Below are 110401 nucleotides of genomic sequence, written 5' to 3'. Positions count from 1 at the left end.
ACGTCCAGTTCAAGGGCGAACGCATCGACCAGCTGACGCCGAATGAACTGGTCAAGCGCGGCCTGTCGCAGGTGATGGAAGGCCGCCACTGCTTCGGCCACCTGACCATCGAAGAAAACCTGCTGACGGGCGCCTACACGCGCAACGCCTCCCGTTCGGAACTGAAGGCATCGCTGGAAAAGGTCTATCACTACTTCCCGCGACTGCGCGAGCGGCGCGGCAGCCAGGCCGGCTACACCTCCGGCGGCGAACAGCAGATGTGCGCCATCGGCCGCGCGCTGATGGCCAGGCCGTCGATGATTTTGCTGGACGAACCGTCGATGGGCATCGCACCGCAAATCGTTGAAGAAATCTTCGGCATCGTCAAGGACTTGAACAGCAAGGAAAACGTCTCCTTCCTGCTGGCCGAACAGAACACCAGCATCGCCTTGCGCTATGCGGACTTCGGCTACATCCTGGAAAACGGCCGCGTGGTGATGGAAGGCGCGGCGGCCGACTTGTCCTGCAACGAAGACGTCAAGGAGTTCTACCTCGGCGTCTCCGGCGCCGGCCGCAAGAGCTTCCGCGACATGAAATTTTACAGGCGCCGCAAGCGCTGGCTGGCATAAGGAATCCAATGAATCTCACCAAGGCCATGGCCTACTGCCGCAAACTGCCCGGCGCAACGGAAGACATCAAATGGGAAACCAACCTGGTGTTTTCGGTCGGCGAAAAAATGTTCGCCGTCACCGGCGCGGACGGCAGCAAGCGTGGCATCAGCTTCAAGGTCGATGACGACCGCTTCCTGGAACTGACGGACCGTCCCGGCATCATTCCCGCGCCCTACCTGGCGCGCGCCCGCTGGGTCTACATCGAAGATCCGAAAGCGGTCAGCGATGCGGAAGCGGCCGAACTGCTGCAACGCTCCTACGAACTGGTGTTCGCCAAACTGACCAAGAAGCTGCAACGCGAAATACAAGGACTCTGAACATGGCCGATACCCTGGACAGCCTGGAATCCCGCCCGCCCGATCAACGTGAACGCGAACTGATGGCGCGCCTGCCGCAACTGGTGGCGCGCGCCAAGGCGGCGGCCGGATGGTCGCGCATCCTCAAGGACGTCAACGCGGCGGATATCGGCAGCCGCGCCGCACTGGCCACGCTGCCGGTCACGCGCAAGTCCGACCTGCACGACCTGCAAACGCGGCAGGCGCCGTTCGGCGGCTTGAACACCACGCCGGTGGGGCAGCTGGCGCGGGTCTACATGTCGCCCGGTCCCATCTTCGATCCGGAAGGACGCGGCCAGGACTGGTGGCGTTTCGCACGGCCCATGTACGCGGCCGGTGTGCGTGCCGGCGGCTTGCTGCAAAACTGTTTCGCCTACCATTTCACGCCGGCGGCTTTCATGGTCGAAGGCGGCGCCGCGCGCATCGGCTGCGCGGTGATCCCGGCCGGCAGCGGCCAGACCGAGATGCAGGTTCAGGCCATCCAGGCGCTGCGGCCGGATACCTACGTCGGCACGCCATCGTTTTTAAAGATCATCATCGAGAAGGCGCAGCAGATGGGCGCCGACATCAGCAGCATCAGGCATGCGCTGGTCAGCGCCGAGGCGCTGCCTGAATCGCTGCGCACCTGGTTCGGCGAGCATGGCTTGCCGGGTGTGCTGCAGGTCTACGCCTCCGCCGACATCGGCAACATCGCCTACGAAACGCGCAGCGGCGGCGTACGCGATCCCGGCATGGTGCTGGATGAAGACGTGATCCTGGAAATCGTCCGCCCCGGCAGCGGCGAGCCCGTACCTGCGGGCGAAGTGGGCGAAGTGGTGGTCACCGTGTTCAATCCCGACTACCCGCTGATCCGCTTCGCCACCGGCGACCTGTCGGCGATCCTGACCGACGCCGCGCCCTCGCCCTGCGGCCGCACCAACACCCGCATCAAGGGCTGGCTGGGACGCGCCGACCAGACCACCAAGGTGCGCGGCATGTTCGTCCATCCATCGCAGGTGCATGACGTCACGCGCCGTCATCCGGAAATTGTGAAGGCGCGCCTGGTGGTGTCAGGACGCGTGGCGCAGGACATGATGACGCTGCATTGCGAGGTCGCCGATCCCGCCAGCGCCAGCAGCGTGGACATCGTTGAATCGATCCGCAAGCTGACCAAGCTGCGCGGCGAGGTGCAGTTTGTCGCCATCGGCAGCCTGCCCAACGACGGCAAGGTGATCGCGGATGTGCGTGATTACGACTAATTGAGGGATAATATCGTCCTTCACGTTTTGGTTTAACAAAAATATCATGCAAGACTTCCACCACAACCGCGCCCGCGCGCTGATGCAGAGCGCCGAAGAACTGTACACCAAGCAGGACGTCGACAACGCCGTCACCGCGATGGCCGACACCCTCAACGCCCGCTACGACCGGCCGGACAGCGAGGAATTCCCGCTGGTGCTGGGCGTGATGGGCGGCGCCGTGGTCTTCACCGGCAACCTGCTGCCGCAGCTGACCTTCCCGCTGGAATTCGATTACATCCACGTCAGCCGCTACGGCGACGAGGACAGGGGCGGCGAAGTGGTATGGAAAGTGGTGCCGCGTTCGAACGTCAGCGGCCGCACCGTGATCGTGCTGGATGATATTCTGGACGAAGGCGAAACGCTGGCCCACGTCAAACAGCGCCTGCTGGACATGGGCGCCAAGGAAGTGATCCTGGCGGTGTTTGCCGACAAGGCGATCGGCAAGGCCAAGCCGGTGCAGGCCGACATTGTCGGCATCACCATCCCGAACCGCTTCGTGGTCGGCTTCGGCATGGATGCCTACGGCTACTGGCGCAACCTGCCGGGCCTGTGGGCGATTAACACCGAGGGTTGAGCACCACTTTGCCGTAAGGGCTGGACGCAATCCGGTCCAGCGCCGCATCCACGTCATCGTGCACGCTGTCGATGTGCGGCCGCAGTCCGTGCTCCGCCATGAAGCGGTTCATGCGCTCGAACATGGCGCGTGAGCCGGTTTCCACACCGCGCACGTTGAGGTTCTTGTTCATCACCGTGTAGATGTCGAGCGGATTGGTCTGCTGCTGCACCACGCCGATGATGGCGACCGTGCCTTCATACGCGGCGGCGCGCGCGGAGCGGCGCAGCGAATCGTCCAGTCCCATGTCCAGCACCAGCCGCGCGCCATGGCCGCCGGTCAGCGCCAGCACTTGCTGATCCCACTCCGGCGTCGTTTCGGTATTGATGGCGGCCCAGGCGCCCGTGCGTTCCAGCTTGTCCCGCGAACGCGAGACGACAATCACGCGCGCGCCCAGCGCCTGCGCGAACTGCATCGCAAACACCGCGACCCCGCCGGTGGTTTGCACCACCACCGTGTCACCCGCGCCGACCACGCCCAGTTCCGCCACCGCATGCCATGCGGTCAGCGCGGCGACCGGCAAGGTGGCGGCTTCGATATCGCTCAGGTGCGGCGGCGCGGCCACCACATCGTTTTCACCGGCGTCGAAGTACTCGGCCAATACCGCAGTGGAGCGCGCCATGCCGTGCGCGCTCAACGGACCGTCGATCCAGTTGGGCAGCACGGTCGAGCACACGCGGTCGCCGACCTTGAAGCGCGTCACCTCGCTGCCCACCTCCACCACCACGCCGGCGGCGTCGGTCATCGGAACCTGGTCCACCGCCGGCGCGCGGTAGCGGTTGCCCCGGATGACATAGACATCGCGAAAATTCACGCCGACGGCGCGCACGGCGACGCGCACGCCATCGGATGGCAACGGCGCCGCCGCGGTCTGTACCCGGCGCAAGCCGCCCTGGCCGTCGGTGCGGTAAGTGGTGTAATCCATCACGTCTCCTTGAAAATTCCAGTATCGACCTGCGCCAAAAAATCCACAATCCGCTTAAAATGCAAAGGCTTGTTGATGCAGGCGCAACGAACAGGACGCTCAATGGACATGCTGAAGGAAATGGCGATCTTCGCCCAGGTGGTGGACTCAGGCGGCTTTTCAGCGGCGGCGCGGCACCTGGGCGTGACCACCTCCGCCGTCAGCCGCCACGTGGCGCGGCTGGAGGCGCATCTCGGCGGCAGGCTGCTGTTGCGCACCACGCGCGCCTTGTCGCTGACGGAACTGGGGCAGCAGGTGCATGCCGCCTGCGCGCGGATGCTGAGCACCGCGCGCGAAGTGCACGCCATGGCCGGCAGCTACAGTGCGCGGCCGAATGGCGTGATCCGCGTCAGCGCGCCGGTGGTGTTCGGCCTGACCTGGCTGGCGCCGCGCCTGCCGGATTTTCTTGCGCAGTATCCTGAAGTCGATGTGCGCCTGACGCTGATCGACCGCACCGTGGACCTGGCCGAAGACGGCGTCGATCTGGCCATCCGTATCGCCCGCGATTTGTCGCCGGGGCTGGCCGCGCGGCCGCTGTGCGCGATGCGCTATGTGCTGGTGGCGTCGCCGGCGTATCTCGCCAGGCATGGCGCGCCTGCTGCGCCGGACGATTTGCCGTCGCACGCCTGCTGCTATCTGGGCTACGGCAGTTTCGGCCCGGACTGGCGCATGAAACGCGGCGATGAACAGGTCGACATCCATGTCGCATCGCGCCTGACCATCAACAACAGCGCCGCCATCGTCACGCTCGCCGAGGCTGGCGGCGCGATTGGCCTGGTGCCGGATTTTGCCGCCCGCGCGGCGCTGGAGGCGGAACGCCTGCAACTGCTGCTGCCGGATTGGGAATTTGACGATCCCTACACCGGCAGCATCCACGCCGTCTACACGCCCGGCCGCCACCTTGCGCTCAAAGTGCGCGCACTGATCGACTACCTGGTACAGGCGGTTTAAGGACGCATGGCGTAGGTGTTGACGAACTTGCGGATACCGTCCGGGTGCGCAGTTTTCCACGCTTCGAATTCGGCGCGCCAGGATTCCCGGTAAGCCAGCAGCATCAGCCCTGCCTCCAGCTGGTCGTCTTTGGCCAGCATGCGGAGATTCAGCAGCGCGGGATCGCTGATATCCGCGCCGCCATTGGCCACCGTTTCATCGATGATGGCCAGGCCGGCGCGCCAGGCCTGTACTTCGATCGCAAACGGCTGGTCCGCGACTTTCTCCTGCTGGTTTTTGCTACGCGCATTGATTTCATACTGCGCCACCGCCAGCCATAGCGCACCGTCCGGCACCTGCTTGCCGGCGCCGGTGAAGTCGGAATCGAGCTTGATGGTGAATTTGCCGCTTTCCGGGTCCAGCACCACGCGCGACCTGCGCTTCAGGTTCAGCGCCGTCAGCGGATAACCCTGTTTGTTGCGGAAGGACGCCAGCTTGTCCCACGTCGGCAACTGGTTCGGCTGTGCCGCAACGCCGTTGAACAGCGCCGTTTCGTAGGCCGACCATTTGCCCTGCCATCCCAGCGCATCGGCCAGGAAGCGCCATGCCTGGCCGTTGAGCGGTTCGATCTCGGTGGCCTTGCGGAAGCGTTCTTCGGCTTCCGGCCACTTCTTCTGCACGAAGAAGCAGTCGCCGGCGTTTACTTCGGCGGTGGAATACAGGGGGTCAAGCCGCAACGACTCATCGTATTTGGCGAGCGCCTCTTCCGGCTTGTTCGACTGGAACAGCACTTCGCCTTCCTGCATCGCCTTCCATGCCGCCTGGTTCGGCATGTGCAGCGGCGCCGGCTTGTCGTCGGTCAGGTTGCGCAGTACTTCCTGCGCCAGCGGATCGTCCGCGCCCAACGTGAGTGCCTGCCGCGCCACGCTCTCTGCCTGCTGTCGCAGCCTGGCCGCCGCATCGCCTTTGGCGTTGAACGAGGCCTTGAACAGCACATTGGCGATGCCTGCCAGCGGCACAGAGGCGGCCGGATCGGCCTTGGCGGCCTCCTGGAATTTGGCGATCCCTTCCTGATACTTGCCCTGTGCGACCAGCACATTGGCTTCACTCACCAACGGTTCGGCCGCCTTGTTCGGCAACACCGCCGCATGACCGGCGGCGCAGACCAGCGCCAACGACAGACCCACCGCACCCACAGTTTTCATCGTTCCACCCTCCGCAATATTGAGTGAATTGTAATTGCTTTGAGTTATAAAAAATGTCAGCATTTGTATCATGGTGAATACAATCATTTCCTGGCTGTTTTTGGCAGCCATCGCCCAGGCGATTTTTCTCAGCATCGCGCTGCTCAACCCGCGCCAGCCGGAAATGCGCACCGCCAACCGCTTGCTGTCGGCGCTGCTGCTGATTTTTTCAGCAATCATCGGTCATGCCTGGCTGGGGCTGAATCATCTGTACCGCGACTATCCGCACAGCGCGCTGGCCATCGTCACGCTGGGGCTGGCGGTGGGGCCGCTGCTGTATCTCTACCTGCATGCGATGCTGTCGGACCAGCCGCTGGGCCGGCGCGCATGGCTGCATTTCGTCCCGTTCGCGGTCGCCACGCTCGCCATGCTGCCTTTCTACCTGCGTTCGGCCGACGAAAAACTGGCCTGGATGCGCCAGTGGCACGGCTGGCCATGGTATCTGGCGCTGGCGGCGGTGGCCAAACTGCTGATCCTGTTCTTCTACCTGCGCGCCGGCTACCGGCTGGTGCGGCGCGTGCCGGCTGATTCGGCGCTGGTGGCCGACCTGCGCCGGCTGATGCGCCTCTGGCTGCTCAGCGCGGTCCTGAGCGTGGCGGCCGTGGTCATGGCGGCCGTCGACGCCGACCTGCCGCTATCGGTCGAAGCGGTCGATGGCGGCGCGCTGATGCTCTTCGTGTTCGCCACCGCCTATACCGCGATGCGATTGCCGCTGGGCTATCGTCCGCAAACGCTGCCGCCACCCAAGCCTCGTTACGCCGACAAACAGTTATCCACAACCGACCGCGACGCTTTCCTGGCACGCCTGACCACCTGCATGGAGCGCGACCAGCCTTACCGCAATGGCGATCTGAAGCTGGAAGACCTGGCAGCCCAGGTGGCGATGACGCCACACGAACTGTCCCAGCTGATCAACCAGCATTGCGGCGCCAATTTTGCCGATTACCTGAACCGTTATCGTGTCGAAGCGCTCAAAATCTCCCTGCAGCAGACCAGCGCCAGCATCCTCGACCTGGCGCTGATCGCAGGATTTAACAGTAAAAGCGCGATGAACCGGGCTTTTAAAAAATCGACCGGCATGACGCCGGGCGAGTTCCGCGAACAGGCCAAAACCGTCGCGTAGCGGGTGCCAAATCATCATTTGCGACGCAAACCGGCGCTGGCGACGCGACACTGGGTCATCTCAACAAGGAGCCCAGCATGAAACTCACCTACCTTCTCGCCAGCCTGTTCATCTGCGCGCCGGCCCTCGCCGGCCAGACCTGGATCACCAACGTCAAACTGGTGTCGCCGGAAAAACTGGACCGCATCGACACCGGCAGCGTCCTGATCCAGGACGAACGCATCGTGCGCGTGGAGCGCAACACCAAAGCCGCCGCGCCCAAAGGCGCCACCCGCATCGACGGCAAGGGCTACTACCTGACGCCCGGCCTGATCGACTCCCACGTCCACCTGTTTGCCGTGCCCGGCATGAGCTTCGAGCAGGCCGACCACATGCAGGAGATGGCCAAGGCCTACTTCGCGCAAATGCCGCGATCCTATCTCTATTATGGCTATACGACGGTGATCGACCTGGCTGCCGGCAGCCGCGAATTCATCGACCGGGTCAAGGCCATGCCGCTGCATCCGGATATTTACGACTGCGGCGCGCCGCTGGTGTTTGCCAACGGCTATCCCTCTTCCTACGCGCCGCCCGAACACCGCTTCGAGGTGTTTTCCAACTTCATCTACGACCCGGCGCAGGCCGATAAAATTCCCGCGCGCTACAAGCCGGAGGATTACACGCCGGCCAAAGGTGTCGCCCGCGTCAAGGCGGATGGCGCGGTCTGCGTCAAAACCCACTACGAACACGGCTTCGGCAACCAGCGCAACCTGCCGGTGATGAGTCCTGCCGTCTACGGCGAAGTGCGCGCGGCGGCAACCAGGGATGGCCTGACGCTGGTCACGCACGGCAATTCCTTCGAAGCGCAGACCTTCGCCGTCAACGGCGGCGTCGACGTGTTGGCCCACGGCATGTGGCACTGGGGCGCGATGAACAATGCGCCTGAGCTGCCGGACGAAATCAAGCAGCTGCTGGATAAAATCGTCGAGCGCAATATCGGCTACCAGCCAACCATGCAGGTGCTGTACGGCCTGCGCGCCTATGTCGATCCGGAATACCTGAACACGCCGGCGCTGGCCAGGCTGCTGCCGCCGACCATGCTGGCCTGGCTGAAAACGCCGGAAGGCAACTGGTTCAAGGAGGAAGTGGCGGAAGAAGATCAAACCGACGAGGCAGTCCGCCAGGGCATGGAAGCGCCGCTGCGCCGCCAGCGCCAGGTGGTTGCCTATTTGGCGAGCAAGAACGCGAACTTCCTGTTCGGCACCGACACGCCGTCGTCGCCAACCTACGGCAACATCCCCGGCCTGAACGGCTACCTGGAGATGCAGAACCTGCGCAAAGCCGGCCTGTCGCTGGAGCAGATTTTAAAGGCGGCCACTATCAACAATGCCCGCGCCTTCCACCTGGACAAGGATGTCGGCACCATTGAGCCGGGCAAGCTGGCCAACCTGGTGCTGATGAAGGAATCGCCATTGAAGGACGTGCGCGCCTACGACACCGTGGACACCGTCTGGGTACGCGGCAAGCCGACGGCGCGCGCCAGCCTGGCTGTTACCGAGTGATTATTGAGTCACTTCGAGCCAGTTGGCGTTGTCCGGCGCAGGTGCGTTGTAGCGCACGCCGGCGTAACTGCCGGTACGGGTCACATACGCCTCGCGCCAATCGCGTTCCAGCTGGGTTTGTGCCACACGCCCCTGGGCCTGGCCGTTGTTGTAGCGCGCGGTGGCGTTCATCCAGGCGGCGACGCGGGCTTCCACAGCGGCGACGGCGGCTTGCGTTTCTTCGCTGCGGTCGCGCGCCATCAATTCGCCGGCGCATTCGCGCCATTGGGCGATTTGCCGGGCAACGCGCTTCACGCCGACGGTGGAGGATGACATGGCGGGAATCGACGGCTGCACGCAATGTACGGCAGGCGCCGGAACGATCACGGTCTCGACGTCTGCGTGAGCGGCGGCGCTGCTCAGGACCAGCGCCGCGATAAACAAGGTGTGCTGCATTTTCATGGCATCTCCAATTGTGTTCAGGCCATATTACCTGAAAAGCAACTGAAAAATGCAATATTTACAAGGCCAGGCGGGCGCGGGCGGCGTCGTACTCGCGCTTGAGGCGTTCGACCATTTCGCCGGCCGATGGAATGTCGTCCATCAGGCCCACGCCCTGGCCTGCGCCCCAGATGTCGCGCCAGGCTTTGGCGCTGCTGGAGCCGAAGTTCATCGCGGTCTTGTCGGCGGTCGGCAGCGCGTCCGGGTCGAGGCCGGCGGCCACGATGGATTTTTTCAGGTAATTGCCGTGAACGCCGGTGAACAGGTTCGAATAGACGATATCTGCCGCCGTCGATTCCACGATCGCCTCGCGATAACCGTCGCTGACGTTGGATTCCTTGGTCGCCAGCCAGCGCGAGCCGATGTACGCGAAGTCCGCCCCCATGGCCTGGGCCGCCAGGATGGCATCGCCGGTGGCAATCGAGCCGGACAGCGCGATCGGTCCCTTGAAGAACTTGCGCACCTCGCCCACCAGCGCGAACGGCGACAGCGTGCCGGCATGGCCGCCGGCGCCGCTGGCCACCAGGATCAGGCCGTCAACGCCGGCTTCCAGCGCTTTTTCCGCGTGGCGGATCGAAACGATGTCGTGCAGCACGATGCCGCCGTAGCTGTGGATGGCGTCCAGCATCTCTTTCGGCGGCGCGCGCAGCGAAGAAATGATGATCGGAATCTGGTGCTTCACACACACTTCCACGTCATGCGCCAGGCGGTCGTTCGACTGGTGCACGATCTGGTTGACGGCGATCGGGCCGACGCGCTTGTCCGGGTTGGCGGCCTGGAACTCGGCCAGCTCTTTTTGCAGATCGGTCAGCCACACATCCAGCAGCTCGGCCGGACGCGCATTCAGCGCCGGGAAGGAGCCGACGATGCCAGCCTTGCATTGGGCCGCCACCAGCGCCGGACCACTGGCGATGAACATCGGGGATGCGATGACGGGAAGGGTGAGGTTTTGCAAGACTGCTGGCAGGGTCATGGCGTACTCGCTGACGTGAGTTGATCGGTGCGAACGATTATAGATCGAAAATAGTACGATCGTGCCTAAACTAGGGCGATTACTCTACATTTAGTCGTTAAGTAAGTACTCACCATCGATATGGGCCGCTGCACTGCGCACCAATTGGCTGACCGCCCATTTGCCGAGTTCCTCCGGCGACTGCTTGAGGAAGTTGGTATTTGCTGCCGCAAACACCGGCATCGAGGTCAGCAGCACCGGCACATCGGTCAGCGCGATGCGCTGGCGTTCCAGCAGCAGGAACTTGAGCAGCACCTTCAGCGCGTTCTGCGCGTTGCGCACCGGATCGGCCGACAGGTATTCCAGCCGCGAACGGGCGCGGGCCAGCGCACCGGCCACGTCGGTGAACGGCGCGCCGTGGCCGGGAATGACCACGCGCACGTCCAGCCCGGCGATCAGGTCCAGCGTGGCGCGCTCTTCGGCAAAGCCGGACGCGCCTTCCAGCTCGGGAAAGATGACGCCGAAGCCGTTTTCCCACAAGGCGTCGGCCGATACCAGCACCTTCTCTTGCGGACAGTAAAAGATCAGCGAGTGCGGATCGTGGCCCGGCGCGGCCAGCGCCTGCCATTCCATGTCGGCCAGTTGCAGCACGTCGCCGGGCGAGATGGTGGCGTCAAAGGTGAAGCGGTCGCAGCGCTGACCGGTGGCCTTGAAGCTGAGCGCTTCCACGTCCCAGTGGCGCACCTTGTCGGCTTCCGCCACGGGAATCGAGGTCTTGCAGCCGAAATGCGCCTGCAGGATGGCGTTGCCGCCGCAATGGTCGGAATGCAAATGGGTGTTGAGGATCTGGTCCAGATGGCGGCCGTGCAGCACGTGGCGCACCAGTTCCAGCGTCTGCGGCGCGTGGCTGACGTAGCCGGTATCGATAATCGCCGTGTCGTGGCGGCCCAGCAGCACGATGTTGTTGGAAGAGAGCCAACCGCGCTCAAACACCTGTATCGAATCCGGCAGCGCGTTCATTCTTCCTCGTCGAATCGGATGGTTTGCCGGCGCAGCGGCAGTTCCGCCCACACCGCGCGCTTGTAGACGTCGTCGGCCTTGCTCCAGGCGATGATTTCCTCGATGGTGCGCAGGCAGCCCATGCAATAGCGCCGCTCCATGTCCATCTTGCACAGACTGACACAAGGGGAGGGGACAGGCGGCGCGCTTATGTTGTTTACTTCACTCATGCAGCCATTATGCCGCGAAGCCGCTTGACTTGGGGGCTTGAAAGCGTAGACTCACCATCCATATAGATGGCTAATAGATGGAGATATACGTGGCCAAGCAAGAAATCAAGCTGAAGACTGCCGAATCAGAAAAGATCACCATCAATCTCGGTCCGATCGACTTAGGACAGATTGACCTGCTGGTACAGGAAGGGTTTTACTCGAATCGTACCGATCTGATACGCACGGCAATCCGCAATCAGCTGAACCAGCACGCCGAGGTGGTCAAGCAGACCGTGGCGCGCAAGAGCCTGGTACTGGGCATGCAGCACTATTCGCGCGCCGACCTGGAAGCGATCCAGGCGGCGGGCGAGCGGCTGCAGATCCAGGTACTGGGCCTGGCCAGCATCGCCAGCGACGTTTCGGTCGAACTGGCGCTGGCGACGATCGAATCCATTTTTGTACTCGGCTCGCTGCACGCCAGCGCTGTCCTCAAGACCGCACTGGCGACGCGCATCCATTAAGGAGTGCCATGAAGCTCAATTTTTTAACGCAAATGCGCGAAGCTGCGCAGCAAATACTCGGCAAGGGCATGCATCTGCATCGCCCGGCCGCACAACCGACCATGCGCGATATTAATCCGCCGCCACCCAACGCGGCGCCGTCCACGCCGGAGCAGGAGGCGGCGCATGCGCGCGCCCAGGCGCCGAATCCGGCCACGCATCCGGCCGAGTTCGCGCAGGACATGCTGAACCGCATGGGCATCAAGCTGGATCTACAGGCCAATCTGGACCGCGCCATCGATCTCGGTTCGCTGCATCATGCGCCGGCGTCGGAGCCGTTGCCGGAAGGCGCGCAATTTATCCGCGGCAGCTACAGCAATCACGCCGGCATGCGCAACTACAAGCTGTACATCCCGTCGAGCTACCACGGCCAGGCCATGCCGCTGCTGGTGATGCTGCACGGCTGCACGCAGAATCCGGATGACTTCGCGGCCGGAACGCAGATGAATCAGGTGGCGGAGGAAATGGGCTGTTTCGTGGTGTATCCGGAGCAGCCGGCCAATGCCAATCACTCCAAGTGCTGGAACTGGTTCAATGCGATCGACCAGCAGCGCGGACAGGGCGAGCCGTCCATCATTGCCGGCATCGCGCAGCAGATCATCGAGACGTATCCGGTCAATGAACGCCAGGTGTATGTGGCGGGCCTGTCGGCCGGCGGTGCGATGGCGGTGATTGTCGGCACGTTGTATCCGGAGCTGTTTGCGGCGGTCGGTGTGCACTCGGGCTTGCCGTTTGCGTCGGCGCAGGATTTGCCGTCGGCGCTGACGGCCATGAAGCGCGGCGTCAACAAGGCGGCCAAGGCGGGCAATGGTTCGCAGCCGATCATCGTCTTCCATGGCGACAGCGACACCACGGTCAATCCACGCAACGGCGAGCAGGTGATGGCGCAGCGGCTGCATCACCATCGCGGCGCGCGGCCGTCGGTGCAATCGGGTGCGGTGCCGAACGGCTACAGCTACACGCAGACCACGCACACCACGGCGGATGGCACGCCGCTGGGCGAACACTGGGTGGTGCATGGCGCCGGCCATGCGTGGTCGGGCGGCAGTTCGTCCGGCAGCTACACCGACGCCAAAGGCCCGGACGCCAGCCGCGAAATGCTGCGCTTCTTCCGCACGGTGAGCTGATTAAAACTTTCGCAGGATGAGACCGGCAATGGTGAGCACATTGGTGATCATCAGCCCGGCCATCCAGAAGGTGAGCTTGTCGATGCGGTTCGTCAGATTTTGATCGCGCATCACGGCTTGCTGATCATGAAGATCCATTCGCGCCACCAGCGCCGCCTGTCTGGCTTGGTCGTACCGGGCTTCGCTTTGCTCTAAACGTATGCGGGCTTCCTGACGAGCCTGCTCTAGCCGCGCTTGTGCTTCGCGGCGGCCGTCGTCGATGCGATCGCGCAGTTCGTCGAAACGCATCAACATTTCCTGATGGTGCGTCTCTTCCGTGCGCTGCAAGGAGGCGAGAATGCTGGTGACGTTGTCCATATTGGTCTCCAGCCGCACGATGCGGACTAGATGGCCATCTTGGATACCGCTACTTTGATTGTCAAGCGAGGTGGAGTTCATTGGAGCGCTCCCATACCGGGGTTATGCGCTATTGTCGAGTGGCTTATCCGGCAAGGTTTGCGACTGCTCAATGATGTGCTGCTTCAGACACGCCGGGCACCAGCAACTGGCGCCGGGCGCGGACGGCACCGGCACCGACGGCGGCAGGTAGGTGCACCAGCATGGCTGGTCGGAGAGGGCTGGATCGGCATCCTTCATGGCGCAGGAGAACTGCGTGCCGCAGCGGGAACAGGTACTCATCGCCTCAGCGTAATGGAGCTTGCAGGAAATTACAACCGGATGGCCCTATAATGCGTACTTGAAGCGCCAACAGGCTGTAAAATTGCGCCCAAAATCTTTCTACCGGACTCGCCATGACCCAACTGACCAATTTGAACTTAGGCATGAATGACGATTTGACTGCGGTCGCTCCGCAAATCAAGGCGCAGATTTTGGCTGAGGCTCTCCCTTACATCCGTAACTACCACGGCAAAACCATTGTCATCAAATACGGCGGCAACGCCATGACCGACGAACGCCTGAAACACGGCTTCGCGCGCGATGTCATTTTGCTCAAACTGGTGGGCATGAATCCGGTCGTCGTGCACGGCGGCGGTCCGCAGATCGACAACGCACTGAAAAAAATCGGCAAGCAAGGCACCTTCGTGCAAGGCATGCGCATTACCGACGAAGAAACCATGGAAGTGGTGGAGTGGGTGCTGGGCGGCGAAGTGCAGCAGGACATCGTGATGTTGATTAATCACTACGGCGGCCAGGCAGTCGGCCTGACCGGCAAGGACGGCGGCCTGATCCGCGCCCGCAAGATGGCCATGCCCGACAAGGACAATCCAGGCCAGACGCTCGACATCGGCTTCGTCGGCGAAATCGAAGCGATCAATCCGGCCGTTGTGAAAGCGCTGCAGGACGACGCCTTCATCCCGATCATCTCGCCGATCGGTTTCGGCCAGGACGGCCAGGCCTACAACATCAACGCCGACGTCGTCGCCGGCAAGATCGCGGAAATCCTGAAAGCCGAAAAGCTGATCATGATGACCAACATCGCCGGCGTGCAGGACAAGCAGGGCAACCTGGTGACCGACCTGTCGGCGCGCGAGATCGACGAGATGTTCGCCGACGGCACGATTTCGGGCGGCATGCTGCCTAAAATTTCATCAGCCCTGGATGCGGCCAAGTCCGGCGTCAACACCGTTCACATCATTGATGGACGAATTGAGCATTCTTTGTTGCTCGAAGTCTTGACCGAGCAGGCATTTGGCACTATGATCCGGTCTCACTGAAAAAAAGGCGGTCTCGCCGGAAGTCGGTGAAACCGCCACATTTGTATGCCCTTTTAGCTCAGTGGTAGAGCACTCCCTTGGTAAGGGAGAGGCCACGTGTTCAATCCACGTAAAGGGCACCATCTCTCCTGCAGTACCCTTCCCCCTTAGTAAATCCGTTCCACCGTCAGCCCGCGTTTGCGCAGCAGTTCCGGCACGCTTGTCTTGCCGATCAGATGCAGCACGCCGATTGCCGCCACACTGTTGTTTTCACGCGCCATCAGTTTGACCATGCCGTCGGCCAGCGCTGGATTGCGGCCTTCCAGCAACACCTTCTGCACGAAACGGCCCGAGAAGGTCTGATCCTGCTCCGCCTTCAACGCCAGCGCCTCCAGCGCCTTGACGTCGGCATGGCGCCACGCGTCGGCGATCTCGCGCGCCTGGTAGGCCTGCTCCTTGTCCTCGATGCCTTCGATGGCCTCCTGCAGGAACACCAGCTGCTCGGCCGCCGACATCTGGTCGAACAGCGCCATCTGGCTGTCGGCCGATTCCAGCTCGACGATTTTCTGGCCGGCGTCATGCGCCTGCTTCGACAGGTGCGCATCCACCGCCAGCGACGCCTCGTAACCCTGCGCGGCAAATTCGCTGACGGTCAGCAGGCTGGCCAGCAGCCACGGCTTCATCGCCGCCACCGTCTGCGGTTCGATGTTGTACTGCTGGAGCAAACGGTCGAGCCGCTGGCGCCACGCCGGCGCCAATGCCGGCGCGCCCTTGGCGGCCAGGCCGTGCTGCTGCACCGCGCGCGCCAGCTGTTGCGGATCGCCGAGCGGATCGATCTCCAGCGCCAGCGCCGGCGCGTTCTTCAGCAGGCCGGCCAGGCGCGGCTCCAGCGGATAGAAATCCCTGGCGCCGACGTGGATGGTGCCGAACAGGTACAGCGTGTGCCCGCCCTGCTGCACCTTGAACAGCGCGCCGCGGTTCGGCGCCGCGCCCTGCTCCGCCGCCGCGGCCGGACCGAAGGCAAACAAGAACAAACTGCAGAACAACACTATAATCTGGCGGCGCATTCGTGACCTTTGCTGATAGAGATGACGTGAATATTACCCGCTCCACACCCGTATGGCTGTTTGATCTTGATAACACCCTGCACAACGCCTCGCACGCCATCTTCCCCTCGATCATGGCGGGCATGAACGCCTACCTCGCGCGGCTGCTGGGAGACGGCGTCACGCCCGCCAGCGAAGAGCTGGTGAACGCCACCCGCACCATGTACTGGCAACGCTACGGCGCCACCACGCTGGGCGTGGTCAAGCACCATGGCGTCAAGGCCACGCACTTTCTCGATGAAACCCACCGCTTCGACGACCTCAACGCGATGATCCGCGCCGAACGCGGCCTGCGCCAGCTGCTGCGCCGCCTGCCCGGCCGCAAAATTTTGCTGACCAATGCGCCGCACCGCTATTCGTCGCAGGTGCTGCGGCACCTGGGCTTGCAGCGCCACTTCCAGCACCACATCGCAGTGGAGGCAATGACGGTTCACCGCCACATGCGGCCCAAGCCATCCAAGCTGATGTTGCGCAAGCTGATGCGCCGCCACCAATTGACGCCGCGCCGCTGCATCCTGGTGGAAGACACGCTGGCCAATTTGCGCAGCGCGCGCGAGCTGGGGATGCGCACCGCCTGGGTCACGCAATACCTGACCATTGGCGACACGGCCGGCCTGGCCCATCCGCAAAAAAGGTTAATTCGCCCCGCTTACGTCGATGTCAAAGTAAAATCCGTCAGAAACCTGCCGTCACGCCTGCACCAGTTGCGCTGACCAACTCACTATTTAACCCGCGAGATCATATGGCAAGCACACCGCCAGGCCAGCGCCGTTTGCAGATTCTGCAGGCGCTGGCGGAGATGCTGGAACAGCCCAAGGGCGACAAGATCACCACCGCTGCGCTGGCGCGCAAGCTGGCCTTTTCGGAAGCCGCGCTGTACCGGCATTTCGCCAGCAAGGCGCAGATGTTCGAAGGACTGATCGAGTTCATCGAATCAACCGTCTTCGGCCTGATCAACCAGATCGCCGACCGCCAGACCGACGGCCTGGCGCAGGCGCGCGACATTGTCGGCATGCTGCTCAACTTCGCCAGCCAGAATCCCGGCATGACGCGGGTGCTGATCGGCGAGGCGCTGGTGAATGAAGACGACCGCCTGCAACTGCGCATGAACCAGTTCTATGACCGCGTGGAGCTGGCGCTGAAACAGGCGCTGCGTCTGGCCGCCAGCGAAGGCCAGGCGCACGAAGCCGACGCCACCGCGCGCGCGGCGATGCTGACCAGTTTTGTCATCGGCCGCTGGCACCGTTACGCCAAGAGCGGCTTCAAGAACAATCCGTCGCAGGATGCGGCGCTGCATATCACCCTGTTGCTATCGTAAGTCATGACCACCGAAGTATTCGCCCTGCTGGACGACGCCAGCCCGCAAGGTCTCCAGACCGGCAGCCGTTCGCGCCTGTACACCGGCCACGCCGGCACGCTGCGCTGCGACGACATCGCAACGTGGCCGCAACTGCTGGACCAGATGCAGGCGGCGCTGGCGCGCGGCGAATACGCGGTGACCGTGTGCAGCTACGAGCTTGGCGAAGAACTGCTGGCGCGGGCGCCGGACCAGGCGCCGCCGCGCGCGCGCGCCACGCCGCTGGCGCAGATCCTGCTGTTCAAGCACTGCGCGCTGCTGACGGCGGCCGAAGTCGGCGACTGGCTGGCGGCGCGCTCCTTCCCCATCGACCGCCCGGCCGGCATCGCCAACATCCATCCCAATATCGATCAGGAAGCGTTTAGCGGCGCCCTGGCGCGCATTCACGACTATATTGCGGCCGGCGACACCTACCAGGTCAATTACACCTTCAGGCTGCGTTTTGACGCGTTTGGCGGCATCCACGCCCTGTACACGCGGCTGCGCGGCCGCCAGCCGGTGCCCTATGGCGCGCTGATCGCGCTGGACGACGGCACGGCGGTGCTGTCGCTGTCGCCGGAACTGTTCGTGCGCCATGAGGATGACGTGCTGACCGCGCGGCCGATGAAAGGCACGGCGCCGGCCGCGCCGCCGGCGCAGACCGCCGAGAACATCCTGCGCGCCACCAACCTGGCCGCCGATCCGAAGAACCGCGCCGAGAACCTGATGATCGTCGACCTGCTGCGCAACGACATCGCGCGCGTGGCGGTGACCGGCAGCGTCGAAGTGCCGGCGCTGTTTGAAGTGCACCGCTACGCCAGCGTGCTGCAGATGACGTCGACCATCACCGCGCGGCTGCGCGAAGACGCCACGCTGGCCGACATCTTCGACGCGCTGTATCCCTGCGGCTCGATCACCGGCGCGCCGAAACGCCGCACCATGGAAATCATCCGCGAGCTGGAACCGGATGCGCGCGGCATCTACACCGGCGCCATCGGCTGGTTCGATCCGCGCAAGGACGGCAGCCGCGGCAAGGTCGGCGACTTCTGCATGTCGGTGCCGATCCGCACGCTGACCTTGCAGCCGCAGGGTGCGGATGGCGTGCGGCGTGGCGAAATGGGCGTCGGCGCCGGCATCGTCTTCGACAGCAACGCCAGTGACGAATACGCCGAGTGCAAACTGAAGGCGCGCTTCCTCACCGGCCTGCAAAACGACTTCGACATTTTCGAAACCATGCGCGCCACGCCGGGTGGCGGTGTGCGTCATCGCGAGCGGCATGTGCAGCGGCTGGCGGCGTCGGCGGCGTATTTCGGTTTTCCGTGGGATGCGAAGGCGGCGGAGGCGTATCTGGATACCGCTTGCGCCATGCTGGAGCCGCAGCATGCGGCTTACCGGCTGCGGCTGGCGCTGAACCCGTCCGGCGCCTTTTCGGTGCAGCATGCGCCGTTGTCGCCATTGATCGAACCGGTGCGCGTGCTGCTGGCCGAGGATGCCACCAGCAGCGACGATTTGTTCTTGCGTCACAAGACCAGCATTCGACAACGCTACGATGCGGCGTGGCGTGATGCCGAGGCGGTGGGGGCGTTCGATACGCTGTTCTTCAATGAGCGTGGCGAATTGACGGAGGGTGGGCGCAGCAATGTGTTCGTGCGGGTGGACGGCCGCTGGCTGACGCCGCCGCTGAGCAGCGGCGTGCTGCCCGGCGTAATGCGCGGCGTGCTGCTGGACGATCCGGACTGGAACGCCAGCGAAGGGGTAATAACCCGCACGATGCTGGCGGCAGCAGAAGAAATCGTCCTATGCAACGCGCTGCGCGGCGCATTGCGCGTCGTTAGTACCCCTGACGAAAGGGTCTGACCCCTGCGGGGTCAGACCCTGGCCGCAGCGGTGTGCGGGTTGCCGGGGTGCCGCACAGCGTCAACCCCGCTACAAATCAATCATCATCTCAAACCCGCCATAGATCATGCGCTTGGCATCAAACGGCATATTCAGCGGGTCCATGAACGCCGCAACCCGCGCATCCTTCATCACCTTGCCATTGATCTCATCGCGCCGTGCACGCGACTCATAAACAATCCACGAAAACACCACCACCTCCCCCTCCTCCAGCATCACACTCTGCGGAAACGAGGTCAGCTTCCCTGGCGGCGCATCGTCCGCCACCGTCTCGCGAAACTCCAGCGCGCCGAGTTCCCGCCACACCGCGCCGCATTCCCGCGACATTTTCTTGTACGCCTCAAGCTTGTCCTTGGGCACCGGAATCACAAAACCGTCTACGTAGGCCATGACTGTCTCCCAGGTGGTGAGGACTTCAGGTTAGCACGAAGCGCTTCCGATACGCGCCCGGTGTGGTTGCCGCGAGCCGCCGGAAATGATGGCGCAACGATTCCTCCGAACCGAAGCCGGCGCGCTCGGCAATCTGCGCCAGCGGCACATCCGGCTCTTCCAGCATCTCCTTGACGATGGCCACGCGCTCGCGGATCAGCCATTCCACCGGTCCCAACCCGGTAGCCTGCTGGAACTGCCGCTGCAAGGTGCGCGGACTCATGGCCGCGCGCTGCGCCATGCTGGCCACCGTGTGCTGCTGCGCCGGATGGCTGCGCAGCCAGTCCATCAATTTCGACAAGCGCCCCTGCTCGCCCTGCGCCATGGGACGCGGCAGGAACTGCGCCTGGCCGCCCTCGCGATGCGGCGCCACCACCAGCCGCTGCGCCACCAGGTTGCCGATCCGCGCGCCATGGTCGCGCCGCACCAGGTGCAGCAGCATGTCCAGCCCGGCGGCCGAACCGGCGGCCGTGATAACTTGTCCGTTATCCACATACAGATGATCGGGCTGCACCTCGATGCGCGGATGGCGCTGCGCCAGCCGCTCGGCGTAGCGCCAGTGTGTCGTCGCGCGCTGGCCATCCAGCACGCCGGCGGCGGCCAGCACGAAGACGCCGGAGCAGATCGAACACAGCCGCGCGCCGCGCGCGTGGGCGGCGCGTATCCAGTCCAGCAACGGCGACGGCGGCAGTTCGTCGGCGTCGCGCCAGCCGGGAATGATGATGGTGTCGGCCAGCGCCAACAGCTCCGGCTGATAGGGCGCCTGCACCGTGATGCCGCCGGCCGCGCGTATCGGCCCCTCTTCCACCGCGCAGACGGCGAAGTCGTACCAGTCCACGCCCAGTTCCGGACGTTCCAGCGCAAACAGTTCGACCGTGCAGCCGAACTCGAACGTGCACAGGCGATCGTAAGCCAGCGCCACCACCAGATGTTTTTTCATGGCGCAATCTTACCGCAGAATGGCATACGCGCCACTTCTGGACGCGGCTGCGGCCACGCACAATGACGTCATCGCTCACCAATCACAGGAGTTTCCGATGTCCCTCGTTACCGCCATTCCCGCCGCCGACAGCGCCGCAGCGCTGGCCCACTTCGACGCCAGCTTCCGCTACGAAACCGATTGCTGGGACGTGCACGACGCCATGTCCAGCGGCCAGCCGGACTTCGTGCTGCTGGATGTACGGGGAACGGAAAAGTACGCGGCCGGCCATGTGCCCGGCGCGCTGGATCTGGCGCATCGCAAGATCATCGGCTCGAAGCTCGCCGAATTTCCGGCGGCGACACTGTTCGTGGTGTACTGCGCCGGCCCGCACTGCAACGGCGCGGCGCGCGCCGCCGTGCGGCTGGCGCAGCTGGGCCGGCCGGTCAAGCTGATGACCGGCGGCATCACCGGCTGGCTCGATGAAGGTTTCGAGCTGGCCCGCGCTTAGGAACCCAGCGCTTTTTCGACGGCGCTGACCAGCGATTTGTCGCTTGGCGTGATCTTGCTGCCGAAGTTGGTGACGACATTGCCGTTGCGGTCGATCAGGTATTTGTGGAAGTTCCACGCCGGCGCCTTGCCGGTTGCCTTGATCAGGTTGGCGAACAGCGGATTCGGCTCCTTGCCCGACACCACCGATTTGGCGAACATCGGGAATTTCACGCCGTAGGTGTTGTAGCAGAAATCGGCGATTTCCTTGCTGCTGCCCGGCTCCTGCTGGCCGAAGTCGTTCGACGGGAAGCCCAGCACCACCAGGCCTTTGCTGCCGTATTTGGCGTACAGGCCTTCCAGGCCTTCGTACTGGTTGGTGTAGCCGCAGTAGCTGGCGGTGTTGACCACCAGGATCACCTTGCCGGCGTACTGGCACAGGTCCTGCGGCGTATCGTCCTGCAGGCGCTTGAAAGTTTGCTTGAGGATAGCCGGGCAGCTGCCGGGAGCAGTTGCCGCAGCCGCCGGCGCAGCGGCAGGCGTTTGTGCAAACACGGGAGCGCCGGCCAGTACGGTCAGCGAGGAAACGAGGCACAGTTGGGCAAGCGTCTTGGACATGGTGTCGGATAAGAAAGAATGAAAGAAAATTCATTCTAGTCCAAATTGGTGCCCCTCGCACGATTGACCCAGATTAAGCAAATTGCACCCCGCAGCGCTATCGTCATTCCCACGCGGGCGGGAAGGACGGGGGTGATCATGCGCATTGTATGGTGTTTGTTGTGGCTGTTTTTCAGCGCAGCGCAGGCGCAGGTGGAGTCGTTACCGGCCATGCATGCCGGCCAGGTCAGCGTATCCGGACTGTCTTCCGGCGCCTTCATGGCGGTGCAGTTCGAGGTGGCGTTTTCGCGCACCGTGATCGGCGCGGGCGTGATCGCCGGCGGTCCCTACTTCTGCTCGCAAGGCAGCGTGTTCACCGCGACCACCAGCTGCAGCTGCACCACCGAGCTGTTCGCCTGCCGCGTACGCCCCGGCGGCACCCGCGTGCCGGACCTGATCGCCCTCACCGACTGGTTCGCCGCCACGCAGACCATCGATACGCCCAGCGCGCTGGCCAACCACCGCGTGTGGATGCTGTCCGGCACCCTGGACTCGGTGGTGCCGCAAGCGGTGATGAACGACCTGCTCACCTACTACCGGCACTACATCGACGCCAACCGCATCTTCTACAAGCGCGACCTCAGCGCCGAACACAGCATTCCCACCGATACCTACGGCAACGCCTGTTCTGACCTCGGTTCGCCCTACATCAGCAACTGCAACTACGACGCCGCCGGCGAACTGCTGAAATGGATTTACGGTCCGCTGGCCGCGCGCAACAGCGGCACGCTGAGCGGCCGCTTCATCGCCTTCGACCAGACCGAATTCATCGCCCTGCCGGCGTGGCACGGCATGGCGGATACCGGCTACCTGTACGTGCCGGCGTCCTGCGAAAACAGCGCCGGCTGCCGGCTGCACGTGGCCTTCCACGGCTGCCAGCAGAACCTGGACCACATCGGCGTCACCTTCGTGCGCCACGCCGGCTACAACGCCTGGGCCGACAGCAACCGCCTGATCATCCTGTATCCACAGACCGTCGCCACCTTCATGAATCCCAACGCGTGCTGGGACTGGTGGGCCTACGACGACACGCGCTACGCGCAAAAAAATGGCCGCCAGATGGCGGCCGTGAAACGCATGGTGGACCGGCTGACCAGCGCCGCCGCTACCGCGCTTATATGCCGCCGAGGCAGATGTACTTGACCACCAGGTAGTCCTCGATGCCGAGGTGAGAACCTTCGCGCCCCAGGCCGGACTGCTTGACGCCGCCGAACGGCGCCACCTCGGTCGAGATCAGGCCGGTGTTGACGCCCACCATGCCGCTCTCCAGTCCTTCCGCCACGCGCCAGATGCGGCCGACGTCACGCGAATAGAAATAGCTGGCCAGGCCGAACTCGGTGTTGTTGGCCAGCGCGATGGCGTCGTCGTCGGTCTGGAAGCGGAACAGCGGCGCCAGCGGACCGAAAGTCTCTTCTTTCGCGACGATCATGTCGCTGCTCACATCGGCAATCACGGTGGGCTGGAAAAAACTGTGTCCCAGCTCGTGACGCTTGCCGCCCAACAGCAGGCGGCCGCCTTTGGCCAGCGCGTCGGCCACGTGCTGCTCGACCTTCTGCACCGCCTTTTCATCGATCAGGGGGCCTTGTGTCACGCCGTCGTCGACGCCATTGCCGACCTTGAGCTTGCCCACCGCGGCCACCAGCTTTTGCGCGAACGCTTCGTACACGCCGTCCTGCACATAGATGCGGTTGGCGCACACGCAGGTCTGGCCGGCGTTGCGGTACTTGGAGGCGATGGCGCCTTCCACCGCCGCATCCAGGTCGGCGTCATCGAACACGATAAACGGCGCATTGCCGCCCAATTCCAGCGACAGCTTCTTGATCGTCGGCGCGCTCTGTTCCATCAGCAGCCGGCCGACCGCCGTCGAGCCGGTGAAACTCACCTTGCGCACCAGCGGATTGGACGTCATCTCGCCGCCGATGTCCTTCGACTTGCCGGTGAGGACGCTGAACACGCCCGCAGGCACGCCGGCGCGTTCCGCCAATACCGCCAGCGCCAGCGCGCTGTACGGCGTGGATTCGGCCGGCTTGAGCACCATCGGGCAACCGGCCGCCAGCGCCGGGCCGGCCTTGCGGGTGATCATCGCAATCGGAAAATTCCACGGCGTGATGGCGGCACAGACGCCGATCGGTTCCTTGGTCACCAGGATGCGGCGGTCCGGCCACGGCGACGCCAGCGTCTCGCCGGACACGCGCTTGGCTTCCTCGCCGAACCATTCGATGAAGGACGCGCCGTAGGCCACCTCGCCGCGCGATTCGCCGAGCGGCTTGCCCTGCTCCGCCGTCATCAGCAGCGCCAGGTCGTCGGTGTTTTCCAGGATCAGGTCATTCCACTTGCGCAGGATGCGGGCGCGCTCGGCGGCCGGTTTCTTGCGCCAGGCCGGCCAGGCGGCGTTGGCGGCCTCGATGGCGCGCCTGGTTTCGGCCGCGCCCATCACCGGCACGGTGCCGATTTGCTCGCCGGTGGCGGGATTGGTGACGGCCAGCGTGGCGCCGCCGTCAGCGCCGGTCCACACGCCGTTGATGTAGGCCTGCTGTCGCAGCAGGCTCGGATCTTTCAATTGCAGCATAAGTCATCTCCCTTACTCCACGGTGAATGACGACAGGTCCGGATGCGGTGGTGGATAACTCAGCTCCATGCCTTCCAGCGTTTCCAGCAGCAGGCTGGCGATCACCAGGTTGCGATGGGTCTTGGAGTTGGCCGGCACCACATACCACGGCGCGTGCGGCGCATCCGTTTCGCGGATCGCTTTCTCATATGAGCGCTGATAGTCGTCCCATTTTTCGCGTTGCTTGATGTCTTCCGGATTGAATTTCCACTGCTTGTCCGGATCGTCCAGGCGCTCCTGCAAACGCTCGCGCTGTTCTTCCTTCGAGATATGCAGGAACACCTTGATGATCACCGTGCCCGTCTCCGCCAGCATGCGCTCGAAATCGCGGATCTGCGCGTAGCGGCGCTGGCATTCCTCGTCATCGATCCAGCCCTGCACCCTGGTGATCAGCACATCTTCGTAATGACTGCGGTTGAAGATGGCGATCTCGCCGTTGGCCGGCACATACTGGTGCACACGCCACAGATAATCGTGCGCCAGTTCGTTATCGGTCGGCGCCTTGAACGCCACCGCGCGCAGGCCCATGGGGCTGATGCCGTTGAACAGCGCGCGCACCGTGCCGTCCTTGCCGCCGGTGTCCGTGCCCTGCAAGACCAGCAGCACTTTCTGCTTGTGCTGCGCGTACAGCTTGTCCTGCAAGGCGGCGATGCGGTCGATCAGCGCGGCGGTGCGCTTCAGGTCCAGCGCCTTGGCCTTGGACTTGCCCAGATCGGGATTGGCGGCGCGGCTGGAGAAGGCTGCGTCATCGGCATCCTCGTCGCGCAGTTTCAGTTTTTTAGGGGCGCGAAAGCGCTGGCGGGCATTATGTGTCATGGCTTGAGCTTATCATTGAGCGGCTAACTGTGCCGCGCGGTATCCCCACCAGGCGGCTTCCTCGAAAACGGAGAAGCCGGACAGGTCGGCGTGAGCAAACAGGATGGAACCATCCACCTCGCGCAATGCTCTCATGCCGGCGTTGTTGCGGAAACCGGGCCAAGGGACAGCCATCGCGTGCCCCCTTAGGGTGATGTCGACCCGTTCCACACAGGAGGCAAACTGCGCGCCGTAGGCGGTTTTCAGGTCGGCGCCGGCCAGCGCCAGCAGCTCCTCCGGACTGGCGGACGCCATCCAGTGCCGCGCCGTACTGGCCTTGCGGTCGGACAGCGCGACGTAGGCGCTGAACACCGTCTTTTCCGGCGGCCGCACGCGGATATCCTGGTGGGTGGAGACCACGAAGCCCAGTCCCGGCTCGCTGTACACCACGTTATCCCAGGACAGCGGCTGGTTCGGAAGTTCGTCGGGAAAACGCTTGAGCAGGAAGTTCGCCACCATCCACGGCGCATATTCCGGCACGTGTCTGGCGGCGTCGAAACCGTATTCGCCGATGTTATCCACAACCCGCGCCGCCACATAGGTCGGCATCGCGCAGATGGCTTTGCGCGCGCGCACCAGATAGCTGGTCGGCTTGCCGTTTTCCAGCTTGAAGCACAGCGCCTCGACGCCGTCCGCCGTCTTCTTCAGCGAGACCGCCGTGCCGGCCATGCGCTTGATCTGCGCTGCGCGCTCGATGCCGGAAGCCAGCGGCTGCAAGCCGCCCGGCCATGTCAGCCACGCGCCGTTGCCGGCGTTGGCGGCCTGGCCCCAGCGGCTGCAATAGTAGTGCAGGCCGGCCCAGGCGGACACCTTGTCGTAGCGCGTGCCGTAATCGTCGCGGCAGCAGTAATTCAGATACCAGTGCAGCGTCGGCGACTTGTAGTTGTTCTGGTCCATCCACTGCTTCAGCGAAATGCGATCCAGCGCCTGCCACTGCGGGTCTTCCGACGACAGCACGGTCGGGAACACGAACACGCGGCGGCCATCGGCGCCGCGCGTCTGGCGCAGGCGGTGCACTTCGTCGAAGAAGCGCTTGTGTTCCTCCAGCTCCCATTGCGGCACACCGTCGGTGGGGATGAAGCCATCCTGCCAGTGGCCGTTGAACAGCAGGCGTTCCTCCGGCGCGTGCAGGATGAAGCGTTCGTCGTAGTACGGCTTCTCGGCAAAGGCATCCTTCTGGATGATGCCGAGGTCCGCCAGGATTTCGCGCACGTGCGTGGATTCCGGCGACGGCAGCGGCAGATAGTGCGCACCGGTCGGATACTCGTATTCATCGAAGGCGCCGCCGGCCGCGTTGCCGTAGGGCTGAGGGCCGTCGATCATCAGCACATCGGTCTTGCCGAGTTTTTTCAGTTTCCATGCGGCCGTGAGGCCGGAGACGCCGGAACCGAGTATCGCGATATCGGTGTGGATAACTTGCGATGGCGGCGGCAGCGCGCGGCGGTCGCGCAGGAAGTGGCCTTCGTCGCGGCCGACGTAATGCACCGTCGGCGTGATCTCCTGCCAGCGCTGGAACGCCAGCCCGCTGCCGGCGGCGGCCAGCCCTGAAGCGCCAGCCCAGACCAGGAATGACCGGCGCAGCATCAGCGGATCACCCGGCGCCAGTCCTGCTCGAATTCATGCACGAGCGACTGGGTGTTGAGACGGTTCGGCTCCATCGGCAGCGCCTTCATATCGGGCGGGAAGATGAACATCTCGCGCGTGGTGTCGGCGTTCAGGTAGCGCATCGGCAGGCGGTAGCTGGTCGGTGGCGTGTAGTTCGCCTGCGGCGTCGCCAGGATGAAGCCCCATTCGCCGAACGACGGTACATAGGCGTGGTAAGGATAGGTTTTCAGGCCGACCTCGCGCAGCGTGGAATCGATGGTCCAGTAGGCGTGCGGCGCAAAGAACGGCGACGTCGATTGCACCACCATCAGGCCATTCGCCGCCAGGTGCTTGCGCACCATACCGTAGAACGGCACCGAATACAGCTTGCCGAGCGCGAAGCTGGAGGGATCGGGGAAGTCGACGATCACCGCGTCGAACATATCGTCGTTATGCTGCAACCAGATGGCCGCATCGGCATTCACCACGCGCACGCGCTTGTCGCTGAACGAGCCGTGATTGAGCTTGACCAGCTCCTCGCGCTTCGTGAAGGCGCCGGTCATGGCCGGATCGAGATCGACCAGCGTCACATGCTCGATGTTCGGATAGCGCAGGATCTCGCGCAGCGCCAGGCCGTCGCCGCCGCCCAGCACCAGCACGCGCCGCGCCCACGGCATCGGCTGCAGCACCGGATGCACCAGCGCTTCGTGATAGCGGTACTCGTCGCGCGACGAGAATTGCAGGTTGCCGTTGATGTACAGGCGCGTATCGTCCTTCCATTTGGTGATGACCAGGCGCTGATACGGCGTGGTGGTGGCGAATACGATTTCATCGCCGAACAGGCCGTGCTCGCCCCAGTAAGTCAGCTTGTCGGCGAAGGCGAAGCCGAACACCAGCGCACACAGCACCGCGCTGGCGCGCAGCAAACGGCCGGTGACGTTTTTCAGCTCTGTGGAAAACGCCTTGATTGTCCACAAGGCCACGCCGACATTCAGCATCCCGAACAAAAAGCCGGTGCGCACCAGGCCCAGATACGGCGCCAGCACCAGCGGGAACAGCAGCGACACCGCCAGCGCGCCCAGGTAATCGAAGGTCAGCACCCGGCTGACCAGCTCATTGAATTCCGTCTGCCGTGCATTCAGCGCACGCATCACCAGCGGCACCTCCATGCCGACGAAGGCGCCGACCAGGAACACCATGGTGTACAGCAGCGTGCGGAACGGCGCCGCCATCCACGAGAAGGTCAGGAACAGCACCGCCGCCGACACGCCGCCGATCAGGCCGACCGCCAGTTCGATATCGACAAAGCGCGACAGCACATCCTCGTCCTTCACATACTTGGAGAAATGCGCGCCCACGCCCATCGCGAACAGGTAGCATCCGATAATCGTGGAAAACTGCAGCACCGAGTCGCCCAGCAGGTAGCTCGACAGCGCACCGGCGATCAGTTCATACGCCAGTCCACAGGATGCCACCACGAAGACGGACAGGATCAGAATCTTTTTGGTCATTTCTACTCATTTGCATTATTATCAAGTAAGTAAATACTTTACCTGAAGGTGCGCCGTGCCCGCCATCCTAAATTATCTCGTTCACCTGTTGCTGGCCGCTTTGCTGCTGGCCGTCTTCTTCAAAGCCTACACCTGGATGACGCCTTTCGACGAGGTGAAGCTGATACGCGAGGGGAATCAGGCCGCCGCACTATCGCTGGGCGGGGCATTGATAGGTTTTTCCATCACTATCGGTTCGGCACTGATGCATACTCTCGATTACCAGCAGTTCTTCGCCTGGGCCTTCGGCGCGATGGTGATCCAGATGCTGGCCTATGCCATCACCACGCGCGTGCTGAACATGTCGAAGGACCAGATCGAAGCGAATAACACTGCGTTCGGCGGCCTGCTGGGCGCCATCTCCATTTCCATCGGCGTGATCAACGGCGCCGGCATTTCCTAAGCGAGGACCATCATGGGTATCGGCAGCTTTATCAAGAAGCAGTTTATCGATGTACTGCAATGGAACGAGGACACCGACGGCGTCCTGGCCTGGCGCTATCCGATGGCGGACCAGGAGATCCAGAACGGCGGCGTGCTGGTGGTGCGCGAATCGCAGGTGGCGGTGTTTGTCAACGAGGGCCAGATCGCCGACGTGTTCGGCCCCGGCACCCACAAGCTGACCACGCAAACCTTGCCGCTGCTGACCAACCTGAAAAACTGGGACAAGCTGTTCGATTCGCCATTCAAGTCGGACGTGTACTTCTTCAGCACCCGCGTGCAGACCGGCCGCAAATGGGGCACGCCGCAGCCGATCACCATCCGCGACAAGGATTTCGACATGGTGCGCGTGCGCGCCTTCGGCATGTACTCGTACCGCGTGACCAATGCGCGCGCCTTCTTTACCGAAATCAGCGGCACGCGCGAGGTCTACACCCGCGACGAGGTGGAAGAGCAGTTGCGCGGCATCCTGATGGCGACCATGGCCAGCTCGCTGGGGGCGTCGCAGGTGCCGTTCCTCGACATGGCGGCCAACCAGGCGCTGATGGCGCAGCAGGTCAAGGGCGACCTGACCACCGCGTTTGCGCGCTACGGCATCGCGCTGGATGAATTCAACGTGGCCAGCGTCAGCCTGCCGGAAGAACTGCAGGCGGCGCTCGACGAACGCATTTCGGCCGGCATGAAGGGCGGCATGAGCGCGGACAAGATGGCCGGCTTCACCAAATACCAGGTGGCCAGCGCGATTCCGCTGGCGGCCGGCAACGAAGGCGGCCTGGCCGGCATCGGCGCGGGATTGGGCGCCGGCATGACGGTCGGCCAGGTGATCGGCCAGACGCTGGGCAGCACGCTGGCGCCGCAGGCAGGTGCAGCCACTGCTGCTGCGGCTCCTGCTGCCGCTGCCGACGATTCGGTCGAAGCACGGCTGGGCAAACTCAAAGGCCTGCTGGACAAGGGCCTGATCTCGGCCGCCGACTACGACAGCACCAAGGCCGAGCTGCTGAAAAAACTGATCGGCTAACCCTGCATGCAAATCGTTTCCTGTCCCAGCTGCGGCGCGGAAGTCAAATTCCGCTCGCATGCCTCGGTCATGGCGGTCTGCGAGTATTGCAGCACGCGCGTGCTCAAGGACGCCGACGCCGTCAAAAACCTGGGCAAGATGTCGTCCGTGCTGGAGGACTATTCGCCGATCCAGATCGGCACCGCCGGCGTGCTGGGCGGACGGCCGTTCACGGTGGTGGGCCGCATCCAGCTGCGCTATTCGGCCGGCATGTGGAACGAGTGGTACCTGCTGTTCGACGACGGTAAAACCTCGTGGCTGGGCGATTCGTCCGGCATGTACACCATCACGGCAGAATACCAGGGCGACGCCCAGCTGCCGGCCTTCGAGCAGCTGACGCCGGGCCGGAACTACCCGATCAACGGTGCGCCTTACACGGCGGCCGAAATCCGCGTGGCCGATTGCATCGGCGGCCAGGGCGAGCTGCCGTTTGCGGTGGGCGACGGCTACCAGGCCAAGGTGGCGGACTTCCGCCGTGGCGTCGAATTCATCACCCTCGATTATTCGGATTCGCCACGTCCTGTGGTCTACACCGGCCTGGCCGTCACGCTCGACAGCCTGCAATGCCAGCTGCTGCGCGACGACGACACCATCCAGCGCGCGGCCGGCCGGTATCGCGGCAAGCTCGATGCGCTCGATTGCCCGGCGTGCGGCAGTCCGATCAAATACCTGCCCGGCATCACCGCCAACCTGGTGTGCCCGGCCTGCGCCACGCAGATCGACGCCGCCAGCCCGAAAGCGCAGGTGGTCGCGGCCGGCGAACGCGTGGCCGCCGTGCCGCTGACACTGGAGCTGGGCGCGACGGCCAAAATCAACAACCAGGAATTCACCATCATCGGCATGATGCGCCGCGCCGACGACGAAGGCGCGCAGTGGAACGAATACCTGATGTACGGCCCGCGCGCCGGCTTCTCGTGGCTGGTGGAGACCGACGACGGCTGGTCCGGCGCCAATGTGCTGGCCGAGTGGCCGCTGGCCTATACGCCCGGCGCGCCGAAAGTGCTTGTGGATAAGGTGCAGTTTTCGCGCCTGTACGACTACGGTTCGGAAGTGACCTACGCGGTGGGCGCCTTCAACTGGCGCGTGGCCGTCGGCGACAAGACGCGGGTGGAGGAATTCCAGGCAGGCCAGCTGCGGCTGGCGTCCGAAACTACCGCGCAGGAGATGACGTGGTCGCGTTCCTCGCCGGTGTCGGCGGACCAGTTATCGCTGTGGTTCGGCAGCGCCTTCAAGGGCCGGGTGAAGTCGCCGTCCAAATCCCAGCCATTCGGCAATAACCGCTACCGCACCACCGCCAAGTACATCATCTGGTTCATGCTGGTGCTGAACGCGGTGCCGCTGCTGTTCAATTTTTCCGGCACCTGGTTCCTGACGGCGATCGCCGCGCTGGCGATCTACCTGCCGGCGACCTTCCTCGATAACAACGACAAGACATGAGCAAATTCTTTATCTATGCAGTCATCGTCGTGCTGTTCAGCGCCGGCAGCAGCTGGACGCGGATGCTGGGCGGCGGCAGTACCGGCAGCGGCTATCGCGGCAGCGCCTGGACGTCGCACACCGGCGCCGGCGGCGGCAGCTGGGGCGGCGGTTCCGGCGGCGGAGGCCACAAGTGAAACGCGAACCTCTGCCGACGGCATCTGCTGGCGCGGCGCCCGCGCACGCGCCGTCCGGCACCCACGTGCTGGCCGACCTGGGCGGCATCGCTGCCGAAAAATTGAGCAACTGCGCCGCGCTGGAAACGCTGTTGCGCAACGCCGCCGACGCCGCCGGCGCGCAGGTTTTATTCAGCCATTTCCACGCCTTCGGCGAAGGTCAGGGCGTGACCGGCGTGGTGCTGCTGGCGGAATCGCACATCACCCTCCACACCTGGCCGGAATGCGGCTTTGCCGCCGCCGACATCTTCATGTGCGGCAAAGCGCAACCGGAGTTAGCGCTCGCTCTCATTACAAGCGCTTTACAGCCGACGTCCCGCAAAATACAGGCCCTTCAGCGTTCTACAGGAGTTTGATCATGACCCATCGTATTCTGGCCGCATCGGCCCTGTTGCTGGCCGCCTGCGGCGGCGTGCAGGCGGCGGACATCACCGTGTTCGGCACCGTGGCCGCCAAGTCGGCGCTGGAGCAGATCGCCCCCGCGTTTGAAGCGGCCAGCGGCCACAAGGTCACGCTGCACATCGCCACCACCGGCGAACTGAAGTCCGACATCGAGAAAGGCGCGCGCTTCGATGTCGCCTTCCTGACCGCCGCCGCGCTGGACGATCTGGCCAAACAGGGCAAGCTGGACGCCGCCGGCAAGGTGGCGGTGGCGCGCAGCGGCGTCGGCGTGACGGTGGCCAGGACCGCGCCCAAGCCGGCCATCGGCAACGCCGACGACTTCAAGCGCACGCTGCTGGCGGCAAAATCCATTACCTACTCGGCGCAAGGCGCGACCGGGCCGACGATGAAGAAGATCTTCGAGCAGTTCGGCATCACGGAAGCCATGGGCGCCAAGACCGTCATCATCAGCAAAATCACGGCGCCGCAGGCGGTGGCGGCCGGTCAAGCGGAGATGGGCTTTACGCAGATCAGCGAAATCCTCGACTCGCCGGAAGCGCAACTGGCCGGGCCATTGCCGGCCGAGGTACAGGTGTATTCGACCTTCTCGGCGGCGCCGTCGGCCACGGCAGGCGACCGGGCGGCAGCGCAGGCCTTCGTCAATGCGCTGGCGCAACCAGCCGCCAAGGCCATCCTTAAGGCGCGCGGGCTGGAGCCGATGTAGGCTGGCGCGCTGCCAGTTTTTTCAGCAGCGCGGGCAGGAAGATGATCAGCGCATCGATCAGCGCGTGCGCGATCATGCAGGCGACCAGGTCGCGCTGCCACAGGTACAGGGCGGTGAGGATGCCGCCGCCGAACAGCACGCCAACCATGTGGCTCAGCGTCCAGCCGCCCATGTGCGCCAGCGTGAACACCACCAGCGGGATCAGCGCGGCCAGCCACAGCTTGCCGGTCATCTCGGCCAGGCGCTCGATCGGGTAGCCACGGAACATGATTTCTTCGGTGATGCCGGCCGTGAGCACCACGGCCCAGCGGAACCAGGCCGGCGTGGCCAGCAGGCGCATCAGACCCTGCTCCGAGCCTTCCGGCAACGCCGCCTTGCCGCCCTTGCTGGCCTGGATCACCGACATCACCGAGGTGGACAGGATGGTCAGGCCCAGCGCGGCGCCGATCAGCCACGCCAGGTAATTGCCGCCGGCGACGCCGATACTGGACAGCGGACGCTGCTCCCACAGCAGCAGCCACGCCAGCAAGACCAGGCAACAGCCCCACATCGTCAACAGGTGGCGGCGCATGTTCATCGGCCCGCTTTTGCTGTCGCGGTACAGCAGGGCGAACAACGTGGGCAGGCCCATCGCCAGCAGCAGTCCGATGAGGGTATCGGTCATGCGGCGGCGGCCTGTTCCGCGGCGAGAGCCGCGTCTTTTTCGTTGGCGGCGACGGCGGACGGGCGGCCCTGCACGCGCGCGACGTACTGTTCGATGACGGGCAGCTTGGGCACCAGGCCGAACATCATCATCCAGCCGAAAGCGGTGCCCCACAAGATGTCGAGCGCGCTGAACTGCTCGCCCAGCAGATACGGCCCCTTGGAGAGCTGCTCGATCAGCGTGTTGAACATGGTGTCGAAGTCGCCGTAATGGCAGGCGGTTTTATCGGCCGGCTTGTTCTTCATCCACTGGTCGACAATGGCCGGCTCGAAGCAGCTGCCGTAGAACGCCATCCAGCGCAGGTAGGGACCGCGCAACGGATCGCCCAGCGGCGGCGCCAGTTTGGCGTCCGGGAACAGGTCTGCCAGATACAGGTAGATCGCCACCTGTTCGGTGACGATGGCGTCGCCGTGGCGGATGGCCGGGACTTTGCCCATGGGATTGACGGCCAGGTAGGCGGCTTCGCGGTTCTCGCCCTTGCGCATGTTCATCACATGCAGCGCGTAGGGCGCGCGCAGTTCTTCCAGCAAGGTCAGCACACCGGTGGAGCGCGAATGCGGGCAGTGGTACAAGGTCAGTTGCGGCGCCATGAATTTCTCCTTCGAGTGGGTGAAAACTCACGATAACTCTTGCTAAGATGGTGGTCTTGTAAAAACGCGAACGCCTTATGACAACGCTGCAAAGTGTACCGCGTCCTACCCGTGGTGTGGTGAATCCGGCGGCGGGCGAAAAAATATTTCGGCTGGAACGCTACCTGCCCGACGCCGATCTCGCGCCTTTCATCGAGCACTTCTGGCTGGTGGCGTGGACGCTGCCGGATGGCGTGGTGCACGTGCAGCGCACCCTGCCCTCGCCGTGCATCCACGTGGTGTTCGACGCCGGCCGCACGGCGGTGTTTGGCGTGATGACGGGCGCGTTCGAATACACGCTGCGCGGCAGCGGCCGCGTGCTGGGCCTGCGCTTCCGGCCGGGGGAGTTTCGCGGCTTCCTGCGGCAGCCGGTGCAGACGGCCACCAATCGCGAACTGCCGTTGTCGGCCGTGTTTGATTGCGATGACGCCGAGGCGGAACGCAGCGTGCTCGGCGCGGCGGACGATGCCGCCATGATGGCCGCCGCCAGCGCCATCATCCGCACCGCCCTGCCAGCGCTCGATCCGCAAACCGAACGTGTCGCTTTCGTCCTCGACACCATCCAGAACAATCCGGACATCACGCAGGTGCAGCAGCTGGCGGAGCAGGTCAACATCAGCGTGCGCCGCCTGCAAATACTGTTCAAGGAATACGTCGGCGCAACACCGAAGTGGGTAATCCGCCGCAACCGCCTGCTGGATGCCTCCGACCTGCTCGCCAAAGGCAGCACTGTCGACCTGGCCGCGCTGGCGCAGGCGCTCGGCTACTACGACCAGGCCCACTTCACCACCGATTTCGAAAAACTCGTCGGCAAGCCGCCCGCCGACTATCGCCGCAGTTGCAAGGAACAATCATGACCCGCCGTTTCAAACAGGTAGACGTTTTTACTTCCACGCCATTCAAAGGCAATCCGCTGGCGGTGATTCTCGATGCCGAAGGACTCAGCAGCGAGCAGATGCAGGCGATTGCGCGCTGGACCAATTTGTCCGAGACCACGTTTGTGCTGCCGCCCACCGATCCAGCGGCGGACTATCGCGTGCGCATCTTCACCACGCAGGAAGAATTTCCGTTTGCCGGCCATCCGACGCTGGGCACAGCGCACGTGCTGCTGGAAGCTGGGCTGCAACCGAAAACGCCGGGCTTGCTGATTCAGGAATGCGGCGTCGGCCTGGTCACCGTCAACATCGCCAGCGACGGTGGCCTGGCGTTTCGCGCACCAGCGGCGCGGCTGGAGACGATGAACAGCAACCTGCTTCCCCTACTGCACAAAACGCTGGGTTCGCAAGCGCTGGCCGACGGTCATCCGCCGTTGGTGGCCAACATGGGCATCTGCTGGCTGGTCGTGCGCTTAGCCACAGCGGCCGATTGCCTCGCCGTGACAGCAAACGCCGCTGCGCTGGATGAACTGATGCACCGCACCGCCAGCAATGGCGTCGCCATCTACGGCCCGCATCCAGCCGGCGGTCCGGCAGACTACGAAGTCCGCGTGCTGTTCCTTGAAAACGGCATCCAGATCGAAGACCCGGTCACCGGCAGCGCCAACGCCTGCATCGCCCGCCTGCTGCCCGCCCGCGACTACAGCGCGCGACAAGGCACAGCGCTGGGCCGCGACGGACGCGTTACCGTCACCTACGCCGATGGCGAGCCCTGGATCGGCGGCAAAGCGGTCACCGTCATCGACGGCACGCTACGCGCGACGTAGCAGCACCGGCAAGCAAAGCAGATACAGGCATGCGCCGATGATCCACACCATGCCAGGGAACGTACCGCGTGACATGAAGTAGATCGTGCTGATGGCGACCGGGCCGATCACCGACGCCAGGCTGGCGGTGCTGGCCATCACGCCCTGCAGCTTGCCCTGTTGATCCGGGCCGACGCTGCCCGACACCAGTGACTGCAACGCCGGCGCGCCGATGCCGCCGAGGCAAAAAAGCGGCATCAGCGCGAACGCCACCCAGCCGTGGACAGTCAACGCCAGGATCACATACGCCGTGCCGTCGGAGACGATGCCGATCAGCAGCGCGGCGCGTTCGCCCCAGCGTTCGGCAATCGGGCCAACCACAAACGCCTGCGCCAGCGCATGGAAGGCGCCAAAGCCGGCCAACGACAGGCCGATGGTCAGCGCATCCCAGGCGAATTTGTCTTCGCCATACAGCACCCAGACAGTGCCGCCGATTTCGCCCACCAGGACCAGGATCACGTAGACGCCCAGCAATGGCAGCAAGGCCTTGAAGCTGAGCGCCCAGCGCAGGCTGGCCAGCGGGTTGAAGGAGATGCGCTCAACGCTTTCTTCGCCAGCGTGCGACTCTTTCACCAGCCACAGCGTCAGCAGCAGGTTCAGCGCATTCATCGCGGCGGCGGCGAGGAACGGCGCGCGTACCCACCAGGCGCCGAGCAAGCCGCCGAGCACCGGGCCGATGATGAAGCCGATGCCGAAGCACGCGCCCAGCTGTCCGTAACGGCGCGAGCGCTGCTCTTCCGGCGTGACGTCGGCGATGTAGGCCGAGGTGACGGCCATGCTGGCGCCGGTGATGCCGGCAATCGCGCGGCCGACAAACAGCAGCGACAGCGACGGCGCGACCGCCATGAACAGATAATCGACCACCGCGCCGGCCAGCGACAGCAGCAGAATCGGCCGTCGGCCGTAGCGGTCGCTGAGCATGCCGAGGATGGGCGAAAACACAAACTGCATCAGCGCATACAAACCGGTGAAGGCGCCGAAGCGCCATCCCAGTTCCGTCGTATGGCCGACATCGCGCATCAGCTGCGGAATAATCGGCATGGTCAATCCAATGCCGATCGCGCTCAGCACGACAGTCGACAAAATAGTCAGCAGCGCTCGATTCATTTTATTATTTTTTAATCAAAGAGCGCCGATTATAGGCCCGCCGCTTTTCTCAAGATGTGGCCGCTGTCACATGCACAGAAAGGAGTAGTATTTCAGGAAGGAGGGCATATGGAAAAGAAAGCAGTCCACAGCGATCCGGAAATCATGGGAGGCACGCCAGTCTTCGTCGGCACGCGTGTCCCGGCCTCGTATTTGTTTGATTATTTGAAAGCAGGGGAAACGATCGAGGTCTTCCTCGATCAGTATCCGTCGGTCTCCAGGGATGCCGTCATCATGGCACTAAAAACCGCCGATCAATTGATTCAGGATCATGCGCATCTTGCTTGATGAATCGATGCCGAAGCTTTTTGGAGCAAGCCTCGTCGCAAGCCACCTTCTTTCTGCCACCGCGTACGCTGATCGAGCGTCAGGCGTAAAAAAAGGCAGCCGAGGCTGCCTTTTTTGCGAGTGCTGCTGTAGCGTTGCTTAGTGCTTCGCGCGCAGTTTGGCGATCGCTGCCAGCTGGCCGATGGCCGCTGCCAGTTCGGCTTGCGCTTTCGCGTAGTCGATACCGGAGCTGTTGTTGGCCAGCGTTTCCTCGGCGCGTTTCTTGGCCGAAGTCGCTTTGGCTTCGTCCAGATCCTTGCCGCGGATCGCGGTGTCCGCCAGCACCGTCACGGCGCCCGGCTGCACTTCCAGCAGACCGCCGGCAACGAAGACGAACTCTTCTTCAGCCTGGCCTGGAACCTGGATGCGCACCGCGCCCGGACGGATACGGGTAATCAGCGGCGTGTGCTTCGGGTAGATACCCAGCTCGCCCTGCTCACCCGGCAACGCGACGAATTCGGCTTCGCCAGAGTAGATCAACTCCTCGGCGGAAACCACGTCAACGTGAATAGTGTTTGCCATGTGTGTCCTATCGGGTGGAACGCCCCGGCGTTACGGCCGGGGCGAACAACTCAAACAATTAGTTGAGTTTCTTGGCTTTTTCGATGGCTTCTTCGATCGTGCCGACCATGTAGAACGCTTGCTCTGGCAGGTGATCGAGTTCGCCCGACGCGATCATCTTGAAGCCTTTGATCGTGTCTTTCAGCGAAACGTATTTACCAGGCGCGCCGGTAAACACTTCAGCAACGTGGAACGGCTGCGACAGGAAACGCTGCATCTTACGGGCGCGAGCCACCAGCAGTTTGTCTTCCGGCGCCAGCTCGTCCATACCCAGAATCGCGATGATGTCGCGCAGTTCCTTGTAGCGCTGCAGGGTGCCCTGTACGGCACGCGCGGTGTCGTAGTGGTCCTGGCCAACGACCAGCGGGTCCAGCTGACGCGAGGTCGAATCCAGCGGGTCCACCGCAGGGTAGATACCCAGCGAGGCGATGTCACGCGACAGCACGACGGTCGAATCCAGGTGACCGAAGGTGGTCGCTGGCGACGGGTCGGTCAAGTCATCCGCTGGCACGTACACGGCCTGGATCGAGGTGATCGAACCGGTCTTGGTCGAGGTGATACGCTCTTGCAGACGGCCCATCTCTTCGGCCAGGGTCGGCTGGTAACCCACGGCGGAAGGCATACGGCCCAGCAGTGCGGACACTTCGGTACCGGCCAGGGTGAAGCGGTAGATGTTGTCGACGAAGAACAGAACGTCTTTGCCTTCGTCACGGAACGCTTCCGCCATGGTCAGACCGGTCAGCGCGACGCGCAGACGGTTGCCTGGTGGTTCGTTCATCTGACCGTAGACCATCGCCACTTTCGAGTTCTCCGGGGTTTCCAGATCGACGACTTTGGCATCGGCCATCTCGTGGTAGAAGTCGTTACCTTCACGGGTACGCTCACCCACGCCGGCGAACACGGACAGACCCGAGTGCGCTTTGGCGATGTTGTTGATCAGTTCCATCATGTTCACGGTCTTGCCGACGCCGGCGCCACCGAACAGACCCACTTTACCGCCTTTGGCGAACGGGCAGACCAGGTCAATCACCTTGATGCCGGTTTCCAGCAGATCCTGCGATGGCGACAGTTCGTCGTAGGCAGGAGGCGCGCGGTGGATCGAAGCGATCTGGTCGTGAGCGACCGGGCCGCATTCGTCGATTGGATTACCCAGCACGTCCATGATGCGACCCAGAGTCGCTTTACCCACTGGCACCATGATAGGCTTGCCGGTGTTCTGGATCTGCATGCCGCGACGCAGGCCGTCCGACGAACCCAGTGCGATGGTACGCACGATGCCGTCACCCAATTGTTGTTGTACTTCCAGCGTCAGCTCGGAGCCTTCCATCTTCAAGGCATCAAATACCTTGGGCATTGCGTTGCGTGGAAACTCAACGTCAACCACCGCGCCGATACACTGAACGATTTTGCCATCAGCCATGTTCGTTCCTTCAAATATAGTTAAATTCGTTTAAACCGCTGCCGCACCGGCGACGATTTCGGAGAGTTCTTTGGTAATCGCAGCTTGGCGGGTTTTGTTGTAGATCAGTTTCAGTTCACCGATCACACTACCTGCGTTGTCGCTTGCCGCCTTCATCGCCACCATCCGCGCCGATTGCTCGGACGCCAGGTTTTCCGCCACCGACTGGTACACCAGCGCTTCTACATAGCGCTCCAGCAGTTCGTCGATGACAGTTGCTGCATCCGGCTCGTAGATGTAATCCCAGTTGTGATTACCTGCGTCAGCCTGTTTGCTGGCAGCCGGCAGTGGCAGCAGCTGCTGCACGACCGGTTCCTGTTTCATCGTGTTGATGAACTTGGTGTAGCACAGGTAAACCGCATCGACCTCGCCGTTCTGGAACTTTTCCAGCATGACTTTGACGGGGCCAATCAGTTTTTCCAGGTGCGGGGTGTCGCCGATCTGGGTCACTTGCGCAACCACCGGCACGCCGACGCGGTTCAGGAAACCCAAACCCTTGTTACCAATTGCCACGGCGGCAATCTTGTTGCCGGCGGCTTCCAGCTCACGCGATTTGTTCGTCACCAGACGCAGGATGTTGGTGTTCATGCCGCCGCACAGACCCTTGTCGGTCGTCACAACGATGAAGCCAACCGCCTTGGCCGATTCCTTGGCTTCATCGGCCAGGAACGGGTGCGTGTACTCCGGATTTGCGTTCGCCAGATTTGCAGCGATGTTACGAATCTTCTCACTGTAGGGACGGGCGGCGCGCATGCGATCCTGCGCTTTGCGCATTTTCGATGCGGCGACCATTTCCATCGCCTTGGTGATCTTCTTCGTATTTTCTACGCTTTTGATCTTGCCACGTATCTCTTTGCCTACTGCCATGAGTCCTTACTCCTTCTGCGCTGACGGCGCTCCAGGTTTCACTGGAGCGCCAAGCACCTTAAAATGCGCCGGATTTCTTGAAGTCGGCAATGGCGGCCGACAGCGTTGCTTCGCCGTCTTTGTCCAGTTGCTTCGACGATTCAATCTTCGACAGCAGGTCAGCTTGTTTGGTCTTCAGGTACGCATGCAGGCCGGCTTCGAACGACAGTACTTTCTTGACTTCGACGTCATCCAGGTAGCCCTTGTTCACTGCGAACAGCGAAGCGGCCATCAGGGAGATCGACAGTGGCGAGTACTGCTTCTGTTTCAGCAGTTCGGTCACGCGGGCGCCGCGGTCCAGCTGTTTGCGGGTCGACTCGTCCAGGTCCGAAGCGAACTGCGCGAACGCAGCCAGTTCACGGTACTGGGCCAGGTCGGTACGGATACCGCCGGACAGGTTTTTGATGACCTTGGTCTGCGCAGCACCACCGACGCGCGACACCGAGATACCGGCGTTGATCGCAGGACGGATGCCCGAGTTGAACAGCGAGGTTTCCAGGAAGATCTGGCCGTCGGTGATCGAAATCACGTTGGTCGGCACGAACGCCGACACGTCGCCAGCCTGGGTTTCGATGATCGGCAGGGCGGTCAGCGAACCGGTCTTGCCGGTGACGGCGCCTTTGGTGAACGCTTCGACGTAGTCGGCGTTAACGCGGGCAGCGCGTTCCAGCAGGCGGCTGTGCAGGTAGAACACGTCGCCTGGGTACGCTTCGCGGCCTGGTGGGCGGCGCAGCAGCAGCGAGATCTGACGGTAAGCAACAGCTTGCTTCGACAGGTCATCGTAGACGATCAGCGCGTCTTCGCCGCGGTCGCGGAAGTATTCGCCCATGGTGCAGCCCGAGTAAGCCGAAATGTACTGCATGGCAGCCGATTCCGACGCCGAGGCGGCGACCACAATGGTGTACTCCAGCGCGCCGTGCTCTTCCAGCGAGCGCACGATGTTCTTGATGGTCGAAGCTTTTTGGCCGATTGCAACGTAGATGCAAGTCATGCCCTGGCCTTTTTGGTTGATGATCGCATCAACCGCAACTGCCGATTTACCGGTTTGACGGTCGCCGATGATCAGCTCACGCTGGCCACGGCCGATTGGTACCATCGCGTCGATCGATTTCAGGCCGGTCTGCATAGGCTGCGACACGGATTCGCGGGCGATCACGCCTGGCGCGATTTTTTCGATTGGCGAGGTCAGCTTGGCGTCGATGGCGCCTTTGCCGTCGATCGGCTGGCCCAGCGCGTTGACCACGCGGCCTTTCAGTTCCGGACCGACTGGAACTTCCAGGATGCGGCCGGTGGTTTTGACGGTGTCGCCTTCCGAGATGTGCTCGTAAGCACCCAGAATCACGGCGCCGACCGAGTCGCGCTCCAGATTCATGGCCAGACCGAAGGTGTTGCCAGGGAATTCCAACATCTCGCCCTGCATCACGTCCGACAGGCCGTGAATGCGGACGATACCGTCGGCGACGGAAATCACCGTGCCTTGGTTACGTACTTCAGCGCCACCATCAAGGCCTTCGATACGGCTCTTGATCAGCTCGCTGATTTCAGATGGGTTGAGTTGCATACTAACTCCTAAAAGTGTTTCTCTCAGCTTGCGCGAGATGAAGAATCTGTTCTAAGCCGGTCGCCGAGGTTGAGCTCAAGCGACCAGTGCAACACGCATTTGCTGCAGCTTGGCGCGCACCGAAGTGTCCAGCACTTCGTCGCCGACCACCACGCGCACACCGCCGATCAGGGCCGGGTCCACGCTGACGACCGGGTGCAGCTTGCGGCTGAATTTCTTTTCCAGCGTCGCGATCAGCGTGCTTACTTGCGCAGCGTCCAGCTCGAAGGCGCTGGTGATGACCGCGTCTGCCGCACCTTCCGCGGCGTTTTTCAACGCCAGGAATTGCGCGCCGATTTCCGGCAGCAGACTGATACGGCCGTTTTCCACCAGCATCGTCAGGAAGTTATTGGCTTCCGGGCTGACCGGGGTTTTCACCAGGGCCTTGAAGGCGGCGACGATATCGCTGGCCGACGCTTTCGGGTTGCGGGCGAATGCTTGCACCTCGGGGTGGGCAGCGATCTGGGCCAGTTCGGCCACCAGTTCGGACCACGCCGCGAGGTTGAACGATTCCTTACCTGCTTGGGCTACGCGGAACAAAGCTTCCGCGTAGGGACGGGCGACGGTTGCGTTTTCTGCCATGATTACAGCTCGACAGACAGGCGCGACAACAGATCGGCGTGGGCCGAGGCGTTGACTTCGCGCTTGAGGATTTGCTCGGCGCCCTTCACAGCCAGGTCAGCCACCTGAGCGCGCAGCGCTTCGCGCGCCTTGGCCAGTTGCTGCTCGGCTTCGGCCTTGGCTTGCGCAATGATGCGGTCTGCTTCGGCTTGTGCATTCGCTTTGATTTCTTCAGCGACCAGTTGCGCGCGCTTTTCAGCGTCGGCAACGCGTTGCGAAGCTTCTTCGCGTGCACCGGCCAGTGCTTCGCTGGCGCGCTTTTCAGCGACGACCATTGCTTGCTGGCCCTGGTCGGCCGCAGCCAGACCGTCAGCGATACGCTTGGCACGCTCATCCAACGCTGCATTCAGCGATGGAAATACGAACTTCATCGACACCCAGACCAGCACCGCGAAGGTGATCATCTGACCGATGAGAGACATATTGATGTCCATACCTTTGCTCCTAACTAAAAGTTTCTCCTAGGGTGGAGCGAATTACTGAGCAGCGGACAGAACAGCAGCCAGGAATGGGTTGCTGAAGGTGTACAGCAGGGCAACACCAACGCCGATCATCGAGATCGCATCCAGCAGACCAGCGATAACGAACAGCTTGGTTTGCAGTTGTGGCATCAGTTCTGGTTGACGTGCCGACGCTTCCAGGAATTTACCGCCCAGAATGGCGAAACCCAGAGCGGTGCCGATAGCGGCCAGGCCGATGATGATAGCGGCTGCCAGAACGGTCATGCTTTGTACTTGTGCGATCAGAGCTTGCATTGAAATTTCTCCTAAGATTTAAAAAAGACTACAGATACTAAAAAAGTTAAAACCAGTGTTGCTTAGTGCTTCTCAACCGCAAGGCTCAGATACACAACCGTCAACGCCATAAACACAAACGCTTGCAGGGTCACCACCAGGATGTGGAAGATAACCCAAGGACCACCCAGCAGCCACTGCGCCCACCATGGCAGCAGAGCGATCAGAATGAACAGCAGTTCGCCGGCGTACATATTGCCGAACAAACGCAGCGACAGCGACAGTGGCTTGGCCAGCAACTCGATCATCTGGAAGATGAAGTTGACCGGCGCCAGCACGATGGCCATGAAGCCATGGGCGTGGAACGGCGCGGTGAACAGCTCTTTACCCCAGCCGCCGAGACCTTTGGCTTTGATCGAGAAACCAATAATGCACAGCATGACGCCGAACGACATGCCGAAAGTGTGGTTGACGTCGGCGGTTGGCACGACGCGCAGCTTGTGCACGCCGGCGTAGCTCAGCAGCTTGGGCAGCAGATCGACCGGCAGGAAGTCCATGGCGTTCATCAGCCAAACCCAGCAGAAGATGGTGATCGCCAGCGGGGCGATGACCTTGCTCTTGGCGTGGAAGGCCGAGTTGACCACTTCGTTGACCAGTTCCATCACGGCTTCGACGAAGTTTTGCAGCTTGCCCGGCACGCCGGCGGTGGCGCGGCGGCCGGCCAGCCAGAACACACCGAGGAAAATCAGGCCCAGAATGGCCGAAACCCAGAACGTGTCCAGGTTATAGGCGCCGTCTGCCGATTTCAGGTGGCTCAAGTGGTGCTGAATGTACTCAATATTAGTGGGCGCTTCGTGCCCTACGTGTTCAGTGGTCATAAAAATATAAGATTTTGGTGATTAAATTGCGAGCAGTGAAAACCAGTATGCCAAGGTTGCCACCGCGAAACCCAAGATCAGCCATAACCATGAGGCCGACTGAAACAACACGAGTGCTACAACAAACAGCACAACCGTGATAAATATCTTTGTCACTTCGGCGCGCACATGCGCGCGAAAAGCGGTTTTGGCGTCATTTGATCCGCGCGCAACAATCATCGCGTACATCAGGCTCCCGATGACTGCGATTGCTCCGCCATAGGCGGCCGACCAAGCTTTGATTACTCCGCCAATATTCCAGGCGAGCAAGGCGAATCCAGTCACAATTGCGAACTGGAGGGCGACGACTCGGAACACCGGTTTGGAAATGCTCGTCGGATTACGCACTGCGAGCCTCCTTAAAAACCGATTAAACCCCAAAGACGCGTGATTATATGTGTCTTTCATGTATCGCGTCAAACATGCTGCACCGCAGCAGAGCATTTGGTGCACGAATGAGACGCTTTTAGAAACATTTCAGATGTTGTTGCACCAAGTTGGAATCAGTTAGACGTTTTCCAGATGGTGAAAACTCCGGGGTCAGGTCCTTCATTTCTACACAAGCTCGGCCTTAGCCGCAGTTATGGCCGAGCTCGTGTAGAAATGAGGGACCTGACCCGGGTTTAGGCGCGCAGGCGGGCGAGGACGCCGTCAAGGATGTCGAGGTCGGCGAAGTCGATGATCATCTGACCGCGGCCTTTGGCGCCCATCTTGAATACAACCGGCGTCGCCAGCGCATCGGACAGTTCTTCTTCCAGGCGCACGATGTCGCCGGACTTTTCTTTCAAGCGCGCTTCTTTCGGCGACGATTTCAATTCTTCCAGCGTTTTGGTGACCAGCTTTTCGGTTTCGCGCACCGATAACCTTTTGGCAACCACGGTGTTGGCCAGGTTGATCTGGGTGGCGGCGTCGACCGCCAGCAGCGCGCGCGCGTGGCCCATGTCGATATCGCCGGCCATCAGCATGGTTTGCACCGGCGCCGCCAGATTCATCAGGCGCAGCAGGTTGGACACGGCGCTGCGCGAGCGGCCGACGGCCGTGGCCGCCTGCTCGTGCGTGAAACTGAAATCGGTGATCAGGCGATGGATGCCCTGCGCCTCTTCCAGCGGATTCAAATCCTCGCGCTGCATGTTTTCGATCAGCGCCATCGCGGCGGCGGCCTGGTCGTCCACGTCGCGCACCAAAACCGGGAGCACTTCCAGGCCGGCCAGTTGCGCAGCGCGGAAACGGCGTTCGCCGGCGATGATCTCGTATTTGTCCTTGCCGACCGGACGCACCAGGATAGGCTGCATGATGCCCTGGGTTTTGATCGAGGCGGCCAGCTCCTGCAGGCCGCCTTCGTCCATGCGGGTACGCGGCTGGTATTTACCGGCCTGCATCTGCCCGACCTTCAGTTCGGACGGCGTGTTGGCGTCCGCCGTGTTCATGTCGCCGTCGCCGCCCAGCAGCGCGTCCAGGCCGCGACCCAGGCCTTTGAGTTTTTTGGTTGCCATGTGTGTGCCTTACATTTTCTTGATGCGCTTGACCATCTCGGCGCCGAAGGCGATGTACGCCTGCGCGCCCTTGGAGGTCGGATCGAAGGTGACGCCCGGCACGCCGTACGACGGCGCTTCCGCCAGACGCACGTTGCGCGGGATGATGGTCTTGAAGACCTTGTCGCCGAAGTGCTGCTCCAGCTGCGCCGATACCTGCTGCGACAGCGTCATGCGCGGATCGAACATCACGCGCAGCAGGCCGATGATCTTCAGGTCCGGGTTCAGGTTGGCGTGCACCTTCTTGATGGTGTTGACCAGGTCGGACAGCCCTTCCAGCGCATAGTACTCGCACTGCATCGGAATGATCACGCCGTGCGCGGCGCACAAGCCGTTCAGCGTCAGCATCGACAGCGCCGGCGGGCAGTCGATCAGAATGAAATCGTACTCCTTATCCACAAGCGCCAGCGCTTCCTTCAGGCGGCGCTCGCGGTTGTCCAGTTCCACCATTTCGACTTCGGCGCCGGCCAGCTCGCGGTTGGACGGCAGCACGTCGAAGTGTCCCGGCTCGGAACGCTGGCGCGCCGTGGCCACGTCGCTGGTGCCGAGCATGACTTCATACGTCGATGCCGGCAGCCCTGCCTTGTTGATGCCTGCGCCCATCGTGGCGTTACCCTGCGGGTCCAGGTCGACCAGCAGCACGCGCTGATCCAGTTTTGCCAAACCGGCAGCCAGGTTGACCGTCGTGGTGGTCTTGCCTACGCCGCCCTTTTGATTTGCTACGCAAAAAATTTTTGCCATGTATTTCTTATGTGTGTTGTTGCTTTGATTTATACGGTATAAACGATATAAACGATTTATACTACTTATATGATATAAACCATTTATACCGTATAAACCGTTTACTTCGTTTCAGCCTGGATGAACACCAGGTGACGTTCCGCGTCCAGTCCTGGAACCGCCAAAGGCTCCAGTTTCTGCACTTTCCATGGGGCTGGCAGTCGCTCTCGCTCCTCTGCCGGCGCCGTGCCTTTCAAGGCGATGAATTGACCGCCCTCTGCCAGCAGGTGCCCCGACCAGTTGACGAAGTCGGAAAGGTCTGCGAACGCCCTGGAGGTGATGACGTCGAATTTCGTCTTCACTTCCAGCTCCTGCACTTTCTTCGTGTACACCGTCACGTTGCCCAATCCCAGCTCCGCCTTCACCTGGTTCAGGAACGCGGTCTTCTTGTGCACCGTGTCGATCATCGACACCTTCATGTCCGGGCGGCTGATCGCCAGCACCACGCCCGGCAGGCCACCGCCCGCCCCCACGTCCAGCACATTTGCCGCGCCCTTGAAGGCCGGCACCGCCGTCAGCGAGTCCAGCAGGTGCAGCTTGACCATTTCCATGGGGTCGCGCACCGAGGTCAGGTTGTACACCGAATTCCACTTGTTCAGCAGGGCCAGGTAGTCCAGCAACTGTTCCACCTGCGCCTCGCTCAGCTCCAGTTGCAGCTGGTTGATGCCTTGTTTCAAAACATCCGCTACTACATTGCGGTCAAACACCTTCATGCTGCCTCATCTTTCTGAACGAAACCACCGAAACCGGCCTTCTTCAAATGCACCAGCAGCAGCGAAATCGCCGCCGGCGTCACGCCCGAAATACGCGATGCCTGGCCCAGGGTTTCCGGACGCTGCGCGTGCAACTTCTGGCGCACCTCCACCGACAGCGCGGTGATGTCCAGGTAGTTGTAGTTGTCCGGCAGTTTCAGGTTTTCGTAGTGCTCGTGACGCTCCACTTCTTTCGTCTGGCGGTCGATATAGCCCGAGTATTTGAGCTGAATTTCCAGCTGTTCCTTGACTGCTTCGTCGGTCTCGCCTGGACCCGCCAGGTCGCGGCCGTCGGCGCCTTTCAGCGTCATCAGCTTGTCGTAGGCGACGCCCGGACGGCGCAGCAGGTCGGCCAGCGAGTATTCGCGTTCGATGGCCTGGCCAATCACGCGTTCCGATTCGGCGGCTTCCAGGATGCGCGGATTCACCCACGTGGAGCGCAGGCGCTCCAGTTCCTTGGCCACGGCTTCGCGCTTGCGGTCGAACGATTCCCACTGCGCATCGCCGATCACGCCCAGCTTGCGGCCGATTTCCGTCAGGCGCATGTCGGCATTGTCTTCACGCAGGCTCAAGCGATACTCGGCGCGGCTGGTGAACATGCGGTATGGCTCCATCACGCCTTGCGTGACGAGGTCATCCACCATCACGCCCAGATAGGCTTCGGAACGTGCCGGCGTCCAGGCGTCGCGGCCCTGGGTTTGCAGCGCGGCGTTGACACCGGCCAGCAGACCTTGTGCCGCCGCTTCCTCGTAGCCGGTGGTGCCGTTGATCTGGCCGGCGAAGAACAGGCCGTTGATGGCCTTGGTTTCCAGCGATGCTTTCAGGCCGCGCGGGTCGAAATAATCGTATTCGATGGCGTAGCCGGGACGCAGGATGTGCGCGTTTTCCAGGCCCTTCATCGAGCGCACCAGTTCGATCTGCACGTCGAACGGCAGGCTGGTGGAGATACCGTTTGGATAGAATTCGTGCGTGGTCAGGCCTTCCGGTTCCAGGAAAATCTGGTGCGATTCCTTCGACGAGAAGCGGTGAATTTTGTCCTCGATCGACGGGCAGTAGCGCGGACCGACGCCTTCGATCACGCCGGTGTACATTGGGCTGCGGTCCAGGCCGCCACGAATAATGTCGTGGGTTTTCTGGTTGGTGTGCGTGATCCAGCATGGCATCTGCTCAGGGTGCATGGAGGCTTTGCCCATCACCGAGAACACCGGCACCGGGTCCAGGTCGCCCGGTTGCTCGGTCATCTGCGAAAAGTCGATGCTGCGGCCGTCGATGCGCGGCGGCGTGCCGGTCTTCAGGCGGCCTTGCGGCAGCTTCAATTCCTTCAGGCGGGACGACAGCGAAATCGCTGGCGGATCGCCGGCGCGGCCGCCCGAGTAATTGTTCAGGCCGACGTGGATTTTACCGTCGAGGAAAGTACCGGCGGTCAGCACCACGGCTGGCGCCAAAAACTTCAGGCCGATCTGGGTGACGGCGCCGACCACGCGGTCGCCCTCCACCATCAGGTCGTCCACGGCCTGCTGGAACAACCACAGGTTCGGCTGGTTTTCCAGACGCGAACGGATGGCGGCCTTGTACAGAATACGGTCGGCCTGGGCGCGGGTGGCGCGCACGGCAGGACCTTTGGAGGAATTCAGGATACGGAACTGGATACCCGATTCGTCGGTGGCGATCGCCATGGCGCCGCCCAACGCGTCGACTTCCTTGACCAGATGGCCTTTGCCGATACCGCCGATGGATGGGTTGCACGACATCTGGCCCAGCGTCTCAATGTTGTGGGTGAGCAGCAAGGTCTTCTGGCCCATGCGGGCCGAAGCGAGGGCAGCCTCGGTCCCGGCGTGACCACCGCCGACAACGATGACGTCGAAATTCGTAGGAAATAACATGGTGGAGATATTTAAAGCGAAGGGGATCAAGGTCAAATTATAGAGTCTTTTTGGTGCTGCGACTTTTTTAGGCAAAAATATAGTTCGGATGTTCCACGTGAAACAATGAAAAAGGGACACCGAAGTGTCCCTGTCTTTGTTCCACGTGAAACAATATCACCAACGCAACCATGCATCGTGGCCAGTTTTAACGATCAGCACTGAGACCACGACCAGGAACAGTTTGCGCACAAAGCCGCTGCCGTGCTTCATAGCCATGCGCGAGCCGATCAGCGAACCGGCGATCTGGCACACCGCCATCGTCAGACCCAGCTGCCAGATCAGGTGGCCGCTGTAGCCAAACCACACCAGGCCGGCAAAGTTGCACGCCACGTTGACGATCTTGGCGACGGCCGAAGCACCGAGGAAGTCGAAGCCGAACACGCGCACAAACAGGAACACCAGGAAGCTGCCGGTGCCCGGACCGAAGAAGCCGTCGTAGAAACCGATGGCGGCGCCGACCACCAGCGCCAGCGTCTGCTCCCTGGTGCCCGAGTGGATCGGCGCGTGGACGCTGCCAAAGTCCTTCTTGGCGAAGGTGTAGATGGCCACCAGCAGCAGCACGACCGGCAGCGCGGTGCGCATGAAATCGGCCGAGACATGGGTGACGGTGAAGGCGCCAAGGAAGGCGAACACCAGCGCCGACATGGCGGCAGGCGTCGCCACCGACCAGGCAATGGTCACCCGGCGCGCATAGCTGACCGCCGCCACGCTGGTGCCGAAGATGCTGGCCAGCTTGTTGGTGCCGATGATGGTTGCCGGCGCCATGTTGGGAAACACCGTGAACATGGTGGGCAGCTGTATCAGCCCTCCTCCGCCAACCACCGCATCGACCAAACCTGCGCCAAACGCAGCAATACCTAACACCCAGAAGTCCACCATGATCCCGCCATCCCCAACGTGCAAAAGCCTCTATTGTACGGAAGAAATCTGCACTAGCTTATGCGCATCCGGCATGGCTTGGAGTAAGCTAGGTGGTGTTGTCTTTTCTGAACGGACGCCGTCATGACAGATTTCCCTGCCTTTTCTTTCAGCACCGTGGCCAACATCGTTTCCGAACTCGGCGCAGCCGGGCGGCTCGGCCACCACATTGCGCAGCGCTTTCCCGACGTTGGACGCGCCCTGCTGGTTACCGATCCCGGCTTCCTGAAGACCGGCCTGGTGGATGATCCGGTTGCCAGTTTGCGGGCGGCGGGACTGGCGGTCGAGGTGTATTCCAAGGTGGTGGCGGACCCGCCGGAGGTGGTGGTGCTGGAAGCGGTAGGCGCGGCGCGGGCGTTTCGGGCGGATATCATCATCGGGCTGGGCGGCGGCAGTTCAATGGATGTGGCGAAGCTGATTGCCGTGCTGGCCGGCAGCAGCCAGCCGATCAGCGCGATCTATGGCATCGGCAATGTGAAGGGTGCGCGGCTGCCGCTGGTGCAGATTCCGACCACGGCCGGCACCGGCTCCGAGGTGACCAATATCGCGATCGTGACGACCGGGGCTACCACAAAGATGGGCGTGGTGGCGCCGCAGCTCTATGCCGATCTGGCATTGCTGGATGCGGAACTGACGTTGGGATTGCCGGCGCAGGTAACTGCGGCCACGGGAATCGACGCCATGGTGCATGCGATTGAGGCGTACACCAGCAAGCAGAAAAAGAACCCGTTGTCGGATGTGCTGGCGCGGAAGGCGCTGCAGCTGCTGTCCACGAACCTGATTGCGGCTTGCGAGAATGGCGGGAATGTCGCCGCGCGGCAGGGCATGCTGCTGGGGGCGATGCTGGCCGGGCAGGCGTTTTCCAATGCGCCTGTGGCGGCGGTGCATGCGCTGGCGTATCCGATAGGCGGGATATTTCACGTGCCACATGGGCTGTCGAATTCGCTGGTGCTGCCGCATGTGCTGCGCTTTAATGCGCCGGAGGCGGCGGGGCTGTATGCGGAGCTGGCGGAAATTGTGGTGCCGGCGGCCACAGGTAGCGTCGAGGCGAGGGCGGAGGCGTTGGCTGTTGCGATGCAACAAATAGCGACGGTGACGGGGATTGAGCGGACCTTGCAACAGGTGGGGATCAAGGAAGAGGATCTGGATCGGTTGGCGGATGAGGCGATGCTTCAGACCCGGCTTCTCGGCAATAACCCTCGCCTCGTCATGCGCGAGGATGCCAAGGCTATCTATACTGCGGCGTTTTAATTCCCCGCACTGCGCGCAGCCGGGTTCCGCTGCGCCGCTCAATCAGGCACTGTGATTGTTGTCGCGCTTACGGTAATGGCGTTCGCCGACGTTGGGGTTGTGGCGAACGCCGGCACATTGGCAACGGTGATCGCCGTGGTATTGTCCGCCCGGGTAACCGTCCGCACCACCTGCGACGGCGGCAGCGCCGCCGAGCTGCGCAAGTTCGCCAACATCGCATCCAGCGCCCTGAACAGGTACACATGCAGCGGCACAATGTTCGCCGGCAGCGCGTTGGTGAACGAATCGAAATGGTTGGCGTTGGTGACCTCGATGTAGCGCAGCTTGCTGCCGCTCCCCTCCACCGAAGCATTCAACCCCAGGTAAGCGCGCGAAGCAAAGTTCACCGGTATCAGCGTATCGCTGCGCCCCTGCACGATAATGGCCGGCTTGCCATGCAGATTCCCGCTCGCCACCACCTCGGCCACACCGGCCTTGATGCGCGCACTCTGCGCAGCCAGCGTCCCCGTCAGCGCCACGCCAGTTACCGCATCCACACCCGTCGCCAGCGAGCGCAGACACAGGAAGCCATCCAGCGACTGATCCGCAATCCCGCTCACCGGCGACACGCCGAAGTTGTACGCCTTGGCGCCGCCCACCGAATCCTCATACACCACGTTGCCGATGATGCCGTTCTGCGTGGCAAAGCTGCTGGCCTTCTGCGCCGCCGTAAAGGCCAGCGGCACGCCAGCCGCATCGGTTTGCGCAAATGTGAAACCGCAAATCTTGTCTGTCACAGAAAACTTTCCGTAAGCGTAGGCGTAGGTGACGGCGACCAGGATATTGGTGCCGGCGTGGGCCGCTTGCAGCACATCCGAATCCGCCAGCCAGCCGTAGGCTTTCAGACGCGCCTTGGCGTCATTCTGCTGCGCCGTCAGGTCGGCGCCGCTCAACAGGCCGCGCGACACCAGCGCCGTACAGCGTCCCGGCGCCGCCGCCGTGGCGGCAATGCATGGCTGGTACAGCGCGGCAAAGGTTGAATAATCGAACAGCGCCTTGCCCTGCCCCGTCACCGCCGCCGCGCCCTGCCGCACCGTGTAACCGCTGGCAGTTTTGGGCTGGATCTGCGGCTCGGTCGCGGCGACGCCGGAGATCAGGCCCCTGCTGTCCTGCTCCGCCGCCAGCAGCGCCGAGCCAGCGCCGTTGGAGATGCTGGATGCGATGGTGATCGTGTTCTTCGGATCCAGCGCAATGACGTGGCGCGTGTTGTCCCTGGCCAGCGCGCCATACTTTTCGTTCAGCACATAGAAGGCAAACTCCACCGCCTGCAGGGTGAACTTGCCCCAGTCCTTTTCCGGATTCTGCTGCGAATGGGCATGCTTGAAGGCGACGCGTGCCGGATAGGCCGACGCAAAGGCAGCCCGCTCGGCATCGCTCAGCGCCGGCGCAAAGATGGCGTTCTTGCCGGCTGCCGTGCGCGTGGCGCGCAAGCCGTTCTGCAGGTTCACGCTGTCGTCGTCAAAGGTATAGAGGCCGGTGCCGCTGCCCTTGTCGGCATAGGCTACCGCGCAGTTGTTCTTCAGGCCCCACTCGCCGGCGCTGCCGATGGCGCCGTAAATCCCGCGCGAGCCGCTCGACGTGCCGGTGACGATGCAGGGATTTTTCACGTCGAAACCGGCCGGCACCTGCACCATCAGGGTCACGTTGTTGTCGGTGTAGGCGAGATATTCGGTGCCGGCGATCTTGCCCTCGCCCGTGCCGACGACGCTCTTGGCGTCCACATTCGGGCCATACAGCGTGCCGTAGCCGCTGTTGGCGGCGATATCCAGCACCGCGCGGTAATTGGCGTGGATGGCGTTGCGGCGCAGTTCGGCGGCGGCGGGATTGTTGGGGTCGGCATAGGCCGGTGTGGCGCCTGCCAGTCCGGTCTTGCCCAGGCCGGCGGTCAGCAGGTCGTCGCTGACGCCGTCGTAGGTTTTGCTGCTGATGTCGCCGAGATAGTTCGGCTTGAAGTTCAGATCTTCGTCGCGGTCGTGATGATGGTTGCTCGATCCGCAGGCGGCGACTGCGGCGCTGGCCAGCGCCAGAACAACGATTTTGATTTGCATAGCGTCCTCACACTGGTTTCTTCTTTCCGGCCAGCGCTATGAACTCGCCAATGATTCCGCGCCGGAACAACAGCACACAAACAATGAAGATCAGGCCAACCACCATGTTGACCGCTTCGCCTATGGTGTTAAACCACTCGATGCCGGTGACCTGGGCCAGCAGCGTGCCCCAGTCGCCCAGCTTGTTTTCCAGCGCGATGATGATGATCGCGCCCAGCATCGGCCCGGCCAGCGTGCCCATGCCGCCGACCAGCGTCATCAGGATAACCAAACCGGACATCGTCCAATGGACATCGGTCAAGGTTTCGAAGCCCAGCACCACGGTCTTGCTGGCGCCCGCCAGGCCGGCCAGCGCGGCCGACAGCACGAAGGCCAGCAGCTTGTACTTGTCGACGTCGTAACCCAGCGAAATCGCGCGCGGCTCGTTTTCCTTGATCGCCTTCAGCACCTGGCCGAACGGCGAATGCACGATGCGCACGATCAGCGCAAAAGCCAGCGCGCAGATGCCGAGCAGGACGAAGTACAGCGTGGTGTCGTTGCCGAGGTCGACCACGCCGAGGAACCTTCCACGTGGAACACCTTGCAGGCCATCCTCGCCGCCGGTGAACTCTCCTGCCCGCAGCGCGCCGAAATACACCATCTGCGCCAGCGCCAGTGTGATCATCGAAAAGTAGATGCCCTGCCGGCGGATCGCCAGCGCCCCCATCACCACGCCGATCAGCGCGCCGGCCGCCACGCCGGCCAGCAGGCCCAGCTCGAACGGCAGGCCCCAGACCTTGAGCGCATTGCCGGCGACATAGCCGGCCGCGCCGAAGAATGCCGCGTGGCCGAACGACAGCAGGCCGGTAAAGCCGATCAGCAGGTTGAAGGCGCAGGCAAACAGCGCGAAGCACAGCAGCTTGGACAGGAACACCGGGTAGCCGACAAACGGCGCCGCCACGGCGATGGCAAAGGCGATGAGATAGCCGATTTTTTTGTTCATCATTTTTCCTTGCCAAACAGGCCTGCGGGACGCAGCAGCAGCACGACCACCATCACCAGGAACACCACGGTGGACGAAAACTCGGGATAGAACACTTTGGTCAGGCCCTCGATCACGCCCAGCGCCAGACCGGTCAGGATGGAACCCATGATCGACCCCATGCCGCCGATCACCACAACGGCGAATACGACGATAATCAGGTTCTGCCCCATCAGGGGCTGCACCTGGATGATTGGAGCCGCCAGAACGCCTGCAAAGCCCGCCAAAGCGACGCCGAAGCCGTAGGTGAGCGTCACCATCAGCGGCACGTTGATGCCGAAGGCTTCCACCAGCTTGGGATTCTCGGTGCCGGCGCGCAGATAGGCGCCCAGTTTGGTCTTCTCGATGACGAACCAGGTCGACAAACACACCACCAGCGACGCCAGCACCACCCAGCCGCGATAGTTCGGCATCACCATGAAGCCGAGGTCGGTCGCGCCGGCCAGCGCTTCCGGCACCTGGAACGGCTGGCCGGAAACGCCGTAGAACGAGCGGAACACGCCTTCCACCAGCAGCGTGATGCCGAAGGTCAGCAGCAGGCCGTACAGGTGGTCCAGCTTGTACAGGTGGCGCAGCATGGTCTTCTCGATGACGACGCCAAACACGCCAACCACCAGCGGCGCCAGGACCAGCACCGCCCAGTAGTTGAGGCCAAGGTATTCGATGCCCATCCACGCCAGGAACGCGCCCATCATGTACAGCGCGCCGTGGGAAAAATTAATCACATTGAGCAGGCCGAAGATGACGGCCAGGCCGAGCGACAGCATCGCGTAGAACGAGCCGTTGACCAGGCCCAGCAGCAGCTGGCTCATTATCATGGGCAAGGGATAGCCGAAGATTTCCATGGGAATCCACAATCAGGGTATCAGGGGAAGGCAGGCGCGGCGGCGCCCACCCTGTGCAAAACTCAGCTTATTTCCACAGGCTGCACTTGGTTTCTGCCTTGGTGGCGTAGGCCTGGTCGCCCGGAATGGTGGCCACAACCTTGTAGTAATCCCATGGATATTTCGATTCCGCCGGCTTCTTCACTTCCATCAGATACATATCGTGCACCATGCGGCCGTCCGGACGGATCGTGCCGTTCTTGGCGAACATGTCGTTGATCTTGTTCGCCTTCAGGTAGGCCATCACCTTGTCCGAATCGTCGGTGCCGACCGCCTTCACCGCCTTCAGGTAGTTGGACGCGGCCGAGTAATCGGCGGCCTGCAGCATCGACGGTTCCTTCTTCATCTTGTCGAAGTAGCGCTTGGACCAGGCGCGCGTTTCGGCGTTCTGGTCCCAGTACCAGCCGTCGGTCAGATACATGCCCTGCGTCAGGTTCAGGCCCAGCGAGTGCACGTCGTTGATGAAAATCAGCAGGCCGGCCAGCTTCATCTTCTTGGTGATGCCGAATTCGTTGGCGGCCTTGATCGAGTTGATCGCATCGCCGCCGGCATTGGCCAGGCCGAGAATCTGCGCGCCCGACGACTGCGCCTGCAGCAGGAAGGACGAGAAGTCCGACGCCGACAGCGGGTGCTTGACCGAACCCATCACCTTGCCGCCGGCCGCCTTCACCACCTCCGACGTATCCTTTTCCAGCGACTGGCCGAAGGCGTAGTCCGCGGTCATGAAGTACCAGTTCTTGCCGCCCTGCTTGACGATGGCGCCGCCGGTGCCGCGCGCCAGCGCGATGGTGTCGTAAGCGTAGTGCACCGTGTACGGCGTGCACTCTTCATTGGTCAAACGGGCCGAGCCGGCGCCGATCGAGATGAAGACTTTTTTCTTTTCCGCCGCCACCTTGGCCATGGCCAGGTTGGCGCCGGAGTTGGTGCCGCCGATCAGCATGTCGACGCCCTGCTGGTCGAACCATTCGCGCGCCTTGGAGGCGGCGATGTCGGCCTTGTTCTGGTGGTCGGCCGAGATGAATTCGATCTTCTTGCCGTTGATGTTGCCGCCGGCATCGGCGATCGCCATTTTCACCGCCTCGGCGCCGCCCGCGCCGTCGATGTCGGTGTACAGGCCGGACATGTCGGTGATCAGGCCGATCTTGATGGTGTCGCCGGAAATCTGCGCCTGGGCCGAGAAGGTTGCGCAAGCGGATACTGCAAGGGCGATGGCTTTGATTTTCATTTTTTGTCTCCCTACCATGGTTTTATACACCCAAAAGCTCGGTCAACACCGGCATCTTGGCGCTCAACTCGGATGCAACAAAGGTCTCCACGATCTGCCCGTGTTCCATCACATAAAACCGGTCGGCCAGCGGCGCGGCAAACCGGAAATTCTGTTCCACCATGACGATGGTGTAGCCCTTGGATTTGAGCGTGGTGATCATCCGCGCCAGCCCCTGCACGATGACCGGCGCCAGCCCTTCGGAGATTTCATCCAGCAGCAGCAGGCGCGCACCGGTGCGCAGGATGCGCGCCACCGCCAGCATCTGCTGCTCGCCGCCCGACAGACGGGTGCCCTGGCTGTGCTTGCGCTCTTCGAGGTTGGGAAACATGGCATAGATTTCCGCCACCGACATGCCCTTGTCCGCACCGTTCAGCTGCGGCGGCAGCATCAGGTTTTCCTCGGTCGACAGCGAGGAAAAAATGCCGCGCTCCTCGGGACAATAGCCGATGCCGAGGTGGGCGATTTTGTGCGTCTGCAAGCCGATCGCTTCGGCGCCGTTGACCTTGATCGATCCCTTGCGCGCGCCGGTCAGGCCCATGATGGCGCGCAGCGTGGTGGTGCGGCCGGCGCCGTTGCGGCCCAGCAGCGTCACCACTTCGCCCGGCTGCACCGTCATGTTGACGTTGTGCAGAATGTGCGACTCGCCGTACCACGCCTGCAGGTTGGAGATGTCAAGAGCGGCCGCCATCAGTGCGCTCCTTCCAGCTCGGCGGCTTCGGTGCCCATATAGGCTTCCATCACCTGCGCGTTGGTCGACACCTCGGCATACGTGCCTTCGGCCAGCATGGCGCCGCGCTGCAGGACGGAGATCTTGTCGCAGATGCCGGACACCACCTTCATATTGTGTTCGACCATCAGGATCGTGCGGCCGGCCGAAACTTTTTTGATCAGCTCGGTGACGCGGTGCACGTCCTCATGGCCCATGCCCTGCGTCGGTTCATCGAGCAGCATCAGCTCCGGCTCCATCGCCAGCGTGGCGGCGATTTCCAAAGCGCGCTTGCGCCCGTAAGGCATGTCGACCGTGATGGTGTCGGCGAACTCGGTCAGGTCGACCTCGGCCAGCAGCTGCATGGCGCGCTCGTTGAGACGGTCCAGCGCGCGTTCGCTCTGCCAGAAAAAGAAGCTGGTGCCGAGCTGGCGCTGCAAGCCTATGCGCACATTCTGCAGCACGGTCAGGTGCGGGAAGACGGCGGAAATCTGGAACGAACGGATCACGCCCATGCGGGCGATCTGCGCCGGCCGCGCGGCGGTGATGTCATGGCCGTTGAAAAGAATCTGGCCCGAGGTCGGCACCAGGAACTTCGTCAGCAAATTGAAGCATGTGGTTTTACCTGCCCCGTTGGGGCCGATCAGCGCGTGGATGTGCCCGCGCTGCACTTTGAGATTGACGTCGTTGACCGCAGTAAAACCCTTGAATTCCTTGGTCAAATGCTTTGTTTCCAAGATAACGTCGGACATCCTGTCTCCCTGTTATTCTTTTCAAAGTACCAATTTTTTCTAGATCATACACAGTAACAAATTCGCTAACAATACAGTATAACTACCGTCGTTTTTTGATCTAAACCTATACGGCGCGGATTAGTTGTGCTGCTTTTTCAGCGATCATGATGGTGGGAGAGTTGGTGTTGCCGGAGGTGATGAACGGCATGACGGACGCATCCACAACACGCAGTCGGGCCACGCCCTTGACGCGCAGCGCGCTGTCCACCACGGCGGTGGGATCGTCGGCGCGGCCCATCTTGCAGGTGCCGACCGGGTGGAAAATCGTGGTGCCGATGGCGCCTGCCGCCTCGGCCAGTTCTTCCTCGGTGCGGTAGTGGATGCCGGGCTTGTATTCTTCCGGCGCGTACTGCTTCAGCGCCGGCGCGGCGACGATCTGGCGCGTCAATGTCAGCGCTTGCGCCGCCACCTTGCGGTCTTCCGCCGTGCTCAGATACATCGGCGAAATTTTCGGCGGCGCATAAGGATCGGCGCTGCCGATGCGCACGTGGCCGCGCGAGGTCGGCCGCAGGTTGCACACGCTGGCGGTGAACGCCTGGAAGGTGTGCAAGGGATCGCCGAATTTTTCCAGCGACAGCGGCTGCACGTGATATTGCAGGTTCGGCGTCTGCTCGCTGGCGCTGGAGCGCGCGAACGCACCCAGCTGCGACGGCGCCATCGACATCGGCCCACTCTGGAACATCGCATATTCCAGGCCGATGCGCATCTTGCCGAACCAGTTGGACGCCATCGTGTTCAAGGTGCGCGCGTTCTTGCCAAGTTTGTAGATCATGCGCAGTTGCAGGTGGTCTTGCAGGTTTTCGCCCACGCCAGGCAGGTCGACCAGCGGCGTGATGCCAAGCGCATGCAGCTGCTCCGCCGCGCCGATGCCGGAGCACTGCAAAATCTGCGGACTGCCAACGGCGCCAGCCGCCAGCAGGGTTTCCTTGTGCGCGGTGGCGCTGAAACGCGTGCCGCCGCCGGTAAAAATCACGCCCGTGCATACGCTATTTTCGATCTGCAAACGTTCCACGTGACACCCGGTCATGATGGTCAGATTCGGCCGCCGCGACGCCGGTTTCAAAAACGCCTTGGCCGTATTCCAGCGGATGCCGCGCTTTTGATTGACCTCGAAGTAGCCGCAGCCGGCGTTGTCGCCGCGATTGAAATCGTCGACCTTGTGGATACCGACCTGGTCGGCCGCATCGCGGAACGCGTCCAGTATCTGCCAGGACAAACGCTGTTTTTCCACGCGCCACAAACCGCCGGCGCCATGAAAATCGGACGCACCGCCGTGGTAGTCCTCGCTCTTTTTGAACAGCGGCAGCACAGACTCCCAGCGCCAGCTGTCGTCGCCGGTGAGCGCGGCCCAGCGATCGTAATCGCCGGCCTGGCCGCGCATGTAAATCATGCCGTTGATCGACGAGCTGCCGCCGAGCACTTTGCCGCGCGGGTACAACAGGCTGCGGCCGCCCAGGCCGGGATCGGCTTCGGTGCGGAACTTCCAGTCGGTGCGGGGATTGTCGATGCAATGCAAATAGCCGACCGGGATATGTATCCACACATAATCGTCGCGGCCGCCTGCTTCGATCAGCAGGACTTGTTTGTCTTGATCGGCGCTGAGGCGGTTGGCCAATACGCAGCCAGCCGAGCCGGCGCCGATGATGATGTAATCGTAGCTGCCTGCTGATTCCAAAAACAGTCTCCTGATTTATGTTGCGCTGATCTCCGCCAGCAAAGTTTCTATCAGTTTCGCCACCGGCATGGGCCGCGCGCGTGCAACGCCAGTGCCGCACCAGAGCGACATCAGTTCGGTCTCGCCACGCCTGGCCGCTTCCGCGCGGATCGGCGACGTTAATGCATTTTGAACGGGATACGGCGGCAGCAGATGTTCATTGACCGCCATTTCGCGCATGAAGCGGTTTTCCAGGCCGCGGGCATAGCGACCGGAAAAAGTCCGCGTCAGCCTGGTTGGATGATCGCCGGCAGTCAGCAAGCGCTGCTTGTAGGCTGCGCCGATACTCGATTCGTCGCTGACCAGGAATGCCGTGCCCATCTGCACTGCCTGGGCGCCGCCATCCAGCGCACGTTTGATATCGGCGCCGTCCATGATGCCGCCGGCGGAAATCACCGGAATATTCACCGCCGCCACCACCAGCGGCAACAGCTCGAACGTGCCCAGCCTGGCGGCTTCCTGCGGCCCGATGAAGGTGCCGCGATGGCCGCCCGACTCGACGCCGGACGCGATCACCGCATCGGCGCCCCTGCTTTCCCAGGCCAGCGCTTCATCCGCATGCGTGATCGTGCCGACGACGAAAATACCGGCGTCGTGCAGGCGCTGGATTTGCTCCACGTTGAGGATGCCAAAGGTAAAACTCGCCACGGCGGGGCGCAGCGCGATCAGCGTTTCAAACTGTGCAGCGAAATCCTCGCACCATTTGGCCGGCGTCGGCAGCTCGCTCCAGCCCAGCGACGACCAGATTGGTTTCAGCAATTCCTTGGCCCGTTCCACCTCGGCGGCGGACGGTTTCGGCGTTTCCTGGGCGAAGAAATTCAGGCAAAAAGGCCGGTCGGTGAGGGTGCGGATCTGCGCGGTCTGCTCGCGGATGGCGTCCGGCGACAGCAGGGAACAGGCCAGCGAACCCAGCGCGCCGGCATTGGACACCGCGGCGACCTGCGCTGGCGTATTGAAACCGCCAGCGGTCGGTCCCTGGATGATTGGATGCGGAAACAGTGATGCGAATGTCATCAAATCCCCTGTTTACACCTGTGGATAAGCTTATGGATATCCACAGGGGTCAAATGTGCGTAAACAAACGAACTTTAAGGACGACTTTTTTTATCCCAAAACAGTTCTTTGCTCATACACGGTTTACGCGCGGTCTTGTACAGCGCGTAAACGCCTGATTCTAATCCAAAATGATCACTTATCCACAGAAAAGTGTCGGTGTTAACAACTATCACTATTTTTATATCTACATCTTTAGAGTAAACCATAAACCTCCGATATACTGGATTTGCCAAACAAACAGCTTCAACCGGAGATGTTTTGTCCTCACCAAGCAAAAAAAACCGGTCGCCTGCATATCTGCGGTTTCGGCGACGTTTGATTACCGGCCTGTTGTCGATGGCAGCACTCGCCATTGCAGTTGTTGTCAGCCAATTCCGCAGTTCCTATCTCGAACGCGAACTCTCCGTTCAAATCCAGACCGAGCATTACGTGAAGGCCATGGAAGCCCACGTGATTTACTCGATTCAATCGGCCGATCTCTCGCTGATGAGCGTCTCGAACGCCATCAAAGTTCTGCCAGCCAGGCAAAGCAGCTCGCGCGCCACCATGGAGGAACTGCTTTCCTCGCTCGGTTCCAGTTTTGACAGCGATTACTGGATTACGTTTGTTGATCCCAAAGGCAATGCCGTTGCCACCTCGACTGGCAGCAACGTCACCGGGATTTCCTACGCCGACCGGGACTATTTCAAAGTCCACGCCAACAACGAATTCAAAGGCAAGCTCTTCATCGGCGAACCTGCCATCGGCAAACGCAGCAAGAAAAAACTGTTTTTCCTGAGTCGTCGCGTGGAAAGCGCCAAAGGCGAGTTCCTGGGTGTGGTCACCGCGCCGCTGAATGTCGACCGCTACGTCAAAGTGTTTGAAAATTCGCGCTTCAATTCGGACATCTCGATTTCGCTGATCCATGCCGGCGGCAAGGTGATTGCCCGCGTTCCCAATTTCGAACAGGCCTTCGCACGCGACCTGAGTGCCACTTCCCTGTTCGACAATGTGCGACGCGCCAGTTCAGGCACCTACAAAACCGTCAGCCTGATCGACAATGTGACCCGTGTTTTCAGCTATCACGTGCTGGATGGCCTGCCCTTGATCATCGTGGTCGGCAGCAACGACACCGAAGCCGCGCGTTTGCTGCAGCAAAATTACCTGACCGCCGGCAGTGGCCTGGCCATCTTGCTGTTGCTGATGTTCGGCGCCGGCCACTTTTCGCTGCGTACCTATTCGCGCCAGGAAGACCGCGAACTTCGCTACCGCACGCTGTACAACGCCAGCCGGGAAATGGAACGCCAGCTGCTGGCCAACGAAGAATCAATGAAGCTGGCATCGCTGCTGTTCCAGAACAGCGGCGAAGGCATGATGGTGACCGACGCAAATGGCCTGATCCTGACTGTAAATCCGGCCTTTTCCCTGCTCAGCGGCTACACCGAAAAAGAACTGATCAACCACCGCGCCTACGAACTGGCGTCCAGCCGCAATGACCGCGAATTTTTCGACCGCATTTTCGAAGCCGTCACCGACTGCGGCCACTGGAAAGGCGAGTTGTGGCATCAAAGCAAGGACGGCGAGGAATACCTGGTGTCGATGGTGATCAACACCGTCTACAACGAAAACGGAAATCCCTTCCGCTACGTGGCATTGCTCGGTGATATCACGCAGAAAAAAGCATCCGAAGAGCTGATCTGGCGCCAGGCCAATTTCGATACGCTGACCGGACTGGCGAATCGCCGCATGTTCCACGAACATCTGCGGCTGGAAATGAAGAAGACCGACCGCTCGCAGCTGCCGATGGCGCTGGTGTTTGTCGATCTGGACTACTTCAAGGAAATCAACGACACCCTGGGCCACGACAAGGGCGACATGCTGCTCAAACAAGTGGCAACCCGGCTGCTCAGTTGCGTGCGCAGCACCGATACCGTGGCCAGGCTGGGCGGCGATGAATTCACCGTCATCCTCAGCGAGCTGAACAATGCCAGCGACGTGGTCCGCATCGCCCAGGAAATCCTGAAGAAAATGAGCACGCCCTTCCATCTCGGCGACAGCGAAGACCGCCAGATTGCCCATATTTCGAGCAGCATCGGCATCACTTTGTATCCGGAAGACGGCGCCGATGCGGAAACCCTGATCAAAAACGCCGACCAGGCGATGTACACCGCCAAGCAACAGGGCCGCAACCGCTTCAATTATTTCGCCTCCTTCATGCAGGAAACCACGCGTGCGCGCATGCACCTGGTCAACGAATTGCGCGAAGCGCTACAGCACGACCAGTTGCGCATCCTGTACCAGCCGATCATCGACCTGTCGAACGGCGCCGTGGTCAAGGCGGAAGCACTGGTGCGCTGGCAACATCCGGTGCGCGGACTGCTGAATCCGGCCGAATTCCTCAACGTGGCCGAAAGCAGCGGCCTGATCATCGGCATTGGCGACTGGGTTTTCCACCAGGCAGCGCGTGAAGTGCTCAAACTCCAGGCCATCAGCTCGCCGGCATTCCAGGTGAGCGTGAACAAATCGGCCTGGCAGTTCCGCGATGACGGCAGCAATTACCGCCAATGGCTGGATTTTCTGAAGGATCTGAAGGTCAGCCCGCAAAGCATCATCGTCGAGGTCACGGAAAACCTGCTGCTGGAAGCCGCCAGCAACAACGCCGACCTGCGCCACACGCATATGCAGATTTCACTGGACGATTTCGGCTCCGGCCACTGCTCGGTGGCATTCCTGAAGCGCTTTGGCGTGGACTACATCAAGATCGCGCCGGAATTTGTCACCCAGGGTGGCGACGGACTGCTCATTTGCGAGGCAATGATCGCCATGGCGCACAAGCTGGGCATCAAAGTCATCGCCGAAGGCATAGAAACTCAACAACAACTTGCCGCTTTGACAGCCATCGGATGCGATTTCGGCCAGGGATACCTGCTCTCCCGGCCCATTTCAGGCCCGGAATTAGAGGAAAAACTACAAAAACAGTGCGAGCCTGTGAATAAGTGATTGGATATCCACAGGACGAGATGTGGCTAAGCACCACTTTTAACCACAGGCCCGTATTTTATCCAAAAACTGTTCCTGCGCTGGTACAGCGTTTATGCATGTGGTTGTTTACGCCGTAAACAAATGATTTGTAAACGTATACAGAACTTATCCACAGCTATTTGCACGTTTACTACTACCACTATGTTTATATAAACCTTTTGTAAACAACTAAAACCACAACTTCAAAAACGGCGCAGACGGAATAGGAAGCCTGTTCGCCATCTGAAAGCCCTCTACACACCAAAAAACGCCTTAAAATTCACTTTTTTTCGCTACGCGTTGTGGAAAAGACCTTGGATCTCCACAGACCACATTCAAAATTTGAAGGAAAAGTATGCGTTTAGGCATCATCAGCGCGTTGGCTGAAGAACAGCATGGGCTGCTGGAAGCCCTTCAGAGCCCTTCCAGGCACTTTCACGGCATGAGGGAGTACACGGCCGGGAAACTCTGGGAAATCGACGCTGTGTGCGTTCTATCGCGTATAGGCAAGGTTGCTGCGGCAATGACAGCGGCGATTCTTGTGGAAAAGTTCGGAGTTACCCACATCGTCTTCACCGGCGTTGCCGGAAGCGGGGATAAAAACGTCAAAGTCGGGGATATCGTGGTGGCTGACACGCTGGTTCAGCACGATTTCGATGCCAGCCCGCTGTTTCCAAGATTTGAAATTCCGCTGACCGGGCTGTCCAGCTTTGCCACCGACGTGGCCCTGACCGAGCGATTGGCTGGCGCTGCTGCGCCAATTTCGCGTGTTCATCGCGGTTTGATCGCCAGCGGTGATCAATTTATAGGCAAATTGACGCAAATTCAGGCCATCAAAACCGCATTGCCTGAATTATTGGCAGTGGAAATGGAAGGCGCAGCGGTGGCGCAAGTGTGTTTTGAGCTGGGAATTCCGTTTGCCGTGATCAGGACCATCTCCGACAACGCCAACGACGAGGCTGCCGTTGATTTCATGCATTTCATCAAAACCGTCGCTTCGCGCTACGCGTTCGATGTGATCCAGAACTTCTGCAAGGCGTAAAAAAAGCCGGGCGAACCCGGCTTTCTTCATGTTTTACGACGCTTGCAGCGTCATCAGGCTGGCGTTGCCGCCCGCAGCCGTCGTATTCACGCACAGAGCGCGCTCAGCGACCAAACGCCACAGGGGGATGCTGCTCTCCTCATTGGTGCTGATCAAGGCCACCAGCGCCCCGCTACGGGCCGCCAGGACGTTGTGCTGGCTCTTGGCCATCATCGATTCCACCAGCGCCACCTGGAACTCGCTGCTTTCCAGGTCCGGAACGGTCTGGATGCGGTCCCTGATCGCCGACGGCAGGTCGGCCGGCAGCAGATGCGCCGTCGCGCCGGTCACCAGCGCGATATTGCCGGTCGCCAGTACCGCGGCGACCTGGTTCATCAAGCCTTCCAGCGTGCCGGCCACGCAGGCGACGGCGCCACGGGACACCAGCGCCAGCGTGTTGCGTTCGCCGGTAGGCCCAGGCAAGGCCGTCACGCTGCCCAGCATGGTCGAGCGGCTGTACTGCTCCGCCAGGCTGGCAATGCGCTCATGGCCTTGCATTTTCGACCAGACCACCAGCGCATCCAGCGACGGCGAAGCCTGGCGCTCGTGCACCGGCGCGGTGATGGCGCCGCGTTGCAGACGCTTCAGGTACAGCGGACCGCCGGCTTTCGGGCCGGTGCCGGATTTGCCTTCGCCGCCGAACGGCTGCACGCCGACCACGGCGCCGACGATGTTGCGGTTGACGTAGATATTGCCCACATGTGCGCGGTTGGTGATGTAGTCGATGGTTTCATCGATGCGCGAATGCACGCCCAGCGTCAGGCCGAAGCCGCTGGCGTTGATCTGCTCGACCACTTTCGGCAGATCGGCGCGCTTGTAGCGGATCACGTGCATCACCGGGCCGAACACTTCCTGCGTCAGCTCGGCCAGCGAGCGGATCTCCAGCACGGTTGGCGGCACGAAGGTGCCGGCGCTGGTCACGTCCGCCGGCAGGTCCAGCGAGTAGTAATCCACCGCCGTCGCCTTCAGCTTGTTGATGTGGGCCAGCAGGTTGTGCTGCGCTTCGGCGTCGATCACCGGGCCGATATCGGTCACCAGGCGGTCCGGCGTGCCGACTTTCAGCTCCTGCATCGCGCCTTTCAGCATTTTGATGGTCTTGTCGGCGATATCTTCCTGCAGGAACAGCACGCGCAGCGCTGAGCAACGCTGGCCGGCGCTGTCGAAGGCCGAGGAAATCGCATCCTGCACCACCTGCTCCGGCAGCGCCGACGAATCGACGATCATCGCGTTCTGGCCGCCGGTTTCGGCGATCAGCGGGATATCGGCGTTTTCCGCCACGGCGCGCTTGGCCAGGGTGCGGTTGATCAGCTGCGCCACTTCGGTCGAGCCGGTGAAGATCACGCCCTTGACGCGGCTGTCGCCGGTCAGCGCGGCGCCGACCACTTCGCCGCGGCCCGGCAGGAATTGCAGCGCGGCACGCGGAACGCCCGCTTCGTGCAGCAGCTCGACCGCGCGGTGGGCGATCAGCGGCGTCTGCTCGGCCGGTTTGGCCAGCACCACGTTGCCGGCGGCCAGCGAGGCGGCCACCTGGCCGGTGAAGATCGCCAGCGGGAAGTTCCACGGGCTGATGCAGGTCACCGGGCCCAGCGCCAGGGTGTTGGTCGAGCCGTGCACTTCGCCGGCGTAGTAGCGCAGGAAGTCGACTGCTTCGCGGATTTCGGCGATGGCGTTCGGCAGCGATTTGCCGGCTTCGCGGATGGCCAGCGTCATCAGTTCCAGCGCGTTGGCTTCGAACAGGTCGGCGGCCTTGGTCAGGGCGGCGGCGCGCACCGACGGCTCGGTGGTCTGCCAGTCCATCGCATAGCTGCTGGCGCTGGCCAGCGCGGTTTCGACGTCGTCGGCGCTGGCTTCCACCAGTTGGCCGACGATGTCGCTGCGTTGCGCCGGGTTGCTGACGTTCTGCACCGGCTGGCCGACGCTCAGGCCGCCAGCCAGCAGTGGCGCGGCATGCCAGCTGCGCGGCGTCGCCAGCGCCTCGGCGATCTCGCGCAGCACGTTTTCGTTGGCCAGGTCGAAGCCGGCCGAGTTTTTACGGTCGCCAAACATATCCAGCGGCAAGGCGATGCCAGGATGCGGCAGGCCGCCCTGCTCGCGCGCGGCGGCGACCGGATCGCGCAGCAGCGACTCGATCGGGATCGCTTCGTCGACGATCTGGTTGACGAACGACGAGTTGGCGCCGTTTTCCAGCAGGCGGCGCACCAGGTAGGCCAGCAGCGTTTCGTGGGTGCCGACCGGCGCGTAGATGCGGCAAGCCTTGTCCAGGTTGTCCTTGCCGACCACCTGGTCGTACAGCGATTCGCCCATGCCGTGCAGGCACTGGAATTCGTAGTCGGTCACGCCGTCGCGCTTGGCCCAGGTGTAGATGGTCGACAGCGTTTGCGCGTTGTGGGTGGCAAACTGCGGGTAGATCACGTCGGTGGCGCCCAGCAGCTTCTGCGCGCACACCAGGTAGGAAACGTCGGTGTAGACCTTGCGCGTGTAGACCGGATAGCCGCTCATGCCGTCCACCTGGGCGCGCTTGATTTCCGCATCCCAGTAAGCGCCCTTGACCAGGCGCACCATGAACTTGCGGCCGCTGCGCTTGGCCAGGTCGATCAGGTAGTCGATCACGAACGGGCAGCGTTTTTGATAACCTTGCACCACGAAGCCTATGCCTTCGAAACCGGCCAGCGCCGGATCGTGCGCCAGCGCTTCCATCAGGTCCAGCGACAGTTCCAGGCGGTCGGCCTCTTCCGCATCGATGTTCAGGCCGATGTTGTACTGTTTGGCCAGCAGCACCAGGTCGCGCACGCGCGGCAGCAGTTCCTGCATCACGCGGGCGTGCTGGGCGCGGCTGTAGCGCGGGTGCAGCGCCGACAGTTTGACCGAAATGCCGGGGCCGTTGCGGATGCCGCGGCCGTTCGAGGCCTTGCCGATCGCGTGGATCGCGGTTTCGTAGGAAGCGTAGTATTTTTTGGCGTCTTCCGCCGTCAGCGCGGCCTCGCCCAGCATGTCGTAGGAGTAGCGGTAGCCGCGCGCCTCGTTGGCCTGGCCGTTCTTGATCGCCTCGTCGATGGTCTGGCCGGTGACGAACTGGTTGCCCAGCATGCGCATCGCCAGGTCCACGCCTTTGCGGATCAGCGGCTCGCCGCCCTTGGAAATCAGCTTGGTCAACGCCGAGCCGAGGCCGGTTTCGCTGTTGGTCGACACCAGTTTGCCGGTGATCAGCAGGCCCCAGGTCGCCGCGTTGACGAACAGCGACGGCGATTCGCCCAGGTGCTTGCGCCAGTCGCCCTTGCTGATTTTGTCGGCAATCAGGCGGTCGGCGGTGGCGTTGTCGGGAATACGCAACAGTGCTTCAGCCAGGCACATCAGCGCCACGCCCTCGTCCGACGACAGCGAAAACTCGTGCATCAGCGCGTCCACGCCGGACGCGCGCGTGCGTTCCGTGCGCACCGAACTGACCAGTTTATAGGCCAGTTGCTGCGCCTGCTGGAGGCTGACTTCGTCGTGATTGTTCAGCTGGCCGAGCAGCCACTGGACAGCGCTCACTTCATCCTTGCGATAGGCTGCCGTCACTGCGGCGCGCAGGGGAATCGGGTCGCGCAGGATCTCTGCCTGAAGCGCGGCGAACGGGGTAAAACCGGAGGAAACTGCTGCTTGCATTGGGGTACTCTCAGAAGATGAATTTGGGCGCCGGTCCACCTACAAAAACACGCCCGTCAGCGAAGCTGGCGAGCGTGAAAATGGATGCTACTTGCGTGGACTGCTAATGATTCGATTGTAGTGGGAAATCTTCTGGATTAATTTTGGTAATGCAGGGGGCTAGCAATAGATTGTTTTTAGTGAGACAATTTAACCAAATAATATTTATTTGGGAGTTCCCGGAAATGTTAGACAAGATCAGCAAAAAAATCTTGATGGAATTACAGAGCGATGGCCGTATCTCCAACGTGGAGCTGGCCGCGCGCGTGAATTTGTCACCCGCCGCTTGCCTGGAGCGGGTGCGCAAGTTGCACGAGTCCGGGTACATCATGGGTTACACCGCGCAACTGAACCCGCAGCTGCTCGACGTTTCCCTGCTTGTCTTTATCGAGGTGGTGCTCGATCGCACCACGCCCGAAGTGTTCGACGCCTTCAAACACAGCGTCCAGGTGATCCCGGAAGTGCTGGAGTGCCACATGGTTGCCGGCGGCTTCGACTACCTGGTCAAAGCCCGCGTCAAGGACATGGCTGCTTACCGCGAGTTCCTGGGTAAAACCCTGCTCCAGAAGGGCGTGCGCGAAACCCATACCTACGCCGTCATGGAAGAAGTTAAGAATACCACCAAGTTGCCCATAAAATAGCACCGTAGAAATAAAATTAGTGGAGCCGCCCAAGGCGCCTGTTGTTAAAACGGGGGACAGATGAAGCTTTTGCAGCATAAGTTGGTGCAACGTGGATTGTGGATATTGGGAGCGACGGCAGGCGGTACCTGCCTCGCTTACGTGTTCAACCTGGCGGGCGCCGGCCCGGTGACGGCTGCGGTGCCGGCCGCACTGGGCGGTGCGGCGGTGGCCTGGTGGGCTTCACGCCAGAACAGCGACGAGGGCGGCGTGCGGCATTTCGCCCACACGGTCGGCGAAGAAATCGACGCCATCATGATCGGCGCGGCGGAAACCTCGTACTTCGTCGATTCGGTGAAGAAGAAGATTGAGCTCGATGTCACCACCGCCGGCGGCATCGTCCACAGTTCCAGCCAGAACGCCGACACCACCGAGCGCATCGCCGCCAATGCCGAGCGCGCCGCGAAGATCGCCGCCCAGGTGCGCGGGGAAACCGTCGCCGGGCGGGCCGAGGCCGACAACGGCCTGCAACGCATCCGCACCGCGCGCGAAGACGCGCAATCCGCAGCGGCGGTGATGACCGCGCTGCAAAGCAATTCCCGCAAGATCTACGGCTTTACCGAAGCCATCAGCGAAATCTCCGCCCGCACCAACCTGCTGGCGCTGAACGCCGCCATCGAGGCCGCCCGCGCCGGCGAACAGGGCCGCGGTTTTGCCGTGGTCGCCAGCGAGGTGCGCCAGCTGGCGCTGCGCACCAAGGAAGCCACCGACGAAATCAGCACCATGGTGCGCGAGATTAACCAGCAGGCGGAAAAGGCGGCCAGCGGCATGAATTCGCTGGCGCTCAAGGTCAGCGAAGCGGCCGGCAATGTGGAAACCGTGCACGGACTGCTGGGTAATATCGAGCGCTCGTCGGGCGTGTCGGAAGACGAGATCGGCCAGATCGCGCGCGCCTCGCGCGAGCACGTCGCCACCACCGAGGAAATCGCCCAGGCCATCGCCAGCATCCGCGACAGCCTGCTGTCGACCGAGAAGGAATTGCCGCGCGCAGCCAGCTCGGCCATGGCGCTGGCGGAACGGGCGGAAATCATCACCGGCGCGCTGGGCGAATCGTCGATCGAAACCTCGCACGACGCCATCCGCGTGGCGGCGCAGCGGGCGGCGGCGGAAGTGGGCAAGCTCTTCGAGCGCGCCGTCGCCAGCGGCCAGATCACGCCCGAGGCGCTGTGGGACCGCCACTACACGCCGATTCCGAACACCGATCCGCCCAAGCACAAGACCAGATTCGACGATTTCACCGACCGCGTGCTGCCGCCGCTGCAGGAAGGCTTGCTGGCGGCGATGCCGCAGCTGGCCTACGCCGGCACTGTGGATAACAACGGCTATTTCCCCACCCACAACAAGAAGTTTTCGCAGCCGCTGACCGGCAACTACGATATCGACATCGTCAACAACCGCACCAAGCGCATCTTCAGCGACCGCACGGGCAAGCGCTGCGGTTCGAACACCAAGCCGTTTTTGCTACAGACGTACAAGCGCGACACCGGCGAGGTCATGCACGACCTGTCGGCGCCGATCTATGTGGATGGCAAGCACTGGGGCGGTTTCCGCATTGGCTACCGCTCCAGTCACTGAGTTTTAACGGGAAGAGGCTGGCGCCTGGGTCGGCGTCGGCATGGTGTTGACCGTGCGCTGGGTCTGCGTATTCATTTTTTCCAGATGGGTGCGCAGCCACTTGTGCGCCGGGCTGCGCGCATCGCGTTCGTGCCACAGCATGTCCAGGTGGACCGCCGGCAGCGGGAACGGCAGTTCCTTGTGCACCAGCGCATCGGTCATGCCGGTTGCTGCGATCAGGTGGCGCGGCAGCACCGTCACCAGGTCCGAGTTGGCCACCACGCGGCCGGCGGTGAAGAACTGGTTCACCGTCAGCAGGATGCGGCGTTCGCGCTGCAGCTGGGCCAGCGCCTCGTCCACCAGGCCGTGGGCGCGGCCGGAGAAGCTCACCAGCAGGTGATTCGCTTCGCAGTAGTTATCCAGGTTCAGCTCGACCTTGGCCAGCGGATGGTCGCGCCGCATCACGCACACATATTTACCGGAATACAGGCGCTCGTGGCGGATCGGCGAACCGGTCTCGTACGACAGCTGCGCCGCCACGCCGGGGAAAAAGCCCACCGCCAGGTCGATATCGCCGCGCAGCAGCATCGGCCGTGGTTCGCGCGTGGTCAGCGGCACCATGCGCACATTGATGCCGGGCGCCTCGCTTTCGATCGAGCGCATCAGCGATGGCAGCCACATGGCGGCGGTCGCGTCGGCCATCGCCATCCGGAAGGTGGCGTGGGCGGCCGAGACGTCGAAGGTTTCCGGCGCCACCGCCGCTTCCAGGCTGGCCAGCGCGCTGCGCACGGATGGCCACAGCGATTCCGCGCGCGGCGTCGGCTTGACGCCGTAGGCGGTGCGGATCAGCAATTCGTCGCCCAGGCTTTCGCGCAGCCGCTTGATGGCGTTGGAAACAGCAGGCTGGGTCATGGCCAGATGGCCGGCGGCGCGTGTCAGATTTTGCTCTGTCATCACGGCGTCGAAAACGCGCAGCAGGTTCAGGTCCAGCGTCAGAAAGCTCATGGCGGCTCGGGGAGGTAGAGGTTGGCGAGGAAATAACGATAGCACAGTCCATTCACCAAACGCATAATTGTTATCGTGAAATGGAATTGGATAGATATGTTGCGGCGCACTATAGTTACGTCAGATTCTAAAGCTACAGCTAAACCGTGTCCATCATGATTTCCGCAATACAAGATTTTTCTCTGTTCGCCGCTATCAAGCTGGCGCTGCTGGTCGCCGTGAGCGGTGGCCTGCTGGTGCTGTTCAAACCGCTGTTGGTCGGCTGCGCACGCGCAGCCGTACTGGTGGTCAAGCCGAAGATGAGCCGCGCGCAACGCATTGCGCGCCGCGAGCTGGCGACGCGGGCCTGATACCGCGCCGCAGCATTATTTCTCGCCGAGCAGCGCCGGCTTCAAGGAGCTGTCGGCCGGGTGATCACCCAGCCAGATACGCAGCACCGCATTGTAGAACGCCACGTCCGGCATCAATTCCCCGATCTTCTTGCCATTCAAATAGCACTGCGTGCCTTCGTTCGGGGTCCAGTCCAGCGACAGCTGGTCGCCCTTCTTCAGCGTTGGCGTCTGCGCAAACACTTCACCGAACTTCATGATCTGCGGCAGGATCTTGTTGCGTTCTTCCTTGCTGGTGTTGGCGTTGATGCCGTCGGTAAAGGCCTTGCCGAAGTCTTCCGAGCTGACTTCGCGCAGCATGGTGATGGCGACGCGGCGCGGGCCGGCCACGGCCAGCACGTCCGGCACGGTGGATTTCTTTTCAGTCAGATATAAACCGGCCGCATAGACCTTGAAGATGACCTTGGTGCGAATGCCGGCGCCGTTCAGCTTGAGCTGCTGGCCGGCCACGGTGGTCGTGTCATCGAACTTGACGCCGGCCACGTCGACCGCGGCAAAGGCGAAGGAAGGCGCCGCCGCAAACACGGCGCTGGCGATCAGGGTATGCAGGATGGTTCTACGGTTCATGAAGGTCTCCGTGATAGGTGTCCAGCGACTATACCACCGTGGAGACGCTGCGGCGTGTTTTGCCGCACGGTCATGCTTTTTTGGCTCGTCAGGCCTTGGCGGCCTGCAGCAGTTCGAACTTGGCGAACAACTGGTCCTTGGTTTCGCGCACTTCCGGATTGAACGGAATGCAGCTCACCGGGCACACCTGCTGGCACTGCGGCTCGTCGAAGTGGCCGACGCACTCGGTGCACTTGTCCGGATTGATTTCGTAAATTTCCGCGCCCATGTAGATGGCGTCGTTCGGGCACTCCGGCTCGCAAACGTCGCAATTGATACAGTCGTCGGTAATCATTAACGCCATGATGGAACTCGCTTACTTTGCCTGGTCGGTGTTGTTGGCGGCAATTTTCTTCTGCAGCCAGCGGTCCACCGATGGGAATACAAACTTGGAGACATCCCCGCCCAGCATGGCGATTTCGCGCACGATGGTGCCGGAGATGAATTGGTATTGGTCGGACGGCGTCAAAAACATGGTCTCGACGTCCGGCAGCAGGTAGCGGTTCATGCCCGCCATCTGGAACTCGTACTCAAAGTCGGACACGGCGCGCAGGCCGCGGACGATGACGCGGGCATCATGGTCGCGCACGAAGTCCTTCAGCAGGCCGGAGAAACTCTCCACCCGCACATTCGGATAATGGCCCAGCACTTCATTGGCAATTTCCAGGCGCTCGTCCAGCGAGAAGAACGGTTTCTTGTTCTTGCTGTCGGCAACGCCCACCACCAGCGTGTCGAACAGACCGGATGCACGACGCACCAGATCTTCGTGACCACGGGTCAGCGGATCGAAAGTTCCTGGATAAACAGCTACTACCATTGCGGCTCCCTGCAGATGCACCAATATAGAACGCGCATTATGCCTGAAAATCGGCTTTTGCTTAAAATTGCCTTAATTTGGGGCAGTTTTAGCAGCAAATACTGGCCGATTAGGGTTTGTATTTTAATAAATGATAGAACACCATGCCGGCTTTGTCAGCCCGGATGATTTCCCAGTGGTCCAGCCACGCCGGCGCCTCGCCTTCGGCGAACTCCAGCGCCAGCCCGGACTCGGCGTAAATCAGGCCGTCATCTTTCAATATCTTAGTGCACAGCGGCAAAGCGCGCTCGAGGAAGGTCTGCTGGTAGGGCGGATCGAGGAAGATCAGGTCGTATTTCTGGCCGCGCGCGGCAGCCGATTGCGCCACCGCCAGCGCGTCGCCGCGCATGATCTGCACATTGTCGGCCTTCAGCTTGGCCTTGATCTCATCCAACTGGCGCACGACCTGGGCGTTACTGTCGATCATGCTGACCGATTGCGCGCCACGGCTGGCCGCTTCAAAGCCCAGCGCGCCGCTGCCGGCAAACAGGTCCAGCACTTGCGCGCCGGTCCAGTCGGCGTCGCGCAGGTGGTTGATCCAGTTGAACGCCGTCTCGCGCACGCGATCCGGCGTCGGCCGCAGGCCCAGCGCGCTCAGCACCGGCAGCGGCGTGCGTTTCCACTGGCCGCCGATGATGCGCACCTGGTTGCTGTGCTGGGGACCGTGGACCGGGACTTTGGCGGATCTGGCTGGTTTGCTGGCGGGCTTCTTTGGCATGTGACGCTGTTCTAAGTCATTGATTCAACAGGCCATCATACCATAGAGCCGCCTAGCGCTGGTCCGCCGCCAGGCTGCGGAAGTCGTCGATCCAGCCCTGCATGCGGCGCTGCGCGTGGGCTTTCTGCGCCGGCGTGGCCAGCTGGATCACGGTCAGCACCAGCTTCAGGTTGGCGTCTTCATAGCTGTCGAAGAAGGCTTTGCGCTCGGACGTTTCCAGCCGCTGGAAGCCGTCCCTGATCAGGCCCTGGATCAGTTTTTCGGTCGCCTCCTTGCCGAGTTTTTCGCTCTGCACGCGGCGCACGGCGGCCAGGATGTTGTTCTGGCGGCGCATGCGCTCGTCCAGCCAGATGTTGTTGTCCAGCGGCCGGGCGTCGGACGCCTTGCGGATCTGCGCTTCCTGCTCGCTGGAAAAACTGCCGAACCACAGCTCGAACTGTTCCATCGATTTCTTGTAGCGGAAGTTTTGCTGCGCCTCGCGGTCGCCGCGCATGTTTTTCTTGCGGAACTCGGCGTTGTTGGCGGCGAACTTGCGCTCCAGCGTGGCGATCTGCTCCGGCTGCAGCGAGCGCGCCAGCTCGGCCAGCTCCGGCGTCGCCTTCAGCAGCAACGCCTCGGTGCGCTTCTTGATCTCGTCGAAATCGGTTTGCAGCTCGGCCTGGGTGACGCCGGCGGCCAGCTGGCGCTGCGCCGTTTGCAGGATCTGCGCGTAATCGTTCAGCTGGGTTTTGCGATGCCAGTGGAACAGCTTGTCGATGTCTTCCTTGACCACGCTTTTCTGATCCGAGGTCAGGTCGACATAGCCGTCGATCCACCAGTACAGCAGCGTGTCGCCATTGTTATAGGCCAGGCGCAGCGAACTGCAGGCGGCCAGCACGGTCATGAGCAGGATCAGAAACAGGCCGTGCAGGGTCCGGCGGCCAGACGGGGGCATGTTAGACTTTTGCATTGCAATCACTTTCTATTTGGCATCTCTATGAACGTCGTCATCCTCGCAGCCGGCATGGGCAAGCGCATGCAATCCGCGCTGCCGAAAGTTTTACATCCTCTGGCGGGCAAGCCGTTGTTGCAGCATGTGCTGGACACGGCGCGGAGCCTGTCCGCCAGCCGATTATGCGTGATCTACGGCCACGGCGGCGCAGCCGTGCAGGCGCTGCTTGCCAAACAGCCCGAACAGGTCGCCACCGCGCTGCAGGAGCAGCAGCTGGGCACCGGCCACGCCGTGATCCAGGCGCTGCCCGAGCTGGACGACAACGTCCCTACCCTGATCCTGTACGGCGACGTGCCGCTGACCACCACCGCTTCGCTGCAGGCGCTGGTGACGGCCGCCGGCAACGACAAACTCGGCATTCTGACTGTCGAACAGGATGATCCTACCGGTTTGGGAAGAATTGTTCGTGAGAATGGCCACATTGTGCGCATAGTCGAGCAAAAAGACGCCAGCGAGGCCGAGCGCGCCATCAAGGAAATCAACAGCGGCATCATGGTCGCGCCGACCCGGTTGCTGAAAAAATGGCTGGGCGCCGTCAAGAACGAAAACGCCCAGGGCGAGTACTACCTGACCGACATCGTCGCGCTGGCCGTGGCCGATGGCGTGCCGGTGGTGTCCGCGCAGCCGTCGGCGCAATGGGAAGTGGCCGGCGTCAACAGCAAGGTGCAGCTGGCCGAGCTGGAGCGCATCCACCAGCGCAATATCGCCCACCGCCTGCTGGAACAGGGCGTCACGCTGCTGGACCCGGCGCGCATCGACGTCCGTGGCGAGCTGGTGTGCGGCCGCGACGTCACCATCGACGTCGGCTGCGTGTTCGAGGGCAAGGTCGAGCTGGGCGACGGCGTGCATGTGGCCGCCCACAACGTCATCGTCAACGCCCGCATCCTGGCCGGCGCGCAGATCAAGCCGTTCTGCCATATCGAGGAAGCCGTGGTCGGCGAGGCGTCGCTGATCGGCCCGTATGCCCGCCTGCGTCCCGGCACCGTGCTGGCCGAGGATGTGCATGTGGGTAACTTCGTCGAGATCAAAAACGGTCAGGTCGCCGCGCACAGCAAGGCCAACCACCTGGCCTACATCGGCGATGCGACGATCGGCTCGCGCGTCAATATCGGCGCCGGCGTCATCACCTGCAACTACGACGGCGCCAACAAATTCCGCACCGTGATCGAAGACGACGCCTTTATCGGCAGCGACAGCCAGCTGGTGGCGCCGGTCACCGTCGGCAAGGGCGCGACCCTGGGTGCCGGCACCACGCTGACCAAGGATGCGCCGGCCGGCAAGCTGACGGTGTCGCGTCCGCGCCAGGTCACCATCGAAAACTGGACCCGTCCGGTCAAGGTCAAAAAATAAGCGAACTCATCCTGATTCAGCCAAGCGGCGCCTGCGGGCGCCGTTTTTTATTGTGGATAACATTGTGAGTAAGGCCTGAGCAAGCGCGGGAAAACAGGTGAGCAAGTACACCATTTACTCGCAAGCGAGGTATACCGGGCTTGCATTTCAGCTGCAGAGCCCGGCTACAGCCCTGTTTTTCTGCAAATGTGTATAACTTTGTGGGTAAGCACCTGAGTAAGTGCTGGATAAGACGCGGATAAGTGCCGGATAACTTTTTTCAGGGCAAAGGGGCTGTGTATAAAGCTGTGGGAAAGCATGGAGTATCCCGAGGGTAACTATGGGATAACTTCACGCCGTGCCCAGGCCGGGGGGGACGGCGCGTGCCGATATGAATGGGGGCGACCTGTTCGCCTTGATGTCGGCCCTCGGCTGGTTGGGTGACCAGGCCGCATTCGCGCCACGTGGAGATTATCTCTTTGAGCTGATTACGAGTACTATCCTTAAAAAATAATGTGGATAAGCCTGTGATTAACCATGTGAAAACCTCATGGATAAGCACGTGCATAAGCTGAGGAAAAGCCCTGTATAAGCCTCTGGACAGGCTGTATTTATCCTTGGGATAAACCTGTATAACTTTGTTCACAAAGCGATGCGGGTCTCGAATTTGCTGCGGAAAGTGGAGAAGTAAGCCTTCACATTCCGCACATTCGCATGGCTGGCGAACAGGCGGTGCGCTAGCGCGTTGTAGGCCGGCATGTCCGCCACCTGCACCACCAGCACAAAGTCCGGCCCCGGCGCCACGCGATAGCATTGCAGCACGGCCGCCTCGGCGGCGACCAGCGCTTCAAACTCCGTCATGCGCTCGGTGGCCTGGATATCCAGCGAGATTTCCACAAGCGCCGTCAGGCTGGGCCCGACTTTTTCCGGCGCCACGATGGCAACCTGGCGCTGAATCACGCCCGCTTCCCGCAATTGCTTGACCCGCCGCAAACAAGTCGGCGGCGAGACGTGCACGGCGGCGGCCAACTCGGCGTTGGTTTGAGATGCATCAACTTGCAGCGCATTCAGAATGCGACGATCTATTTCATCCATAAGGCTTAAACGAAAGAATATTTCACTGAGTAGGTATGATGAAATTTTATGCCAAATATGGAGGTAATTAGAAAGCTTATTTCATCATGGCTGCTCTACGATGCATTCCTGACTTAACAGAAGAGGTTCTTATGTGCGGCATCGTCGGCGCGGTAGCGCAACGCAATATCACCCCCATCCTGCTCGAAGGCCTGAAGCGCCTGGAATACCGTGGTTACGATTCCTGCGGCGTCGCCCTGCACGTGGATGGCCAGTTGCAACGCTCGCGCAGCACCTCGCGCGTGGCCGACCTGGAACTGCAGATCGAGGAAGCCCACCTGAAAGGCTTCACCGGCATCGCCCACACCCGCTGGGCCACGCACGGCGCGCCGGCCTCGCACAACGCCCACCCGCACTTTTCGCCGTCGACCGACCTGGCGCGCATCGCGCTGGTCCACAACGGCATCATTGAAAACCACGACGAACTGCGCGCCGAACTGACCGCGCTCGGCTACGTCTTCCAGAGCCAGACCGACACCGAAGTGATCGCCCACCTGGTCGACCACATGTACAACGGCGACCTGTTCGACACCGTGCAGCAGGCCGTCAAGCGCCTGACCGGCGCCTACGCCATCGCCGTGTTCCACCGCGAGGAGCCGCACCGCGTGGTCGCCGCGCGCCAGGGTTCGCCGCTGATCGTCGGCGTCGGCCAGGGGGAAAACTTCGTCGCCTCGGACGCCATGGCCTTGGCCGGCACCACCGACCAGATCATCTACCTCGAAGAAGGCGACGTGGTCGACCTGCAACTGGGCCGCGTCTGGATCGTCGACGCCAATGGCAAGCAGGTGCAGCGCGAAGTCAAAACCGTACAGGCGCATACCGGCGCGGCCGAGCTGGGCCCGTACCGCCACTACATGCAGAAGGAAATCTTCGAACAGCCGCGCGTCATCGGCGACACGCTGGAAGGCGTCACCGGCATCATGCCCGAGCTGTTCGGCGACGGCGCCTACAACGTCTTCAAGCAGATCGACCGCGTGCTGATCCTGGCCTGCGGCACCAGCTACTACTCGGGCCTGACCGCCAAGTACTGGATCGAATCGGTGGCCAAGATCCCGGTCAACGTTGAAATCGCCAGCGAATACCGCTACCGCGACAGCGTGCCGCACTCGAACACACTGGTGGTCACCATCTCGCAAAGCGGCGAAACCGCCGACACGCTGGCCGCGCTCAAGCATGCGCGCAGCCTGGGCATGGAACACACGCTGACCATCTGCAACGTCGCCACCAGCGCCATGGTGCGCGAATGCAAACTGGCCTACATCACCCGCGCCGGCGTCGAAGTGGGCGTGGCCTCGACCAAGGCCTTCACCACCCAGCTGGCCGCGCTGTTCCTGCTGACCCTGTCGCTGGCCCAGGTCAACGGCCGCCTGACCGACGCCGAAGAAGCCGAACACCTGAAAGCCATGCGCCACCTGCCGGTCGCGATCGCCTCGGTGTTGGCGCTGGAACCGCTGATCATCGCCTGGGCCGAAGACTTCGCCCGCAAGGAAAACGCCCTGTTCCTCGGCCGCGGCATGCACTACCCGATCGCGCTGGAAGGCGCGCTGAAGCTCAAAGAAATTTCCTACATCCACGCCGAAGCCTATCCTGCAGGCGAACTGAAGCACGGCCCACTGGCGCTGGTGACCGAGGAAATGCCGGTGGTCACAGTCGCGCCGAACGACGCGCTGATCGAAAAGCTCAAGTCCAACATGCAGGAAGTGCGCGCGCGCGGCGGCCAGCTGTACGTCTTCGCCGACGTCGACTCGCGCATCACCTCGGGCGAAGGCGTCCACGTGATCCGCCTGCCGGAACACTACGGCCTGCTGTCACCGATCCTGCACGTGGTCTCGCTGCAACTGCTGGCCTACCACACAGCAGTGGCGCGCGGCACGGATGTGGACAAGCCGCGTAACTTGGCAAAATCCGTAACCGTGGAATAGAGGGCGTCACTCAGCGGCTTGTATTGCTTGCAAATACCGCTGATTGACGAACCTGGAGTGGGCTTCGATGCAGTGGCCCAGGGCGCCGGTTATCAGAAGCGCGAGCGCCACGCCCTTCCATGGCGAGGAATCTTGTGCTGTGAAAATGAGGATCAGCCCGATCAGCAACATGGCGGTAAAGGTTGCCAGGCCGCCGATGTAGCCAGTGGCGAGAACTTTCTCCAAGCGCTGCACTTCTTGCTGACGAATCTGGCTATCGGACTGTCCTGCGTACGCCGCAGCGGCCGCAGACGCCTTGTTGCCTGTCATGGCGGCATAACCAAAGCCGGAGCCGGCCAGCAGCAAGCCGCAGACCGCCAGCGCATACGCCATGCCCCGAAACAGCGCTGGTACGCCGGCGCCACGCCACAGCAGGAATGCTCCCAGCAGCAACGCGATCCCTATCGCTCCGCCCAGAAATGCCAAGTGCCGTTCGCTCACGTAGTAGCGTTGAACCAATTCCAGCATCATGTTCTCCTGGCCAGCCACGCGTGTGCGAACATGCTGTGCATCGAGTCGGTGATGATCTGGTCAAAATCGCGGTACTGGTAACGGAACACGCCAGGCCAGCGCGTTTCATAGTGATTCGGCTGTCCCAGTTTGCTGTAAAGGCCGCCAATTTCGCTGGAAAACACGCGTGCCAGGCCGAGCAGCCAGGTGGGAATGACGCGCGCGCGAGGCGCGTACCCTTGTGTGGCAAAGCGCTCTGCGATGACTTCGGCGATGCGCGCCATCTTGCCCTCGGTGCCGAATGAAAAATGCCGGTGGCCGTTGGTCGCCGGGTTGGCCATCACGGCGATGTGCATGGCCGCGCAATCGCGTACATCCACAACGTGCGTCAGCATGTCGGGCACCGCCGGGATACGCCCTTCTGCCAGGTTCTTGATCAGATCCAGGCTGAAGCGCGCCCACGGCACCAGCGACGGTCCGGCGATAAAGCCGGGATTGATCACGGACAGCGGGATGCCGCGCGGGTTGATCTTGCTGTCGCCCACCATGTCCCACGCCAGCCGCTCGGCCAGCGTTTTGCTGCGGAAGTAGTCATTCTTGCCGGCGGCGCCGTCCAGCACCGTCCAGTCGTCTTCGGTGAAGTGCTGCTTGGCGCGCGGATGGCCGTAGGCGATGGCGGCTTCGGAACTGGTGAGCACGATCTTGCCGACGGTTGGACAGGCCAACGCCGCCTGCAGCAGATAGCGGGTGCCCGTCACCGCGCCACCGGTGCGATCGCTTTCCGACGGCACCGCTTGCGGACTCGCCACATGGAACACGCCGTCCACGCCGGCGACCGCGGCGGTCCAGCCATCCGGCGCGCGTAAATCCGCCGCGACCAGGTCCACACCCGGCAACAGGCGGCGCAATTCGTCTGCACGCGCTGCGTCGCCCAGGCTGCGCACCGTGCCGCGCACGCGATAACCTTGTTCCAGCAACTGCCTGGCTATCCATGAGGCGAGATAGCCGGACACACCTGTCACCAGATACAGCGCTGCATTTTTCATCACATTCACCTTAAATTCGCAATAGGTGCAATTCTGCATTTGGTGCATAAATACGTCAAGTGTTATGTTTTGAGTTAAACTTGTCCCAATATTGACGATCAGGCAGACGGTGATGGAAGGAAGACGGGAGCGAAAACGCCGCGAGACACGCACGCGCATCTGCGATGCCGCGATGAGCTTGTTTGTGCAAAATGGTTATGCGGCGGTCACCGTGGACGAGATAGCGGAAGCGGCCGATATTTCGAAGCGCACCTTCTTCGCTTACTTCCCGGCCAAGGAAGACGTTGTCACCGCCTGGCAGGATAAGTTCAACGAACCGCTGGCGGCGGCGATTGCCGAAGGTCCGGAAGGGGAAACGCCGTTTCAGGCGTTGGAGCGGGCCATGCTGGCTACGCTGGCCGCGTCGGCCACGCCCCAGGCGTTTGCGGTCGATGCCCTGGTGCGCGCGACGCCGGCACTGGCGGCGCGTGCCGCACAGAAATATGTCTTGCTGGAGGAGCGCGTGTCGGCGGTGCTGCACGTGCGCTATCCGGACCAGAGCCTGTTGTCGCTGAAGCTGCTCGCGATGATCGTGATCGGCGCCTTGCGCATCGGCGCCGAAGAAGGACGTTCAAGCGGGATGCATGCGGACGATATCCTGCCGTTCTCACGCAACATCTTCGCGACCTTGCGTGAGCAACTGGGCAAGCTATGACAGATCGGATCTAGGCCAACAGGAAGAGGCTGGCCGCACGCCTTCCTGGTAGAGTGGGAGGGCAGCCGATATGGCAGGCGCCATTTTAAGCTTCATCTTCGCTGCATTTCCGCAATCTACTCAGGAGACACGACATGGACTTAAAACTCAGTGGCAAGCTGGCGCTGGTCAGCGGCAGCACGGCCGGTATCGGCTACGCCATCGCGCAGACGCTGGCCCAGGAAGGCGCCACCGTGATCGTCAACGGCAGAACGCAGGCGGGTGTCGATGAGGCGGTCGCGCGCATCCGCGCGGAAACCAAGGGCACGGTGCACGGCTATGCCGGCGACCTGAGCCAGGCCGATGCGGCGCAGGAAGTGGTTCGCCGTCATCCGGGCATCAGCATCCTGGTCAACAATCTCGGCATCTTTGAACCCAAGGCGTTTGAAGACATTCCCGACGAAGACTGGCTGCGTTTCTTCGATATCAATGTCCTGAGCGGCGTGCGCCTGGCACGGCTGGTGCTGCCGGAGATGAAGAAGGCGGACTGGGGCCGCATCATTTTCATCTCCAGCGAAAGCGCGATCCAGATCCCGACCGAGATGATCCACTACGGCATGACCAAGACCGCACAGATCGCGGTGGCGCGCGGACTGGCGGAATCGGTCGCCGGCAGCGGCATCACGGTCAACAGCGTGCTGCCCGGCCCGACCAAATCGCGCGGCGTGGGCGACTTCGTTCAAGATCTGGCGACATCGGGCGGCAAGTCTTTCGAGCAGGTCGAGACCGAGTTCTTCGATCACGTGCGGCCGACCTCCTTGATCAAGCGCTTCGGCACACCGCAGGAAGTGGCTTCGCTGGTGGCCTACGTCGCCAGTCCGCTGGCCTCGGCAACCACCGGTGCCGCGCTGCGTGTCGACGGCGGCGTGGTGAAGAGCGCCTTCTAAGGTCGCAGCGCTTGCGTCACATGCACCAGGCTGGTCATGGCGTCCACGTACAGCGTGTTGTCGTCGGCGTACAGCGGCAGCAGCGGCGTGACCGACACCTGATTCAGCTTGGTCTTGCGTAGCTGTCCCGTCTGCGGATCCTTGAACACCGCATAGGGCACATCCTGGATCACGTAGGGCTGGCCATTGAGATGACCGATAATCATCAACACATGGCCAGGCACCACGATCAGGTCGCCCACCTGTGCCTGCGCCAGCGCCTTGACGCGCTCGGCGTGGCTGTCGGCGGCGCCGAAAGCGCGGTGGTTCAGCGCGGCGCTGCTGCCCTGCTGGCCGGAGTTGGGCGGCAGGATCACGCCCATGCTGCGATACACTTCGCTGGTCAGGCCGCTGCAATCGCGGGCGTTGAACTGGTGTCCCCAGCCATAGCGTTCGCCGAGGAATTTGAACGACTGGCGCAGGATGTTGGCGCGCGTCAGCGGCAGGTAGCCCCGCGCCGTATCGGCCGTGCGGCGTATCAAGGCGTTGCTGAAGGCCAGCGTGCCGTCCTGCCGCCGCACCGGCAGCCGCACCGCCCATGAGGCGTAGCTGCTGGCGCCGTTAATGGTGTCGCCCGGCGCAACGCCGGCATCGGGCAAGCTGACGCCCATGTCGAGGTCAAGTTGCGAAACCTCCGGCGCCTCCGGCGTGAACACGGTGCGTACCTGATCGCCTGTGATCACGCGGCCTGGCTGCGCGTTGGTATAGGCAAACACCATGTCGGCCGCGCCGATACCGATATCGCTGCGCTTCACCCATCCCGGTCCCTGCGCGCTGAAAACCAGCAGCCATTGCTGGTCCGCGCTTTCGTGCGCGACGATTACCGCCTCGCCGGGAAACAGCACGCCGCCTTGCAGGCTTTCATAATCGCGCGCATCGTTGGCGGCGTAGAAGGCGCGCTCGGACGGCAGCGCGCGCAGGAAGGTGCGGCGCACGCTCAGGCCATGGCGCGCCGTGGCGCTGGCCGGAATGCGTGCCACGGCGCTGTTCTGGCGCAGCGATTGCAATAACGCTTCCGTGACCGGCTGGCCAGCGTCGTCGATGACGGGCTTGATCGGCGTCTGCTCGGCTTCCCTCACCCATGCCGCAACCTGTGCCTGCGTCAGGGTGGCGGGCATGGCGGCCAGATCGAACAGGCCGCCCTGTGGCCCGAGCACGCGCTGGCGCTGCGCCGCGATCTGGCGTGCGTCCAGCAGCACGGCATTGGCGGCGGGTGCGCGACGTATCCAGAAATCCGGCGACAGCATGTCGTCGCTGAAGGCCGGCACGCCGGCGGGGGAGACCGCCGGCAAACGGTCGGCCACGGCGGCGCCCGATGTTATTGCTGCCGCGATAAGCAGCGCCACAACAGATCGTGTCTTCATCCATTTCCCTCGGAAAGATGCCTGGCTTGCCGGAACGCCTTGGGCGAGCTGCCGTTCACGCGTTTGAACGCCGTGCTGAAAGCGCTCTCGGAAGTGTAGCCGAGCGTGCGGGCCAGCACCGCGACCGGCGTGATTTCTTCGCGCAAGGCGCGTTCGGCCAGCCGCATGCGCCATGCTGTCAGATAGGTCAGCGGCGCGACGCCGGCCACCGTGCGGAAGTGCACGGCAAACGAGGTGCGCGACATCGCGCAGGCCTTGGCCAGCTGGTCCAGGTGCCAGCTGCGGGCGGGCTCGCCATGCATCAACCGCAGCGCCGGCGCCAGGCGCGGATCGCCCAGCGCCCGCAGCCAGCCGCTGGGCATGGCGCTGGCGGTTTGCAGGTGGGCGCGCAGAATCTGGATGAACAGCAGCTGCGCCAGTTGCGCCGATACCAGCTGCGCGCCGGGCAACTGCGCCGCGCGTTCTGCCACCAGCTGGTCGAGCAGCCAGCGGAAGGTGGTGGCCTGCGGCGACGCCGCCGGCACATGTATCCACGGCGGCAGCACGTCCGCCAGCAGGCGGCCGCTGGTGGGATCGAGCAGCACATGGCCGCCGATGTGGGCGAAGTCGCTGCCGTCGCCCAGCGTCGCGTTGCCGCCCGCGAACATGCTCATGGCGTCCAGCGGCGGCACCTCGGGATCGCTGCCCAGCACGAAGGAGCGCCTGGCGGTCAGCAACCCGACATCGCCCGTTTCAAACCGGATCGGCTCGGCGACGCCGTCCATGCTGACCCAGCAGGCGCCCTTCACCACCGCAAAGAACTTGATCTTTTCCGGCGCCGGAAAACGCACCGCCCAGCTGCCGCCGGCCCTGAAGCCGCCGGTCACCAGCGATTCGGCGTGGGTGAATTTGAGGATGTCGGAAAAGGGATCGGCGTGCATTTTTGTACTATCACACAAGTAATCCGCACTTTCAAGCATTCACAGTACCAAACCCGGGCTCTATCATCGCCGCATCGAATATAGACAGGAGTTCACGTGAATCAAGACGATTTGGTACTGGTGACCGGCGGCACCGGCTTCATCGCCCAGCATTGCATCCTGGCGCTGCTGCGCGACGGCTATCGGGTGCGCACCACCATCCGCGCGCCGGGACGCGAAACCGAAGTGCGGACCCAGCTCGCCACCGGCGGCATGAAGGCCGGCGAGCGGCTGTCCTTCGTGGTGGCGGACCTGAGCGCCGATGCCGGCTGGGCCGCAGCTGCCGCCGGTTGCGCCTATGTGCTGCACGGCGCCTCGCCGACGCCGTCCGGCGCCCAGACCCGCGAGGAAGATTGGATACAGCCGGCGGTCGAGGGCAATCTGCGGGTGCTGCGGGCGGCGCGCGAGGCCGGCGTCAAGCGCGTGGTGCTGACCTCGGCCTTCGGCGCCATCTGCGCCGGCCACAGGTCGATGCAGCGGCCGTTCGACGAAACCGACTGGAGCGATCTGAGCGGCAAGGTCTGGCCGTACCAGAAATCGAAGACGCTGGCCGAACGCGCGGCCTGGGACTTCATCGCCCGCGAAGGCGGCGGGCTGGAGCTGTCCGCCATCAATCCGGTGGCGGTGCTCGGCCCCGTGCTGGGCGCCGACTATTCCCACTCCATCCGCATGATCAAGTCGATGCTGACGGGGCAGGCGTCGCCGCAGGTCAACACCTGCGTGGTCGATGTGCGCGATGTGGCGGACCTGCACGTGCGCGCGATGACGCATCCGGCCGCCAGCGGCCAGCGCTTCATCGCCACCGCCGGCGCCAGCATGTGGATGGTAGACATCGCCCAAGTGCTGCAGCGCCGCCTGGGCGACGCTGCCGGCCAGGTGTCGCTGCGCGTGCTGCCGAACTGGCTGGTGCGCCTGGCCGCGCTGAAAAATCCGTCGCTGAAAGGCATCACGCCGCTGCTGGGCGTGAACCTGAACGCCAGCAGCGACAAGGCGCGCCGCCTGTTGGGCTGGACGCCGCGCCCGCGCGAGGAAGCCATCGTTGCCGCCGCCGACAGCCTGATCCGGCTAGGCCTGCTGAAGCCGGTTTAGTCAGGGCACGGCATGCCGGCCGCCGCCCATTTTTCCAGCACCGCGACAAACTCTTCGTGCGACATCGGCGGCTGGGTGCGGTTATTGCCGGGATTCCAGGCCCACAGCACCAGCGGATCGGTTTTCATGTGTTCGATCACCTGTTCGCCGGTCTTGCGGTTGCCGTTGCGGGCCGGGTCGCGCATCTGCTGGCAGACGCCCTTCTTGTCCAGCCCCTGCCAGCGCATGCTGAGCGGCGCCAGGTGCCAGTTCGGCGCGCCCGGCACCTTGCCTTGCGCGGTGTTGCTGGCCTGGTGACAGGCCGCGCAGTGCAGCGCGGGCGAGCCGTGGCCGTCCTTGCCGCGCACCACCTGCTGCGCGTGGACAATGCCGATGTCCTTCTGGTGCGGCGCCTCCACCTGGTGGCAGTTGATGCAGCGCGGCGACATCACCACGCCGGCCACCGGATCGAACAGCTTGCCGTCGCCTTTTTCCGGCGCGGCGTGCGCCAGGCCGGCCAGCGCCAGGCCCATGAGCAGAACCAGGCGGCGCATCATGCCTGCCCCGCTGCTTTGTGGATGGCGGTGCGGATGCGCGGATAGGTGCCGCAGCGACAGATGTTGCCGGACATGGCCTGGTCGATGTCCTTGTCGGTCGGCTTCGGGATCGCCTTCAGCAGCGCGGTGGCGGCCATGATCTGGCCGGACTGGCAGTAGCCGCATTGCGGCACGTCGATCTCGGCCCAGGCCTGCTGCACCCGCTTGCCGACCGCGCTGTTGCCGATCGCCTCGATGGTGGTGATTTTCTTGCCCACCGCCGCCGAGGCCGGCATGACGCAGGCGCGCGTCGGCTGGCCGTCGATGTGCACGGTGCAGGCGCCGCACAGCGCCATGCCGCAGCCGAATTTGGTGCCCGACATGTGCAGCTCATCGCGCAGCACCCACAGCAGCGGGGTGTCGGCTTCGGCTTCGACCGGCATGGTTTTGCCGTTGATGTTCAGTGAGATCATGCGTGCTGCTCCTGTAAAGTTGGCTGTAGGGCGGTGGCGATCGGCAGCTTGCGGATGCGCTGGCCGCTGAAGGCGTGGACGGCGTTGGCCAGGGCCGGCATCAGCCCCGATGTGCCCGGTTCGCCGATGCCGCCGGGCGCTTCGTTGCTGGCGACGATGTGGGTTTCGATCGCTGGCGCTTCGTTCATGCGCAGCACGCGGTAGTCGTGGAAATTGCTCTGCTCGACGCGGCCGTTCTTGAAGGTGATGTCGCCATACAGCGCGCCCGAGATGCCGAAGATGACGCCGCCCTCGATCTGCGCCTTGACCGTGTCCGGATTGACCACCACGCCGCAGTCCACCGCGCACACCACGCGGCTGACGCGCACCTCGCCGTCGACCAGCTGGGCGTCGACCACCATCGCCGTGTAGGTGCCGAAGGCGAACTGCACCGACAGGCCGCGGCCGACGTTGCCGTTTTTCGGGCCCTGCCAGCCGGCCTTCTCGGCCGCCAGCTTGAGCACCTGTTCGGCGCGCGGATTGTGCTTCAGCAGCGCCAGCCGGTATTGCAGCGGATCGATCTTGGCGGCGGCCGCCAGTTCATCGATGAAGCTCTCGACCACGTACACATTGTGGGTGGGGCCGACGCCGCGCCAGAACGCGGTGGGAATCTCGCCCGGCTCGTGGCGCGTGTAGTCGATCCTGACCGCCGGCAGTGCGTAAGGCGGCGCCTCGGCGCCATCCACCGTCTCCGGATCGAAGCCGTTGTTGAAGGCCGGCGGCAGGAAGCGGCCCAGCACCGAGGAGCCGGTCAGGTGGTGCGACCAGGCCACCGGCATGCCCTGCGCGTCGACGCCGGCGCGCACGCGGTCGTAAAAATACGGCCGGTACATATCGTGCTGGATGTCTTCCTCGCGGCTCCAGATCACCTTGACTGGATGCTTGACTTGTTGCGCGATGCGCACCGCGCGTTCGACCGTGTCGATTTCCAGCCGGCGGCCGAAGCCGCCGCCGAGCAGGTGGTTGTGCACCGTGACTTTGTCCTCCGGCAGGCCGGTGACCTTGGCGGCCACGGCGCGCGCGCGGGTGATCACCTGGGTGCCGGTCCAGACGTCGCAGCGGTCGGCCTGCACGTGCACGGTGCAGTTCATCGGCTCCATCGGCGCATGGGCCAGGAACGGCAATTCATAGGTGGCTTCCAGCACCCGCGCGGCGCCGGCGAAGGCCTGCTCGGGATTGCCGTCGGCGCGCACCTTGGCGCTGCCGGCGTTGGCGGCGCGGACCATGTCGGCCACGATGTCGGCGGTGCTCAAGCTGGCATGCGCGCCATCGTCCCAGCGCAGCGCCAGCAATGCCAGGCCCTTTTGCGCGGCGCCGTAGTTGTCGGCCACCACGGCGGCACAGTCGTCCAGGCGCACCACCTGGCGCACGCCCTTGACCTTCAGCGCGGCCGCCTCGTCCAGTCCGGCCAGGCGGCCGCCGAACACCGGCGTGATCGCCAGCGCCGCCACCTTCATGCCGGGCAGCTGGGCATCGATGCCGAACTGGGCCGAGCCATTCAGCTTGCCCGGCGTATCCAGGCGGCGCGCCGCCTTGCCGATCAGGCGGAACTCCTGCGCCGGTTTCAGCACGATGCTGTCGGCGGCCGGCAGCGGCAGCTTGGCGGCGCCGGCCGCCAGCGCGCCGTAGGACAGCTTGCGGCCGCTCGGCACATGGCGCACCGTGCCATGCTCGGCGCGGCAACTGGACGGCTCGACCTGCCACTGCTGCGCGGCGGCCTGCACCAGCATCATGCGGGCGGCGGCGCCGGCCTGGCGCATCGGCATCCAGGCGGCGCGGATGGTGGTCGAGCCGCCGGTCACCTGGAAGCCCAGCGCCGGATTGATGTAGCGCTTGTCGTCGGCGCCGGCGTGTTCCAGCACCACGTCTTTCAGGTCCACCTCCAGTTCCTCGGCGATCAGCATCGGAATCGAGGTATAAGTGCCCTGGCCCATTTCCACGTACGGCATGGTCAGATGGACCTTGCCGTCGCTGGCGATGCGCACCATGGCGTTGGCCTCCCAGGCGGCGCCCGGGGTGGCGTCCCGCGCGCGCGCGGCGGGCAGGGCGACTTGCAGCAGCAGGCCGCCGGCGGCGCCCACGGCTTTGAGGAAGAATCGGCGATCGGTCATGCAGGCTCCTTGCGCAATAAGTGGAAAAACAGAGGTGTGTGCCCTGCGGTCGGGGGCATGCGCAGGTCATTCTTGGCGGGGGTGTTGAAAAGATTATACGGAGCGCTTGCGCAATGAAACGGACCAAAAAGCCGCAAAACCGGCCATCATGGCGCGCTTCAGCGGCCGACGTCGAGCTTGACGCTGCGCGAGTCGCGGACGAATTTTTGCGGCGGCACGCCGAGCACGCGCAGGAAGGCGCGGCGCATGCGTTCGTCGTCGCCGAAGCCGGTCTGGTCGGCGATGCGGGCGGCCGAGGTGTGGCCGCTTTCGATCAGCGCCTGCGCCGCCTCGACCCGCAGCTTTTCAATCGCCTTGGCCGGCGTCAGGCCGGTCTCGGCCTGGAAGGCGCGGCTGAAATGGCGCGGACTCCAGTTGACCTGGTCGGCCAGCTGCTGGATCGACAGCGGCTCGCGCAGATTGTCCTTGATGAAGGTGAGGATGCGGCGGATGCGTTCCTGCTTGGGATCGATCTCGGCCAGCACCGAGAACTGGCTCTGGCCGCCGGAGCGGCGGTGGTACAGCACCATGGTCTTGCAGATCTGCTTGGTGACGGCGTGGCCCAGGTCGGCCTCCACCAGCCCCAGCACCAGGTCGATGCAGGCGGTCATGCCGGCCGAGCTCCAGACCTGGCCGTCGCGCACGAAGATCTTGTCGGGCACCACCTGGATCCTGGGGAAGCGGCTGGCCAGCGTCTCGGCGAAGCCCCAGTGGGTGGTCACCGAGCGGCCGTCGAGCACGCCGGCTTCGGCCAGGATGAAGGCGCCGGTGCAGATGCTGGCCACGCGGCGCGCGTTGCGCGCGGACGCGCGCAGCTGTTGCACCATGTCCGGCGTGGGCGTCGGCAGGCCGGGCGTGCTGCCGACGATCACCGTGTCGTAGTGCTGGTCGGTGAAGGCCACGGTGTCGATGCCGACGCCGGATTTACTGTGGACCAGTCCGCCCGTCATCGACACCACCTCGACCTCGTAGCTGCCCGGCGCAAAATGGTTGGCGATGCCGAATACCGACAGGATCGACAAGTCGAGAATGTGAAACATGGGAAAGACGACCAATGCGACTCTTGCTGTCACTGCTGCCCCTGGCTGAAAAAAGTCTGAAAAATTGGCGCCGGCTCAGGATACCATGCCGCGCTGGGTGGCCAGCACCACCGCATGGGTCCTGGCGGTGGCGCCGAGTTTGTGGAACAGCGATTTGACGTGCGTCTTCACGGTGCCGACGCCGATGTCGAGCGCGATGGCGATCCGCTTGTTGCAGCAGCCCATGGCCAGCAATTCCAGCACCTGGCTTTCGCGCAACGTCAGGCTGTCGCTGGCCATGTGCTGCATGGCCCGCTCCAGCAGCTCGGGATTGAAGTAACGCCGGCCGTGGCCCAGCGCCTGCACCGCCGTCATCAGCTCGGCCTCGGCACAGCGCTGCGGCAGGTAGCCGTGCACGCCGGCCGAGATCGCGGTGCGGATGTCCCATTCGCGCTCGCGCTGGCTGACGATCATCACCCGCCCGGTCTGCCGCGCGGTGTGCTCCAGCCGCGCCAGCGCGTCGGCGTAGTCGGTGACGATGACGTCGGCGCCGTCGGCCGCCGCCGTCAGGCGCACCTGCGGCGAGGACGCCAGCAGCGCGCTCAGGCCGGCGTTGGCGATCGATTCGCCGTGGCCGATGTGCACCGACACGGCGGCGGCCGGCGCCGCGTCAGGAAAATTGAATGGCGCTGGCATGGATCGATACCACCAGAGGTTCAGCTTGATGTCCGCCGTCGACGTCGCGCACGTAAATCAGATGCCTGGTCGGCAGGGTGATGCCCTGTACCGTCACATGCTCCGACAGGTAATGCACGGCCGGCGCGCCGCCGCTGATGTCGACGTCGTAGTCGTGGCGGCGCAGCAGGCCGTCGGCCGAGAAGTAGAAGGTCTGCACCGGGCTGTGGGTGGCCAGCCCGGACGGAAAAGTGACCTGCAGGCGTTGCCAGACCTGGCCGTTCTCTTCCCAGGGCGACAGCTCGGTCACGGCAAAGCCCGCACCGGCCAGCATGAACGGCACGGTGAAATAGTTCCAGATCGCATAGCCGACGAAATACGCCAGTTGCAGATCGCTCCACGGCGTATCGAGCTGGTGGCCGGCAAACGAGGCGCGCGGCGCCAGCGTTTCGTCGATCAGCGTGCCGTCGGCGGTTTCGATGCGGACCTGCTGTGGCGTCACCGCGGTGCGGCGGTCCGGCGCGCCGAACGGGCTGTGCGAGGTCCACGGCTGGTGCAGCTGGATGCGGATGTCCACTTCGTCGAGCATGCCGCCCTTGCCCTTGAGCGGCCAGATCACGCCGCCCTGCGACAAATGGGCGGACAACGTGCTGTACCCATTCCAGCGGTCGAGACCGCCATGTGCTTCGATGGCCTTGCTTAGCAGCTTGTTCATGATGTTCTTCTTCTCGCTCAGGTTGAAAAAAGGGTCAGTCGCCGGCCAGCCAGCGCGTGGCGTTGACGGCATAGCGCTGGATGTCGCGCAGCGCCGCCGGATTGGTGCGCATGCCGTCGCCCGGCGCTTCGCTGACGAAGCCGGGACAGCCGGTGCCGGTGTCCCAGTTGTAGTCGGCGAAATGATGGAAGGAGCTGTGCGCCAGCGCCCGGCCGCGCGCGGCGCTGCATTCGAACGCGACGATCAGGTTGAAGCGCGCCGCGCTGGCCTGGCTGTGGCCGCAGGCGATCACGCGCGCCGGCTCGCCGGGCGGCGCGCTGACCGCGCCTTCATGCGGATGCGCCGGGAAAAAGCGGATCGCGCCGGTGGCCGAGGCGGGATCGGCCAGCACCGGATGTACCGCGCCGCTGACCGTCAGCTGCTGGTAGTCGCCGTTGCGGCCGGAATGGTAGTTGGGCCACTGGATGTAGGGCGTGCCGCGATCGTCGTTGACGTGGCGGCTGCGGTCGCTTTCCTGGTTACGGGTATGAAAATGGTGCGCGGCGCCGATGCCGGCCAGCCCGCAGACCGAGGAGCCGAGGTCCATGTGGTCGCGCGCCACCAGCAGGCCGCCGCCGCGCTGGCGGAAGCGCTCGATGGCCTGGCATTCCGCGGCGTGCAGGCCGGCGCCGGTGTCCACCGCCATCAGCCACAGCACGTCGATATCGCTGCTGTCCAGGCGCGCCAGCAGGCTGTCCGGGCCGTCGCCGGGATCGCGGTCGCGCGCCAGCACGTCGAAGCCGGCCGCCAGCAATTCGCTGAGGCGGCTGAAGCGGGCAATCGCCCAATCGTTGTCGGTGGTGGGAATGGTGGTCTGGAGCAGAACCTTGCGGCGCGGTGGTCGTGTCTTGCTTGTCATGAGTGCGCCCGATTCGTTGCTTGTTGGACCATTATAGAATCGGCTTACCGGATGAAAGAGACAAGAAACCCTCGCTTCCGGCCATCATTTTTTGGCTGCGTGGTGTATGCTGCGGCGGCATCACGCACCGATAACCAACACGAAAGAACACATGAACAAGCTGCTCTCCTCCTGCGCCCTCGGATTGACCCTGACCCTGACGCTGGCCCTGGCCGGCTGCGACCGCGCCAAGGCGCCGGAAGCTTCGGCGCCGCAAGCGTCCGCGCCGGCGACGGATACGCCCGCGGTGGCGTTCCAGAAGATTGATACCGTGGTCGGCGCCGGCAAGGAAGCGGTGGCCGGCACCACGGCGGTGGTCAACTACACCGGCTGGCTGTACCAGCCGGCCGCGCCGTCGCAGCATGGCGCGCAGTTCGACTCCTCGATCGGCCGCGAGCCGTTCAGCTTCGCGCTGGGCGCCGGCCAGGTCATCAAGGGCTGGGACGATGGTGTGCAGGGCATGAAAGTGGGCGGCAAGCGCACGCTGATCGTGCCGGCCAGCCTGGGCTATGGCGAAGGCGGCGCCGGTCCGATTCCGCCGAACGCCACGTTGATCTTCGACGTCGAGCTGCTCGACGTCCGTTAAGCGATTGTCTCGTCGGGCCGCAGGGTCAGCACCTGCACGCCGTTGCGGGTGACCGCCACCGTGTGCTCGAACTGGGCCGACAGCTGGCCGTCCGAGGTGACGACGGTCCAGCCGTCTGCCTCGGTGTGCACCTTGCGCTCGCCCTGGTTGAGCATCGGTTCGATGGTGAACACCATGCCTTCGCGCAGGATCAGGCCGGTTTTCGGCCGGCCCCAGTGCAGCACCTGCGGCGCCTCGTGCATCTCGCGGCCGATGCCGTGGCCGCAGTATTCCCGCACCACCGCATAGCCGTTGCGCTGCGCGTGGCGCTGGATCGCATAGCCGACGTCGCCCAGCTGGGCGCCCGGCCGCACCGCCCGGATGCCCTTCCATAACGCCTCGTACGTCACCTGCACCAGTCGCCGCGCCTCAGGCGACACGGCGCCGACCAGGTAAGTCTTGCTGGAGTCGGCGATGTAGCCGTTCTTTTCCAGCGTGATGTCGAAGTTGACGATATCGCCGTCCTGCAGGATCTCGTCCGCCGACGGCACGCCGTGGCACACCACGCTGTTGCGCGACGCATTCAGGGCGTAGGCGTAGCCGTACTGGCCCTTGCTGGCCGGACGCGATTGCAGGTCGTTGACGATGAAGCTGTCGACCAGGTCGTTGACCTGCATGGTCGACATGCCGATCAGCTGCAGCTGGTCGAGCCGGCCGAAGACGCTGGCCAGCAGCCGGCCCGCCTCCGCCATCAGCGCCAGTTCTTCCGGCCGCTTGGTCATACCGACACCGTCCTCAGCGTTTGCGCATCGACACCGGCGGCGCGCAGCTCGCGTCCGAGGATGTCGTTGAAACTCTGCGTCGGATTCATTTCGCACAGCATGCCGATCTTGATCCAGAACGCCGCCTGCGCGTTGATCGAACGGCAGCCCACCGCGCTGGCCTTGCGCAGCTGGTCGTGTAATTCGTCGTCGATGTTGACAATGCCCATTTGTATCTCCATATATGAAACGTATGCGAAGTATATAGTCGGCCATATGCGCTGCGCAAGCGCTATCCGATGTAAATCCGTATAAATTGCATAACAATAGTCAGCGGCAAGGCGCTAGAATAGCGGGTTCCCTTTCAGGTTTCCGCATGACTTTCCGAGCCACGCTACGCACCTTGCGCCTCATTCTGCCGGCCGCGCTGATCTTCAGCGCCAGCGCGGCCGAACCGCCGCCACGTCCCTACTGGCACAGCTCGATGGTGCACAAGGCGTGGACCAAGCAGGAGGGCGCGCCGACGGCGGTGTTCGGCATCACGCAGGACCAACGCGGCATGCTGTGGTTTGCCGCCAATGACGGCGTCTACCGCTTCGACGGCGCCCGCTTCGAGCGCCTGACCGCCATCGATGGCAACAAGCTGCGCTCGTCGAACACCAATGCGATTCTGGCGGTCGGCTCGGCGCTGTGGGTCGGCTACAGCTTTGGCGGCGTCAGCGTGTTCGACCATGGCCAGGCGCACCACTACGGCGTCGAGCAAGGCCTGCCGGTGCGGACCATCTACCAAGTGGTGCGCAGCGGCGACGGCACCATGTGGTGCTCCACCGCCGATGGCCTGTATTGGCTGGATGGCGCGCACTGGCGCTACGTCGAAGCGGCCGACGGCCTGGTTCCCGGCAATGTCCATTACTTCACCGCCCTGCCCGATGGCAGCATCCTGGCCGACCATCCGACCGGGGTGTATCGCAACACGCCGGGCAGCCACCGCTTCCGCAAGGTGGCCGGCGGCCAAGGCATCGAAATCCATACCCTGCTGTCCAACGGCGACGTGCTGCTGGTTAACCAGGCGCGCCAGTTCTTCCGGTATGCCGCGCTCACCGGCGCCAGCGCGCCCTTGCAGTTCCCGCCGGACGTGCCGCCGCTCGATCCCTTCCTCGACGCGCGCGGCGCGATTTGGGTCAACAACGACGCCGGCCTGACGCTGCTGGGGCCGGACATGCGGCCGCTGCGCACCTTTGCCGGCCTGAATAACCTCAGCGGCAAGCAGGTCTACAACACGCTGGACGACCGCGAAGGCAATCTGTGGCTGACCACCGAGAACGGCGTCGACCGCATCCGCGAATCGCGCCTGACCGCCGTGCCGCTGCCGACGCGCATGTTCCGCGCCATGTCGGTCCAGCCCGATCCGGACGGTACCGTCTGGATCAGCAACCACAAGACCGATGGCGATTACGATGTGGCGACCTTCGGCCTGCGGCCGGACGGCAGCCGGATCGAGACGCCGCTCAGCAACATGACCGCCAGCATGCTGGCGCCGGACGGCAGCCTGTGGTTCGGCAATGGCCAGATGCTGTGGCAGCGCGAACATGGCGCATGGCGCCAGTGGCCGCTGCCGCCGAACCTGCAGGGCAGCGACGTGCAGTACATGGCGGTCGATCGCAGCGGCCGCATGTGGCTGTCGATGGTGCGCAACGGCGCCTACGTGTTCCGCGACGGCGCATGGCAGGCCGGCGGCGGCATCGCCGCGCTGACCAAGCTGACGCCGGTGTCGCTGCATGCCGATCCGCAGGGCCGCGTCTGGTTCGGCTACACCTCGAACCGGCTGGCGGTGCTGGACGGCGCAGCCTTGCGCCAGTATGGCGCCGCCGATGGCCTGGATGTGGGCAACGTCGCCGCCATCCTCAGCTATCGCGGCCAGCTGCTGGTCAGCGGCGACCAGGGCGTGGCCTTGCTGGACGGCCAGCGCTTCGTGCCGCTGCACGATGCCGACGGCCAGGCGCTGCGCGGCGCTTCCGCCATGGTCGTCACCCGCAAGGGCGAGCTGTGGCTGCATGGCGCCGACGGCCTGACGCGGGTGGCCGCCGCCGACCTGGCGTCCGGCCTGGCCAGCCGCCGGCTGCGCGTCGACCATTTCGATAATCTGGATGGCTACCGGGGCCAGCCGTCGCAGGTGCGGCCGCTGGCGGTGCTGAGCGAGGCCGCCGACGGCCGCATGTGGTACGCCACCTCCGCCAGCGTCGGCTGGATCGATCCGGCCAACATCGCGCACAACCCGCAGGCGCCGACGGCGCAGGTGACCACGCTGCGCACCGACCAGCGCCAGTACGACGCCCGCGCCGACCTGGTGCTGCCGCAGCATTCGAGCAACCTGGAGATCGAGTTCACCGCCGCCATCCTCAGCATTCCCGAGCGGGTGCGGTTCCGTTACCGGCTGATCGGCCAGGAACAGGCGTGGCGCGACGCCGGCGCCCGCCGCGCGGCGTTCTACACCAACCTGGGACCGGGCAGCTACCGTTTCGAAGTGCTGGCCGCCAACGAGGACGGCGTCTGGAGCGCGACGCCGGCCACGCTGGAATTCAGCATCGAGCCGGCCTTCATGCAGACCGTGTGGTTCAAGCTGCTGTGCGGCGTGCTGGCGCTGGCGCTGGCCGGCGGTCTGTACTGGTGGCGTCTTGCCCTGGTGACGGCGCGCATCGGCGAGCGCCTGCGTGAGCGCTTGCGCGAACGCGAACGCATCGCCCGCGCGCTGCACGACAATTTCCTGCAAAGCGTGCAGGCGCTGATGATGCAGTTCAATCTGATCAAGCACGGCCTGCCGCCGGACGACCCGGTGCAAGCCCAGATCGACGCCGCGCTCGACACCGCCGACCAGGTGCTGGGCGAGGGCCGCGAGCAGGTGCTGTCGCTGCGTCTCAACCATGAATTGAGCGGCGACCTGGAAGCGGCGCTGTCCGGCCTCGGGCATATTCTGGCGGCGCGCCACGGCGCCAGCTTCGTACTGACGGTGAAAGGCACGCCGAAGCCCTTGCGCGCGGCGGCGGCGGCGGAAGCCTACGCCATCGGCCGCGAGGCGCTGCTGAACGCCTTCCGCCACGCCTGCAGCGACGAGGTGACGGTCGAACTGCGCCACGCCAGCGCGCAGTTTTCGCTGCAGGTGCGCGACTGTGGGCGCGGTATGGCCGCCGAGGTGTATGAGCGCGGCCATCGGCCGGGCCACTTCGGCCTGACCGGCATGCGCGAGCGCGCGCACGATGTCGGCGGCGCGCTGGAGATCCGCAGCGTGGCCGGCCAGGGCACCACCGTCACGCTGCGGCTGCCGGCGCGGCGCGCCTACGCGCGCAAGGCCGCCGACAAGTTGCCGAGTATGCCCAACTGAGCAAACAGCACGGTGGCGGCGGTGTAGCAGTCGAAGGACAGCACCTTGCCGTCCTTGAGACGGAACACATCGCAGCATGGCGCATGGATGGTCTGCAAGGTCGGCTCGACGGTGCCGGCCGGCAGCACCAGCGGGCCCTTGTGGGTGCCGTTCAGCGATAGCTGCACCACCACCACATCGTTCATCACGATCACCTCTTCCAGCGCGCGGTGCATGTCGGGGAAGGCGGTGGCGTAGATGTCGACGGTCTTGCCGATATCGGCGCCGAAATATTTCTGGCCGGCTGAGACATCGTAGAAATAGCCGCCCGCTGCAAACAGCTCGGTAAAGCCGGCGCTGTCCTGCACTTCGGCGCGGCGATACAGTTCACGGATGATGGTTTCGTTTTCCGACATGGCGCTTCCTCACTTGGTTGATAACGTGAGGCAGTCTGGCCTGCCGGCGGCGCGCTGTCATCGGACGAAGGTCGCATCACCATCCAGCACCATGGATAAACGCTACAGGTCGATGAAGCCGCGCTGCGCCGCCAGCGTCACCGCGTGCGTGCGGTCGGAGGCGCCGAGCTTCATCAGCAAGGTGCTCATGTGGGCCTTGACGGTGGCTTCGCTGATGATCAGCGCCGAGGCGATCTCGCGGTTGGACTTGCCGGACGACGCCAGCTTCAATACGTCCAGCTCGCGCAGCGACGGCCCGCTGCCGGTGTACTGCGACGAGATCGACTGGCGCACCGTCTGCGGCAGGATGTGCCAGCCCTCGTGCACTTCGCGCACGGTGGCGGCCAGTTCGGCGCCGGGGACGTTTTTCATCAGGTAACTTTGCGCGCCAGCCTTCAGCGCGGCGGCGATGCGGGCGTCGCCGCAGTAGGTAGACAGCACGATCAGGCGCGCGTCCGGATGGCGGCCGCGGATCGCGCTGATCGCTTCCAGGCCGTCCATGCGCGGCATCTGCACATCGATCAGCGCCACGTCGGGCCGGGTGCGGTCGTAGAGTTCGACCGCTTCCTCGCCATCGGCGGCCTCGGCCACGATATCGACCTGCGCATGCGCGCGCAGCGTGGCGGCTATGCCGGCGCGCATCATCGGATGATCGTCCGCGATCAGGACGCGTATCGACGAAATCCCCATCCTGCCCAAGGTCATGTGCTGCCCCATGCTGCCTCCCGTAGTGTGCAGCAATTGATTGTAGCGGCGATTCGCTTGCGCGAACTCTGCCATATAGGGGGCGTCGGCGATTATCCGCAGTCGACCTGCGCGGCATGGGCGGTTCCGACAAGCCGGCCGGCGGCTAGGACAAGAAAACCCTGGCGGCCGACATCCACGCGCTGGTGCAACAGCTGGGCTATGACAAGGTCGACATCGTCGGCCACGACATCGGCTCGATGGTGGCCTTCAGCTTTGCCGCCAACTATCCGCAGGCCACGCGCCGGCTGGTGATGGTGGACGTGGCGCATCCGGACGCGGCGCTGGCCAAGTGGCCGCTGCTGCCGGAAGATCTGCTGGAAGGCCGCATCGGCCTGGAACAGGCCTGGATGTTCCGCTACCTGATGCAGGACGAGAGCAAGCTCGATGCGCTCGACCGCGCCGTCTACCGCCACGCCTACACCAGCCGCGACACCATCCGCGCCGGCGACGCCTGGTATCAGGCCTTCCCGCAGGACATTCTCGACGACGGCACGTATGCGCCGCTGGAGATGCCGGTGCTGGCGGTCGGCGGTCCCGGCTATGGCTGGCTGAAAAGCACGCTGGCGGCCAAGAGCAGCAATCACCGCGTGGTCAAGATCGCCGACAGCAGCTGCTCAGGTATCTGAGCGAATTCCTCGACTGACGCGCGCGTCCACCGCCGCAAACACCTGCACCGCCCAGTCGACAAACACGCGCACCTTGGCGTTCAGGTGGCGGTTGGGCGGATACAGGATGTGCAGCGGATGGCGCGGCGGCTGCCAGTCCTCCAGGATGCGCACCAGCTCGCCGCGCGCCACCTGCTCGCGCACGAACCACGCAAAGGTCTGGCCGATGCCCAGACCCGCGCCCAAGGCCGTCAGATGGGCCGTGCTTTCGTTGACCGCCACCGCCGCATGCGCGCTGACCTCCAGCGTCTCATCGCCCTGCGCGAACCGCAGCGGAAACACCTTGCCGGTCAGCGAAGAAAAGTAGCCGACCACGCGGTGCTGCTGTTCCAGGTCGCGCGGATGCGCCGGCCGCCCGTACTGCTCCAGGTAGGACGCATGGCAGCAGGTGATGAAATCCATCTCGCACAGCTTGCGCGCGATCAGCGTGGTGTCGGCCAGCGCGCCGCCGCGGATCACGCAGTCGATGCCTTCGCTCACCAGGTCGGTGGGCCGGTCGCTGACGCCCAGCCGCAGTTCGATATCGGGATAGGCGGCCTGGAACGCCGGCAGCGCCGGCAGCAGGATCTGGTTGGCCAGGATCGATCCCACGTCCACCCGCAGCCGTCCGCGCGGTTGCGCGCGCGTCTGGCGCGCCGCCGCATCCATTTCCTCCAGGTCGGCGATCAGGCGCCGCGCCCGTTCGTAGTATTGCGCGCCTTCCGGCGTGACGGTGATCGAGCGCGTGGTGCGGTGGATCAGCTTGGCGCCGAGATGCTGTTCCAGATCCTGGATCAGCTTGCTGGCGGTGGAGCGCGGCAAGGCCAGCTGGTCGGCCGCCTTGCCGAAGGTGCCGGCTTCGGCGATGCGTACAAACATGCGTAAGGCTAACAAGTGATCCATGGCGCTCCCGTCAGAAGATGCGATTGTACATCTACATGGATAGTGATTCCACTATCGGCCAATTTACACAGTTGGATGGACAAAATACACTGGATTCCATCAACTAACCCAACATCAAGGAGTCGGATCATGAGCAAGCTTCAAGGCAAAATAGCGGTCGTCACCGGTGGCACCAGCGGCATCGGCCTGGCCACGGCCCAGCTGTTCGCAGCGGAAGGCGCGCGCGTCTTCATCACTGGCCGCCGTCAGGCCGAGCTGGACAAAGCCGCCGCCGGCATCCCGAACGCCACCGGCATCCAGGCCGATTCCTCCAGCAGCGCCGACCTCAAGCGCCTGTTCGACACCATCAGGGAACAGGCCGGCCGCATCGACGTGCTGTACGTGAACGCCGGCGGCGGCTCGATGGCGCCGCTGGGCGCGATCAGCGAAGAACACATCGCCGACGCCTTCGACCGCAACGTCAAGGGCCTGATCTTCACCGTGCAGAACGCCCTGCCGCTGCTGGGCAAGGGCGCCTCGGTGGTGCTGACCAGCTCCACCGCCGGCATCGTCGGCACCCCGGCCTTCAGCGTCTACAGCGCCAGCAAGGCCGCCGTGCGCAACCTGGCGCGCAGCTGGATCCTGGACCTGAAGGACCGCGCGATCCGCATCAACGTGGTCAGCCCTGGCCCGATCCGCACGCCGGGCCTGGTGGAACTGGCCGGCCCGGACGCCGCCGCCCAGCAAGGCCTGCTGGATATGCTGGCCGCCCAGGTGCCGCTGGGCCGCGTCGGCGAGCCGGAGGAAATCGCCAAGGCGGTGCTGTTCCTGGCCTCCGACGACGCCAGCTTCGTCAACGGCGCCGAGCTGTTTGTCGACGGCGGCCTGGCGCAGGTGTAAGCCATGGACCAGTTCCCGATGCCGGATTCCTCGCGCCGCGCCGCCCTGCGCGGCATTGCCGCCGCCGCTGCGGCGGGCGGCCTGGCCAGCGTGCTGCCGGCGAGCGCCGAAGCGCGTATCGACGTCAGCAAGATCGCCTTCGAGCGCCCCGCCGCGCGCGCCGGCGTCCATCCCTTCAAGGTCGCCGTGCCGCAGGCGGCGCTGGACGACCTCAAGCTGCGCCTGTCGCTGGTGCGCTGGCCCGAACAGGAAACGGTGACGGACTGGTCGCAAGGTTTGCCGCTGCAACGCCTGCAATCGCTGGTGGAGTACTGGCGGCACGGCTACAACTGGCGCCGCGCGGAAGCGGCGCTGAACGCGCTGCCGCAGTTCAAGACCAATATCGACGGCCTCGACATCCATTTCCTGCACGTGCGCTCGCAACACGCGAACGCGCTGCCGCTCGTGCTGACGCACGGCTGGCCCGGCTCGATCTTCGAATTCCTGAAAGTGATCGGCCCGCTGGTCGATCCGACCGCGCACGGCGGCAAGGCGGAAGACGCCTTTCACGTGGTGATTCCGTCGCTGCCCGGCTATGGCTTCTCCGGCAAGCCGGAGGTGGGCGGCTGGGGCCTGCCGCGCATCGCCCGCGCCTGGAGCGTGCTGATGGAACGCCTGGGCTACACGAAATGGGTGGCGCAAGGCGGCGACTGGGGCGCCGGCGTCACCACCTGGCTGGCCAAGCAGCATGCGCAAGGCCTGGCGGCGGTGCACCTGAACCTGCCGATCCTGTTCCCGCCGCCGCTGGACGGCGCGCCGGATGCGCAGGAACAGGCCACCATCGCGCAGCTGGTGGCGTTTGATGGCGCCAAGTCCGGCTACGCCAAGCTGCAGGGCACGCGGCCGCAGACCATCGGCTACGCGCTGGCCGATTCGCCGGTGGCGCAGGCCGCGTGGATCTACGAAAAGCTGGGCGAATGGAGCGACAGCGGCAATGATCCGGAATCGGTGCTGACGCGCGACGAGATTCTCGACAACATTTCGCTGTACTGGCTGACCGACAGCGGCGCCTCGTCGGCGCGCCTGTACGCGGAAAGCTTCAGCACCGATTTTTCGACGCAGAAGCTGGACCTGCCGGTGGCGGTCAGCCTGTTCCCCGGCGAGCTGTACCAGCCGCCGCGCAAGTGGGGCGAGCGCGTGTATTCCAGGCTGTATTACTGGAACCAGGCCGCGCGCGGCGGCCACTTCGCCGCCTTCGAGCAGCCGACGCTGTTCACGGCCGAGCTGCGCCGCGCCTTCGCCACCATCCGTTGATCGCAGGAGAACCTTATGCAAGCATCACAGATTCAACCGGGGCGCCGCGCCCTGCTGACCGGCAAGCTGCCGGCCCATCCGGCGCAGCCAGGCCTGGCGCTGCCGCCAGCCACCAGCGCCGTCACGCCGTTCCATGTCGAAGTGCCGCAGGCGCTGCTGGACGACTTGCGCCAGCGGCTGGCGCTGACCCGCTGGCCGGATCGCGAAACCGGTCCCGGCTGGTCTCAGGGCGTGCCGCTCAAGCGCATGCAGGATGTGGCGCGCTACTGGCAGCAGAGCTACGACTGGCGCCGGGCCGAAGCCAAGCTGAACGCCTTCCCGCAGTTCCGCACCGAGATCGATGGCCTCGGCATCCACTTCCTGCACGTGCGCTCCAAGCATGAGAACGCGCTGCCGCTGATCCTGACGCACGGCTGGCCCGGTTCGGTGTTTGAATTCCTGAAAGTGATTGGCCCGCTGGTCGACCCCACCGCGCACGGCGGCAAGGCCGAAGACGCCTTCCACGTGGTGGTGCCATCGCTGCCCGGCTTCGGCTTTTCCGACAAGCCGCGCGAAAAGGGCTGGAACGTGGTGCGCATCGCCAAGGCCTGGGGCACGTTGATGGCGCGCCTAGGCTATACGAAATGGGTGGCGCAGGGCGGCGACTGGGGTGCCGGCGTGACCACCGCGCTGGGCCACGTCAAGCCGCAGGGCCTGGCCGGCATCCACCTGAACTGGCAGTTCGTGTTCCCGGAAAAAATGCCGGCCACGCTGTCGGCCGACGAGCAGCGCGCGGTGGACGGCGTGGGCCGTTTCCTCAGCGGCGAATACGGCTACTTCAACGAGCAGTCGACGCGGCCGCAGACGGTTGGCGAAGTGCTGAGTTCAACACCGGTCGGCCAGGCCGCCTGGATCTACGAGAAATTCCAGGCCTGGAGCGACAACGGCGGCGACGTCGAACGCGTGTTGACGCGCGACGAGCTGCTGGACGATATTTCGCTGTACTGGCTGACCAACACGTCGGCGTCGTCGGCCCGCATCTACTGGGAAAATTCGCCGTCGAGTTTTTCCGGCGGCCGGCTGGATCTGCCGGTGGCGGTGACGGTGTTCCCGAAAGAGATTTACCGTGCGCCGCGCTCATGGGGCGAGGCCACTTATCCCCAGCTGATCTACTGGAACGAGGTGGATCGCGGCGGCCACTTCGCTGCCTTCGAGCAGCCGGCGCTGTTTGCCGCCGAGCTGCGCGCCGGCTTCGCCAAACTCCGGTAAAGGAAGCGCCATGCGCAGCATCATCTACCACCAGTACGGCGAACCGGCCGACGTCCTGCAACTGACCGAAGCGCCGGAACTGCCGCCGCCGGGCGTTGGCGAAGTGCTGATCCGCGTGCTCAGCCGGCCCGTGCATCCGGGCGATTTGCTCGGCATTCGCGGCCGCTACCGCGCGCCGGGCAACACCGCACCGGTGGGACCGGACGGCGCGCGCCCCGGCTTCGAAGGCATGGGCGTGATCGAAGCGGTCGGCGCCGGCGTCGATCCGGTGCTTGGCCTGACGCCGGGCACGCGGGTGGCCTTCTTTCCGGCGCGCTGGGCCTGGAGCGACAAGGTGCTGGCGCCGGTGCGCGTGGTGACCCGCATCCCGGACGACATTTCCGATGCGGCGGCGGCCCAGCTGCACGTGGCGCCGCTGACGGCGGCCCTGCTACTGCGGGCGGTGCAGGCGGCCGGCGCGCAGGCCGGCGACGTGGTGGCGCTCAGCGCCGCTGGCGGACTGGTGGCGCGACTCGCTGCCACGCTGCTGCTGGCGCACGGCTATGTACCGCTGGGCGTGGTGCGTTCGGAAGATGCGATCCGCATCCTGTCGGCGCAGCTGCCGGGCGTACAGTTCGTCAGCACCCAGCATCGCGACTGGAGCCGGCGCGTCTACGCCATGACGCAGGGGCGCGGCGTGCGGGTGGCGCTCGATCCGGTCGGCGGCGAAGTGGCCAGCATGTTGACGGCGATGCTGGCGGACGGTGGCGCGCTGGTGTCGTACGGCGATCTGTCGGGCGAGGCGCTGACCGTGCCGGCGCTGGCGTTTTCGACGCGCGGCATCACCATCCACGGCGTCTCGGTCGGCCGCTGGCCGTCGCTGCCGGATGCGGTGCGCGCGGCCGACATCGACACCGCGCTGCATCTGGCGCGCAGCCAGCCAACCGCCTTCATCGCCGCCGCCGTGTACGAGCTGGCGCAAGTGGCGGACGCGGTGCGCCATGCCGAGCGGCCAGGCAAGGCTGGCTCGGTGCTACTGGGCTGATGTAGCGATTGAGACGGGAGAGCAAAAACTCTAGCCTTCGGAGCATCGTCAGCGGCGGTGGCGGGCGTGACAATGGCAACCATCCTTTTTACAGGTTGACCGATCATGCAAAACGACTCCACTCCTCTTTCCTACCTGCCGGTTGGCATCTTCGGCGGCGTCATGGGCTTGACCGGGCTGTCGGTCGCCTGGCGGCTGGCGCATCAGCATTTCGGCGCGCCGCTGTGGATCAGCCAGGCGATCGGCGTGGCGGCCGTCGCGGCGTTCGTGGCGCTGGTCGTCGCCTACGGCGTCAAGGCCTGGACCGGCCGGGATGCCGTGCGCGCCGAATTCAACCATCCCATCGCCGCCAACCTGTTCGGCACGCCGATGATCAGCCTGCTGTTGCTGCCGTTCGTGCTGGCCGACTACAGCCTGGCGCTGGCGCGCTTGTCGTGGGTGCTGCGCGCGCTTGGCATGACGGCGCTGGCGTGGCTGATCGTGCTGCGCTGGATGACGGTGCGGCAGGCGCCGACCCACGTGGCGCCGGCCTGGATCGTGCCGGTGGTCGGCATGCTGGATGTGCCGCTGGCCGTGCCGCAGCTGCAATGGCAGGGCCTGCACGAGGTGATGGTGTTCGGCCTGGCGGTCGGCCTGTTCTTCGCCGTGCCGCTGTTCACGCTGATCTTCCAGCGGCTGGCGCAGGAGGAAGCGCTGGCGCCGGCGCTGCAGCCTTCGCTGCTGATCCTGGTGGCGCCGTTCGCGGTTGGCTTCAGCGCCTATGTCACCACCACCGGCGGCATCGACCTGTTCGCGCAGGCGCTGTACATGCTGATGCTGTTCGTGCTGGCGGTGCTGCTGGGCCGCCTGCGCCACCTGCCACACTGCTCGCCGTTCCGCGTGTCGTGGTGGGCGGCCAGCTTCCCGCTGGCGGCTTCGGCTGGCGCGGCGATCCGTTATGCCGGCCACGCCGCGAATCCAGTGACCGACGGCATCGCGCTGGTGATCCTGGCCATCGCCAGCCTGACCATCGTGGTGTTCCTGGCGCAGACCCTGGGCGCCGTGTTCAAGGGCCAGCTGAAGGCGCTAGCTTAGCCAGGTAGTTGCGCAGCAAGGCGGCGCGCTGCGGCCGGAAGCTGTCGCCGCTGATCCGCACCGACAGCATGCGTTCGGCGCGGAAGATGCGGAAGTCCTTGCGCAGGCAGCAGCGCGCCAGCACCACCAGCATGCCCTCCAGGTAGACGATGGCCAGCGGCCAGATCTCGCGCTCGGTGACCTGCTGCGTCCGGTCGCGGTAGCGGATCGCCAGCGCCTGCTCGCGCCAGCAGGCTGTGCGGATCAGCTGCATGTCGGTCGCCACCGGCGGACGCGCCTCAAAGTGATGAACCTGCGAAATCGCATGCAGCAGATGCTGCTGGCTCAGCGACGGCAGCGTGGCCGCCACCTTGCCAAGCGCGCTGGCGGCGGCGGCCGCCAGTTCGGGATCGCCCATCTGCCGCACTTCCGCCAGGCCCAGCGCAATCGCTTCGATCTCGATGCGGCTGAACTTCTGCGGCGGCAGCGTGCCGTCTTCCACCAAACAATATCCATAACCGCGCTCGCCGCCGATTTCCGCCCCGGCCGCGCGCAGGCTTTCCACGTCGCGGTAGATGGAACGCAGCGACACGCCGGTTTCCCGCGCCAGCTGGCTGGCCGTGACGGGCGCCGGCAGGGTGCGCAGCGCTTGAAGCAGCTTGAACAGGCGATCGGAACGGGACATGGCAGCTGACAAAAAGTGGCAGTAGGGCTGGCTATAGTAGCACCAGCGATTTTGCTCAACCAAGAAAGGGAGTTACCCATGTCCGTCACCACCGTTACCCACATCAACCTGCGCGGCCAGGCGCGCGCGGCGCTGAATTTCTATCACGCCGTGTTCGGCGGCGAGCTGGCGCTGGTCACCTATGCGCAGGCCGGCAACGTGCAGGATCCCGCCGATGCCGAGCACGTCATCTGGGGCCAGGTGGTGGCCGCCAACGGCTTCCGCGTGATGGCGTATGACGTGCCGGCTGCCATGCCGTGGAACCAGGGCGAGAACGCCTTCTTCGTCTCGCTGCGCGGCGACGATGCGGACGAAATCACCGCGCTATGGCGCAAGCTGGCGGAAGGCGGCGCCGTTGTGCATGCGCTGGCGCCGTCGCAGTGGTCGCCGCTGTACGGCATGCTGAAGGACCGTTTCGGCGTGGTGTGGGTGGTTGACGTGGCTGCCTAGACCTCGCTCCACTGCCGCAGCAGATTATGGTAGTGGCCGGTGATGCCGACCAGTTCCGGGCAGTCGCCCAGGCGCGCGCGCAGGCTCTGGATATTCTGGTCCAGTTCCAGCAGCAGGCTGCGGCGCATGTCGTCGCGCACCATGCTCTGGGTCCAGAAGAACGAGCAGACGCGGGCGCCGCGCGTCACCGGCTCCACCCGGTGGATGCTGGTCGACGGATAGACGATGGCGTCGCCGGCCGGCAGTTTCACCTCATGTTCGCCATAGGCATCGGTGACGATCAGCTCGCCGCCGTCGTACTCTTCCGGATCGCACAGGAACACCGTGGTCGAGACATCGGTGCGCACCCAGTCGCCGCTGGCGGGAATGCGGCGCATCGCGCCGTCCACGTGTGCGCCGTAGTGCTCGCCGCCGGCGTAGCTGTTGAACAGCGGCGGAATGGTGCGCAGCGGCAGCACCGCCGAAAAGTACAGCGGGTGCTGGTTCAGCGCGGCCAGGATGGTCTGGCCCAGTTCCAGCGCCAGCGGCGCGGTTTCCGGCAACTGGCGGTTCTGCTTGACCTTGGCGCCCTGCTCGCCGACCGTGGCGCGGCCGTCGATCCATTGCGAGGCGTCGAGCCGGCGGCGCATGTCGGCCACCTGCTGCGCCGTCAGCACGCCGGGAATGTGCAGCATCATGATGAAACTCCTCGAAAGCAAAAAGCCCCGCCGTTACGCATAACGGCGGGGCTGGCAACGGAATCGGGGACCGTTGCTTAGAACTTGAAGTTGGCGGTCAGGCTGGCCGAGCGCGGTGCGCCCGGGGTATAGCGGTAGCCCGACTTGTTGATCGCTTGCACATAGTCCTTGTCGCCCAGGTTGTAGACGTTCAGGCGCAGGTCGATGTTCTTGTTGATCGGGTAGGCCGCCATGGCGTCGAACACCCAGTACGAATCAGCATAGGCCGGGGTGCCGATGGCGCCGTCGGTGCCGCGCAGCAGCTTGTCGCTGAAGCGGGCGCCGCCGCCCAGTTGCAGGCCGAACGGCAGCGTGTACGAGGTCCACAGCGTGAACGCCTGTTTAGGCGTGTAGCTCAGCTGGTTTTCGCCGTTGGCGGTCACCACCTTGCCCGATTCGACGCTGGTCGACTGGTGGGTGTAGCCGGCGCTGACCAGCCATTTCGGCAGGATCTCGCCGGTCACGCCCAGTTCGATACCTTGCACGCGTTTTTTACCGTTCTGGTAGTACACGGCCGGGTTGGTCGGATCGACTTCGATCTCGTTTTTCACTTCGGTGCGGAAGGCGGCGGCGGTGAACGACAGTTTCTGCTGCAGCAGATCCCACTTGGTGCCCACTTCATAGTTGGTGGTGGTCTGCGGATCGTAGTTCGGGTTGGCGGCGCTGTTGGCGGCGCTGCTCAGCGTGAAGGTGGTGCCGCCAGGAGGCGATTTCGAGCTGGCGACCAGGCCGTAGACGCTGCTGTCCGCGGTTGGCTTGTAGGCCACCGACAGTTTGCCGTTGAACAGGGTGTCGCCGCTCTCGATCGAGCTGCCCAGCAGCGTGCCGACCGGGATCAGCTGCGGCGCCGGCGCGGTGACCGCGGCCTGCACGGTGACCGCGTTGTAGGTGGTGTTGTAGTGGTCGACGCGCACGCCGGCGTTGATGATCCAGTCCGAACCGATCTTGGCGGTGTCGAACAGGTAGACGCTCTCGGTGTTGGTGCTGCCGTTGCCGGTGGCGCCGGTGCGGGCGTAGGTCACGTTGACCGCGGCGTTCGGGTTCGGATTGTAGATGCTGGTCGGTGGCAGCGCGGTGCCGCCGGTGGCCGCCCAGGTGTAGTTGGTCTGCTTCTCGTTGGTGAACTCGATGCCGCCGACCAGCGTGTGCTTGATGGCGCCGCTGGTGATGTCGGCGGTCAGCGTGGTCTGGTTGGCGACGATTTCGTTGACCTGATCCTTGAAGGTCATGTTGGTGCGCTTCATGGTCCAGGTCGATGGATCGCTGACGTTTGGCGTCACCAGGTTGGCGGCGGTTGCCATGAACGAGGTCAGCAGGTAGTTCTCGGTGGTCTTGCCGTAGCGGCTGGTGTTGACCAGCTTGGCGCCGCCGGCGAAGTCGTGTTCGATTTTCAGCGTGACCATGTCGGCTTTGACATCGTCGTGGTCCAGGGTGGAACCGTAGAAGTTCTTCGGATCGACCGGGCGGGCGTTGGTCAGGAATGGACGGGTGGTGTCCGGCGAGGTGTAGCCAGGCAGGCCGATGGTCAGCACGCCGCCGTCAGGGATGTTGTTCTGCTTGACGTGCAGCAGGTCCAGGTAGACACGGGTCGGGCTGTTCAGGCCGTAAGCCAGCGATGGCGCGATGGCCCAGCGCTTGTTCTTGACCACGTCGCGCGCCGGATTGCCGCTGTCCTGGTCCAGCACGTTCAGGCGGAAGGCGGTGCCGCTGTCGGCGTCGATCACGGTGTTGATGTCGGCGGTGCCGCGTTTCTGTTTGCCGCTGCCGCCGGTGACGGACGCCTGGTAGGCGTTTTCCAGCTGTGGCTGCTTGGTGACCAGGTTGATCGAGCCGGTTGGCGAGCTGCGGCCGTTGTCGGTGCCGGCCGGGCCTTTCAGCACGTCGATCTGTTCGATGTTGAAGGTGTCGCGGGCCACCGAGCCGACGTCGCGCACGCCGTCGACGTAGATGCTGCCGGAGGCGTCGAAGCCGCGCATGTAGATGGCGTCGCCGGTGTTGGTCGAGCCGTTTTCACCGAGGAAGAAGGCGCCGACGCCCGGCGTGTTGCGCAACGCTTCGGTCAGCGTGGTGGCGCCTTGCTGTTCGATCAGTTCTTTTTTGATGACGGTCAGGGTCTGGGCGGTGTCGACCAGTTTTTCCGTGTATTTAGCCGACGAAGCACGTTCGGCTTTGAAATCATTTTCGCGCGCGCCGTTGACTTGCACTTCCTGCATGGTCTGCGGCTTGGCCTGGGCGTCCGCTTCGGTCGGCACGGCGTCGGCGGCCTGGGCTGCCACCGGCAGCAGCATCGCAGCCAGCGCTGCGCTCATGTGTTGGTTAAAGCGCGTTTGCGCATGTTTGCGACTTTTGATCATTGCCATGTGCTTCTTTCGTTAAAAAAGAGAGGGCTGGCTGCGCACTGAAACTGTGTTCATGCTGCGTCTGGCTTGCCGGTCGAGAGTAAATTTAGTGGGAAATATTGTAACAATAAAATTCTGAAACGTAAATGCGAATTATTATCAATATGATTTATAGAAGTGCGGCGCAGCGTGAAAACTGTTGCGTAAACGCCTAAAAACCATGCGGCCAGGCATGGCGCCCGGGGCATGGCGGCGGACTTTCGAGGGGGATCAGGACTGCTGGCGGTCCAGCCAGGCGCGGGCCAGGGCCAGGGTTTGTTCCAGTTCGCTGCGCACGGCCTGGCAGCGGCTGTCGAACTCGTCTTCGCGCTGCTCGGCGATGGCGTCTTCGGCGGCGATGGTGGCGTCGATCAGGCGTTTGGCGCCCAGCACGCCGACGGCGCCGCGCAGGCCGTGGAACAGCCTGGCGGCGTCGCGCAGCCGCCCTTCGCGCAGCGCCACGGCGGCCTGGTCGACCGGTTCCATGCCGCTGTCGAGCGCGCCGCGCACCATCTTGAACATGGCGCTGCGGCCCTTGGCGTCCTTGCCCATCACGCGCATCAGGCCGTCCATATTGAAGATGCTGGCTTCGCCGGCGGCGGCCGGCGAGTTGACCAGCCGGGGCGGCGGCGCCAGCGGCGCGTGGTCATTGGCCAGCGGTCCGCCCATCGGCACCGCCAGCGGCGGCGCGAACACCGGCGCCGGC

Annotated in this window: 113 protein-coding genes and 1 tRNA gene (1 of these 114 cut by a window edge); 45 read left to right on the top strand and 69 right to left on the bottom strand. The window is 63.4% G+C overall.

Annotated features, from left to right (window positions below; genetic code table 11):
• The 4 genes in view from GJ698_RS13210 to GJ698_RS13195 are tightly spaced (at most 46 nt apart) and all read left to right on the top strand, a layout consistent with a single transcriptional unit that may run on beyond the window.
• Window positions 1–608, top strand: partial view of an ABC transporter ATP-binding protein gene (locus GJ698_RS13210; protein WP_154358156.1) — the 3' portion only. It extends 196 nt beyond the left edge of the window; only the last 608 of its 804 coding nucleotides appear in the window; its start codon lies beyond the left edge, outside the window; the stop codon is at window positions 606–608.
• An 8-nt stretch (window positions 609–616) separates the two neighbouring features.
• Window positions 617–967 carry an MmcQ/YjbR family DNA-binding protein gene (locus tag GJ698_RS13205; RefSeq protein ID WP_154358082.1) on the top strand — a complete coding sequence of 117 codons (351 nt, stop codon included), beginning with the start codon at window positions 617–619 and terminating at the stop codon, window positions 965–967.
• Window positions 968–969: 2 nt separating this feature from the next.
• Window positions 970–2223: a phenylacetate--CoA ligase family protein gene (locus tag GJ698_RS13200; RefSeq protein WP_154358081.1), complete on the top strand. Its 1254-nt coding sequence runs from the start codon at window positions 970–972 to the stop codon at window positions 2221–2223.
• Window positions 2224–2269: 46 nt separating this feature from the next.
• Window positions 2270–2839 carry a hypoxanthine-guanine phosphoribosyltransferase gene (locus tag GJ698_RS13195; RefSeq protein WP_154358080.1) on the top strand — a complete coding sequence of 190 codons (570 nt, stop codon included), beginning with the start codon at window positions 2270–2272 and terminating at the stop codon, window positions 2837–2839.
• Here the strand turns inward: GJ698_RS13195 and GJ698_RS13190 are convergent.
• Window positions 2823–3803 (bottom strand): zinc-dependent alcohol dehydrogenase family protein, encoded by a 981-nt coding sequence (locus GJ698_RS13190; protein WP_154358079.1) that lies wholly within the window; start codon window positions 3801–3803, stop codon window positions 2823–2825. The genes GJ698_RS13195 and GJ698_RS13190 overlap by 17 nt on opposite strands.
• Window positions 3804–3905: 102 nt before the next feature.
• On the opposite strand from GJ698_RS13190, the gene GJ698_RS13185 reads away from it, so the two are divergent.
• Window positions 3906–4793, top strand: a complete 888-nt coding sequence (locus GJ698_RS13185; protein ID WP_229259969.1) for a LysR family transcriptional regulator — start codon at window positions 3906–3908, stop codon at window positions 4791–4793.
• On the opposite strand, the gene GJ698_RS13180 is transcribed toward GJ698_RS13185, so the two are convergent.
• Window positions 4790–5977, bottom strand: coding sequence for a tetratricopeptide repeat protein (locus tag GJ698_RS13180; RefSeq protein ID WP_166454859.1), 1188 nt, complete (start codon window positions 5975–5977; stop codon window positions 4790–4792). The two genes, GJ698_RS13185 and GJ698_RS13180, sit on opposite strands and share 4 nt — an antisense overlap.
• A 70-nt stretch (window positions 5978–6047) precedes the next feature.
• On the opposite strand from GJ698_RS13180, the gene GJ698_RS13175 reads away from it, so the two are divergent.
• Together GJ698_RS13175 and GJ698_RS13170 are read left to right on the top strand one after the other, a co-directional pair.
• Window positions 6048–7139 carry a helix-turn-helix transcriptional regulator gene (locus GJ698_RS13175; protein ID WP_154358077.1) on the top strand — a complete coding sequence of 364 codons (1092 nt, stop codon included), beginning with the start codon at window positions 6048–6050 and terminating at the stop codon, window positions 7137–7139.
• Between the two features lie 77 nt (window positions 7140–7216).
• A complete protein-coding gene (locus GJ698_RS13170; protein ID WP_154358076.1) occupies window positions 7217–8680 on the top strand; it encodes an amidohydrolase family protein in 1464 nt (487 codons plus the stop codon).
• Here GJ698_RS13170 and GJ698_RS13165 read toward each other — a convergent pair whose 3' ends face one another.
• From GJ698_RS13165 to GJ698_RS13150, 4 genes are all read right to left on the bottom strand, one after another.
• Window positions 8681–9121, bottom strand: a complete 441-nt coding sequence (locus tag GJ698_RS13165) for a hypothetical protein (protein ID WP_154358075.1) — start codon at window positions 9119–9121, stop codon at window positions 8681–8683.
• Between the two features lie 58 nt (window positions 9122–9179).
• A complete protein-coding gene (locus GJ698_RS13160) occupies window positions 9180–10133 on the bottom strand; it encodes an NAD(P)H-dependent flavin oxidoreductase (RefSeq protein WP_154358074.1) in 954 nt (317 codons plus the stop codon).
• 90 nt (window positions 10134–10223) lie between these two features.
• The gene (locus GJ698_RS13155; RefSeq protein WP_154358073.1) at window positions 10224–11132 is read right to left on the bottom strand and encodes an MBL fold metallo-hydrolase; all 909 of its coding nucleotides are present in this window, start codon (window positions 11130–11132) and stop codon (window positions 10224–10226) included.
• The gene (locus GJ698_RS13150) at window positions 11129–11272 is read right to left on the bottom strand and encodes a DUF1289 domain-containing protein (protein ID WP_307766654.1); all 144 of its coding nucleotides are present in this window, start codon (window positions 11270–11272) and stop codon (window positions 11129–11131) included. Before GJ698_RS13150 ends, GJ698_RS13155 begins: the two co-directional genes overlap by 4 nt.
• A gap of 158 nt (window positions 11273–11430) precedes the next feature.
• Here GJ698_RS13150 and GJ698_RS13145 point away from each other — a divergent pair, with 158 nt between their 5' ends.
• Together GJ698_RS13145 and GJ698_RS13140 are read left to right on the top strand one after the other, a co-directional pair.
• Window positions 11431–11844: a ribbon-helix-helix domain-containing protein gene (locus GJ698_RS13145; RefSeq protein ID WP_166455026.1), complete on the top strand. Its 414-nt coding sequence runs from the start codon at window positions 11431–11433 to the stop codon at window positions 11842–11844.
• A gap of 32 nt (window positions 11845–11876) precedes the next feature.
• Complete coding sequence (locus GJ698_RS13140) at window positions 11877–13010, top strand: extracellular catalytic domain type 1 short-chain-length polyhydroxyalkanoate depolymerase (RefSeq protein ID WP_154358154.1); 1134 nt, start codon at window positions 11877–11879, stop codon at window positions 13008–13010.
• On the opposite strand, the gene GJ698_RS13135 is transcribed toward GJ698_RS13140, so the two are convergent.
• Together GJ698_RS13135 and GJ698_RS13130 are read right to left on the bottom strand one after the other, a co-directional pair.
• Window positions 13011–13448: a hypothetical protein gene (locus tag GJ698_RS13135; protein WP_154358070.1), complete on the bottom strand. Its 438-nt coding sequence runs from the start codon at window positions 13446–13448 to the stop codon at window positions 13011–13013.
• Window positions 13449–13469: 21 nt separating this feature from the next.
• Window positions 13470–13688: a cysteine-rich CWC family protein gene (locus GJ698_RS13130; protein ID WP_154358069.1), complete on the bottom strand. Its 219-nt coding sequence runs from the start codon at window positions 13686–13688 to the stop codon at window positions 13470–13472.
• A 143-nt stretch (window positions 13689–13831) separates the two neighbouring features.
• Here GJ698_RS13130 and argB point away from each other — a divergent pair, with 143 nt between their 5' ends.
• Both argB and GJ698_RS13120 read left to right on the top strand, forming a co-directional pair.
• Window positions 13832–14725: an acetylglutamate kinase gene (gene argB, locus GJ698_RS13125; protein WP_154358068.1), complete on the top strand. Its 894-nt coding sequence runs from the start codon at window positions 13832–13834 to the stop codon at window positions 14723–14725.
• 47 nt (window positions 14726–14772) lie between these two features.
• Window positions 14773–14847 (top strand) — tRNA-Thr (locus GJ698_RS13120).
• A 24-nt stretch (window positions 14848–14871) separates the two neighbouring features.
• On the opposite strand, the gene GJ698_RS13115 is transcribed toward GJ698_RS13120, so the two are convergent.
• Entirely contained in the window at window positions 14872–15732 is an 861-nt protein-coding gene (locus GJ698_RS13115) for a TraB/GumN family protein (RefSeq protein ID WP_229259968.1), read from the bottom strand.
• A 65-nt stretch (window positions 15733–15797) separates the two neighbouring features.
• On the opposite strand from GJ698_RS13115, the gene GJ698_RS13110 reads away from it, so the two are divergent.
• The 3 genes from GJ698_RS13110 to pabB are packed head-to-tail and all read left to right on the top strand — an operon-like array spanning window position 15798 to window position 19003.
• Complete coding sequence (locus GJ698_RS13110; RefSeq protein ID WP_371865290.1) at window positions 15798–16523, top strand: pyrimidine 5'-nucleotidase; 726 nt, start codon at window positions 15798–15800, stop codon at window positions 16521–16523.
• A gap of 29 nt (window positions 16524–16552) precedes the next feature.
• Window positions 16553–17128: a nucleoid occlusion factor SlmA gene (gene slmA, locus GJ698_RS13105; protein WP_154358066.1), complete on the top strand. Its 576-nt coding sequence runs from the start codon at window positions 16553–16555 to the stop codon at window positions 17126–17128.
• A 3-nt stretch (window positions 17129–17131) separates the two neighbouring features.
• On the top strand, window positions 17132–19003 hold the full coding sequence (gene pabB / locus GJ698_RS13100; RefSeq protein WP_154358065.1) for an aminodeoxychorismate synthase component I: 1872 nt from the start codon (window positions 17132–17134) through the stop codon (window positions 19001–19003).
• Between the two features lie 69 nt (window positions 19004–19072).
• On the opposite strand, the gene GJ698_RS13095 is transcribed toward pabB, so the two are convergent.
• A complete protein-coding gene (locus GJ698_RS13095) occupies window positions 19073–19432 on the bottom strand; it encodes a DUF1428 domain-containing protein (RefSeq protein WP_154358064.1) in 360 nt (119 codons plus the stop codon).
• Window positions 19433–19457: 25 nt separating this feature from the next.
• Complete coding sequence (gene ftrA, locus GJ698_RS13090; RefSeq protein WP_154358063.1) at window positions 19458–20411, bottom strand: transcriptional regulator FtrA; 954 nt, start codon at window positions 20409–20411, stop codon at window positions 19458–19460.
• 97 nt (window positions 20412–20508) lie between these two features.
• Between ftrA and GJ698_RS13085 the strand changes: the two genes are divergently transcribed.
• Window positions 20509–20901 (top strand): rhodanese-like domain-containing protein, encoded by a 393-nt coding sequence (locus GJ698_RS13085; RefSeq protein ID WP_154358062.1) that lies wholly within the window; start codon window positions 20509–20511, stop codon window positions 20899–20901.
• On the opposite strand, the gene GJ698_RS13080 is transcribed toward GJ698_RS13085, so the two are convergent.
• Entirely contained in the window at window positions 20898–21497 is a 600-nt protein-coding gene (locus GJ698_RS13080) for a glutathione peroxidase (protein WP_154358061.1), read from the bottom strand. The genes GJ698_RS13085 and GJ698_RS13080 overlap by 4 nt on opposite strands.
• A gap of 138 nt (window positions 21498–21635) precedes the next feature.
• Between GJ698_RS13080 and GJ698_RS13075 the strand changes: the two genes are divergently transcribed.
• Window positions 21636–22679 (top strand): extracellular catalytic domain type 2 short-chain-length polyhydroxyalkanoate depolymerase, encoded by a 1044-nt coding sequence (locus GJ698_RS13075; RefSeq protein WP_229259967.1) that lies wholly within the window; start codon window positions 21636–21638, stop codon window positions 22677–22679.
• Here GJ698_RS13075 and GJ698_RS13070 read toward each other — a convergent pair.
• From GJ698_RS13070 to GJ698_RS13055, 4 genes are read right to left on the bottom strand one after another with little or no spacing between them, the layout of a single operon-like run.
• Complete coding sequence (locus GJ698_RS13070; protein ID WP_154358060.1) at window positions 22651–24105, bottom strand: NAD-dependent succinate-semialdehyde dehydrogenase; 1455 nt, start codon at window positions 24103–24105, stop codon at window positions 22651–22653. The two genes, GJ698_RS13075 and GJ698_RS13070, sit on opposite strands and share 29 nt — an antisense overlap.
• A gap of 12 nt (window positions 24106–24117) precedes the next feature.
• Window positions 24118–24960 (bottom strand): PPK2 family polyphosphate kinase, encoded by an 843-nt coding sequence (locus GJ698_RS13065; protein ID WP_154358059.1) that lies wholly within the window; start codon window positions 24958–24960, stop codon window positions 24118–24120.
• 12 nt (window positions 24961–24972) lie between these two features.
• A complete protein-coding gene (locus GJ698_RS13060; protein WP_154358058.1) occupies window positions 24973–26583 on the bottom strand; it encodes an NAD(P)-binding protein in 1611 nt (536 codons plus the stop codon).
• A complete protein-coding gene (locus GJ698_RS13055; RefSeq protein ID WP_154358057.1) occupies window positions 26583–28094 on the bottom strand; it encodes a polyamine aminopropyltransferase in 1512 nt (503 codons plus the stop codon). Before GJ698_RS13055 ends, GJ698_RS13060 begins: the two co-directional genes overlap by 1 nt.
• 55 nt (window positions 28095–28149) lie before the next feature.
• Here GJ698_RS13055 and GJ698_RS13050 point away from each other — a divergent pair, with 55 nt between their 5' ends.
• Genes GJ698_RS13050 through GJ698_RS13025 form a run of 6 tightly spaced genes read left to right on the top strand, consistent with a single transcriptional unit; the run spans window position 28150 to window position 32388 of the window.
• Complete coding sequence (locus GJ698_RS13050) at window positions 28150–28536, top strand: DUF350 domain-containing protein (RefSeq protein ID WP_371865288.1); 387 nt, start codon at window positions 28150–28152, stop codon at window positions 28534–28536.
• 12 nt (window positions 28537–28548) lie between these two features.
• A complete protein-coding gene (locus GJ698_RS13045; RefSeq protein ID WP_154358056.1) occupies window positions 28549–29592 on the top strand; it encodes an SPFH domain-containing protein in 1044 nt (347 codons plus the stop codon).
• Window positions 29593–29598: 6 nt separating this feature from the next.
• Window positions 29599–31068, top strand: a complete 1470-nt coding sequence (locus GJ698_RS13040; protein ID WP_154358055.1) for a DUF4178 domain-containing protein — start codon at window positions 29599–29601, stop codon at window positions 31066–31068.
• Window positions 31065–31244, top strand: a complete 180-nt coding sequence (locus GJ698_RS13035; RefSeq protein ID WP_154358054.1) for a hypothetical protein — start codon at window positions 31065–31067, stop codon at window positions 31242–31244. Before GJ698_RS13040 ends, GJ698_RS13035 begins: the two co-directional genes overlap by 4 nt.
• On the top strand, window positions 31241–31639 hold the full coding sequence (gene speD / locus GJ698_RS13030) for an adenosylmethionine decarboxylase (RefSeq protein WP_371865287.1): 399 nt from the start codon (window positions 31241–31243) through the stop codon (window positions 31637–31639). Before GJ698_RS13035 ends, speD begins: the two co-directional genes overlap by 4 nt.
• 2 nt (window positions 31640–31641) lie before the next feature.
• Window positions 31642–32388, top strand: coding sequence for a molybdate ABC transporter substrate-binding protein (locus GJ698_RS13025; protein WP_166454858.1), 747 nt, complete (start codon window positions 31642–31644; stop codon window positions 32386–32388).
• On the opposite strand, the gene GJ698_RS13020 is transcribed toward GJ698_RS13025, so the two are convergent.
• Both GJ698_RS13020 and GJ698_RS13015 read right to left on the bottom strand, forming a co-directional pair.
• The gene (locus GJ698_RS13020) at window positions 32360–33052 is read right to left on the bottom strand and encodes a CPBP family intramembrane glutamic endopeptidase (protein WP_154358052.1); all 693 of its coding nucleotides are present in this window, start codon (window positions 33050–33052) and stop codon (window positions 32360–32362) included. The two genes, GJ698_RS13025 and GJ698_RS13020, sit on opposite strands and share 29 nt — an antisense overlap.
• Window positions 33049–33681: a glutathione S-transferase family protein gene (locus tag GJ698_RS13015; protein WP_154358051.1), complete on the bottom strand. Its 633-nt coding sequence runs from the start codon at window positions 33679–33681 to the stop codon at window positions 33049–33051. Before GJ698_RS13015 ends, GJ698_RS13020 begins: the two co-directional genes overlap by 4 nt.
• Before the next feature lie 77 nt (window positions 33682–33758).
• Between GJ698_RS13015 and GJ698_RS13010 the strand changes: the two genes are divergently transcribed.
• A complete protein-coding gene (locus GJ698_RS13010) occupies window positions 33759–34577 on the top strand; it encodes a DUF6597 domain-containing transcriptional factor (RefSeq protein ID WP_154358050.1) in 819 nt (272 codons plus the stop codon).
• On the top strand, window positions 34574–35422 hold the full coding sequence (locus GJ698_RS13005; RefSeq protein WP_154358049.1) for a PhzF family phenazine biosynthesis protein: 849 nt from the start codon (window positions 34574–34576) through the stop codon (window positions 35420–35422). Before GJ698_RS13010 ends, GJ698_RS13005 begins: the two co-directional genes overlap by 4 nt.
• Here the strand turns inward: GJ698_RS13005 and tet are convergent.
• On the bottom strand, window positions 35408–36568 hold the full coding sequence (gene tet, locus GJ698_RS13000; protein WP_154358048.1) for a Tet(A)/Tet(B)/Tet(C) family tetracycline efflux MFS transporter: 1161 nt from the start codon (window positions 36566–36568) through the stop codon (window positions 35408–35410). The two genes, GJ698_RS13005 and tet, sit on opposite strands and share 15 nt — an antisense overlap.
• 108 nt (window positions 36569–36676) lie before the next feature.
• Here tet and GJ698_RS12995 point away from each other — a divergent pair, with 108 nt between their 5' ends.
• Window positions 36677–36895 (top strand): DUF433 domain-containing protein, encoded by a 219-nt coding sequence (locus tag GJ698_RS12995; RefSeq protein ID WP_154358047.1) that lies wholly within the window; start codon window positions 36677–36679, stop codon window positions 36893–36895.
• A 138-nt stretch (window positions 36896–37033) separates the two neighbouring features.
• Here GJ698_RS12995 and GJ698_RS12990 read toward each other — a convergent pair whose 3' ends face one another.
• The 14 genes from GJ698_RS12990 to GJ698_RS12925 all read right to left on the bottom strand — a co-directional run bounded on the left by GJ698_RS12990 (window position 37034) and on the right by GJ698_RS12925 (window position 49600).
• Window positions 37034–37456 carry a F0F1 ATP synthase subunit epsilon gene (locus GJ698_RS12990; RefSeq protein ID WP_154358046.1) on the bottom strand — a complete coding sequence of 141 codons (423 nt, stop codon included), beginning with the start codon at window positions 37454–37456 and terminating at the stop codon, window positions 37034–37036.
• Window positions 37457–37514: 58 nt separating this feature from the next.
• The gene (gene atpD / locus GJ698_RS12985; RefSeq protein WP_154358045.1) at window positions 37515–38915 is read right to left on the bottom strand and encodes a F0F1 ATP synthase subunit beta; all 1401 of its coding nucleotides are present in this window, start codon (window positions 38913–38915) and stop codon (window positions 37515–37517) included.
• Between the two features lie 30 nt (window positions 38916–38945).
• Window positions 38946–39821, bottom strand: a complete 876-nt coding sequence (atpG, locus tag GJ698_RS12980; RefSeq protein WP_154358044.1) for a F0F1 ATP synthase subunit gamma — start codon at window positions 39819–39821, stop codon at window positions 38946–38948.
• A gap of 58 nt (window positions 39822–39879) precedes the next feature.
• A complete protein-coding gene (gene atpA, locus GJ698_RS12975) occupies window positions 39880–41421 on the bottom strand; it encodes a F0F1 ATP synthase subunit alpha (protein ID WP_154358043.1) in 1542 nt (513 codons plus the stop codon).
• A gap of 75 nt (window positions 41422–41496) precedes the next feature.
• Window positions 41497–42042 carry a F0F1 ATP synthase subunit delta gene (locus GJ698_RS12970; protein ID WP_154358042.1) on the bottom strand — a complete coding sequence of 182 codons (546 nt, stop codon included), beginning with the start codon at window positions 42040–42042 and terminating at the stop codon, window positions 41497–41499.
• Between the two features lie 2 nt (window positions 42043–42044).
• Entirely contained in the window at window positions 42045–42515 is a 471-nt protein-coding gene (locus GJ698_RS12965; protein ID WP_154358041.1) for a F0F1 ATP synthase subunit B, read from the bottom strand.
• Window positions 42516–42557: 42 nt separating this feature from the next.
• On the bottom strand, window positions 42558–42836 hold the full coding sequence (atpE, locus tag GJ698_RS12960) for a F0F1 ATP synthase subunit C (RefSeq protein WP_135200866.1): 279 nt from the start codon (window positions 42834–42836) through the stop codon (window positions 42558–42560).
• Between the two features lie 62 nt (window positions 42837–42898).
• The gene (gene atpB / locus GJ698_RS12955) at window positions 42899–43693 is read right to left on the bottom strand and encodes a F0F1 ATP synthase subunit A (RefSeq protein WP_154358040.1); all 795 of its coding nucleotides are present in this window, start codon (window positions 43691–43693) and stop codon (window positions 42899–42901) included.
• 21 nt (window positions 43694–43714) lie between these two features.
• Window positions 43715–44080 carry an ATP synthase subunit I gene (locus GJ698_RS12950; protein ID WP_371865286.1) on the bottom strand — a complete coding sequence of 122 codons (366 nt, stop codon included), beginning with the start codon at window positions 44078–44080 and terminating at the stop codon, window positions 43715–43717.
• 275 nt (window positions 44081–44355) lie between these two features.
• Window positions 44356–45225, bottom strand: coding sequence for a ParB/RepB/Spo0J family partition protein (locus tag GJ698_RS12945; RefSeq protein ID WP_154358038.1), 870 nt, complete (start codon window positions 45223–45225; stop codon window positions 44356–44358).
• A gap of 9 nt (window positions 45226–45234) precedes the next feature.
• Window positions 45235–46005, bottom strand: a complete 771-nt coding sequence (locus GJ698_RS12940) for a ParA family protein (protein ID WP_154358037.1) — start codon at window positions 46003–46005, stop codon at window positions 45235–45237.
• Between the two features lie 101 nt (window positions 46006–46106).
• On the bottom strand, window positions 46107–46757 hold the full coding sequence (gene rsmG, locus GJ698_RS12935; protein ID WP_154358036.1) for a 16S rRNA (guanine(527)-N(7))-methyltransferase RsmG: 651 nt from the start codon (window positions 46755–46757) through the stop codon (window positions 46107–46109).
• Window positions 46754–48679 carry a tRNA uridine-5-carboxymethylaminomethyl(34) synthesis enzyme MnmG gene (gene mnmG / locus GJ698_RS12930; protein WP_154358035.1) on the bottom strand — a complete coding sequence of 642 codons (1926 nt, stop codon included), beginning with the start codon at window positions 48677–48679 and terminating at the stop codon, window positions 46754–46756. The genes rsmG and mnmG overlap by 4 nt, the downstream gene beginning before the upstream one ends.
• 156 nt (window positions 48680–48835) lie before the next feature.
• Window positions 48836–49600 carry a sulfite exporter TauE/SafE family protein gene (locus GJ698_RS12925; protein WP_154358034.1) on the bottom strand — a complete coding sequence of 255 codons (765 nt, stop codon included), beginning with the start codon at window positions 49598–49600 and terminating at the stop codon, window positions 48836–48838.
• Between the two features lie 123 nt (window positions 49601–49723).
• Between GJ698_RS12925 and GJ698_RS12920 the strand changes: the two genes are divergently transcribed.
• A complete protein-coding gene (locus tag GJ698_RS12920) occupies window positions 49724–50890 on the top strand; it encodes an iron-containing alcohol dehydrogenase (protein WP_154358033.1) in 1167 nt (388 codons plus the stop codon).
• Between the two features lie 38 nt (window positions 50891–50928).
• Here GJ698_RS12920 and GJ698_RS12915 read toward each other — a convergent pair whose 3' ends face one another.
• The 8 genes from GJ698_RS12915 to GJ698_RS12880 form a co-directional block, all read right to left on the bottom strand.
• Window positions 50929–52977 carry a 3-hydroxybutyrate oligomer hydrolase family protein gene (locus GJ698_RS12915; protein WP_154358032.1) on the bottom strand — a complete coding sequence of 683 codons (2049 nt, stop codon included), beginning with the start codon at window positions 52975–52977 and terminating at the stop codon, window positions 50929–50931.
• Window positions 52978–52984: 7 nt separating this feature from the next.
• Entirely contained in the window at window positions 52985–53959 is a 975-nt protein-coding gene (locus tag GJ698_RS12910) for a branched-chain amino acid ABC transporter permease (RefSeq protein WP_154358149.1), read from the bottom strand.
• Window positions 53959–54843 carry a branched-chain amino acid ABC transporter permease gene (locus GJ698_RS12905; protein ID WP_154358031.1) on the bottom strand — a complete coding sequence of 295 codons (885 nt, stop codon included), beginning with the start codon at window positions 54841–54843 and terminating at the stop codon, window positions 53959–53961. The genes GJ698_RS12910 and GJ698_RS12905 overlap by 1 nt, the downstream gene beginning before the upstream one ends.
• A 67-nt stretch (window positions 54844–54910) precedes the next feature.
• A complete protein-coding gene (locus GJ698_RS12900; protein ID WP_154358030.1) occupies window positions 54911–56107 on the bottom strand; it encodes an ABC transporter substrate-binding protein in 1197 nt (398 codons plus the stop codon).
• A 22-nt stretch (window positions 56108–56129) separates the two neighbouring features.
• The gene (locus GJ698_RS12895) at window positions 56130–56837 is read right to left on the bottom strand and encodes an ABC transporter ATP-binding protein (protein ID WP_154358029.1); all 708 of its coding nucleotides are present in this window, start codon (window positions 56835–56837) and stop codon (window positions 56130–56132) included.
• Complete coding sequence (locus GJ698_RS12890; RefSeq protein WP_154358028.1) at window positions 56837–57607, bottom strand: ABC transporter ATP-binding protein; 771 nt, start codon at window positions 57605–57607, stop codon at window positions 56837–56839. The genes GJ698_RS12895 and GJ698_RS12890 overlap by 1 nt, the downstream gene beginning before the upstream one ends.
• A 106-nt stretch (window positions 57608–57713) precedes the next feature.
• Window positions 57714–59324 carry a GMC family oxidoreductase gene (locus GJ698_RS12885; RefSeq protein ID WP_154358027.1) on the bottom strand — a complete coding sequence of 537 codons (1611 nt, stop codon included), beginning with the start codon at window positions 59322–59324 and terminating at the stop codon, window positions 57714–57716.
• A 15-nt stretch (window positions 59325–59339) separates the two neighbouring features.
• Window positions 59340–60377, bottom strand: a complete 1038-nt coding sequence (locus GJ698_RS12880; protein WP_154358026.1) for an NAD(P)H-dependent flavin oxidoreductase — start codon at window positions 60375–60377, stop codon at window positions 59340–59342.
• 378 nt (window positions 60378–60755) lie between these two features.
• On the opposite strand from GJ698_RS12880, the gene GJ698_RS12875 reads away from it, so the two are divergent.
• Together GJ698_RS12875 and GJ698_RS12870 are read left to right on the top strand one after the other, a co-directional pair.
• Window positions 60756–63398 carry a bifunctional diguanylate cyclase/phosphodiesterase gene (locus GJ698_RS12875; protein ID WP_154358025.1) on the top strand — a complete coding sequence of 881 codons (2643 nt, stop codon included), beginning with the start codon at window positions 60756–60758 and terminating at the stop codon, window positions 63396–63398.
• 376 nt (window positions 63399–63774) lie between these two features.
• Window positions 63775–64461 carry a 5'-methylthioadenosine/adenosylhomocysteine nucleosidase gene (locus tag GJ698_RS12870; protein ID WP_154358024.1) on the top strand — a complete coding sequence of 229 codons (687 nt, stop codon included), beginning with the start codon at window positions 63775–63777 and terminating at the stop codon, window positions 64459–64461.
• Window positions 64462–64494: 33 nt separating this feature from the next.
• Here the strand turns inward: GJ698_RS12870 and putA are convergent, their stop codons facing one another.
• Window positions 64495–68145, bottom strand: coding sequence for a trifunctional transcriptional regulator/proline dehydrogenase/L-glutamate gamma-semialdehyde dehydrogenase (putA, locus tag GJ698_RS12865; protein WP_154358023.1), 3651 nt, complete (start codon window positions 68143–68145; stop codon window positions 64495–64497).
• A 224-nt stretch (window positions 68146–68369) separates the two neighbouring features.
• Between putA and GJ698_RS12860 the strand changes: the two genes are divergently transcribed.
• A complete protein-coding gene (locus GJ698_RS12860; protein ID WP_008443393.1) occupies window positions 68370–68825 on the top strand; it encodes an Lrp/AsnC ligand binding domain-containing protein in 456 nt (151 codons plus the stop codon).
• A 60-nt stretch (window positions 68826–68885) separates the two neighbouring features.
• Complete coding sequence (locus GJ698_RS12855) at window positions 68886–70439, top strand: methyl-accepting chemotaxis protein (RefSeq protein WP_154358022.1); 1554 nt, start codon at window positions 68886–68888, stop codon at window positions 70437–70439.
• Window positions 70440–70442: 3 nt separating this feature from the next.
• Here GJ698_RS12855 and GJ698_RS12850 read toward each other — a convergent pair whose 3' ends face one another.
• Window positions 70443–71423, bottom strand: coding sequence for a LysR family transcriptional regulator (locus GJ698_RS12850; RefSeq protein WP_154358021.1), 981 nt, complete (start codon window positions 71421–71423; stop codon window positions 70443–70445).
• 155 nt (window positions 71424–71578) lie between these two features.
• Here GJ698_RS12850 and GJ698_RS12845 point away from each other — a divergent pair, with 155 nt between their 5' ends.
• Window positions 71579–71773 carry a hypothetical protein gene (locus GJ698_RS12845; protein ID WP_154358020.1) on the top strand — a complete coding sequence of 65 codons (195 nt, stop codon included), beginning with the start codon at window positions 71579–71581 and terminating at the stop codon, window positions 71771–71773.
• A 15-nt stretch (window positions 71774–71788) separates the two neighbouring features.
• Here the strand turns inward: GJ698_RS12845 and GJ698_RS12840 are convergent, their stop codons facing one another.
• From GJ698_RS12840 to GJ698_RS12820, 5 genes are all read right to left on the bottom strand, one after another.
• Entirely contained in the window at window positions 71789–72379 is a 591-nt protein-coding gene (locus GJ698_RS12840) for a chalcone isomerase family protein (RefSeq protein ID WP_154358019.1), read from the bottom strand.
• A gap of 88 nt (window positions 72380–72467) precedes the next feature.
• Complete coding sequence (locus tag GJ698_RS12835; protein ID WP_154358018.1) at window positions 72468–72722, bottom strand: YfhL family 4Fe-4S dicluster ferredoxin; 255 nt, start codon at window positions 72720–72722, stop codon at window positions 72468–72470.
• 12 nt (window positions 72723–72734) lie between these two features.
• Entirely contained in the window at window positions 72735–73235 is a 501-nt protein-coding gene (gene coaD, locus GJ698_RS12830; RefSeq protein WP_154358017.1) for a pantetheine-phosphate adenylyltransferase, read from the bottom strand.
• Window positions 73236–73344: 109 nt separating this feature from the next.
• Window positions 73345–73992, bottom strand: a complete 648-nt coding sequence (gene rsmD / locus GJ698_RS12825; RefSeq protein WP_154358016.1) for a 16S rRNA (guanine(966)-N(2))-methyltransferase RsmD — start codon at window positions 73990–73992, stop codon at window positions 73345–73347.
• Window positions 73993–74044: 52 nt separating this feature from the next.
• Window positions 74045–74926, bottom strand: coding sequence for a DUF6279 family lipoprotein (locus GJ698_RS12820; protein ID WP_154358015.1), 882 nt, complete (start codon window positions 74924–74926; stop codon window positions 74045–74047).
• 42 nt (window positions 74927–74968) lie between these two features.
• Here GJ698_RS12820 and glmU point away from each other — a divergent pair, with 42 nt between their 5' ends.
• Window positions 74969–76333, top strand: coding sequence for a bifunctional UDP-N-acetylglucosamine diphosphorylase/glucosamine-1-phosphate N-acetyltransferase GlmU (glmU, locus tag GJ698_RS12815; protein ID WP_154358014.1), 1365 nt, complete (start codon window positions 74969–74971; stop codon window positions 76331–76333).
• A 621-nt stretch (window positions 76334–76954) separates the two neighbouring features.
• Here the strand turns inward: glmU and GJ698_RS12810 are convergent.
• Window positions 76955–77407 (bottom strand): Lrp/AsnC family transcriptional regulator, encoded by a 453-nt coding sequence (locus GJ698_RS12810; protein WP_154358013.1) that lies wholly within the window; start codon window positions 77405–77407, stop codon window positions 76955–76957.
• A gap of 131 nt (window positions 77408–77538) precedes the next feature.
• Here GJ698_RS12810 and glmS point away from each other — a divergent pair, with 131 nt between their 5' ends.
• Window positions 77539–79368, top strand: coding sequence for a glutamine--fructose-6-phosphate transaminase (isomerizing) (gene glmS / locus GJ698_RS12805; protein WP_154358012.1), 1830 nt, complete (start codon window positions 77539–77541; stop codon window positions 79366–79368).
• Window positions 79369–79374: 6 nt separating this feature from the next.
• Here glmS and GJ698_RS12800 read toward each other — a convergent pair whose 3' ends face one another.
• Window positions 79375–79878, bottom strand: a complete 504-nt coding sequence (locus GJ698_RS12800; RefSeq protein WP_154358011.1) for a hypothetical protein — start codon at window positions 79876–79878, stop codon at window positions 79375–79377.
• Window positions 79875–80903 carry an NAD-dependent epimerase/dehydratase family protein gene (locus GJ698_RS12795; protein ID WP_166454857.1) on the bottom strand — a complete coding sequence of 343 codons (1029 nt, stop codon included), beginning with the start codon at window positions 80901–80903 and terminating at the stop codon, window positions 79875–79877. Before GJ698_RS12795 ends, GJ698_RS12800 begins: the two co-directional genes overlap by 4 nt.
• A gap of 112 nt (window positions 80904–81015) precedes the next feature.
• On the opposite strand from GJ698_RS12795, the gene GJ698_RS12790 reads away from it, so the two are divergent.
• Both GJ698_RS12790 and GJ698_RS12785 read left to right on the top strand, forming a co-directional pair.
• Window positions 81016–81597 carry a TetR family transcriptional regulator gene (locus tag GJ698_RS12790; RefSeq protein ID WP_154358009.1) on the top strand — a complete coding sequence of 194 codons (582 nt, stop codon included), beginning with the start codon at window positions 81016–81018 and terminating at the stop codon, window positions 81595–81597.
• 134 nt (window positions 81598–81731) lie between these two features.
• Window positions 81732–82523, top strand: a complete 792-nt coding sequence (locus GJ698_RS12785; RefSeq protein WP_154358008.1) for an SDR family NAD(P)-dependent oxidoreductase — start codon at window positions 81732–81734, stop codon at window positions 82521–82523.
• On the opposite strand, the gene GJ698_RS12780 is transcribed toward GJ698_RS12785, so the two are convergent.
• On the bottom strand, window positions 82520–83926 hold the full coding sequence (locus GJ698_RS12780; RefSeq protein ID WP_154358007.1) for an SH3 domain-containing protein: 1407 nt from the start codon (window positions 83924–83926) through the stop codon (window positions 82520–82522). The genes GJ698_RS12785 and GJ698_RS12780 overlap by 4 nt on opposite strands.
• Entirely contained in the window at window positions 83923–84885 is a 963-nt protein-coding gene (locus GJ698_RS12775; RefSeq protein WP_154358006.1) for an AraC family transcriptional regulator, read from the bottom strand. Before GJ698_RS12775 ends, GJ698_RS12780 begins: the two co-directional genes overlap by 4 nt.
• Window positions 84886–84942: 57 nt before the next feature.
• On the opposite strand from GJ698_RS12775, the gene GJ698_RS12770 reads away from it, so the two are divergent.
• A complete protein-coding gene (locus tag GJ698_RS12770) occupies window positions 84943–85974 on the top strand; it encodes an SDR family oxidoreductase (RefSeq protein ID WP_371865283.1) in 1032 nt (343 codons plus the stop codon).
• On the opposite strand, the gene GJ698_RS12765 is transcribed toward GJ698_RS12770, so the two are convergent.
• The 7 genes from GJ698_RS12765 to GJ698_RS12735 all read right to left on the bottom strand — a co-directional run bounded on the left by GJ698_RS12765 (window position 85971) and on the right by GJ698_RS12735 (window position 92458).
• The gene (locus GJ698_RS12765; RefSeq protein ID WP_229259966.1) at window positions 85971–86510 is read right to left on the bottom strand and encodes a hypothetical protein; all 540 of its coding nucleotides are present in this window, start codon (window positions 86508–86510) and stop codon (window positions 85971–85973) included. The genes GJ698_RS12770 and GJ698_RS12765 overlap by 4 nt on opposite strands.
• Window positions 86507–86962: a (2Fe-2S)-binding protein gene (locus tag GJ698_RS12760; protein WP_154358005.1), complete on the bottom strand. Its 456-nt coding sequence runs from the start codon at window positions 86960–86962 to the stop codon at window positions 86507–86509. Before GJ698_RS12760 ends, GJ698_RS12765 begins: the two co-directional genes overlap by 4 nt.
• A complete protein-coding gene (locus tag GJ698_RS12755) occupies window positions 86959–89112 on the bottom strand; it encodes a xanthine dehydrogenase family protein molybdopterin-binding subunit (RefSeq protein WP_154358004.1) in 2154 nt (717 codons plus the stop codon). The genes GJ698_RS12760 and GJ698_RS12755 overlap by 4 nt, the downstream gene beginning before the upstream one ends.
• Before the next feature lie 158 nt (window positions 89113–89270).
• Window positions 89271–90191, bottom strand: a complete 921-nt coding sequence (locus GJ698_RS12750) for a GlxA family transcriptional regulator (protein ID WP_154358003.1) — start codon at window positions 90189–90191, stop codon at window positions 89271–89273.
• A gap of 75 nt (window positions 90192–90266) precedes the next feature.
• Window positions 90267–90866 carry a LuxR C-terminal-related transcriptional regulator gene (locus tag GJ698_RS12745; protein WP_154358002.1) on the bottom strand — a complete coding sequence of 200 codons (600 nt, stop codon included), beginning with the start codon at window positions 90864–90866 and terminating at the stop codon, window positions 90267–90269.
• A complete protein-coding gene (locus GJ698_RS12740) occupies window positions 90841–91560 on the bottom strand; it encodes a hypothetical protein (protein ID WP_154358001.1) in 720 nt (239 codons plus the stop codon). The genes GJ698_RS12745 and GJ698_RS12740 overlap by 26 nt, the downstream gene beginning before the upstream one ends.
• 34 nt (window positions 91561–91594) lie before the next feature.
• Window positions 91595–92458, bottom strand: a complete 864-nt coding sequence (locus GJ698_RS12735) for a hypothetical protein (protein WP_154358000.1) — start codon at window positions 92456–92458, stop codon at window positions 91595–91597.
• 151 nt (window positions 92459–92609) lie between these two features.
• Here GJ698_RS12735 and GJ698_RS12730 point away from each other — a divergent pair, with 151 nt between their 5' ends.
• Entirely contained in the window at window positions 92610–93083 is a 474-nt protein-coding gene (locus GJ698_RS12730; protein ID WP_154357999.1) for an FKBP-type peptidyl-prolyl cis-trans isomerase, read from the top strand.
• Here GJ698_RS12730 and map read toward each other — a convergent pair.
• Window positions 93080–93844, bottom strand: a complete 765-nt coding sequence (map, locus tag GJ698_RS12725) for a type I methionyl aminopeptidase (protein WP_154357998.1) — start codon at window positions 93842–93844, stop codon at window positions 93080–93082. The genes GJ698_RS12730 and map overlap by 4 nt on opposite strands.
• Entirely contained in the window at window positions 93841–94053 is a 213-nt protein-coding gene (locus GJ698_RS12720) for a ParD-like family protein (protein ID WP_154357997.1), read from the bottom strand. Before GJ698_RS12720 ends, map begins: the two co-directional genes overlap by 4 nt.
• 146 nt (window positions 94054–94199) lie before the next feature.
• On the opposite strand from GJ698_RS12720, the gene GJ698_RS12715 reads away from it, so the two are divergent.
• Window positions 94200–97202, top strand: coding sequence for a sensor histidine kinase (locus GJ698_RS12715; protein ID WP_154357996.1), 3003 nt, complete (start codon window positions 94200–94202; stop codon window positions 97200–97202).
• Here GJ698_RS12715 and GJ698_RS12710 read toward each other — a convergent pair.
• Both GJ698_RS12710 and GJ698_RS12705 read right to left on the bottom strand, forming a co-directional pair.
• A complete protein-coding gene (locus GJ698_RS12710) occupies window positions 97157–97597 on the bottom strand; it encodes a nuclear transport factor 2 family protein (protein ID WP_154357995.1) in 441 nt (146 codons plus the stop codon). The two genes, GJ698_RS12715 and GJ698_RS12710, sit on opposite strands and share 46 nt — an antisense overlap.
• Before the next feature lie 102 nt (window positions 97598–97699).
• Window positions 97700–98353 (bottom strand): response regulator transcription factor, encoded by a 654-nt coding sequence (locus GJ698_RS12705; RefSeq protein ID WP_208023816.1) that lies wholly within the window; start codon window positions 98351–98353, stop codon window positions 97700–97702.
• A gap of 173 nt (window positions 98354–98526) precedes the next feature.
• Here GJ698_RS12705 and GJ698_RS12700 point away from each other — a divergent pair, with 173 nt between their 5' ends.
• Window positions 98527–99009: an alpha/beta hydrolase gene (locus tag GJ698_RS12700; protein ID WP_208023815.1), complete on the top strand. Its 483-nt coding sequence runs from the start codon at window positions 98527–98529 to the stop codon at window positions 99007–99009.
• On the opposite strand, the gene GJ698_RS12695 is transcribed toward GJ698_RS12700, so the two are convergent.
• Complete coding sequence (locus tag GJ698_RS12695; protein ID WP_154357994.1) at window positions 98998–99930, bottom strand: LysR family transcriptional regulator; 933 nt, start codon at window positions 99928–99930, stop codon at window positions 98998–99000. The genes GJ698_RS12700 and GJ698_RS12695 overlap by 12 nt on opposite strands.
• Window positions 99931–100059: 129 nt before the next feature.
• Between GJ698_RS12695 and GJ698_RS12690 the strand changes: the two genes are divergently transcribed.
• The 5 genes from GJ698_RS12690 (at window position 100060) to GJ698_RS12670 (ending at window position 105448) form a co-directional block, all read left to right on the top strand.
• A complete protein-coding gene (locus GJ698_RS12690; RefSeq protein ID WP_229259965.1) occupies window positions 100060–100809 on the top strand; it encodes an SDR family oxidoreductase in 750 nt (249 codons plus the stop codon).
• A gap of 3 nt (window positions 100810–100812) precedes the next feature.
• On the top strand, window positions 100813–102102 hold the full coding sequence (locus tag GJ698_RS12685; RefSeq protein ID WP_154357992.1) for an epoxide hydrolase family protein: 1290 nt from the start codon (window positions 100813–100815) through the stop codon (window positions 102100–102102).
• Between the two features lie 15 nt (window positions 102103–102117).
• Window positions 102118–103350, top strand: coding sequence for an epoxide hydrolase family protein (locus GJ698_RS12680; protein WP_154357991.1), 1233 nt, complete (start codon window positions 102118–102120; stop codon window positions 103348–103350).
• A 10-nt stretch (window positions 103351–103360) separates the two neighbouring features.
• Window positions 103361–104374 (top strand): zinc-binding dehydrogenase, encoded by a 1014-nt coding sequence (locus GJ698_RS12675; protein ID WP_154357990.1) that lies wholly within the window; start codon window positions 103361–103363, stop codon window positions 104372–104374.
• A 105-nt stretch (window positions 104375–104479) separates the two neighbouring features.
• Complete coding sequence (locus tag GJ698_RS12670) at window positions 104480–105448, top strand: SLAC1 anion channel family protein (protein WP_154357989.1); 969 nt, start codon at window positions 104480–104482, stop codon at window positions 105446–105448.
• On the opposite strand, the gene GJ698_RS12665 is transcribed toward GJ698_RS12670, so the two are convergent.
• Window positions 105420–106112: a helix-turn-helix transcriptional regulator gene (locus GJ698_RS12665; protein WP_154357988.1), complete on the bottom strand. Its 693-nt coding sequence runs from the start codon at window positions 106110–106112 to the stop codon at window positions 105420–105422. The genes GJ698_RS12670 and GJ698_RS12665 overlap by 29 nt on opposite strands.
• Before the next feature lie 78 nt (window positions 106113–106190).
• Between GJ698_RS12665 and GJ698_RS12660 the strand changes: the two genes are divergently transcribed.
• Window positions 106191–106601, top strand: coding sequence for a VOC family protein (locus GJ698_RS12660; protein ID WP_154357987.1), 411 nt, complete (start codon window positions 106191–106193; stop codon window positions 106599–106601).
• On the opposite strand, the gene GJ698_RS12655 is transcribed toward GJ698_RS12660, so the two are convergent.
• From GJ698_RS12655 to GJ698_RS12645, 3 genes are all read right to left on the bottom strand, one after another.
• Complete coding sequence (locus tag GJ698_RS12655) at window positions 106598–107278, bottom strand: Fe2+-dependent dioxygenase (protein WP_154357986.1); 681 nt, start codon at window positions 107276–107278, stop codon at window positions 106598–106600. The two genes, GJ698_RS12660 and GJ698_RS12655, sit on opposite strands and share 4 nt — an antisense overlap.
• Window positions 107279–107355: 77 nt before the next feature.
• Window positions 107356–109677 (bottom strand): catecholate siderophore receptor Fiu, encoded by a 2322-nt coding sequence (locus GJ698_RS12650; protein WP_154357985.1) that lies wholly within the window; start codon window positions 109675–109677, stop codon window positions 107356–107358.
• Between the two features lie 249 nt (window positions 109678–109926).
• A partial coding sequence (locus GJ698_RS12645; RefSeq protein WP_166454856.1) for an Hpt domain-containing protein occupies window positions 109927–110401 on the bottom strand: 475 nt, incomplete at its 5' end.

Origin of the sequence: Duganella aquatilis, assembly GCF_009674565.1 — a bacterium.
Taxonomy (GTDB): Bacteria; Pseudomonadota; Gammaproteobacteria; order Burkholderiales; family Burkholderiaceae_D; genus Rugamonas; species Rugamonas aquatilis.
Note: the sequence above shows the minus strand (reverse complement) of the source record. Positions and strands in the feature narration are given on the sequence as shown.

Excerpts from the sequence above, each read along its gene's own strand:
- GJ698_RS13205 (WP_154358082.1), top strand. The coding sequence starts at position 617 with ATGAATCTCACCAAGGCCATGGCCTACTGCCGCAAACTGCCCGGCGCA.
- GJ698_RS13200 (WP_154358081.1), top strand. The coding sequence starts at position 970 with ATGGCCGATACCCTGGACAGCCTGGAATCCCGCCCGCCCGATCAACGT.
- GJ698_RS13195 (WP_154358080.1), top strand. The coding sequence starts at position 2,270 with ATGCAAGACTTCCACCACAACCGCGCCCGCGCGCTGATGCAGAGCGCC.
- GJ698_RS13190 (WP_154358079.1), bottom strand. The coding sequence starts at position 3,803 with ATGGATTACACCACTTACCGCACCGACGGCCAGGGCGGCTTGCGCCGG.
- GJ698_RS13185 (WP_229259969.1), top strand. The coding sequence starts at position 3,906 with ATGGACATGCTGAAGGAAATGGCGATCTTCGCCCAGGTGGTGGACTCA.
- GJ698_RS13180 (WP_166454859.1), bottom strand. The coding sequence starts at position 5,977 with ATGAAAACTGTGGGTGCGGTGGGTCTGTCGTTGGCGCTGGTCTGCGCC.
- GJ698_RS13175 (WP_154358077.1), top strand. The coding sequence starts at position 6,048 with ATGGTGAATACAATCATTTCCTGGCTGTTTTTGGCAGCCATCGCCCAG.
- GJ698_RS13170 (WP_154358076.1), top strand. The coding sequence starts at position 7,217 with ATGAAACTCACCTACCTTCTCGCCAGCCTGTTCATCTGCGCGCCGGCC.
- GJ698_RS13165 (WP_154358075.1), bottom strand. The coding sequence starts at position 9,121 with ATGAAAATGCAGCACACCTTGTTTATCGCGGCGCTGGTCCTGAGCAGC.
- GJ698_RS13160 (WP_154358074.1), bottom strand. The coding sequence starts at position 10,133 with ATGACCCTGCCAGCAGTCTTGCAAAACCTCACCCTTCCCGTCATCGCA.
- GJ698_RS13155 (WP_154358073.1), bottom strand. The coding sequence starts at position 11,132 with ATGAACGCGCTGCCGGATTCGATACAGGTGTTTGAGCGCGGTTGGCTC.
- GJ698_RS13150 (WP_307766654.1), bottom strand. The coding sequence starts at position 11,272 with ATGGAGCGGCGCTATTGCATGGGCTGCCTGCGCACCATCGAGGAAATC.
- GJ698_RS13140 (WP_154358154.1), top strand. The coding sequence starts at position 11,877 with ATGCGCGAAGCTGCGCAGCAAATACTCGGCAAGGGCATGCATCTGCAT.
- GJ698_RS13135 (WP_154358070.1), bottom strand. The coding sequence starts at position 13,448 with ATGAACTCCACCTCGCTTGACAATCAAAGTAGCGGTATCCAAGATGGC.
- GJ698_RS13130 (WP_154358069.1), bottom strand. The coding sequence starts at position 13,688 with ATGAGTACCTGTTCCCGCTGCGGCACGCAGTTCTCCTGCGCCATGAAG.
- argB (WP_154358068.1), top strand. The coding sequence starts at position 13,832 with ATGAATGACGATTTGACTGCGGTCGCTCCGCAAATCAAGGCGCAGATT.
- slmA (WP_154358066.1), top strand. The coding sequence starts at position 16,553 with ATGGCAAGCACACCGCCAGGCCAGCGCCGTTTGCAGATTCTGCAGGCG.
- pabB (WP_154358065.1), top strand. The coding sequence starts at position 17,132 with ATGACCACCGAAGTATTCGCCCTGCTGGACGACGCCAGCCCGCAAGGT.
- GJ698_RS13095 (WP_154358064.1), bottom strand. The coding sequence starts at position 19,432 with ATGGCCTACGTAGACGGTTTTGTGATTCCGGTGCCCAAGGACAAGCTT.
- ftrA (WP_154358063.1), bottom strand. The coding sequence starts at position 20,411 with ATGAAAAAACATCTGGTGGTGGCGCTGGCTTACGATCGCCTGTGCACG.
- GJ698_RS13085 (WP_154358062.1), top strand. The coding sequence starts at position 20,509 with ATGTCCCTCGTTACCGCCATTCCCGCCGCCGACAGCGCCGCAGCGCTG.
- GJ698_RS13080 (WP_154358061.1), bottom strand. The coding sequence starts at position 21,497 with ATGTCCAAGACGCTTGCCCAACTGTGCCTCGTTTCCTCGCTGACCGTA.
- GJ698_RS13075 (WP_229259967.1), top strand. The coding sequence starts at position 21,636 with ATGCGCATTGTATGGTGTTTGTTGTGGCTGTTTTTCAGCGCAGCGCAG.
- GJ698_RS13070 (WP_154358060.1), bottom strand. The coding sequence starts at position 24,105 with ATGCTGCAATTGAAAGATCCGAGCCTGCTGCGACAGCAGGCCTACATC.
- GJ698_RS13065 (WP_154358059.1), bottom strand. The coding sequence starts at position 24,960 with ATGACACATAATGCCCGCCAGCGCTTTCGCGCCCCTAAAAAACTGAAA.
- GJ698_RS13060 (WP_154358058.1), bottom strand. The coding sequence starts at position 26,583 with ATGCTGCGCCGGTCATTCCTGGTCTGGGCTGGCGCTTCAGGGCTGGCC.
- GJ698_RS13055 (WP_154358057.1), bottom strand. The coding sequence starts at position 28,094 with ATGACCAAAAAGATTCTGATCCTGTCCGTCTTCGTGGTGGCATCCTGT.
- GJ698_RS13045 (WP_154358056.1), top strand. The coding sequence starts at position 28,549 with ATGGGTATCGGCAGCTTTATCAAGAAGCAGTTTATCGATGTACTGCAA.
- GJ698_RS13040 (WP_154358055.1), top strand. The coding sequence starts at position 29,599 with ATGCAAATCGTTTCCTGTCCCAGCTGCGGCGCGGAAGTCAAATTCCGC.
- GJ698_RS13035 (WP_154358054.1), top strand. The coding sequence starts at position 31,065 with ATGAGCAAATTCTTTATCTATGCAGTCATCGTCGTGCTGTTCAGCGCC.
- GJ698_RS13025 (WP_166454858.1), top strand. The coding sequence starts at position 31,642 with ATGACCCATCGTATTCTGGCCGCATCGGCCCTGTTGCTGGCCGCCTGC.
- GJ698_RS13020 (WP_154358052.1), bottom strand. The coding sequence starts at position 33,052 with ATGACCGATACCCTCATCGGACTGCTGCTGGCGATGGGCCTGCCCACG.
- GJ698_RS13015 (WP_154358051.1), bottom strand. The coding sequence starts at position 33,681 with ATGGCGCCGCAACTGACCTTGTACCACTGCCCGCATTCGCGCTCCACC.
- GJ698_RS13010 (WP_154358050.1), top strand. The coding sequence starts at position 33,759 with ATGACAACGCTGCAAAGTGTACCGCGTCCTACCCGTGGTGTGGTGAAT.
- GJ698_RS13005 (WP_154358049.1), top strand. The coding sequence starts at position 34,574 with ATGACCCGCCGTTTCAAACAGGTAGACGTTTTTACTTCCACGCCATTC.
- tet (WP_154358048.1), bottom strand. The coding sequence starts at position 36,568 with ATGAATCGAGCGCTGCTGACTATTTTGTCGACTGTCGTGCTGAGCGCG.
- GJ698_RS12995 (WP_154358047.1), top strand. The coding sequence starts at position 36,677 with ATGGAAAAGAAAGCAGTCCACAGCGATCCGGAAATCATGGGAGGCACG.
- GJ698_RS12990 (WP_154358046.1), bottom strand. The coding sequence starts at position 37,456 with ATGGCAAACACTATTCACGTTGACGTGGTTTCCGCCGAGGAGTTGATC.
- atpD (WP_154358045.1), bottom strand. The coding sequence starts at position 38,915 with ATGGCTGATGGCAAAATCGTTCAGTGTATCGGCGCGGTGGTTGACGTT.
- atpG (WP_154358044.1), bottom strand. The coding sequence starts at position 39,821 with ATGGCAGTAGGCAAAGAGATACGTGGCAAGATCAAAAGCGTAGAAAAT.
- atpA (WP_154358043.1), bottom strand. The coding sequence starts at position 41,421 with ATGCAACTCAACCCATCTGAAATCAGCGAGCTGATCAAGAGCCGTATC.
- GJ698_RS12970 (WP_154358042.1), bottom strand. The coding sequence starts at position 42,042 with ATGGCAGAAAACGCAACCGTCGCCCGTCCCTACGCGGAAGCTTTGTTC.
- GJ698_RS12965 (WP_154358041.1), bottom strand. The coding sequence starts at position 42,515 with ATGGACATCAATATGTCTCTCATCGGTCAGATGATCACCTTCGCGGTG.
- atpE (WP_135200866.1), bottom strand. The coding sequence starts at position 42,836 with ATGCAAGCTCTGATCGCACAAGTACAAAGCATGACCGTTCTGGCAGCC.
- atpB (WP_154358040.1), bottom strand. The coding sequence starts at position 43,693 with ATGACCACTGAACACGTAGGGCACGAAGCGCCCACTAATATTGAGTAC.
- GJ698_RS12945 (WP_154358038.1), bottom strand. The coding sequence starts at position 45,225 with ATGGCAACCAAAAAACTCAAAGGCCTGGGTCGCGGCCTGGACGCGCTG.
- GJ698_RS12940 (WP_154358037.1), bottom strand. The coding sequence starts at position 46,005 with ATGGCAAAAATTTTTTGCGTAGCAAATCAAAAGGGCGGCGTAGGCAAG.
- rsmG (WP_154358036.1), bottom strand. The coding sequence starts at position 46,757 with ATGAAGGTGTTTGACCGCAATGTAGTAGCGGATGTTTTGAAACAAGGC.
- mnmG (WP_154358035.1), bottom strand. The coding sequence starts at position 48,679 with ATGTTATTTCCTACGAATTTCGACGTCATCGTTGTCGGCGGTGGTCAC.
- GJ698_RS12925 (WP_154358034.1), bottom strand. The coding sequence starts at position 49,600 with ATGGTGGACTTCTGGGTGTTAGGTATTGCTGCGTTTGGCGCAGGTTTG.
- GJ698_RS12920 (WP_154358033.1), top strand. The coding sequence starts at position 49,724 with ATGACAGATTTCCCTGCCTTTTCTTTCAGCACCGTGGCCAACATCGTT.
- GJ698_RS12915 (WP_154358032.1), bottom strand. The coding sequence starts at position 52,977 with ATGCAAATCAAAATCGTTGTTCTGGCGCTGGCCAGCGCCGCAGTCGCC.
- GJ698_RS12910 (WP_154358149.1), bottom strand. The coding sequence starts at position 53,959 with ATGAACAAAAAAATCGGCTATCTCATCGCCTTTGCCATCGCCGTGGCG.
- GJ698_RS12905 (WP_154358031.1), bottom strand. The coding sequence starts at position 54,843 with ATGGAAATCTTCGGCTATCCCTTGCCCATGATAATGAGCCAGCTGCTG.
- GJ698_RS12900 (WP_154358030.1), bottom strand. The coding sequence starts at position 56,107 with ATGAAAATCAAAGCCATCGCCCTTGCAGTATCCGCTTGCGCAACCTTC.
- GJ698_RS12895 (WP_154358029.1), bottom strand. The coding sequence starts at position 56,837 with ATGGCGGCCGCTCTTGACATCTCCAACCTGCAGGCGTGGTACGGCGAG.
- GJ698_RS12890 (WP_154358028.1), bottom strand. The coding sequence starts at position 57,607 with ATGTCCGACGTTATCTTGGAAACAAAGCATTTGACCAAGGAATTCAAG.
- GJ698_RS12880 (WP_154358026.1), bottom strand. The coding sequence starts at position 60,377 with ATGACATTCGCATCACTGTTTCCGCATCCAATCATCCAGGGACCGACC.
- GJ698_RS12875 (WP_154358025.1), top strand. The coding sequence starts at position 60,756 with ATGGCAGCACTCGCCATTGCAGTTGTTGTCAGCCAATTCCGCAGTTCC.
- GJ698_RS12870 (WP_154358024.1), top strand. The coding sequence starts at position 63,775 with ATGCGTTTAGGCATCATCAGCGCGTTGGCTGAAGAACAGCATGGGCTG.
- putA (WP_154358023.1), bottom strand. The coding sequence starts at position 68,145 with ATGCAAGCAGCAGTTTCCTCCGGTTTTACCCCGTTCGCCGCGCTTCAG.
- GJ698_RS12860 (WP_008443393.1), top strand. The coding sequence starts at position 68,370 with ATGTTAGACAAGATCAGCAAAAAAATCTTGATGGAATTACAGAGCGAT.
- GJ698_RS12855 (WP_154358022.1), top strand. The coding sequence starts at position 68,886 with ATGAAGCTTTTGCAGCATAAGTTGGTGCAACGTGGATTGTGGATATTG.
- GJ698_RS12850 (WP_154358021.1), bottom strand. The coding sequence starts at position 71,423 with ATGAGCTTTCTGACGCTGGACCTGAACCTGCTGCGCGTTTTCGACGCC.
- GJ698_RS12845 (WP_154358020.1), top strand. The coding sequence starts at position 71,579 with ATGATTTCCGCAATACAAGATTTTTCTCTGTTCGCCGCTATCAAGCTG.
- GJ698_RS12840 (WP_154358019.1), bottom strand. The coding sequence starts at position 72,379 with ATGAACCGTAGAACCATCCTGCATACCCTGATCGCCAGCGCCGTGTTT.
- GJ698_RS12835 (WP_154358018.1), bottom strand. The coding sequence starts at position 72,722 with ATGGCGTTAATGATTACCGACGACTGTATCAATTGCGACGTTTGCGAG.
- coaD (WP_154358017.1), bottom strand. The coding sequence starts at position 73,235 with ATGGTAGTAGCTGTTTATCCAGGAACTTTCGATCCGCTGACCCGTGGT.
- rsmD (WP_154358016.1), bottom strand. The coding sequence starts at position 73,992 with ATGCCAAAGAAGCCCGCCAGCAAACCAGCCAGATCCGCCAAAGTCCCG.
- GJ698_RS12820 (WP_154358015.1), bottom strand. The coding sequence starts at position 74,926 with ATGCCCCCGTCTGGCCGCCGGACCCTGCACGGCCTGTTTCTGATCCTG.
- glmU (WP_154358014.1), top strand. The coding sequence starts at position 74,969 with ATGAACGTCGTCATCCTCGCAGCCGGCATGGGCAAGCGCATGCAATCC.
- GJ698_RS12810 (WP_154358013.1), bottom strand. The coding sequence starts at position 77,407 with ATGGATGAAATAGATCGTCGCATTCTGAATGCGCTGCAAGTTGATGCA.
- glmS (WP_154358012.1), top strand. The coding sequence starts at position 77,539 with ATGTGCGGCATCGTCGGCGCGGTAGCGCAACGCAATATCACCCCCATC.
- GJ698_RS12800 (WP_154358011.1), bottom strand. The coding sequence starts at position 79,878 with ATGATGCTGGAATTGGTTCAACGCTACTACGTGAGCGAACGGCACTTG.
- GJ698_RS12795 (WP_166454857.1), bottom strand. The coding sequence starts at position 80,903 with ATGAAAAATGCAGCGCTGTATCTGGTGACAGGTGTGTCCGGCTATCTC.
- GJ698_RS12790 (WP_154358009.1), top strand. The coding sequence starts at position 81,016 with ATGGAAGGAAGACGGGAGCGAAAACGCCGCGAGACACGCACGCGCATC.
- GJ698_RS12785 (WP_154358008.1), top strand. The coding sequence starts at position 81,732 with ATGGACTTAAAACTCAGTGGCAAGCTGGCGCTGGTCAGCGGCAGCACG.
- GJ698_RS12780 (WP_154358007.1), bottom strand. The coding sequence starts at position 83,926 with ATGAAGACACGATCTGTTGTGGCGCTGCTTATCGCGGCAGCAATAACA.
- GJ698_RS12775 (WP_154358006.1), bottom strand. The coding sequence starts at position 84,885 with ATGCTTGAAAGTGCGGATTACTTGTGTGATAGTACAAAAATGCACGCC.
- GJ698_RS12765 (WP_229259966.1), bottom strand. The coding sequence starts at position 86,510 with ATGATGCGCCGCCTGGTTCTGCTCATGGGCCTGGCGCTGGCCGGCCTG.
- GJ698_RS12760 (WP_154358005.1), bottom strand. The coding sequence starts at position 86,962 with ATGATCTCACTGAACATCAACGGCAAAACCATGCCGGTCGAAGCCGAA.
- GJ698_RS12755 (WP_154358004.1), bottom strand. The coding sequence starts at position 89,112 with ATGACCGATCGCCGATTCTTCCTCAAAGCCGTGGGCGCCGCCGGCGGC.
- GJ698_RS12750 (WP_154358003.1), bottom strand. The coding sequence starts at position 90,191 with ATGTTTCACATTCTCGACTTGTCGATCCTGTCGGTATTCGGCATCGCC.
- GJ698_RS12745 (WP_154358002.1), bottom strand. The coding sequence starts at position 90,866 with ATGCCAGCGCCATTCAATTTTCCTGACGCGGCGCCGGCCGCCGCCGTG.
- GJ698_RS12740 (WP_154358001.1), bottom strand. The coding sequence starts at position 91,560 with ATGAACAAGCTGCTAAGCAAGGCCATCGAAGCACATGGCGGTCTCGAC.
- GJ698_RS12735 (WP_154358000.1), bottom strand. The coding sequence starts at position 92,458 with ATGACAAGCAAGACACGACCACCGCGCCGCAAGGTTCTGCTCCAGACC.
- GJ698_RS12730 (WP_154357999.1), top strand. The coding sequence starts at position 92,610 with ATGAACAAGCTGCTCTCCTCCTGCGCCCTCGGATTGACCCTGACCCTG.
- map (WP_154357998.1), bottom strand. The coding sequence starts at position 93,844 with ATGACCAAGCGGCCGGAAGAACTGGCGCTGATGGCGGAGGCGGGCCGG.
- GJ698_RS12720 (WP_154357997.1), bottom strand. The coding sequence starts at position 94,053 with ATGGGCATTGTCAACATCGACGACGAATTACACGACCAGCTGCGCAAG.
- GJ698_RS12715 (WP_154357996.1), top strand. The coding sequence starts at position 94,200 with ATGACTTTCCGAGCCACGCTACGCACCTTGCGCCTCATTCTGCCGGCC.
- GJ698_RS12710 (WP_154357995.1), bottom strand. The coding sequence starts at position 97,597 with ATGTCGGAAAACGAAACCATCATCCGTGAACTGTATCGCCGCGCCGAA.
- GJ698_RS12705 (WP_208023816.1), bottom strand. The coding sequence starts at position 98,353 with ATGGGGCAGCACATGACCTTGGGCAGGATGGGGATTTCGTCGATACGC.
- GJ698_RS12695 (WP_154357994.1), bottom strand. The coding sequence starts at position 99,930 with ATGGATCACTTGTTAGCCTTACGCATGTTTGTACGCATCGCCGAAGCC.
- GJ698_RS12690 (WP_229259965.1), top strand. The coding sequence starts at position 100,060 with ATGAGCAAGCTTCAAGGCAAAATAGCGGTCGTCACCGGTGGCACCAGC.
- GJ698_RS12685 (WP_154357992.1), top strand. The coding sequence starts at position 100,813 with ATGGACCAGTTCCCGATGCCGGATTCCTCGCGCCGCGCCGCCCTGCGC.
- GJ698_RS12680 (WP_154357991.1), top strand. The coding sequence starts at position 102,118 with ATGCAAGCATCACAGATTCAACCGGGGCGCCGCGCCCTGCTGACCGGC.
- GJ698_RS12675 (WP_154357990.1), top strand. The coding sequence starts at position 103,361 with ATGCGCAGCATCATCTACCACCAGTACGGCGAACCGGCCGACGTCCTG.
- GJ698_RS12670 (WP_154357989.1), top strand. The coding sequence starts at position 104,480 with ATGCAAAACGACTCCACTCCTCTTTCCTACCTGCCGGTTGGCATCTTC.
- GJ698_RS12665 (WP_154357988.1), bottom strand. The coding sequence starts at position 106,112 with ATGTCCCGTTCCGATCGCCTGTTCAAGCTGCTTCAAGCGCTGCGCACC.
- GJ698_RS12660 (WP_154357987.1), top strand. The coding sequence starts at position 106,191 with ATGTCCGTCACCACCGTTACCCACATCAACCTGCGCGGCCAGGCGCGC.
- GJ698_RS12655 (WP_154357986.1), bottom strand. The coding sequence starts at position 107,278 with ATGATGCTGCACATTCCCGGCGTGCTGACGGCGCAGCAGGTGGCCGAC.
- GJ698_RS12650 (WP_154357985.1), bottom strand. The coding sequence starts at position 109,677 with ATGGCAATGATCAAAAGTCGCAAACATGCGCAAACGCGCTTTAACCAA.